Source organism: Aliidiomarina celeris (assembly GCF_003316875.1).
Classification (GTDB): Bacteria; Pseudomonadota; Gammaproteobacteria; order Enterobacterales; family Alteromonadaceae; genus Aliidiomarina; species Aliidiomarina celeris.
In genome coordinates this window covers 1-115,343 of sequence record NZ_QMIL01000002.1, presented here as the reverse complement: position 1 = coordinate 115,343, position 115,343 = coordinate 1, and the positions used below count along the sequence as shown (strand labels likewise).

The following is a 115,343-nucleotide window of genomic DNA, read 5'->3' as shown; positions in this document are numbered from 1 at the left end:
AGTCAACAGCGGGCAGAGGAGCTGAGCGCCGAATTGAACAATGCCCTTGTACTGCAAGGCGACGCCGCCGACCAGCGCATGCTTAGCGACGAGCGAATTGAAGAGATAGACGTATTTATTGCGGTAACCAACGACGACGAAGCCAATATAATGTCGGCGATGCTGGCAAAGCGTATGGGTGCAAAGAAAACACTGGTGTTGATTCAACGCACCGCTTACGTTGACCTTGTGCAAGGCGGCGAGATTGATATTGCCATTTCGCCACAGCAAGCTACGGTTTCAGCGTTATTACGCCATATTCGCCGCGACTTCTTTGTTAACGACTATTCGTTACGCAAGGGCGCAGCGGAAGCGGTTGAGTTAATTGCCAAAGGCGACGAAAACACCTCTAAAGTTGTGGGTAGAGAGCTCCGCGACCTCGATTTACCGCCAGGAACCACTGTAGGCGCAATTGTTCGCGGTGCCGAAGTACTGATTGCTCACGACAGCACGGTTATTGAAAACGATGACCACGTTATTCTGTTTTTGGTCGACAAAAAATACGTAGAAGACATAGAAAAACTCTTTACGCCTGGAGCGCTGTATTTCTAGCAGCGCTTTCACTCGCCTTACTTAATGCTTCCAAAAAGCAGGAGTAAACAAGACTAACAGCGTAAACACCTCTAAGCGACCAAACAGCATAGCCACAATGGCAACCCATTTACCGGCGTCGCTGACCTCTTGGAAGTTACTTGCTACCGAGCCCAAGCCCGGCCCCAAGTTATTGAGGGTTGCAACCGTCGCACCAAAGGCTGAATAGTCGTCTAAGCCGGTGGCAATGAAAAGCAGCATCAGCACTACGAAAATGAGTGCATAGGAGGCGAAAAAGCCCCATACAGCTTGTACCACACGGTCAGGTAAAGCTCTTTTACCCCACTTCACGGCAAAAGCCCCTTTCGGGTGAATAAGCCGGTTAATTTCACGCATACCTTGGCGATACAGCAGCACTACCCGCATAACCTTTAATCCACCGCCTGTAGAACCGGCGCTACCCCCGATAAAACTGGCAAAAATAAGCAAAATAGGCAGAAATAGAGGCCACACGGTAAAGTCGGCGCTGGTAAAACCGGCCGTTGTAGAAATAGACACCGACTGAAACACGCCTTGAATCCAAGCGTCACTAAACGGCAAATCAGACTTCCACACTAAAGTGACGACTGTGAGAAGTGCTAATGTAGCTTGAATAGCAATAAGCGCGCGAAACTCTGGATCCTGCCAATACGAGCGGACCGACTTGCCTCGATAAGCAGCAAAATGCAGCGAAAAATTAACTGCTGCGATAAGCAGAAATACAACGCAAATAAATTGAATTAAGCTGCTTTGGAAATGCCCCATACTGGCGTCGTGCGTTGAGAAGCCACCAATTGAAACGGTTGAAAATGCATGGCCGACGGCGTCGAACAAGCTCATGCCAGCCGCCCAGTAGGCGAGTGTGCAAGCAATTGTAATACCCAGATATATGTACCAAAGCTGTTTGGCGGTGTCGGCAATACGTGGCGTAAGCTTAGTGTCTTTATTTGGGCCCGGCATTTCCGCGCGGTAAAGCTGCATTCCCCCAATGCCTAACAACGGCAGAATGGCCACGGCGAGCACGATAATCCCCATACCGCCCATCCATTGGAGTTGTTGGCGATAGAACCGGTATGAATGAGGAAGCTCTTCAATACCGGTCAATACCGTTGCCCCCGTTGTCGTTAATGCAGAAAACGACTCGAACATGGCGTCGGTAAAGCTTAGCGTGTAATTGTCGGGCATCCAGAAGGGTACGGCACCCACTGTGGCAATCACCACCCAAAACATCACTACAATAACGAAGCCTTCTCGGGTTTTTAATTCGCGCCGATAAAAACGATTGGGAAACCAAAGTAAAAAACCAGCGAAGAGGCTTAGCCCAAAGGCCGCCATAAAGGCCCAACCACCGCCGTCTTGGTAGAAATAAGCTAACACAGCCGGAGGCAGCAAGGTGACGCTAAAAACAGCAATTAACAAGCCGAGCATTCGAAGAATTGTGCGTGTTTGCATTTAAACAAGCCCTAGTTCGCGCGTAATATTTTCGTTTCTGTCTCTATGCATAATCACGTTGTCTTCTATTCGAATGCCGCCGTAGGGGCGAAATTGGTCTATCCGATTCCAGTTTATGGTGTGCGCTAGCGCGCTGTCTTGTAATCGGCTTAAGAGCGGTTCAATAAAATAGAGTCCGGGCTCAATGGTAAATACCATATTTGGTTCAAATGCCCGCGTTGTTTTCAGTTGCGGAAAAAAACTTGGCGGTGGAATTTGAGTCCCTCTCGGGTCGGCAAGTGTGCCGCCAACATCATGAACTTGCAAGCCAAGATAATGCCCTATGCCATGCGGCATAAACACATGGCTAATTTGCTTTTTCACCATATCTTCCGGATCAAGCTTGCAAAAACCAAAGGCAAAGAGCAGCTGCGCTATTTGAATGTGCGCGCGATACTGCAAGGTTTCGAACTTCATACCCGGTTTTACTTCAAGTGCCAGCGCTTGACACACTTGATCTATAGCAACAATAAGTTCTGCGAATTCGTCGTTTGCAGCAGCGCCCGCGTAGCTGCGGCTAATATCAGCGGCATATCCAGCAAAGTCTGCACCTGCGTCTATCATCAAAGAGCGCTGTAGGCCCGGTAATAGCGCGTGCTTCGATTTACCACGGTAATGAAGAATAGCTGCGTGCTCGTTTTGACCAATAATATGCGGATATGGAACGTCATTTTCACCCTGTCGAGTGGCTTGCATGTACGCGAGTAAACAATCAAATTCACTGGCACCCTGCTGCCAAGCCTCGGCCACCGCACGATGGCCTTGAATAGCGGTTGCGTTGGCGCGGCGAATGCAATGTAACTCGTAATCGGTTTTCACCGCACGGTAATAATTAAGAAAACTCAGCAGCGGTTCGGGGTTCATCTCAGAAAACCCCAACGCCTGCGCGACCTCAATATGTTCGCCTAAATATGCGGCACGCGCTTTATCGTAGGGGAGTAACTTGTCAATTTCATCGGGGCGGGAAATAAGTTCCACATGGAACAATGACAACCAGCGTTCTTTGTCGAGCTCTGGCTGCTCCACCCAGAACTCATCCGTATTCAGAACCACCAATACGGGTTTAGAGCGCTGTAGAGAAACCAATACCCAACAATGTGGCGCGTTGTGCATGGGGCACCACGCTTTAAAAAGCGGGCTGGCTTTAAACGGGTATTCCATATCGTCTAAAAACTGGCGCTTAATTTGCCCCGCATGAATTGCAATGAGCGTTAAACCTTCGCGCTCACAAAGCTGGTCGGCGCGCTGTTTCATTTCGCTAATATGGCGCTTAAATAAGTTATTGGCGCTCATGGGATCACCTCTATCCACTCGAACCCTCTGCATACATTTGCAGGCTAATTAACGGGCTGAGCACTTGTGTTTCATTCCCCAACAAAATGGAATAAATTTGTTTGTAAGCCAGCACATTCTTTAAATAGTCACGCGTTTCTTGGTAAGGCACATTCTCCACCCAAATGTCGAAGTCGAGGGGCTGTTGTGGCAACCATTCCACTACCCTATTCATGCCGGCGTTATAACCAGCAGTAGCAATAATCCAGTTTTGATTGGTACGACGCATTAAATCTGCCATGTATCGCGTGCCAATACGAACATTGTCCTCAGGCTGCAGCAAACGATGATTCGTTACCCGACCTAAATTCGGCCCCGGCGTTCGTCGCGTTACATACTGAGCGGTGCCGGGCATCACTTGCAATAAGCCACGCGCACCCGCCGGCGACACAGCGTCTGCCCGAAATGCACTTTCCCGCCGAGCAATTGCGTAAACCCAAGCGACGTCAAGCCCGTTCGCCTCGGCTTGTGCTTGGAGCAAATCACGGTAGGCTAAAGGGAAGCGGCGTTCCACGTCATGGAAGTGCCCTGTTCGCGCCAAACCAAATATGGCTTGGTCGTACCAACCTTCTTCATGGGCAAGTACCGAAGTTGCTACCTGTTGTTCATAAGTGCCACGCATACCTATAACATTCCATTCACGGCGGGCTTCGAGCAATCGATTCAACTTAAAGAATTCCAACGCCCTCTGCACCGAAGGCTCATTTCGTAACGCGGCTATTTGCTCCGGCTCTACCCGCACCGGTTCATACTGGAGTTGAGGCGCTTGTTGCAGCCGCGCGGCAGCAAGAAAACCGTAATAGCTTCGGCTGCCGGCGACGTGTTCAAATTCCTGTACCGACTCGTCGTCAAAACGCAGTTGCTCGAGTGCTCGCGCGCGCCAATACCGCCATTGGCCTTGCTCTTTTTCCTCGCTGGACAAACTGTTGTAGAGCATTACAACCTGGTCCCAACGGCCAGCTTTTAAGACGCTCGCAAGCGCCCACTGCTTCCCGGTCTCCGATAATGTTGCTAACGGTAAATCTAGCAGCCACTCGCGGGCATTCGGTTCGCCGCGCACAGCAAGCGTAATGCCTATGCGTTCATGCATATCGTTTGCTGTGACTTGATCATACTGAAAGTGTTGTTGATAGTGCTGCCAAGCCCGCTTTGCTTGGTCTATATCTCGCCACACGAGGCGGTGAAGCGCTCGTAGTACAATTTCTTGCTCGCGTTCGTCTTGGCCTGGGAACAGCTCAAATTGCATCACCGTTGCAGGGTTCGCTTGAATTCTTCGTGCTAGCTCGCCGAGGTAGCGCTTGTCGCTCGGTAACAGACGCGTTAAATAGCGCGCCAAACTGTACTGCCGTGCTTCGGTAGCCAGCAGTAAACGCTGCCAAACAACAAACTCAGTGCGGTACCCCGCTTCTGTCCACGCGTTAAATACGGAATCGCATGTGCTTGGCAAACTTTCCCCGCTGAGCCATTGATTAGTTACCTGTGGCCATAATGCTGCAAGGTTGTCCGTAGTCTTCCACAGGTAATCTAAATAACGGCATTGCAGGCCTGCATTCCCACTTCCTTGGTAATAAAGCAGAAAGCGTTCGGCGTCGTTCTGGTCAATTAAGAAATTCAGCCACTGTCGGCGAAGAGAATTGTCGAGCGGCGTACCGGCATACTCGTTGAGAAACTCAGCAATAACCTCTTCATTAGCGTAGCTGAGATTTTGCGCTAAAAATTCAGCCTCTAAATAAGGGTACAGAGGATAACCGAGCAAGGACTGCATTTGGCTGCGCGCGTCGTTAAATCGGCGCTGCGAGATTTGCTGCTCCACACTCAAAAACAATTCTCGCTGCGCCTCTATACTCAAGGGTTGTACAGGAAGGTTGCTATTTTCGGTAGCCTGCACAGGCGGAAAAACCGGCACCATAAGGGAACCAAGCACGAAGCCGGCTGCCAAACCTAAACTCAAGCGAAATGAGCGAGCTATTTGATGAAACCCAGGCGCGCAATAATGAAACATAAACCCCGTAAAACCTGTTGTTGTTTTTTCATTCTTAGAATTTAAACACCTGTTTAATTTCGTTTCGCATTGTGGGATGATAAATGCCAGATGTTTGCCATACTGTTGTTTCCATATTCTTGTATCATAGTATGGCAGCAACTCAAGTCTATTAGGTACTTGTCGGCAGAAAAATCTGTCAACATTTTAGGAGACCCAAGATGATCTACCAAGGTGACAACCTCAGCGTTGATATCATTGAGCAGGGCATTGCCGAACTAAAGTTCGACGCCCAGGGCTCAGTCAACAAGTTCGACGAGAAAACCCTAAACGAATTCAGCGACGCCCTCGACGCTCTGCACAGCAGTAACGACGTACAGGGTTTATTAGTGTCGAGTGCTAAATCTACATTTATTGTAGGGGCCGATATTACTGAGTTCTTAACTTTATTTGCGAACGTAGACACCACCAAAACCTGGGTGCATAAAGCGTCTCGGGTATTCGACAAGCTTGAAGATTTACCCTTCCCTACCATTGCCGCTATTAACGGCTTTGCCTTAGGCGGTGGTTGCGAAACGATTCTCGCTTGTGACTTCCGCATTGCCGACGAAACCGCAGTAATTGGCTTGCCAGAAGTTAAGCTTGGCCTTATTCCTGGTTTCGGTGGCACGGTAAGAATGCCGCGCTTAGTGGGGCCAGACAATGCGCTAGAAGCCATTACAACCGGTATGAACTACAAGCCTGAAAAAGCACTCGGTATTGGCTTGGTAGACGCAGTTGTGAGCAGCGCTGCATTGCGCGAAGGCGCACTTACCATGCTTAAAGACGCAATAGCCGGTGAACTTGACTGGCGCGGCGCACGTCAACCGAAGCTCGAAGCCCTGAAAGCTAACGACACCGAACGCTTAATGAGCTTCAGCACCGCCAAAGGCATGGTGTGGGCCAAAGCAGGTAAACACTACCCGTCGCCACATGCAGCGGTCGAAGTTGTGGAACGCGGTGCCGGTGAAGCCCGCGAAGGCGCGCTACTGATTGAAAACGAACTGTTCGTGAAGCTAACCCAAACCGACGCTTGCCGTGCGCAAGTCGGTATTTTCTTAGCCGATCAAGTGGTTAAAGGTAAGAGTAAAAAAGTGGCCAAAGGCGCTACCGTAGCGATTAAACGCGCGGGTGTACTTGGCGCTGGCATTATGGGTGGCGGTATTGCTTATCAGTCGGCCGTTAAAGGCGTGCCGGTGGTTATGAAAGACATCAAGCAAGACGCCCTTGATCTTGGCTTGAAAGAAGCGAGCAAAATTCTCGGCAAAGGCTTGGAGCGCGGCAAACTAGACGCACGCAAAGTAGCCCAAACCCTCACCAGCATTACTCCAACCCTGCACAATAATGAGCTCGAGAATGTCGACATTATTGTGGAAGCGGTAGTAGAAAGCCCTAAAGTGAAGTCGTCGGTGCTTGCTGAAGTGGAGAAAGTAGTGAGCGAAGACGCCATTATTACCTCTAATACTTCGACCATTTCTATCGATCGACTTGCAGAAAGTTTGGAAAACCCAAGCCGATTCTGCGGCATGCACTTCTTTAATCCTGTACACAAAATGCCATTGGTGGAAATTATTCGCGGCAAACATACCAGCGATGAAACCATCGCTGCGGTCACTGCTTACGCCATGCAAATGGGCAAAACCCCTATTGTTGTGAACGACTGCCCAGGCTTCTTAGTAAACCGAGTATTGTTCCCTTACTTTGCGGGCTTTAGCAAATTACTCGACGACGGCGTAGATTTCCCGGGTATCGACAAAGTCATGGAAAAAGAATTTGGCTGGCCCATGGGCCCAGCGTACTTGTGTGACGTTGTTGGGATGGACACCGCAGACCACGCAAGCGGCGTAATGGCGGAAGGCTTCCCAGAGCGCATGCCACGCGACGAAAACGGCGCTATTGCGCGTTTAGCTGTAGCAAAGCGGTTGGGGCAAAAGAACGGCAAAGGGTTTTATGAATACGGCGTAGACAAACGCGGTAAACCCACCAAAGCAGTAAACCCAGAAGTTTACGAAGTGATCGGCGAGAAGGCAGAAAGTGCAGATAAAGAAGAAATTATCGCGCGCTGTATGATTCCCATGGTGAACGAAATAGTGCGCTGCCTTGAAGAAGGTATTGTCGACTCAGCCGAAGAAGCAGATATCGCTCTTATTTACGGTTTAGGTTTCCCTCCATTCCGTGGTGGTGCATTCCGTTATTTGGAAACCGTAGGGCTTAAACAATTTGTAGAGTTAGCAGACAAGTACGCACACCTTGGTGAGCTGTACCACGTTACCGACGGCTTACGCGCAAAAGCGGACGCTGGCGAATCTTACTTTAAAAGCTAACTGCGAACGGAGAGAATTATGAAAGACGTCGTAATAGTAGATGCAATTCGCACCCCCATGGGTCGTTCGAAAGGCGGAGCATTTCGCAACGTTCGCGCTGAAGATCTTTCAGCGGCATTAATGAAAGGGCTGCTGGCTCGCAACCCTCAGGTTAACCCAGAAGAACTTGAAGACATTTACTGGGGCTGTGTGCAGCAAACCTTAGAACAAGGCTTTAACGTTGCGCGTAACAGCGCGCTGATCGCTGGCATTCCACATAAAGTGGGCGCTGTAACCGTAAACCGCTTGTGTGGCTCGTCTATGCAGGCCATTCATGACGCTACCCGCGCCATTCTAAATGGCGACGGCGATATTTTTATCGCCGGTGGTGTAGAGCACATGGGCCACGTACCCATGATGCACGGTGTCGATTTCCACCCAGGCATGAACCGTTCAGTAGCAAAAGCCGCGGGTTCAATGGGCTTAACTGCGGAATTACTGGGTAAGAAGTTTGGCATTACCCGGGAAGAGCAAGACGCTTTTGGTGCACGCTCGCATCGGTTAGCGCACGAAGCCACCCTTAGTGGTGAATTTGCGGCAGAAATTTTGCCTATTAACGGCCATGACCAAAATGGCGTGTTGAAGAAATTCAGCAACGACGAAGTTATTCGCCCGGAAACCACAGTAGAAGCACTTGCGGGTTTGCGTCCGGTGTTTGATCCAGCAAATGGTACCGTTACCGCGGGTACGTCTTCGGCCATTTCAGACGGCGCAGCAGCAACTCTGATTATGTCGGCGGAAAAAGCGAAACAGCTTGGTTTAACGCCACGTGTTCGTATTCGCGGCATGGCGATTGCCGGTTGCGATCCTTCAATTATGGGTTATGGTCCTGTGCCTGCTACGCAAAAGGCGTTACAGCGCGCTGGCGTGAGTTTAGCCGACATCGACCTGTTCGAGCTTAACGAAGCATTCGCTGCGCAGGCCTTAGCAGTAATGCGCGGGCTTAAAATTGAAGACCAAATCGACACTAAAGTGAACCTTCACGGCGGTGCAATTGCACTGGGCCACCCACTCGGGTGTTCAGGTGCGCGGATCAGCACTACCTTGATTAACCTGATGGAGCAAAAGGACGCGACTTTAGGTTTAGCCACTATGTGTATTGGTTTGGGCCAAGGTATCGCGACCGTTTTCGAACGCGTGTAACATCGGCAAGCGCGGCTCTCTTGATTAAAGGGCCGCGCCTGCACCTCAAGCGGAGAAAAGTAGTACGCGATGACATCGGTAAGCGCGGCTCTCTTGATTAAAGGGCCGCGCGTAGCGTACTCGGTAAATTGAGATAAGTAGCCATGACACCTTTTTCAAATGCAGATCAAGAACTCGACACTTTAGGGCTTCGCTGCCCCGAGCCGGTCATGCTTATTCGTGGCAAAATGCGCAAAATGGCGGCCGGAGAAACCTTGCTGGTTATTGCCGACGACCCCGCCACACTGCGCGATATTCCGGCGTTTTGTACCTTTATGGAACATGAATTGCTAGCGGCAGTAACGGAACAAACGCCGTTTCATTTCTTAATTCAAAAAGGTGAGCGCTAACTTACCTCCCAGTGCACGTTAAAGCTTATATTCCCAAAATTCTGCCTGCCCCATTTTAGGGTCCAATTGATAGGGCTTAAAACCATATTTGCGGTACGCCAAACACGCCGGTTCATTGCCAGTCAATACCTCGAGAGTCAGTTTACAACAGCCTCGGCGTATAGCCTCTTGCTTTACCGCATCCATTAGTTTTTGCGCAATCCCCTGCCCTCGGTACCCCTCGCGCACCGCAATATCATGAATATTGCACAAGGGCTTTGCCGCAAAGGTAGAAAAACCTTCAACACAATTCACCAAACCAATGGCTTGATTATTCTCGCTCCAAGCGAGGAAGCTAAATACCGTGGCCCGTTTTGCCATTTCCTCAATGAGCTTCTTCTGTGTTGCTTCCGGAAGCGCTTCGCCCCCACCCATGGGGTCACTCGCATAATGATTTAGCATATCTAAAAGTGCATCTGCATGTTCTTTATTATGGTAATCAACGGCTTCAATTCTTAGGCTCATCTCATCCTCTCGTTTGTCCGCATAGGTTCACTGCGGTTGTAGTGGTAGTAAATCATTTTCGCTTAACCAGTTACCCATTACATCGCGCACCTGCTGATTGGCAAGGCCCAACGTAATGTGGCCCATGTCGCTGAGTTCTACTAACTGCGCCGGCCAATCCTCTAACAACGTTGCCAATTCATCTGGAGGCGCTATTTTGTCGTTTTCCGCACTGATCACGAGGGTGCGGCGGGGTAACAGCGGTAGTCGCTCAACCAGCTGCAAATTCCGTTCATTCATTTGCGTGCGAATAAAAATCTCGTCTAGCGCACTGTCAAAACTCTCATTACCAATCCAACGATAACGCCAATCCTGCGCCCGCTGAGCACTAAACAAGGTAACTGCATTAGCCCGGAAATCGACCATTGGCGCACTTACAATAGCGGCCTCTAAACCTCGGTTAAGGGCATTTAGTTGCCGCTCAAACTCTGTGAGCGCGAGCACCCCCATAGACACGCTGTAGGCATAAAGCACCTGTTCAGTGAACTGCGCTGTAGCAAGCTCCAGTGCGTGCTCCACACCGCCAAGGCCAAACTGAAATGGCCGCTGCTCCGTTGGGCCTGGCATAGCCACCACATGAAAGCCTAAACTGCGAAAATACAACCCGGCGGGCACCATCGCGGCCGTCGCCGTCATGCCGTAACCGGGGAAAAGAAAAATAACAGGTGCCGTAGGCCCTAGTGTCGGGAAGTTGAATTCCACATCGTCGAAAGCTGCTTCATTTAACGTGAGGCTCCATTGAAAGCTGTCAAAGGGTTGTTGCTCCCCGCCAACCTGGTATTCAGCATTACCAAAGCTCAAATAATCTAAACACGGGCTGTCAGCTTTATAACAATGCTCTTTACCAAGCATATCGTCGAAAAAAGACGGCTGCATATTACGCATTGGGCTATAGGTTTCAATACGGTTAGCAAGTTGGCTGGTGCACCCTGTTAGCAAAAATGTAATGCCGAATACCCATATTTTGAGTTGTCGCCTCATATTCCTCCATATTTCCTTATATTCTTCTTTTTATGCCAGAATGACTCATTAAGAATAAGTCGTGCAATGCGTATATCGCGCCTATTTTAGGCACATTACGTTTCACGACCAAAGAGGCCATTATGACACTCGGAGAATTTTTAAAACAGCAACGTGCACAGCATGGCTTGAGCCAAGCCGATCTTGCAGAACAAATGGGTATTGAGCAGTCGTACTTGTCAAAGCTTGAAAGTGACCGCTCCATGCCGTCTGCCGATATATTTACACGTTGGCTGAATAGCTTAAACATTAGCTTATCAGAAGTGCTACAGCCCTTCGACCACTCCTACGTTCAGGGCAAACTGCGGCAAATACCACAAGTGGCAGCGTTACTGAACCAACGCAGTGCGCAACAGGGTTGGTTTCGAGGCGCTTGGGTTATCGCGTGCTGCTTCTTTATCGCGCTTTCCGTACCGCTTTTTTATCTTGGATTCACTAAAACCATGTTTACTGAAACAGCATACGAATATGAGTCACCCGGGGTGGTATTTGTTGGCGAGAACCCAGACATCTACCGAAATTGGCGTTCGCTTTATCCGAGTACAGTCTGGTCCGGATCAGAAGAGAAGGGGCAGATAGAAGAAGCGCAAAAACGTATGACCGAGCGCCAAAATCCAGACATTGTGATTAGCCGCAGCCACCGCGGATCTCAGTTTAACCAACCATTGGCAGAGCCAGAAGGTTATAGCCGTACTTACTATTTAGGAGGGGAGCTTAGTCAGCCCCGGTTAGTGAACAGCGTTCTGCAGGCTATTGGCTTATTTTTGTTTGTGCTTGGGGTGGTTGGATTATTGGCTGAACGTAAATTTTTTGTGCGCGCTTAGGCGCCCTCGCAATGCTGAGCTGGCGGCAAGGTGCGGGTGTAGCGCACCTTTGCCTAGCACGAAACCTCTGTATGCCGGAAACACGATGCTAAATGATCGTTTACCATCCCTGCCGCCTGCATAAAGGCGTAACAAATTGTTGGCCCAACAAAATTGAACCCTCGCTTTTTTAAGGCTTTAGACATAGCTCGGGAGGCTTCTGATTCGCTCGGCACTTCAGCCATTGTCGACCAGTCGTTCTGTAGTGGCTTGCCGCCAACAAAGCTCCACAGAAATGCGCTAAAGCTCACTTGCTCCTGTTGTTCAATGGCAATATAGCCTTCCGCGTTGCGAAAAATAGACTCGATTTTAAGCCGATTTCGAATAATCCCACTGTTTTGCATTTGTGCTTCAATAAATTCAGCACGCTCTTGTGGTAACAACGCCGCTAACTTTCTCGGGTCGAAGTCGAAGAAGGCGCTTTCATAATTTGTTTGTTTGCGTAAAACCGTAATCCAACTTAAACCTGCTTGTTGTCCGTCTAAACACAGTTTTGCGAAGAGCTGCTGGCTGTTGTACTCGGGCACACCCCAAACCTTGTCATGGTACAACCGATAGTCGTCGGCGCTCTCGCACCAAGGGCAGCGAATTAGGGGTTTGTTCTCTTTATTTTCTAGGGGCATTTAGGCTTTCCTCTGCTGGCTTCTGGTTCTCTAGTTTTAGTCCTTTTCTGGGCTGCGCTCTTTGCTCAAACGCTGCTTTGTAGGTTTTGCGTTCGGTGTTCTGATTTCTATGTGTTGCGTTGCGCGTTAGCTACTCGGCTTTTTGTCGGTAATTGACTGCCCATGAGCCTGTAAAACATACAGCGTGTCAGGGTATAATCACAGATTCGCAGTTAAATACACAGAACTTCCGGCCGATTTGAGACCTATCCCATGGAAAAATTCGACGTAAAGACATTTCAGGGTTTAATCCTCGCCCTACAAGATTTTTGGGCCCGACAAGGCTGTGCCATTGTTCAACCGCTTGATATGGAAGTGGGTGCGGGTACCTTTCACCCGATGACCTTCCTTCGTTCGGTCGGCCCTGAGCCTGCTAGCTTTGCTTATGTGCAGCCCTGCCGGCGCCCTACTGATGGTCGCTATGGGGAAAATCCAAACCGCCTTCAGCATTACTATCAGTTTCAAGTCATTATGAAGCCTTCTCCTGAGAATATTCAGGAGCTTTATTTAGAGTCTTTGAAAATGCTCGGCTTTGATCCATTAGTGCATGACATCCGCTTTGTCGAAGACAACTGGGAATCGCCTACGCTTGGCGCTTGGGGTCTGGGTTGGGAAGTTTGGCTCAATGGCATGGAAGTAACTCAGTTTACCTATTTCCAGCAAGTGGGCGGCATTGAGTGCTCACCTATTGCCGGTGAAATTACCTACGGCTTAGAACGCCTTGCCATGTATATTCAAGGCGTAGATAGCATTTACGATCTCGTTTGGACCAACGGACCTCGCGGCGTAATGACCTACGGCGACGTGTTCCATCAGAACGAAGTGGAACAGTCTACCTACAACTTCGAACACGCTGAGGTGCCGGTGTTATTCGAGCGCTTTGATGCAGCTGAGAAAGAATGTGAGCACTTACTATCGCACAATCTTCCATTGCCAGCTTATGAACAAGTAATGCGTGCCTCGCATGCATTTAACTTACTCGACGCCCGCCATGCCATATCTGTTACCGAACGTCAGCGTTATATTCTCCGCGTTCGCACTATGGCAAAAGGTTGTGCAGAAGCGTACTACGCGGCGCGAGAAGCGCTTGGGTTCCCGCTGGTTGCAAAAGCTAAAAAGGAGAACTCTGGAAAATGAGTACTGTAGCCGATCTATTAATTGAACTGGGCACCGAAGAGCTCCCGCCGAAGTCACTTCGCAATTTAAGTACTAGCTTTACCGCAAGTGTGCAAGAGCAGCTACACGGCCTAGGCATATCATTCGGCGAAGTCGAGAGCTTCGCCACACCTCGTCGCCTTGCTGTGCGTATTCAAGAAGTACAAACACAGCAGGCAGACGAAATTGTTGAAAAACGCGGCCCTGCGATCAGCGCAGCATTCGACGCCGAGGGTAATGCCACGAAAGCTGCTTTAGGGTGGGCACGCGGCGCTGGAATCGACGTAACAGAAGCGGAACGACTGGTTACCGATAAAGGCGAATGGTTGTTACATAAGGCGACCGTAAAGGGCAAACCTCTCGCTGAGCTATTACCCGAAATAGTAGCCCATGCTGCAAAAGCACTACCGGTACCAAAAACAATGCGTTGGGGAACCGGTGAATACTCCTTTATTCGCCCGTTAAAGCGCCTTACCGTTATGCTTAACGCTCAAGTAGTGCCTATGCATCTGTTTGGTATTGAAAGCAACAACAAGGTTCTTGGGCACCGTTTTCACTGCCAAGATGACATTACCATTAACCATCCGCGCGATTACGAAAGCGCACTAAAACAAGGCTATGTTATTGCCAATTTGAGCGAACGCCGGGAAACCATTAAATCTCGGGCGCTCGCACAAGCGGCCGAAGTGAACGCGACGCCCGTGTGGGACGACAGTTTACTCGATGAAGTTGCGTCGTTGGTAGAATGGCCGGTTGCCATGAAGGCCACTTTTGACGCTGCTTTTCTCGACGTGCCTAAAGAAGCGTTAATCTATACCATGAAAGACGACCAGCGTTATTTTCCGTTAGTCGATCAACAGGGGCAGTTGCTCCCTGAATTTCTATTTGTAAGCAACATAGAAAGTAAAGCGCCCGAACACGTGATTGAAGGTAACGAAAAGGTGATTCGGCCTCGGCTTGCCGACGCGCAATTCTTTTTCGAAACCGACAAAAAACAGAGCCTTGCTTCACTAATGCCTAAACTCGACGCTATTGTATTTCAAAAGCAACTTGGCACCATTGGCGACAAAAGCCGCAGAATGGAGCGATTAGCGGGAGATATCGCTGCAACCTTCGGTGCTAATGTGAATGTTGCAAAACGCGCTGCATTATTGGCAAAGGCGGACCTTGTTTCGAACATGGTTACCGAGTTTCCAGAAGTTCAAGGCATTATGGGGATGCATTACGCTCGCCACGACGGCGAAGACGAAGGCGTTGCAGTCGCGATCGAAGCACATTACCACCCGCGCTTCGCCGGCGACACATTACCTGAAACCCTAGAAGGTTTTTCGGTGGCGTTAGCCGATAAACTTGACACCTTGGTCGGTATCTTCGGTATTGGACAAACACCTAAGGGCGACAAAGACCCTTTCGCCTTGCGTAGAGCCGCTATTGGCTTACTTCGCATTTTAGTGGAAGGTGAGCTCGACCTTGACCTTAACACCCTGGTAGCGAGCGCTGCGGCAGCCTATAAAGGCCATATCGATATAGGTGCCGATACACAAACCGAGGTTGTTGATTTTCTTCTTGGTCGTTTCCGCGCTTGGTATCAAGAACAAGGTATAGCTGTGGATAGCATACAAGCTGTTCTGGCACGGCGCCCTACTCGTCCGCTGGACTTTGATCGGCGTGTGCAAGCCGTGCATGCATTCCGCGGTAAAGAAGCTGCTCCTGCATTGGCAGCGGCCAACAAACGGGTAGCGAATATTTTGGCGAAGGTTGAATCGGTACCGGAACAGGTCAACGAGAAGCTTCTTTCAGAGCCTGCAGAGGTTGCACTCGTGGCAGCATTAAAGGACATTGCAGGTGTTTTAGAAGTCGCGCAAAGCGCCGGCAACTATAGCTCAACGCTAAATCTGTTAGCCGGTCTTCGTAAACATATCGATCAGTTTTTTGAAGACGTTATGGTGAACGCAGAAGACCTAGATGTACGAAATAATCGCCTTGCGTTGCTTGGCATCATCCGGAACCACTTCCTTTCAGTAGCAGATATTTCGCTTCTACAAAGCTAACCTAAACAGAAGGCGGGGCTTGCCTCGCCTTCTTTCGGGTTGTGCCCCTTTGGACGTATAACCCTAGCCTCTTTCTGGGGACGCCGTAAACCCATCCAGGGGGGCTTCGCTTTGGCATTCATACCTCAGACACCCCAGTATAGGCGTAGGCTCACCCGTACCGCCGGAGGAAAGCCCTAGGATGGGTAGGGCTGCAATGCAGCGCGTTGTGCGTGCCGAAAACAAAAAAAGGGTGTTCCACGTGGAACACCCTTCTTTCTATGCTCGGAATTGAAATAAAACTAAACGTCGAGGTTTGCAACCTTTAACGCGTTACTTTCAATAAACGCGCGGCGCGGCTCTACTTGATCACCCATTAGCGTTGTAAATAATTGGTCTGCTCCAATGGCGTCCTCAATGGTTACTTGCATCATGCGTCGATTTTCAGGGTCCATTGTCGTTTCCCACAACTGGTCCGGGTTCATTTCACCCAATCCTTTGTAACGTTGCACATAAAGTCCACGCTTAGACTCGGCGATAAGCCACTCGATAGCTTCTACAAAGTCACCAATTGGGTGCTGCTTCTCGCCACGCTGGACAAAGCCGCCTTCTTCCACAAGGCCGTTAATTTCACTCCCAACGCTGGCTAACCGATCATAGTCGCGCGACACCAAGAACTCATAATTCAGCGGGAAGTCACGGTTTACACCGTGGCGTCTGAGGCGTACCACGGGTAAATACACGCCCCGCTCTTCTTCATGTTGCACAAGAATCTCATAAGTAGCTGAGTTCTTTTCCGTACCCATAAGGTCTTCAGTGAAGTCCTTAGCCCAGTTCGTAACATACGCTTCGTCTTTCAATAGTTCAGGGGTAAGACGAGGCGCATAGACAAGCCGCGAAAGCATGTGCTCTGGCAACCGCCGCCCTAAACGCTTAATGGTATCAATAGCAAACTGGTAGTCACGTACCATCTTTTCTAAAGCGGTACCGGTAATACCGGGAGCGTCTGCGTTAACATGCAAAGATGCGCGATCGAGCGCTAAGCTCGTTAGATACTGGATCAAGCCTGGGTCGTCTTTAATGTAGCTCTCTTGTTTACCTTTCTTCACTTTATAAAGCGGTGGTTGCGCGATGTAAATGTAACCACGCTCAATAATTTCGGGCATTTGACGATAGAAGAAAGTCAGCAATAACGTACGAATGTGAGAGCCGTCCACGTCCGCATCCGTCATGATAATAATGCGATGGTAGCGAGTTTTGTCTGGGTTATGTTCGTCACGTCCGATTCCGCAGCCTAAAGCCGTAATCAGAGTTGCAACCTCCTGTGAGGAAAGCATCTTGTCGAACCGCGCCTTTTCCACGTTTAGAATTTTACCCTTCAGTGGCAATATCGCTTGGTTTTTACGGTTCCGACCCTGTTTGGCTGAGCCACCTGCCGAGTCACCTTCCACGATGTAAAGTTCAGAGAGTGCCGGGTCTTTTTCTTGGCAGTCGGCGAGTTTACCCGGTAAGCCTGCTAAGTCGAGAGCACCTTTACGACGTGTCATTTCCCGCGCCTTACGCGCAGCTTCACGAGCGCGAGCGGCGTCAATAATCTTCTGTACAATCACCTTGGCGTCGGTTGGATTTTCCAACAAGAAATCCCACAACTTTTCGTTCATGGCTTGTTCGACCGCACTCTTTACTTCAGACGAAACCAACTTATCTTTCGTTTGCGAAGAAAATTTTGGGTCTGGAACTTTCACTGAAATTACAGCCGTTAAGCCTTCGCGCGCATCGTCGCCCGACGCACTGGTTTTCGCCTTTTTACTATACCCTTCCTGGTCCATGTAGTTATTCAATGTACGAGTCAGCGCAGAACGGAAACCCGCCATATGGGTGCCCCCGTCACGCTGCGGAATAGTGTTGGTAAAGCAGTAGATATGCTCTTGGAACGAGTCATTCCATTGCAAGCCAACCTCCACCGTTATGCCGTCTTCGCGGTCATGGGAGAACTGAAAAACAGATGGGTGAATTGGCGTTTTCTTGTCGTTCAAATAGCTAACAAAGGCCGCTATCCCGCCGTCATAATGAAAATGGTCTTTACGATCAGAGCCTTCGTCGATGAGTCGTATTGAAACACCTGAGTTTAGGAAGGATAGCTCGCGCAAACGTTTCGCAAGAATATCGTAGTGAAACTCTACGTTGGTAAAGGTCTCGGCACTTGGCCAAAAGCGTATCTCGGTACCGCTCTTCGTGGTTTCGCCTATCGGCTTAATATCTTCCTGTGGAACCCCATGAATGTAGGTCTGCTTCCACTTTTTACCGTTCCGTTGTATGGTAAGGTCAAGTTGCTTAGATAATGCGTTTACAACCGAAACACCTACACCATGAAGGCCGCCCGAAACCTTATAAGAGTTGTCGTCGAACTTACCACCAGCGTGCAATACGGTCATAATCACTTGCGCTGCCGAAACCCCTTCTTCTGGGTGGATCTCAACCGGTATGCCGCGTCCATCATCTCGGACAGACACAGAGCCATCAGAATGCATGGTTACATATATTTCATTACAGTGGCCGGCCAACGCCTCGTCGATAGAGTTATCGACAACCTCAAACACCATATGGTGCAAACCCGTGCCATCGTCGGTATCACCGATGTACATACCTGGGCGTTTTCGAACTGCATCAAGGCCTTTTAATACCTTAATACTCGATTCATTATAGCTATTATCATGATCTGACATAGATTCATCCTGTCGTTGTATCTGAGACTGTTCCATGTTCCACGTGGAACAGTCGGGTCTCTACGTCACCAAGGTGAGAGAGAAGACTTCTTTTATCAATTGCAGTGACAAAAACTTGGCTTTTAGTCTCCGCAATAGCATTGCAAAACTTTTCTTGATTAACCGTATCGAGCTCCGCTGGCAAATCATCAATGAGGTAGATACAGGGTGTGCCTCGAACGGCCGCATAGTGCTCACCCTGTACAAACCGTAATGCCGCCACCAGCAGCTTCAACTGCCCCCGTGACAACCGTTCTCGTGCATCTGCGCCATCTGCTCGAATTTGCCATTCGGCTTTACTCGGCCCAACGCTGGTGTATCCTTGCTTGCGGTCCAGGTCTAACCTTTCTGCTAAGGCCGACAACAAGCTTCCATGTTTCTCATTCCAACCTGTTAGCAATTTGAACTCAAAGTGCATGTTAGGTAGAAATCGCCGGCAATAGCTGTTCAACCTTTCATTCAAGCTATCTAAATAATTAGCGCGTGCTGCCGTTAACTTTTCACCCGCAACCGCCAATTGTTGATCCCAATACTGACCGCCGTCACTGTCAAACCGTCCAGACCGTAACAGCGCATTGCGTTGTTTCAACAACTTCGCATATTGTTGCCAATATAGAAACTGAGATTGTTCCACGTGGAACAATCCCCAATCCATAAACTGCCTGCGTGCCTTTGGACCGTCTGTCACCAACTCAACGCCCTCTGGCGTCATCAGTTGAACAGGTACATGCAACGCTAACTCCGACAATCGATAACCACCGGAACCGTTAATTCTTATCTCGCTTTCACCTTGCCGATCTCGTTGAAAGCCCAATTTAAAACTGTCGCCGTTTTCACCCTTCACATTGGCGAAAACAGTAAAGTGGTTCGCGTCACTCTGAATCATCTGCCGGTGTTGGTGGGTACGAAACGAACGCCCATACCCCAAACAAAACACGGCTTCCAGCAGGCTGGTTTTACCACTACCATTTTGCCCGTGAATAATATTTACACGCGCTACATCATTGAGTTCAACTTGAGCAATATTTCTGAGTTGTTGAATCGCAAGCCGTTCAATATGCATTCACTACAGCCGCATCGGCATTATTACGTATAACGCGCTGTCGTCTGCGTGATCTTGCACCAACGCACTACTGTTCTCGTCGGTCAATGTAAAACGCACCGACTCGCCATCCACGGCATTCAACACGTCGAGCACATAACTAATATTAAAGCCTATTTCCATCTCGGCGCCTTGATAATCAACCTCAACGCGCTCTTCCGCTTGTTCCTGCTCTGGGTTGTTCGCCGTTAGCATCACTTCATTCGCGCTAAGCGTTACTCGAACTCCTCGGAACTTTTCATTCGACAAAATAGAAACGCGCACGCAAGACTGACGCAACAGCTCTCGGTCTGCTACCACGATGCGGTCACCGCCATTGGGCAACACTCTACGATAGTCGGGGAAACGACCGTCCAGTAACTTACTCGTGAACGTCATACCGCCTGTACTAATACGGATATGGTTCTGGCCTACCGACAACTCTAACGGCGAGTCGTCGCTGTCAAGCAACCGCATAAGCTCGCTCACGCCCTTACGTGGCACAATAACTTGCTTGTGTGGAAGTGCCGACTGCCCTAGCTCCACGGTACTCATGGCTAAGCGATGTCCATCTGTGGCAACTGTACGAAGTACGTTGTCGTTTACTTCAAACAGCATACCGTTTAAATAATAACGAACATCTTGGTTGGCCATAGAAAAATGAGTACGTTCAATTAAGTGCTTTAATTCACCTTGCGTCATTTGCAATTGAATTTCGCTTTGCCACGCTTCGATATTCGGGTAATCGCTCGCAGCCAGGGTGCTCAAGGTAAATCGGCTTTTTCCGCTCCGTACAATCACCTTGTCTTCGGTGCCTTCAAGCCGCACATCGGCGCCTTCACTCAGGGTTCGCACAATATCGAGCAACTTCTTTGCAGGTACGGTAATATCGCCCGACACCGCGCCGTCGAGTGCTACAGAGCTTACCAACTCAACTTCGAGATCAGTGCCTGTTATGCGAAGTGAGTCTTCACTAACCTGAAGCAATACGTTCGCTAAAATAGGCAACGTTGAGCGGCGTTCAACGGCACCACTTACAATTTGCAGTGGTTTCAACAGCGCGTCGCGGTTAATAGAAAATTTCATGTGCCAGCTCCCCTTATGCAGACAGTGTGCGATTTAAATTCCGGTAATCCTGCTGAATTTCGTGGTCTTCTTCAATGAGCGATTTCACTTTACGGCACGCATGCAACACAGTGGTGTGATCTCGCCCCCCAAAAGCATCACCAATTTCGGGCAAACTATGGTTAGTAAGCTCTTTCGACAAGGCCATCGCCACCTGGCGCGGGCGCGCTATAGAACGGCTTCTACGCTTCGACGTAAGATCCGTAATTTTAATATTGTAATACTCAGCCACCGTACGCTGAATATTGTCGATGGTTACCATCTTATCTTGCGCCATCAGTAAATCACGCAAGGCGTCTTTTACAAAATCAATCGTGACTTCTTTACCTGTTAAATTTACATTCGCCACGACTCGGTTTAAAGCACCTTCGAGCTCTCGAACATGAGAGCGTAGCCGCTTGGCAATAAAGAAAGCAACTTCTGGCGGTAACTTCATACCGCGCTCGTCGGCCTTCCGTTCTAGAATGGCAACACGGGTGGGTAGGTCTGGGGGTTCTATCGCAACGGTTAGGCCCCAACCAAATCGGCTTTTTAAACGGTCGTCTACACCCTCAATTTCCTTCGGGTACACGTCGCTGGTGAGAATGACCTGTTGGTTACCTTCTAACAACCAGTTAAAGGTATGGAAAAATTCGTCTTGAAAATGTTCTTTTTTGGCAAAAAATTGCACGTCGTCGATCAGTAACGCCTCAACCGACCGATAACTTTCCTTAAAACTGTCTATTTTATTGTGCTTCATGGCATACACCATGTCTTGCACAAAGCGTTCCGCACGCAAATAATAAACTTTCGCTTGCGGGTTACGCTCTAAAATAGCGTTACCCACAGAATGCAATAAGTGAGTTTTACCCAGGCCCGTACCACCGTAAATAAACAAGGGGTTATAGGCACCACCTGGGTTTTCTGCTACCTGAATCGCGGCAGCTCGGGCAAGTTGGTTCGACTTACCTTCAACAAAGTTTTCAAACCGATGGTTCGGTACCAAGTTCGAATGTTGCAACGATACAGGCCGATCTGCTGCGTCTGGTACCTTACGGGCCGCATAGGTTTGCTGCGTACCAACAGGAGCACTGGTTGGCTCACTACTTGTTACAGCTGGCTTACGCGAGCCCACGCGCAGTTCAATGTTAGGAGCCTTGTCGCCGGCTATATCGCGCAAATAAGCAATGAGTTGATTAAGGTATTTGTCTTTTACCCAGTCCATTACATAGGAATTAGGCGCGTAGAGGAAAAGCGTATTGTTATCGAGTTCAGCTTGCAGTGGTCGTATCCAAGTATTGTAGTTTTGCAACGTAAGCTCGCCTTGCAGGCGTAACGCACATTGTTGCCATATTGAATCCACCACCACACACTCCTAATCGCTCTTTTTTTAATCGGTTTGGGCGCTAAAATTTATCTGTTCATCATACGAAATTCGGCCGCTTAAAGCCACCTTTTTACCCTTGTTGCACCTAGTTATCCACAGGGCTTTGATCTCAGAAATATTTGACAGCGATCCTTTTTACCGATAGAATCCGCGCTCATTTTGAAACACCATTCATATACCTTAACCGGCGTATTTGAATTCACGTAAATTAAAGCGGAAATTAGAGCGATGAAAAGAACATTTCAACCCAGCGTATTAAAGCGCAAGCGCGACCATGGCTTCCGTGCACGCATGGCTACCAAAAACGGTCGTAAAGTTTTGGCCCGCCGTCGTGCCAAAGGGCGCAAAGTACTAACCGCTTAATAGTGGTCTGCTCAATAGTGAACGGCGCTTACTCGTATGAGCCCTCTCTTTTGAGCCCAAAACTTTGATGAGCCAATATGCATACCCTCGGGAGTTACGTTTGTTAACTCCCGCGCATTTTCAATTCGTATTTAACCAACCTCCTGTTAAAGCGGTTAGCCAACATTTAACGCTACTGGCCAAGCCCAATCAATGTTCGCACCCTCGTTTAGGCGTTACCGTAAGCAAGCGAAATGCCCGTCTAGCGGTTCAACGAAATCAAATTAAGCGAATAATTCGCGAAACCTATCGGTTACAGCAGCACAAACTCGCAGGCTTTGATATTATCGTCATCGCAAAACTTGGAGTGACCGAGTTAGACAACGAAGCGCTCAGAGAATTATGCAATTATTTATGGCGAAAATTAAGCAAGCGCTGCAAGCAGTATTCATCGGCTTAATAAGGCTTTATCAGCTTATTATCAGCCCTCTGCTCGGCCCGCGTTGCCGGTTTGTGCCAACCTGTTCCGAATATAGCATTCGAGCCATACGCAAGTTCGGTGTTATAAAGGGCAGCTGGCTTTCCATTCGCCGCATTAGCAAGTGCCACCCGGGGAATCCGGGAGGATTTGATCCGATACCGGGCGACGAGCATTTATACGACTTGTCGAACGACAGTGAACATTCGCAGCACAAAAACGAAGAGACGAAGTAATTATGGATTCGCGACGCACAATACTTGTCATTCTCCTGTTGGTTCTATCATTCTTTATGTACCAACAGTGGCTATTAAAAGATCCGGCCAATACACCGGGTATAAACAGCGCCAGTGCGCCTCAAAGCGAAATGCCCTCCAATGGCGCAGCTTCGCAGCAACCAGAGCAAAGCGGCATTCCACAAGCGTCTTCTAGCGCAGTGCCCGCAGCACAACCTGGCGCAAGCCAAGGTGTGAATACAGGCGACACGGTTCGGGTCACTACAGATGTGCTCGACCTGCGCATTTCGCTGCGTGGTGGCGATATTGTTCGCGCAGAGCTACTGGAACATGCCGAAAAGCTTGGTGAAGAAGCACGCTACACTATTCTATTCCAACGCCCAGGCGAACTGCACATTGCGCAAAGTGGTTTGATTGGCCCCGACGGAACCGACACCGCAGCGGGTCGCCCAATATTTAGTGCTCAACAAACTCACTTCGAATTACAAGGCGACGAGCTTCGTGTTCCATTAACCTATGAACGCGACAACGGTGTAACGGTAACCAAAGAATTTGTATTTCGCCGTGGCGACTACGCGGTAAACCTCAACCAGCGCGTTGAGAACAACAGCGGCGACACCATTGAAATGGCCGCCTACGGGCAATTAAAACAAACCACACTCAACGGCGGTAAAGGCAGCATGTTTATGCCCACCTACCGCGGTGGTGCTTATTCGAGCCAAGAAACACGTTACAAAAAATACAGTTTTGGCGACATTGAAAAGCGCGCTTTGAATGAAAATACAGAAGCAGGCTGGGTTGCCATGTTGGAACACTACTTTGTTACGGCGTGGGTTCCCGCACAAAACACTACCAACCGCCTTTACTCAACCAACCTCAGCGCCTCAGGCGAAGCCCTCATGGGCTTTGTAGGCCCAACTGTTGCCATTGCTAACGGCACTAGCCAAACCTTTGAAAGCGTAATTTACACAGGTCCGAAAAATCAAGATCGGCTTGCTGAGCTGGCAAGTAACCTCGACCTCACCGTCGACTACGGCTTCTTGTGGTGGCTTGCACAACCCATTCACTGGCTACTGAGCTTCTTGTTTGGCTTTGTGAAAAACTACGGCTTAGCCATTATTTTGGTAACCATTATAGTGAAAGGCTTGCTCTACCCGCTTACCAAAGCTCAATACACCTCTATGGCTAAAATGCGCAAAATTGCACCGCGCATGAAAGAACTGAAAGACCGCTATGGCGACGACCGTCAGAAAATGTCGGCCGCTATGATGAAAATGTACAAAGAAGAAAAGGTAAACCCACTCGGTGGTTGTTTACCCATGATTCTGCAGTTGCCAATTTTCTTAGCCTTGTATTGGGTATTGCTAGAAAGCCCGGAAATTCGCCATGCCGACTTTATGCTCTGGATCAACGACCTCTCAAGCCGTGACCCATACTTCATATTGCCGTTACTCATGGGCGCCAGCATGTTCCTTATGCAAAAGTTGCAACCCACGCCGATTACCGACCCTATGCAGCAGAAAATAATGCAGTGGATGCCGGTTATGTTTACCGTGTTCTTCCTCTTCTTCCCTGCTGGCCTAGTACTGTACTGGTTGGTGAGTAACCTTATTTCCATTAGCCAGATGCTTTGGATATATCGCCAACTCGACAGAAAAGGCCTCGGCGCAAAAGCAAGTTAACACCCTGCACGCCAACAATGTAAACGCGAGCCCGGCCTAACCGCCGGGCTTTTTATAGCCACAACAAAATGCTACGCGTTATACTTCATTCGTATTCACTTTTTGGGGCTAAAAATATGACCGAGCGTCCTTACCACACCGACACTATTGTGGCCCAAGCCACACCACCAGGCAAAGGTGGCGTAGGCATTGTGCGGGTCAGTGGTCCCCATGCCAAAATCATCGCCAAAGCCATAGTAGGTCAAACACCAAAGCCGCGCTACGCGCTCTACACGCCTTTCCATACCCCAACCGGCGAATTGCTCGACCAAGGTTTAGCACTCTACTTCGAAGGCCCGAACTCTTTTACCGGCGAAGACGTTATTGAGTTTCAAGGCCATGGTGGCCCGGTGGTAATCGACATGTTGATTCGCGCTATTTTAGCCACTGGCCACGCTCGCATGGCGCGCCCCGGTGAGTTTAGCGAGCGCGCGTTCTTAAACGATAAGCTCGACCTCGCCCAAGCAGAGGCCATTGCAGACTTAATCGATACAACCTCCGAACAAGCCGCAAAAATGGCGCTGCAAAGCTTACAAGGTGAATTTTCCCATCGTATCGATCAACTCGTCGACGCTGTCATCCACCTACGCATGTATGTGGAAGCCGCAATCGACTTTCCCGAAGAGGAAGTGGATTTTTTAAGCGACGGAAAAGTCGCTAACGACCTAGAGTCAATTATTAACCGGCTGTCTGAGGTGGAAAAACAGGCAAAACAAGGCACATTAATGCGTGAAGGTATGAGGGTTGTTATAGCAGGCCGCCCCAACGCCGGGAAGTCGAGCCTTTTGAACGCATTAGCTGGCCGTGAGTCAGCTATTGTTACAGAAATTGCAGGCACTACTCGCGACGTTTTGCGCGAACATATTCAAATAGACGGCATGCCGCTTCATATTATTGACACCGCAGGCCTCCGCGAAAGCCCTGATCGGGTAGAACAAATTGGCATTGAAAGGGCTTGGGCGGAAATAGAGCAAGCAGACCGCGTTTTATTTATGGTCGACAGTACCGAAACCGACGCCATACACCCGCGCGACATTTGGCCCGAGTTTTTTGCCCGCTTGCCCAAAGGCCTACCCTTTAGTGTAATCCGCAATAAGGTCGACCTCACCGGCGAAGCCGTTGGCTACAACCTTTATGAAGACATTCCGGTGGTGTCTATAGCAGCAGCTAAAAGTGAAGGAATTCAAGAATTACGTGAGCATTTAAAAGCCGCAATGGGTTTTAACACCAATATCGAAGGGGGTTTTATGGCTCGCCGTCGCCACCTCGAAGCGATAGAACGGGCAAAACATCATCTGCTGATTGGCCAGGAGCAGCTCGAAACCTTTGCCGCTGGCGAAATACTGGCCGAAGAACTACGCCTTGCACAAACACACCTCAACGAAATTACCGGCGCATTCACCAGCGACGATCTACTCGGGAAAATATTTGGTTCGTTTTGTATCGGGAAGTAAGCCCGCGCTAACTTGGGCATTAAGCGTATAGCGTATGCCCCGCTAGAATCCAAACGCCTACGGCTATAAGGGTTACGCCGCCAAATATTTCAGCGCGATGCCCGAGTACCGAGCCCACCGCCCGACCTATCATTACCCCAAGCGTTACCATTAAGGTTGTGGCTAAGCCAATTAACCCAGCGGCCAGCCAAATGTTTACATTCACAAAGGCTAGGCTCACGCCAACCGCCATTGCGTCTATGCTTGTACCCAACGCGGTGAGGCAAATGCGAAAAAAGGGCTGTTTTGTAGAAGTGGCGGCCTGTTTTGGTTCCTCTGGCTTTAGGCCTTCATGAATCATATGTAAGCCAAGGCCAAGCAGCAGCATAAAAGCCAACCAATGGTCCCAAGCCTCGACATAGCCAGCCGCAAACTTACCCAAAAGCCAACCTAAAAGCGGAGTAATGGCCTCAATAGTGCCGAAAATAAGGCCAATTTTAAGCGCCTGAATAAACCGAGGATTTCTGAGGCTTGCACCTTTGCCAATAGCCGCCGCAAACGCGTCGGTCGACATAGCAAAAGCCAATAAAAGAAGCGCTAAGGGATTCATGAATAAACTCCGGTTAGGCGAAACAGAAACCACGAACAGCCCACACGCCTAACCTTTAGCGTGGACAATTCGATGGTCTCGCCAACCGAGTGGTGTTCGCACCATGGCATGTGGCCAATTATGTTGACACGAACGCTTTCAAAAGCAGAAAGCCGGCTACTCCCCAACGGGGCGCAAATTTAGCAAATTAAAGCGGGAAGTTCAAATACCCAAGCAACCCCTAGTTCTGGCTTACTACTTGTACGCCGCGGTTGCCGGCGATTGAGCGGGCGATATCTCTGGGTATGAGCACTTGACCGGTGGCTTCCACTACCTTGGAGTCGAAGTTTACCAACCTTACGTTTACCATCACGCCTTCTCTGCGTTGCACGAGTGTGCCGGTAAGAATGTAGTCGGTATATTGAAGTTCGGGGAGGTCGAGGTAATTACGGCTCATGGCGAAGTCGCCTTGTTCGGTCACCCGAATGCCGTCGGTGAGTCTGAATTCAAGTACGTCGAATGCTAAGAGTTGAAATTCTGTGCTGAGTTCTTCTTGTAGCTGCAATGCCACCAATGAAGATTCGTCGAAGTTACTGTCAAGCCAAGACAGGCTGGTAACGGCTATGCGCTGACCGGGGCGTAACCCATGGCTGCTGGCCATCATTTGGTCGGCTAAGTCGCGCGCATAATAGCGTGTGGGGAGATCGGCCTGGAGGAAATAGGCACTGGGTCGACGCTCAGGCACTGCAGTAGAGGAGCTACATGCACTGAGAAAAAGCCCTGCTATAACGAAAGCCACGGTTGTTTTAAAAATTGTGGTTTTCATGCCCTTACCTCTCGTTAATATTCGAGTAATGAATGATCTATTGCTTTTCTATCGGCCGCATTATTAAAAAATTGAATCTTTTACACCTAAAGGCTCTTTCGCCTATGCTTACCCTATGTAATAGCCTTTTCGGAGCACTATATGTCGAACGAACAACACACACTAGTGGTAGAGGGCGGCGCTATGCGAGGTATTTTTGCAGCGGGAGTGCTCGACGCCTTTATTGACCGAAAATTCTATCCGTTCGACGCAGCCATTGGTGTTTCAGCAGGTTCCACCAATTTAATTGGTTATTTGGCAGGCAGTTTTAAACGCAGCTACCAAATTATTACCGACCATGCGCGGCGAGACGAGTTTATGAACATTCGCCGGTATTTAAAGGGCGGGCATTTTTGCGACGTCAGTTGGCTTTGGCATTGCTCTCTCGACGAGCTTCCGCTCGATATTGAAAAGTTCTTGCAACGAGGCATTCCGCTTACCGTAGTAACGACCAGTGTGCTTACAGGTAAACCCTGTTATTTCGAGGTCAACCGCGACAATATGAACGACTTGTTCCCCGCTTCTTGTGCTATGCCTTTGGTCTTCCGCGACTTCCCACCCATCGATAACGAGCCCATGACCGACGGCGGCTTAGCCGACTCCATTCCCGTTATTCATGCTTACGAGCAAGGTGCCAAACGTATTACCGTTGTATTGTCGCAGCCTCTTGGGTTTAAAAAGGAAGAATCTCGCTTTCCGAATTTACTCAAACCTTTTTTTAAGGATCATCCTGAACTTTTCTTGGCAGTGAGCCGACGTTCTAAGCAATATAACGACGCTCTCGACTTTATCGCAAGCCCTCCAAAAGACTGCAAAATACAAATTATTGCGCCACCCGCGAATTTCCCGGTGTCGCGCTTCACCATGGACCTCGATTCCCTCAATATGGGTTACAACCAAGGTTTTAACGCAGGAGATAGGTTTATTGCCGAATCCCTGATCAGGTCGGATGCTGTAACTACAAAAGCCGTGTTATAGTGCCGCCACGTTTGAGGTTTGAACCACCCCATTCCACACTCCATTACATAAAAACGAGAAAATTATGGCGCTTATTTTAAAACTGATTGCCGGTATTGTACTCGGTACACTTATGGGGCTATTTGCTCCCGAATTTGTTACCCGCTTACTGATTACCTTTAAGGCTCTTTTTGGTGAGTTACTGTTCTTTATTATTCCGCTGCTTATACTGTTTTTTATCACCAGTGGTATTGCTAGTTTGCCTCGAAATTCAGGCAAACTACTCGGAAGAACACTTGCTATTGCCTACAGTTCGACGATTTTGGCAGGTATTGGGGCATTTTTCGTAGCCAGTTGGGTGGTTCCCTTCCTTACCACGGAGAACCGCGAAGTGGCACAAGCCAGCGCCAATGCCCTCACTCCTTTTATTAGCATGGACATTCCACCGCTTTTTAACGTAATGACCGGCCTTGTATTAGCCTTTATTTTGGGCCTTGGCATTTCCGCTACGCAAGCGCCAACCCTGCAAAAGTTCAGCGACGAAGGGCGCGACATTATTACTAAGTTGCTGGTGAAAATAATTATTCCCTTACTCCCTTTCTACATTGCAGGAGTATTCGCGGAAATGGCAACGGCAGGAACGGTGTTTACTACCCTTAAAACCTTCGGCGTTATTCTGTTGGTTGCAGTAGCGCTGCACTGGGTTTATATCGTAACGATGTTTGTTTTGGCGGGCATGAAAACCGGTCGGTCGCCGATTGTGCTGATCAAAAATATGCTACCGGCTTACTTTACCGCACTCGGCACTATGTCGAGCGCTGCCACCATTCCGGTAACCTTGCAAAGTGCAAAAGCAAACAAGGTAAACGACGACATCGCAAACTTTACCATTCCACTTTGCGCCACTGTGCATTTAGCGGGCTCGACCATTACCATTGTAAGCTGCACGGTTGCGGTTATGGTGCTGCATAATGCTTTGGTTATTCCGTCGTTCTTTACCATGTTGCCGTTTATTCTTACGCTCGGCTTCGTCATGCTCGCCGCTCCTGGTGTTCCGGGCGGTGCGGTGATGTCGGCTATTGGCTTGCTTGGCTCAATGTTGGGCTTTGGCGAAACCGCATTAGCGCTCATGATCGCGCTGTACATGGCACAAGACAGCTTCGGAACCGCGTGTAATATAACCGGCGACGGCGCTATTGCATTGTTTGTCGACTCGGCAGCAAACACGAGCGAAAGCAAACCCACTTAATACAACTAAGGGCACCTCAACTCATGTTCAGGTGCCCTTACAATTACTCTGGGCGTTTTAATGGTACGCGGTCGTATCGGCGCCTAATCCAATTCAAGCTCTTCAGCACTCCCGGCTTTTTAACGAACCAGCGTTCAATGCGGTATTTACCGGGTAAATCCGACACCAATAATGCAATAAGCAGCGTTAGCAGCCCCTGCCCAGGTAAAAACAACATGGCTAAACCCGCAACAAAAAGAATCAGCGCAAAAACATTCCGAAACAGATAGAGCACCCGACGGCTTAGCGTCCATTTGCGCTGCCGACGTTTTGCTACAAAATAAGCGGCCGGCATTCTAACCACTAAAAAAGGAACGAGAACCAGCGAGGTTACCGCCATTAATAAGCTAATACTGACAAACCACGGCAAGTAAGGCTCTATGGTGGTAATGAGCGCTTCTATATTCACGACTAAAACAACTATTCCTTACGGTAAAAGCTGCGCACTCGCTTTCCAGCTCAACGCAGCAACAACAACGGCACTTTTGAACTCGTGATCAGTGCATTGGTATGGCTGCCCACAAAGAATTCACGAATACGGGAATGGCCATAAGCGCCCATCACCAGAGCGCCAATGCCCTGCGCTACCACATAGTCGTTAAGCGCCTCTTCAACAGCTCCGTTAACAACTGCTGTTTGCACTACAAATGCTTGATCCGTAAGCTTCTGTTCTGCCCATTCAAGCTGCTCGCGATGTTCCTCAGTGTCAGCACCCACCATAACCACATGTACAGGAATACCTCTAAATAGTGGGCTACCGGCAACCATTTCAACCGCTTTCTTAGCCGTTGTGCTGTTGTCGAAGGCAATTAAAATACTTTCTGGCGCTTTAAACTCGCCGTGCACAACCCAAACCGGTTTATGGAGGGCCCGAATTACGCGCTCCACTTGGTGGCCAATTCGCTGCCCTACTCCGTTGCCACGCTTACCTTGGCGACCAATAACCAACAACCGAATTTCATTTTCAATGTCCACCAAGGTGTCCACTAAGTCGCCATGGCGTTGGCGGAGCAACGGCTGTGCATGCACAGCCGCAACATGGTGTTTTGCGTCTTCTAGAAACAAATGACCTTGCTGGCGAGCTAATTTTGCGCGCTTTTCTTCCAGCTCAGTAATTTCGTTTAATAATCGCAAGCGCTCATCAACACCAATATTGCCGCTAAAATCTGTGCTGTCGTTCGAGCGATTGTCATTCAGTACGTTTAACAAGACCAATTCGGTACCCATACGGGCTGCCGACCACGCCGCGTAATCCGCCACCGTGTTACTCAACGCCGAACCATCTATGCATGCTACTGTGTGTGTTGTCATTTCTGAGTCCTCGCTCGCTTAGTGGTCCATTAGGCGGTCAATGGCGTCGGGTTTGTCGGCCACACCGAATTTATCAACTACGGTTTCGGTCGCTTGGTTCATTCCTTTTACCTCTACCTCAGCGCCTTCGCGACGAAACTTGAGCACGACTTTGTCGAGTGCTGCCACCGACGTAATGTCCCAAAAATGGGCACGTTCTAGGTCAATCGTTACCTTATCAAGGGCTTCTCTAAAGTCAAAACTGTCGACAAATTTCTCAGACGAGCTAAAAAATACCTGCCCTACTACCGTGTAGTCGCGTTGGCTACCATTTTCGTGCAATTTCGACGACACATGCATATAGTTGCCGACTTTCGCGGCAAAGAAAATAGCCGCCAACAACACACCCACAAATACGCCCAAGGCTAAGTTGTGGGTAAATACCACCACCACAACCGTGGCAATCATTACAATATTGGTACTTAAGGGGTGTTTTTTCAGGTCTTTTACCGACTGCCAGCTGAAGGTACCAATAGACACCATAATCATTACGGCGACTAGCGCAGCCATTGGAATTCGCGAAACCCATTCAGATAAAAACACCACCAAAATAATTAGACCAACTCCAGCAACAAGCATGGACAAACGGCCTCGGCCCCCCGACTTTACGTTTATCACCGACTGGCCAATCATGGCACAACCCGCCATACCGCCCATAAAGCCGGCGCCAATATTGGCTATACCTTGGCCACGACATTCTTTATTACGATCAGTCTTGGTGTCGGTTAAATCATCCACAATAGTTTGTGTCATCATCGACTCCAATAAACCAACAATGGCTAACGGAAAGGCGTAAGGCAAAATAATCATCAATGTTTCAAAATTCAGTGGAATGTTTGGCATTAAAAATACCGGTAAGGTGTCCGGCAACTCACCCATATCGCCCACTGTACGCACGTCGATACCCATGTACATTACAAAGGCAGTAATGGTCACAATAGCAATAAGCGGTGAAGGCACAGCTTTGGTTACATACGGCAAGCCATAAATGATGCCTAAACCTGCCGCTGTAAGCGCATAAACATGCCAGGTTACGTTGGTGAGCTCCGGCAACTGCGCCATAAAAATAAGAATGGCCAAGGCATTTACAAAGCCTGTTACTACAGAGCGCGACACAAAACGCATTAAACTGCCAAGCTTCAATAAGCCGAAACTAAGCTGAATAACACCCGTAAGCACAGTGGCAGCCAATAAATATTCGAGGCCATGGTCGCGCACTAAGGTAACCATCAGCAATGCCATCGCACCGGTAGCAGCTGAAATTTGACCAGGCCGCCCGCCGACAAAGGCCATGACCACGCAAATACAAAAGGAAGCGTATAAACCTACTTTAGGGTCTACTCCGGCGATAATAGAGAAGGCGATAGCTTCTGGTATAAGGGCCAACGCCACAACTAAACCCGCCAATATGTCTGGGCGTATATTACCAAACCATTCTTTTTTCCAATCTGTCTTCATCGTATTTTTCCTGTCCAGCAGGCGGCCCGAGTTGGCAAACCTAGTAAATTCACGAATTGAGCACTTTGTAACCACAGGATAAATTTAGCGCAAACACGCGAAAAATCAGGTTTTCTGCAAAAATTACCGAGCTTCTGTCGGTAGTTTTTAGCGAATCAACCTGATTACTCTCTAAATTTATGAATGAACGCCAGAATTCTGAGTGAATTGCTCACTGCGCGGCGTTTATTTCAAGAATAAGTTACATTGCACAGCGATCATACCTTTGGTTCATGGCGTCTTCAAGCGCATCAATTGAAAAATAGACGCTTGCTATTGCTTTTCATTTCAAATCCACCAAACTGATAACTTTAGTTTAACGAATTGAGGCCTCATTATGGCTAAAACGATCGAAATCTTAGTCGGTACAACCGCTGGAAACACCGAATTCTTAGCTTCCGAACTTGAAAACGAACTCAAACAAACAGGGTTTCAAACTCGCTTTCACGACTTACCGTCGTTGGCAGAAGTAGCACACGACCAACCATGGTTAATTTGCATTGCAACTCATGGTGCGGGTGAATATGCCGAAAGTATCGCCGCATTTATGGAACACTTAGCAACGCAGCAACCAAATTTACACGCTATCCAGTATGCAATTGTGGCCGTGGGCGACTCCAGTTACGACACCTTTTGTAAAGCCGGCACCGACGCTGACACGCTGCTTAAATTTTTAGGCGCCAAACCTGTTACCGAACTACTCACAATCGACATGATGCTCGACCCTGAACCAGAGCGTACTGCAAAAGAATGGCTAAAAAAGTTCACTCAGGTTTTCCACAGCTAAGTTAAGATCATATGCACAGAACGAAGATCCTGTGCATAACCATGGATCTAATCTGTGATCGCACCATAGGACAGATCCGGGGATAACTTTCATTGTGGATAAGCCCTAACTTATACCACTGGTTATGATCACTGATGATCGCCTTTAACTCACAGTTATTGATCGTTTATAAGCTTTTGGTTTTTATTGATTATTTAGACTTTCACACAGAAAAGGGCGGCGCTAATAATAGAACTAATAAGATTTTTTTAAAAAAATATATAAAGAACTATTAGCTTCGTGCCTCGCTAACCGATCACCATTTCTGATCGTAATGATCGTTTATTCTTCACCTCGATCCGAGGTATACTAGCGACCTTATTCACCTTGGTAATTTTGAGTTTCGAACACTATGTCAACCACAATGGCTTCAGACGCTAAATTTGATGTAATTATTATCGGTGGCGGTCACGCTGGCACCGAGGCTGCACTTGCTGCTGCGCGAATGGGCAAACAAACACTTTTGCTCACGCATAACATCGACACTTTAGGTCAAATGTCTTGTAACCCAGCCATTGGCGGCATTGGTAAAGGCCATTTAGTCAAAGAAATTGACGCCCTTGGTGGCATTATGGCGCGTGGCGCTGATCGTGCGGGTATTCAATTTCGTACGTTAAACGGCTCAAAAGGCCCAGCAGTTCGGGCCACCCGAGCACAAGCTGATCGCTCACTTTATCGCAGCTTTATTCGACAAAGTTTGGAACAACAACCGAATTTAAAAATTTTTCAGCAAGCGTGTGACGACCTCATTGTGCACGACGCTGGCACAGGTCCTAAGGTGCAAGGTGTTGTAACCCAAATGGGTTTAAAATTTTTTGCTGAGCGAGTGGTACTTACCGTAGGTACCTTTTTAGGTGGGCAAATTCATATTGGCTTGTCGCAATATCGTGGCGGCCGTGCTGGCGATCCACCCTCTATCGCTTTAGCTGATAGGCTTCGTGCCTTGCCATTACGTGTTGATCGGTTAAAAACCGGTACACCACCACGGATAGACGCGAACACGGTCGATTTTTCAGTGATGCAAGAGCAACCTGGCGACAACCCGCGCCCTATATTTTCTTATGTGGGCAGCCATGCCGATCAGCCGCAGCAAATTAGTTGTTTTATTACCCATACCAATAACCAAACCCACGACATTATTCGCGGTGGGCTTGATCGCTCACCCATGTATTCTGGTGTTATTGAGGGTGTTGGGCCACGTTATTGCCCCTCTATTGAAGACAAAGTAATGCGTTTTGCAGACAAAAGTTCACACCAAATTTTTGTTGAGCCAGAAGGGCTGAACACCTGCGAATTGTATCCAAATGGCATTTCCACCAGCTTACCGTTCGACGTTCAAGTGGAGTTGGTGCGCTCTATACGGGGTTTTGAAAACGCTCATATTACCCGCCCTGGCTATGCCATTGAGTACGACTTTTTCGACCCGCGCGATTTAAAACAATCGTTAGAGTCTAAATTTATTGAAGGCCTCTACTTTGCCGGGCAAATAAATGGCACCACCGGTTATGAAGAAGCCGGCGCTCAAGGGTTAATTGCCGGCATGAACGCCGCCTTAGCGGTCGACAGTATCGACCCTTGGACACCGCGCCGCGATGAAGCATACATGGGCGTGCTAATAGATGATCTAGCAACCTTAGGTACCAAAGAGCCCTACCGCATGTTTACCTCTCGTGCGGAATACCGTTTGTTACTGCGTGAAGACAACGCCGACATTCGGTTAACACAAAAAGGCCGAGAGCTTGGGTTAGTGGACGACCATCGATTTGCGTTGTTCGAAACCAAAATGGAACAAATTGAGCAGGAAAAACAGCGTTTACGCTCAACCTGGGTGCATAAGGATCATGCAGCTGTTGAAACTCTGAATCCATTATTGAAAAGTCCAATAACACGCGAAGCGAATTTAGAAGAATTACTACGCCGGCCAGAAATGACTTACCGCACGCTTACCGATATTGAGGCGTTTGGACCCGGAATTACCGACCAACGCACTGCCGAGCAGGTTGAAGTTCAAATTAAATACGCGGGTTATATTGCTCGCCAACAAGACGAGATAGCGAAAACAATTCGCCACGAAAATACCTTGCTACCGGCTGATTTCGACTACAGCACTATCTCTGGCTTGTCGAATGAAGTTGTCGCCAAGCTAAAGGCACATCGGCCAGAAACCGTCGGCCAGGCTGCACGCATATCTGGAATAACGCCGGCAGCAATTTCAATGTTGTTGGTGCACTTGAAAAAACTTGGTTTATTGCGAAAAACAGAGAGAAAACTAGCCTAATGAAAACGGAATTTCCCGCGCGTGCTCTAGCGGAGCGGCTAAACGCGGCATTGAAGGAGCCGGCGTTAGCTGAGCTGGCAGTTTCCGCAGAGCAACAAAAGCAACTTATTGATTTACTTGGGTTGCTTTATAAATGGAATGGTGCTTATAACCTAACCTCTGTGCGTGACCCGTACGACATGTTTGTACGCCATATTCTCGACAGCATTGCAGTAAGCCCGTACCTACATGGGCAGAATATTATCGACGTGGGGACTGGCCCGGGCTTGCCAGGTTTGCCCTTAGCCATTATTCACCCGGACAAGAATTTTGTTTTACTTGACAGTTTAGGTAAACGAATTAGTTTTATTCGCCAAGCCGCACACCAGCTGGGATTAAAGAACGTAACGGCAGTGCAGTCGCGGGTAGAAGCGTACAAACCTGAACAAGGATTCGACACGGTTTTAAGTCGAGCGTTTGCCTCACTTGCAGACATGCTCAGCTGGTGTCATCATTTGCCTTCTGCGAATGGTCGTTTTGTAGCACTTAAAGGCCAACTAACCGAACAAGAATTGGCCCAAATTCAACCTCCATTCCAACGCATTGGAACTCACGCTCTGGCGATCCCTGGTCTCGAAGCCGCTCGCCATGTTGTTGAAATAATAAAAGAATAATAATTTTAAGCTTTAGCTTTAAAGGTGCGTAACCGTGGGAAAAGTAATTGCCATTGCAAACCAAAAAGGTGGCGTGGGTAAAACCACAACAGCGGTCAATTTAGCCGCTTCGATGGCGGCTACACGTAGAAAAGTGCTGTTAATCGACCTCGATCCGCAAGGAAATGCCACGATGGGCAGTGGTGTCGACAAATATGAAGTTGAAACCAGTATTTACGATCTTTTAATCGACCAAAAGCCAGTTGAAGACGTGATTGTTACGGAAACCTCGGGGAAATATCATCTTATTGCGGCAAATGCCGACGTAACGGCAGCTGAAATCAAGCTTATGGAAGTTTTTGCGCGCGAAACGCGATTACGCCGTGCGCTCGAGCCCATTCGCCATGACTACGACTACATATTTATCGATTGCCCACCGTCGTTAAACTTGCTCACCGTGAATGCAATGGCTGCGGCAGACTCGGTGTTGGTGCCAATGCAATGTGAATATTATGCACTTGAAGGGCTTACGGCACTGATGGACACCATCGAACAGCTTGCGAGTGTGGTGAATCCTGATTTAGCCATCGAAGGCTTGTTGCGAACCATGTATGATCCACGTAACCGATTGGCCAACGACGTGTCTGAACAATTAAAAAATCATTTTGGCGATAAAGTGTACCGTACCGTAATTCCACGTAACGTGCGGTTAGCAGAAGCCCCCAGTTTTGGCGCTCCAGCCATGTATTATGACAAAGGCTCTAGCGGCAGTCGGGCCTATTTGGCGTTAGCCGGCGAAGTGATTCGGCGCGACGAAACAACCCGTAAAGCATCGTAAAAGGTATTTTCATGACGGCTAAAAAAAGAGGTTTAGGGCGCGGCTTAGACGCTTTGTTGGCAACAAGTGCGAATGCAGCAGCGCGTTCTGAAGCACAGAACGCCGATAGCCTCAGCTCACAAGAGAAAAACACTGGCGAGCAGCAACCCCAGGAAAAGAGTGAATTACGCAAGTTACCGGTGGAATTTCTAAAGCCGGGCAAATATCAACCGCGTAAAGACATGTCACCGACCGCCCTTGAGGAGCTCGCCAATTCCATAAAGTCACAGGGCATTATTCAACCTATTGTGGTGCGTCAGGTTGCTACCGACCAATATGAAATTATTGCTGGTGAACGGCGTTGGCGGGCAGCGCAGTTGGCGCAAATTGATCGGGTGCCCTGTTTGGTAAAAGACATACCCGACGAAGCTGCCATTGCCATGGCGTTAATTGAAAATATTCAACGTGAAGATTTAAGTGCTTTAGAAGAAGCAGTGGCCTTGCAGCGGCTGATTGATGAATTTGAAATGACGCACCAAGCGGTCGCCGAAGCCGTGGGTAAGTCGCGTACAACCATTACAAATTTATTGCGTATTTTACAGCTCAATAACGACGTGAAAACGCACCTTGAGCGTGGCGATATTGAATTGGGCCACGGTAAAGTATTGCTCGCTGTGCAAGGTGATCTACAAAGCGAATTAGCGCGCACTATAGTGGCCAAAGGCTTAACTGTGCGGGAGTCGGAAAAACTGGTCAATCGGGCCTTGAATCCTGTTGAGCAAGAACCGAAAACACCAGACCCAGACGTACAACAGCTTGAACAGCGTTTAACCGACACGCTCGGCGCAAAAGTGAGTATTAGTCATAATCGTAAAGGGCGCGGTAAGTTGGTAATCAATTACACGAGCCTGGACGAACTCGACGGTATTTTGAATCACATAAAATAACGCTATAGCATAAGCTATAGTGAAGCGGCTTTGGTTGCATTTTAATGGCAAAACTTTATAATCGGCGCAGTTTTGATAAGGCATAGCCGAACCATGACATCACATGCAAATAATGCCCTAACCGCTGGCGGTAAACGTTTAGCGTTCCGGATGTTACGTTTTCAGGCCCTAATTGCCTCTTTATTGGTAGTCGTATTTACCGTGTTATACGGTAGCCAAGGAACCCTTACCGCGCTTGCGGGAGCAATGACCAGCTTGGTTCCCAGCACAGTTTTCGCTTTGTATGCCTTTCGTTTTGGAGGCGCACGAGCAGCATCACAAGTGGTGCAGAGTTTTTACGCCGGTGAAGCACTCAAAATGGTGCTCACGGTAGTATTGTTCGCTACATCTTTTTTATTGTTAAACGGCCCGTGGTTACCTCTCTTTGCTGTTTATATTGTAGTGATTTTACTGCCTTGGCTGGCTCCAGTTTTAAATCTGAAAATTAACTAACTTGGGTACTAAAAATGGCTGCAGAAGGAAAGATGACGCCAACTGAGTACATTAACCACCACTTAACGAATGCAAGTGTCGGCGAAGGTTTCTGGACCTGGCACGTAGATACGTTAGGTATTGGTATTGTCTTAGGGGCTTTTTTCATTTGGCTTTTCGCGCGTGTGGGCCGCAAGGCTACCGTTGGCGTTCCAGGAAAGCTGCAATGTTTTATAGAAATGGTGGTTGGTTTCGTTGCCAATACGGTTAACGAATCATTTCATGCCAAGAGCAAGCTTATTGCTCCACTCGCCCTCACCATCTTCGTTTGGGTGTTCTTAATGAACCTCATGAAGCTCATTCCGGTTGACTGGGTACCTACTTTCTTCGGTTCTTTAGGTGTGTTGTTTGCCGGCGACCTTGCAAAAGGTTACGTAAGCGCAGACGCCGGCTTCCTTGAGCGCGTTATGGATCATCCATGGAGCTACATGAAAGCTGCACCAACTACAGACTTAAACACCACGTTAGCACTAGCGCTCGGTGTGTTTGTGTTGATTATTTACTATTCGATCAAACATAAAGGTGTGGGTGGTTTCGTAAAAGAAATGACCATGAACCCTTTTAATCACTGGTCTATGATTCCGTTTAACTTGGTATTAGAAACCGTCACCTTACTTGCGAAGCCGTTAAGCTTGTCACTTCGTTTGTTCGGTAACCTTTATGCCGGTGAACTTATCTTTATCTTGATCGCCATGGTTGGTCTTTGGCAGTTACCCATGCACTTTGCATGGGCAGTGTTCCATATTCTGGTAATTGTGTTGCAAGCGTTTATCTTCATGATGCTTACAATTGTGTACCTGAGTATGGCGAGTGAAAAACACTAAAGCATTCGGAGCAGGCAAGCCTGCTCCAAAAACTGAGTTTTAATTTGTATTAACTTTAACTTTAACTATCTGAAAAACTGGAGATAACAATGGAACTAGTCGTTTCTTACACAATCCTAGCTGTAGCAATCATTATTGGTTTAGCAGCAGTTGGTACTGCGATCGGCTTCGGTCTTATGGGCGGTAAATTCTTAGAAGCTACTGCACGTCAGCCTGAACTTGCTTCTCAGCTACAAACCAAAATGTTCATCATGGCAGGTCTTACTGACGCTATCGCGATGATCGGTGTTGGTATTTCTTTGTTCTTCGTATTTGCAAACCCATTCGTAGGTTTACTGGGCTAAGCATCGACGGTCACCAACTTAGAGGAGAACCGTTGTGAATATCACAGTGACTCTGATTGGTCAGTCCATCGCGTTTGTGGTCTTCGTACTTTTCTGTATGAAGTTCGTTTGGCCACCCCTGATTAACGCCATAGAACAACGTCAGAAAATTATTGCTGACGGCTTGGCAGCTTCAGAACGCGCTGAGAAAGACTTAGAAAACGCTCGTGCTACCGCCGATGAGGAACTTAAAGCTGCAAAAGTTCAAGCAGCTGAACTAATTGACCAAGCGAAAAAACGCGCTGCGGTATTAGTTGAAGAGGAAACTCAACGCGGCCACGCCGAGCGAGAAAAAATTATCGCTTCCGGTTATGCAGAAGTGGAAGCTGAGCGCAATCGCGTTCGTGAGGAACTCCGTAAGCAAGTGGCTGTATTGGCTATTGCAGGCGCCGAGAAAATCATTGAGCGCGAAATTGATGCACAGAAGCAAAGCGACATTGTTGAAAAACTTGTCGCTGAATTGTAATCACGGGGGTTGAGCAAATGTCCGAATATACAACGGTTGCTCGCCCCTATGCTAAAGCAGCTTTTGACTTTGCTGTTGAGCAGGGCGCAATTGAGAATTGGCACGAAATGCTGGAGTTCGCTGCACAAGTGGAACAGCAGAGCGACATTCGCTCGTTTTTAAAAGGCGCACTGAATCGCGAGCATTCACTCGAAGTATTTTTGGGTGTGTGCGGCGAACAGCTCAACGAGAACGGCCAAAATTTAATTAAAATTTTGGCTTCTAACGACCGCATTCATGCACTGCCAGAGGTTGCTCGGTTATTTGCCGAGCTTCGCGCAGACTATGAAAAGGAAATTACTGTAGAGGTTACCTCTGCAGTTGAATTGTCTGACGCTCAACAACAGAGCCTCAGCGCAGCGTTAGAAAAACGTCTCGCACGTAAAGTTAAGCTCAATTGCAGTGTAGATGCCGCCACTGTTGGCGGGTTGCTGATCAAGGCCGGTGATTTGGTCATTGACGGTACACTTCGGAGCAAGCTCGCAAGGCTTGCCAATACACTGCAGTCATAATCGGGGACGAGAGCATGCAACTGAATTCAAATGAAATTGCTGAACTGATCAAAAAACGAATTGAGAAGTTCGAAGTGGTCAGTGAAGCTCGTAATGAAGGTACTATCATTGCTGTGACCGACGGTATTATTCGCATTAGCGGATTAGCCGACTGTATGCAGGGTGAGATGATCGAGCTACCTGGCAACCGCTACGCTATTGCGTTGAACCTAGAGCGCGACTCAGTAGGTGCGGTAGTTATGGGTCCATACGCCGACCTACAAGAAGGCGTAAAAGTTAAATCTACTGGGCGTATTCTTGAAGTACCAGTTGGCCGCGCACTTCTAGGCCGCGTGGTGAATACTTTGGGTATGCCAATTGACGGTAAGGGCGCAATCGACGCAGAAGGTTTTGAGCCGGTTGAGAAAATTGCACCGGGCGTAATCGAGCGTCAATCGGTCGACCAACCTGTACAAACAGGTTACAAATCCATCGACTCGATGATTCCAATCGGCCGTGGGCAGCGTGAGTTGATCATCGGCGACCGTCAAACAGGTAAAACGGCAATGGCGGTCGACGCCATTATTAACCAGAAAGGCACCGGCATTAAGTGTGTGTACGTAGCAATTGGTCAGAAAGCTTCTACCATTGCAAACGTAGTACGTAAGCTTGAAGAGCACGGCGCGCTTGAGCACACCATTATTGTAGCGGCATCGGCGTCTGAGTCTGCTGCGCTTCAATATTTGGCGGCCTATTCGGGTTGTACCATGGGTGAGTTCTTCCGCGACCGCGGTGAAGACGCGTTGATTGTATACGATGACTTGTCGAAGCAAGCAGTTGCTTATCGTCAAATTTCATTGTTGCTCCGTCGTCCGCCGGGCCGTGAAGCCTTCCCAGGTGACGTATTCTATTTACATTCTCGCTTGCTAGAACGGGCAGCGCGCGTAAACGCAGACTACGTAGAAAAGTTCACTAACGGTGAAGTGAAAGGTAAAACTGGTTCTTTAACCGCGCTGCCAATCATTGAAACCCAAGCCGGTGACGTTTCTGCGTTCGTACCGACTAACGTAATCTCGATTACCGACGGCCAGATCTTCCTAGAAACTGACTTATTCAACGCGGGTATTCGCCCAGCGGTGAACGCAGGTATTTCGGTATCGCGTGTTGGTGGTGCTGCGCAAACTAAAATCATCAAAAAGCTTGGCGGTGGTATTCGTTTGGCATTGGCTCAGTATCGTGAATTGGCGGCATTCGCTCAGTTCGCTTCTGACCTCGACGAAGCAACCCGTTCACAGCTCGAGCACGGCCAACGTGTTACTGAACTGATGAAGCAGAACCAATATGCGCCAATGAGTGTTGCAGACATGGCAGTGTCTATTTATGCAGCAGAAAAAGGCTTCCTGAAAGGCGTTGAAATTAACAAAATTCAGGACTTTGAAGCAGCATTGCTTTCGTACTTCAAGAGCGAGCACGCTGACCTCATGGCGAAAATTAATGAAACAGGTGATTACAACGACAGTATCGACGCCGAAATTAAAGCCGGTGTAGAGAAGTTCAAGTCAACTCAAAGTTGGTAATTGAACGGGCCGCGGGCAACTGCGGCCTTTTATCGTTGTAACCTAGGAGATTAGTTATGGCCGTTGGAAAAGAGATAAAAACTCAGATCGGGAGTATTAACAATACTCAGAAGATCACCAGCGCAATGGAAATGGTCGCGGCGTCTAAAATGAAAAAGGCGCAGGAGCAGATGGCACGCAGCCGTCCGTACGCAGACTCCATTCGGGAAGTGATCGGCCATATTGCTCAAGGTAACCTCGAGTACCGCCATTCGTGGTTGGAAGAACGCGAGGTGAAACGCGTCGGTTACATCATCGTCTCCACCGACCGCGGCTTATGCGGCGGTTTGAACTCAAACGAATTCCGCAAGGTTGTTCGCGACGTTCAAGAGTGGAAAGAGAAAGGCGTTGATGTCAGCTTCGCTGCCGTGGGCAGTAAAGCGTCAGGCTTTTTTAAGCGGTTAACCGGTAATATCCTGTCACAAGCGTCGGGTTTAGGCGACAAGCCTCAGCTCAACGACTTGATTGGTACAGTTTCGGTCATGCTGAAAGCCTTTGAAGAAGGCAAAGTAGATCGGATTTACTTGGTGTATAACAAGTTTGTGAACACCATGACCCAGGAACCGGTAATTAACCAGCTGTTGCCTTTGCCTAAATCAGAAGCCACGAAGCGCGAGCATCAGTGGGATTATCTGTATGAGCCAGATGCAAAGTCTATTCTAGACATGTTGTTGCGTCGGTTTATCGAAAGCCAAGTGTATCAAGGTGTAGTTGAGAACTTGGCCAGTGAACAGGCCGCCCGAATGGTTGCTATGAAAGCAGCAACCGATAACGCCGGTGAGCTTATTGACGAGTTGCAGTTGGTATACAACAAAGCGCGTCAGGCTGCGATCACCCAAGAAATTTCGGAGATCGTTTCGGGTGCAGGTGCGGTTTAATCGCACTTTGGCAAGGGTCGAAAGATTTTGCAATTTAGAGGATAAGTCATGAGTCAAGGTAAGGTCGTGCAAATCATTGGCGCGGTTGTGGATATCGAATTTCCACAAGACAGCGTTCCAAAGATCTACGACGCACTGCGCGTAACTGAAGGTGATTTAAGCGGATTAACGCTTGAAGTTCAGCAACAGTTAGGTGGCGGCGTGGTTCGTACCATCGCTTTGGGTACCACAGACGGTTTACGTCGTGGCCTGAATGTAGAAAACACTGGCGAACCTATTATGGTTCCCGTTGGTAAAGCAACCCTAGGGCGTATTATGAACGTGCTGGGCGAGCCTATCGACGAAGCAGGCGACATTGGTGAAGAAGAGCGTATGTCTATTCACCGTGAAGCGCCTTCGTATGAAGACCAGTCGAGCTCTATTGAGCTGCTGGAAACCGGCATTAAAGTAATCGACCTCATTTGCCCATTCGCTAAGGGTGGTAAAGTAGGTTTGTTCGGTGGTGCGGGTGTAGGTAAAACCGTAAACATGATGGAGCTTATTCGTAATATCGCGATTGAGCACAGTGGTTACTCTGTATTCGCGGGTGTTGGTGAGCGTACTCGTGAGGGTAACGACTTCTACCATGAAATGAACGACTCGAACGTACTTGATAAAGTAGCGCTCGTGTACGGCCAAATGAACGAGCCACCGGGTAACCGTTTGCGCGTAGCATTAACCGGTTTGACCATCGCGGAAAAATTCCGTGACGAAGGTCGCGACGTTCTGTTCTTCGTAGATAACATCTACCGTTACACCCTAGCCGGTACCGAAGTGTCTGCACTTCTTGGCCGTATGCCTTCAGCGGTAGGTTATCAGCCTACATTGGCAGAAGAAATGGGTGTACTGCAAGAGCGTATTACGTCAACCAAAACAGGTTCAATCACGTCAATCCAAGCGGTATACGTACCTGCGGATGACTTGACTGACCCGTCACCAGCAACCACCTTTGCGCACTTAGACGCAACGGTTGTATTGTCGCGTGACATCGCGTCTTTGGGTATTTACCCTGCGGTTGACCCGCTTGACTCAACGTCGCGTCAGCTCGACCCACAAGTCATTGGTCAAGAGCATTACGACGTAGCGCGTGGCGTGCAAACAGTATTGCAACGCTACAAAGAGTTGAAAGACATTATCGCGATCTTGGGTATGGATGAGCTGTCTGAAGAAGACAAGCAAGTTGTAGCCCGTGCACGTAAGATTCAGCGTTTCTTATCTCAGCCGTTCTTCGTAGCTGAAGTATTTACCGGTTCTCCAGGCAAGTATGTGTCGTTGAAAGACACCATAGCTGGCTTTAAGGGAATTTTAGACGGTGAATACGACAGCATGCCAGAGCAGGCGTTTTACATGGTTGGCACCATCGACGAAGCGATCGAAAAAGCCAACAAAATGTAATCGAACGGGAGGTTTGTAATGGCGGTATCAACAGTACGTCTGGATGTAGTGAGCGCAGAAGACCAACTCTTCTCGGGCTCAGTGCAGTCAATCCAGGTGACCGGTAGCGAAGGTGAACTGGGTATTTTACCGGGCCACACTCCGTTACTCACCGCCTTGAAACCTGGCATGGTTCGCGTGGTTACTGAAGCGGGCGAAGAAGAGCTTTTTTACATCGCAGGTGGTGTAATGGAAGTTCAGCCTGAAGTGGTAACCGTGTTGTCAGACACCGCCGTTCGCGGTGGTGATCTCGACGAGCAAGCTGCACAGCAAGCAATTAAACAAGCTCAAGAAGCATTGGCACATTCGTCGCCGGATATGTCGTATGCGGAAGCAGCCGCTGAACTAGCTCGCGCAATGGCGCAGTTGCGGGTACTCCAGCAACTGAAGAAACGCAAAGGCAAATAACAGGTTCGCAAAGGCGTTTTTATAAAAAAACCCGGCTTTCGCCGGGTTTTTTGTGCGCCATCCTTAGCGCCTGCACATTCAATTTACAACTAAAATTTAGAAGCGGTAGCTAATGCTTAAACCTGCCGTTGCAGCACCGTCGGCTTCGGTACCTTGAAATTTGTAACCACTTCCAGGGCGAGCGGTCACAAATAAGTCAAGCGCAATACGGTCGAAGTTGTAGCCAATGCCGCCAGTAAGTTGCGCGCCAGAGAAGGTTTCATTTAATAAATTGCCCGCTTCCCATTTCTCGCTGAAGAATCCGCCGCCAACGTAAAATTTGAAGCCTTCGGTAGCAAGGTTTTTACCCCAAATAAGGCTCGCATCAAAGTTTGTTACGTCAATAGCGTTTACTTGATCATGTTCCATGGCTGCGTAGTTTGCCATGAGGCCCAAATGGCCAACACCGAGAGTGTTGAATACTGCCGTGGCAGTGAGGCCAATGCCTGAAGCATCGTCTGTACCTTGTGGGAAGTCTACGCTAGTAGCGTATGAGCTTACACCAACACTAAATTTACGCTCCTGAACGTCTGCAAGCGCCGCGCCGCTAATACTAGTAGCAGCTATAATTGCCAAAACAACCAAAGATTTACGCATAATTTCTCCTTATGGTTAAATGCCGTAGAATAGTAGTATTAATTCTTTGAAAAGCCCACAAATAGCGCTATTTAAAGCGTTTCAAGATGTAACAAACACTGCTAAAATGTCTTTTTTTTAACACAAACTAAACGCCCCAAGGATTTGGCTATGAACTCCCCCGCACAGGGTCCTGCTCTCAATGTTGTCATACTCGCCGCCGGTAAAGGCACGCGAATGCGCTCTAATTTACCCAAAGTACTCCATCCGGTTGCCCATAAGCCAATGGTGGCCCATGTAATTGAAACCGCGCAGCAACTTGGCGCCAGCGCAACGCAACTTATTTTTGGCCATGGCGCAGAGCAGCTCAAGCAACGTCTAGCGAGCTACCCAGTAAACTGGATCGAACAAGCGGAGCAGCTTGGCACTGGCCATGCGGTGCAACAAGCCATTCCTGCCATTGCAGATAACGACACCGTACTTATTCTGTATGGCGATGTGCCCTTAACACGCAAAGAAACACTAGAGCGCCTGCTTGCAGCGAAAGGCGACAGCGCCTTAGCCTTGCTGACCGTTACCCTACCCGACCCCAGTGGTTATGGCCGCATTGTTCGCAGCACCGAAGGTAAAGTACTCGGCATAGTGGAACACAAAGACGCAACGCCCGAGCAACACACCATTCAGGAAGTAAACACTGGAATCATGGCGGCCGACGGCAAGGCACTGAAGCGATGGCTTTCTGCATTAAATAACAATAATGCGCAGGGTGAATACTACCTTACCGACATTGTGGCTATGGCAGAACAAGAAGGTGTGGAAATTGCTACTGCACAACCAAGCAGCATTGCCGAGGTAGAAGGTGCGAACAATCGCGTGCAGTTGGCCGCACTAGAGCGCGCCTACCAGCAGCGCCAAGCCGAAGCGTTAATGCTGAACGGCGCCACCCTTATGGACCCTACGCGCATTGATGTTCGTGGTAGCGTTGAAATTGGCAACGACGTAGTGGTAGACGTAAACGTAATTTTTGAAGGCAAGGTCGTGCTGGGTGAAGGCGTTGTAATTGAAGCCAATTGTATTCTTCGTGACTGCACACTTGGCAACGGCGTGCGTATTAAGGCGAACTCAATTATTGAAGGTGCTGTGCTGGCAGAGGGTGCTCAAGCAGGGCCGTTTGCACGGTTGCGGCCCGGTGCTGAATTGGCAAAGAACGCTGCCGTAGGTAACTTTGTTGAAATGAAGAAAAGCTACCTTGGCGAAGGCGCAAAAGCCGGCCATTTAACCTATTTAGGCGACACCACCGTGGGTGCAGGCGCGAACATTGGCGCGGGCACCATTACCTGCAATTACGACGGCGTTAATAAACACCAAACCATTATTGGCGACCACGCTTTTATTGGTTCAAATAGTTCATTGGTTGCCCCCGTTACTATTGGTAACTATGCAACCACAGGCGCTGGCTCAGTAATTACCAGCGCAGTAGAAGATAAAACCCTCGCCGTTGGGCGGGCAAAGCAACGCAATATTCATGGCTGGAAACGGCCCGAAAAAAACAGTTAAGGGAGTACCGAAAGCGTATGTGTGGAATTGTAGGAGCAACTGCTGAGCGCCGCGTTGCGGACATTTTATTGGAAGGATTGCGCCGGTTGGAATACCGCGGTTATGACTCGGCGGGCATTGCGGTGTTAAACGACAAGGGTCTCGAGCAGTTACGCCGTGTGGGTAAAGTTCAAGAGCTTACACAAGCGCAAGCCGAAACCGGCATTAATGGTTTTGCCGGCATAGCGCACACGCGCTGGGCAACCCACGGTGGCGTGACCGAAGCCAACGCCCACCCGCATTTAAGCTCGAACCGCATTGCGGTAGTGCACAACGGTATTATTGAAAACCATGAAAGCTTGCGTAAAGAACTGCAAGGGCTCGGTTACACCTTTAATTCCGACACCGACACCGAAGTAATTTGCCATTTGGTTCATGAAGAACTGAAAACTCAAGGCAACTTGTTGAACGCGGTAAAGGCCGCAGTGAAAAAGCTGGAAGGTGCTTACGGTACGGTGATCATGGACCAACAAGATCCGGGTCATTTAGTGGTAGCTCGTTCAGGCAGCCCCTTAGTAATTGGCTTAGGTATTGGTGAAAACTTTATTGCGTCTGACCAACTTGCCCTGCTACCTGTAACACGCAACTTTATTTATCTTGAAGAAGGCGATGTGGCGTCGGTAACGCGAGAAGCTGTGACCATTTTCGACCACACTGGCGCGCAAGTAGAGCGCGAAGCTATTGTGTCTGAATTACAGTACGACGCTGGCGGAAAAGGTGAGTATCGCCACTTCATGCTCAAAGAAATTCACGAGCAGCCAATCGCTGTGCGTAATACTCTTGAAGGCCGCGTAAATGGCGACAAAATTGCCCTCGACGCCTTTGGTGAAGACGCCGAAGCCATTTTCCGTGATATTCGCCATGTGCAAATTGTGGCCTGCGGTACCAGTTACCACGCCGGTATGGTGGCGCGTTATTGGCTGGAGGAATATGCGGGTGTGTCTTGTAATGTGGAAATAGCCTCTGAGTTCCGTTACCGCAAGTCACATGTGTTTCCCGGCAGCCTACTCGTCACCATTTCTCAGTCGGGCGAAACCGCTGACACCTTGGCGGCGTTACGTCTTGCGAAAACACTCGGCTACCGCTCTACGCTAACGGTATGTAACGTGGCCAGCTCCTCCATGGTGCGCGAATCAGACTTAGCATTCCTCACGAAAGCCGGCGCAGAAATTGGTGTAGCGTCTACCAAAGCGTTCACCACCCAGCTTGCCGGCTTGCTTATGCTCGTAGCCGCGTTAGGCAAGGCAAACGGCGTAGACGCCGCAGTAGAAGCCCGCATTGCCCGTGCACTCGCGTCTTTGCCCAGCAAGCTCGAAGAAGCATTGGCCATTACCCAGGAAATTGAAGAGCTCGCGGAAGAGTTTGCCGATAAAGATCACAGCTTGTTCTTGGGTCGTGGCGATCAATACCCTATCGCTATGGAAGGAGCGCTCAAGCTCAAGGAAATCAGCTACATTCATGCTGAAGCCTACGCTGCGGGTGAACTCAAGCATGGACCATTAGCGCTTATCGACGCCTACATGCCCGTAATTGTGGTAGCGCCGAATAACGAATTACTTGAAAAGCTGAAATCTAACGTAGAAGAAGTGCGCGCCCGTGGCGGTATTATGTATGTGTTCGCCGACCGCGACGCACACTTCGAAAGCGACGACACCATGCACGTGATCAACATTGCGCACGTAGACGAAATCATCGCCCCCATACTCTACACCCTGCCTTTGCAGCTATTGAGCTACTACGTTGCTATCATCAAAGGCACCGACGTAGACCAACCGCGCAATTTAGCTAAGAGTGTAACCGTAGAGTAGGCGCCCACCGGTAAGCGCGGCACTGCCGCGCACTGTATCAGCTAAAAAATCCCCTGCGCGAATCCTGAGGTTTGGTAGGGGATTTGTCGTTGTGCTGCAAATTCATGGACAAGTACAACTCCTTAATGTCTAAAGGTAGAGAAGACAGAGGGAGCAAAGTACGAATCTATACATTCTCGGTAACGGCTTCGATCTTTACCACGGACTGCCCACGCGGTTCGAAGATTTCCGGGTCTATGTTTTAATGCGAAAACCGCAGCTTGTTGAGGTCGCAGAAAAGTACCTGTGCAATTTACAAGGGAACTGGTCCAATTTAGAAGAAGCATTCGCGAACTTTGACGAAGATACTGTTGTTGACGAAGCTAGCTATTTTTTAAAGTCTTACGGTGCCGATGATTGGAGCGACTCCTTTCATCATGATTACCAGTTAGAAATTAGTAGGATAGTTGAGCCGTTATCTTCAGAGCTTAAAGAGCACTTTTATGCTTGGCTGTGTGACATTGATATGAGCGCAATGGATGAAAGTTTAAAGCTCCGCATTGTCAACCCGAGCTTGTTCTTGAACTTTAATTACACGCCCGTACTGCAAGACTTTTACGCTATCCCAGATGACCAAATTCTGCATATTCATGGCTCTATTAACAATGGTGGCGAAGAAGAGATTATTCTAGGGCATGGCTGGAACCCACAGAGCCGTATTGAATCGCAAGAGAATCACGCGAGTGATGATCATGATGTCCGCACAATAGAAGGTCAGGACATCATAAAAAACTATTTTCAAGCCACCTTCAAACCAACAGATAGCCTACTTATTAAACATAACGATTTTATGGAGCGTTTGGCTGAAATCACAAATATTTACGTTTGGGGCCACTCACTATCAAGCGTAGATATCCCCTATTTCGAAGCTGTAATTGATGCGACACGTGTTGGCAAACCACACTGGCATATTAGCTATTTCTCACAAGGTGAAAAGCTACATCATCAGAGTGTTATGGATAACCTTGGCGTTTCCAAGCATGAAGTGACGTTCCTACAGCTCACAAGAAGCGAAGCTCAGTAGAGATATTACTGCAAAATAAAATTTGACAACTCTTCATTTGCAGTCTACTTTTAGTGCTGTATTGTTGTTACTGTAACAATTGTATTGTAGAGGTGCTATGACAGGCGGCCACCTGTCATAGCCTTCATTTCCCACTAACCCTTTAAAATTAGAGAGGTAAATGAATGAAAAAATTATATCAGATTACGTACGAACTAACCGATGAAAGTTTTCGGGAAGCATTAGAATTTAAAATTAAAGAGCTAGGTAGAGCAGTTCAGGTGCTTGATTCTTCTTGGACTCTGCAATCAGATCTCACTCAAACCCAATTATGTGGAGCGGTAGCAAATACGGTTAAAGAAGGACTTTCAATAATTGTGACCGAACTGACTGGTAAAGCTGATTGGATAATTTCAGATATTGGTTTAGATCTGGATGAAGCGCTTTCAAAGGTTTTACGCAAAGTCGTATAAATAATAACGCCAAGGAAGGCGCACTCAAGGAGGACCAATGACAAACCAATTAATTTCAAATACCGTGCCGCTCGGAAACATCGCAGATGTTCGTATGGGCTTTACCTTTCGTGAACGTGTCGATGAAGTGAAAAATGGCAATGCGCATATCGTTCAACTTAAAGATACCCGTAGAATTTGGGATGAAACTCAGTCTGTGGCTATTACACCTAGTGATCTACCGCAAATAAACTGGCAAGGTAAGCCTAAAGCTTTTGTTGAAGCGGATAGCATTGTATTGCCATCGAAAGGTAGCTTTCTTAAGGCCTTTAAAATAGAGCCCAACGACAAGAGTTTACCTGTGGTAGTGAGTAGTCAATTTTTGGTGATCACCGTGAAAGAAAGACATAAGAATAAGGTGTCAGCCGATTTCCTTTGTTGGTTATTAAATGAAGCGAATACACAACGCTTACTTGTAGGCGAAAGCCAAGGCACCAATATCATGCTATTGAAAACATCGGCGGTGAAGCAGGTACAAATTCCGTTACCAACGCTCAAAAAACAAAACCAAATTTTAAAGTTGAACAGCATGTGGAAAAGGGAACAGCAGCTTACGCATGCCCTACTCGCAAACCGCGAAGCAATGATAACCGGTGTGCTGCAGCAATTACTCAAGGAGACGAATTAATATGAACGACAAAATCAATCAAGATTCAATCAACAAAGCCCTTTGGAGTGCCTGCGATACTTTCCGTGGAACAATAAACGCGGGTACCTATCAAGACTTTCTCCTTACCATGCTGTTTTTAAAGTACATCTCAGACGTATGGCAAGACCACTACGAACAGTATCAAGCGGAACATGGCGATGTGCCTGAATTAATAGAAGAGCTAATGAAAAATGAACGCTTCGTATTACCGCGCGAAGCTAGCTTTTATGCCTTGTACGAGCACCGTTATGAGCCGGGCAATGGTGAGCGCATTGATCAAGCGTTGCATGCTATTGAAGAAGCCAATGGCACCAAACTGAAAGACGCCGGTAAAAGCGTGTTCCAAGACATCAGCTTTAACACCGACAAATTGGGCGAAGAAAAGCAAAAGAACGACATACTGCGCCACTTACTTGAAGATTTCGCTAAACCTGAGCTGAACCTTAAACCTAGCCGCGTTGGTACGCTGGATGTGATAGGGAACGCTTACGAATACCTGATTAAAAACTTTGCCGCCAGCGGCGGACAAAAAGCCGGTGAGTTTTATACTCCGCCGGAGGTGTCGGATTTAATCGCTGAATTACTCGACCCGCAACCGGGCGACAGCATTTGTGATCCTGCTTGTGGTTCTGGTTCACTCTTGATGAAGTGTGGTCGTAAAGTAGTGGCGAATCACGGCAGCAAGCAATACGCGCTGTATGGGCAAGAAGCTATTGGCTCAACCTGGTCATTGGCTAAAATGAACATGTTTTTGCATGGCGAAGACAACCACAAAATTGAATGGGGCGATACCATTCGTAACCCCAAGCTACTCGATAAAAACGGCGATCTCATGTTGTTTGATATCGTTACCGCAAACCCACCCTTTAGCTTAGACAAATGGGGCCATGGTGATGCCGAAAACGATAAGTTTGGGCGTTTTCGCCGTGGCATTCCGCCCAAAACTAAAGGTGATTACGCTTTTATTCTGCACATGATTGAAACCTTAAAACCAGGCTCGTCATCGAAACACGGCGGGCGTATGGGTGTAGTGGTGCCCCACGGCGTACTTTTCCGCGGTTCTTCAGAAGGTAAAATTCGCAAGCAACTCATTGATGAGAACCTACTCGATGCAGTGATTGGTTTACCGGAAAAACTGTTTTACGGTACGGGTATTCCTGCTGCTATTTTGCTCTTCAAGAAAAACAAAGATAACGAAAAAGTGTTATTTATCGATGCCTCGCGCGAGTTCAAATCGGGTAAAAACCAGAACCAACTCAGCGACGAGAACATTCAGAAAATCGTTGATACCTACCGTGCTCGCGCAAGTGTGGACAAATACGCCTACCTAGCCAGCCTCGAAGAAATTCAAGAGAACGATTACAACCTCAACATTCCGCGCTATGTGGACACCTTTGAGGAAGAGGAAGAAATTGATCTTATGGCGGTGCGGGAAGAGCGCTTGAAGCTGAAAGCAGAATTGGCGGAGCTCGAAAAAGAGATGGAAATCTATTTAAGCGAATTAGGTTACCAATCTAAGTAATAAAGGAGGGTATGCAATGGAACAGCAACAAATACAATCGCTAACAGCCACATTTGAGGGCCACTCGCAACGCACAGATGATGGCGTGGAATACTGGTTGGCCCGAGATATTCAGTACCTATTGGGCTACGGAAAATGGGACAATTTCGTCAGTGTTATTTCTAAAGCTAAAACAGCTTGCGAAGTCAGTGGCCATGAGGTTTCAGACCATTTTGCCGACGTCGGGAAAATGGTTGAACTAGGCTCGGGTAGTCAACGTGAAATCGATGATGTAATGCTTACCCGTTATGCCTGTTATTTAATTGCCCAAAACGGTGATGCTAGAAAGCAACCCGTTGCCTTTGCGCAAACTTACTTTGCCATGCAAACTCGGAAAGCCGAGCTAATAGAGCAACGATTACTGGCGGCAGAGCGAGTACAGGCACGGCAAAAGCTGTCGGCCACCGAAACGGAACTATCTAGTGTCATTTATGAGCAAACCGGCGGCAACGAAAACTTTGCTTTAATCCGTAGCAAAGGTGATACAGCCTTGTTTGGGCGTAACACCCAAGCGATGAAGGCGCGCTGGCAAGTGCCGGATAACCGCCCATTAGCGGATTTTGCCGCTGAAATCACCATACACAATGCCCGCAGCCAAAATATGACGCGTGAGCAGCAGATATCAAGTGAGCACGTTACTAACAATAAAGCAGTGCGCCAAACATTGCTTAATCGAGGTATTCGGCCAGAGGAATTACCGCCGGAAGAAGATGTGAAAAAGCTTGAGTGGCGACTGGTGTCTGCTGATAAAAAATCGCTAAATAACCCAGAAAAGTTAGGGGCTAAGGGTGAGGCTGATGAATAAGTCTACTGAAACCAGTGCACTGTATCTAAGCATTCGCGAGGTAGTGCAGCAAGCTCGTGCGCAAGTAAAGCGCCAGGTGAACACCGCCATGGTGCACACTTATTGGCAGGTGGGGCGGCTTATTCTTGAACACGAACAGCAAGGTGAGCAGCGCGCGGCCTATGGCAAGCAACAGCTTCAACTTTTATCAGCGCAACTTACTGCAGAATTTGGGAAAGGGTTTGATCCTCGTAACCTAAGAAATATGCGTGCATTTTATCAAGCAAATCCAATTTGGAACGCAGTGCGTTCCGAATTGGGTTGGACGCACCATCGTATTTTGCTGCGCGTTACAAATCTGCAAGCGCGAGACTGGTACGCAAAAGAAGCAGCACAACAAAACTGGAGCGTGCGCGCTCTTGAAAGACAAATAGGTAACCTATACTACGAACGTTTGCTTTCTAGCCGAAACAAAGCACCAGTCGCAGCCGAGGCCGAAGCGAAAACCACTGCGCTTGCAAGCGACCCAAAAGAGTTTCTGCGCGACCCCTACATTCTCGATTTCCTCAATTTAGAATCAGGCCGATATCAAGAGGCGGATTTAGAGCAAGGCATTATTAGTAACTTGCAGCATTTTTTAATGGAAATGGGCAAAGGTTTTGCCTTTGTTGAACGCCAGCAACGCATTCGCACCGATGACGGTGATTACTACATTGATCTGGTGTTCTACAACTACGTACTTAAGTGCTTCGTGTTAGTCGATTTAAAACTTAATAAGTTGAGCCACCAAGACGTCGGGCAAATGGACATGTACGTGCGCATGTATGAAGAGCAAAAACGCGGCCCCGACGACAACCCCACTATTGGTTTAATTCTGTGCAGTGAACATAACCACACCGTTGCGCAATACTCGGTACTGAAAGACAGCCAACACCTTTTCGCCTCAAAATATCTAACTGTGTTACCTAGCGAAGAAGAGTTGCAATGCGAGCTTGAACGAGAACGCCGCAAAGTAGAGGAGCAAATTCGCGAACGCCAGGGGGTATACCATGTGCGAGCGAGTTGATGTGGTGTTTTTGGAATGCGGCGTGTTGGTTGCAGCACAAACAAATACAAGGAAGCTTTCGCAGGAGGTGAGTTATGGTGCCTGAGGGATGGAAAGAAGGGTGTGTCGGAGATCTTCTTGAGGGCTTGGAATCTGGGGTAAGCGTAAATGGTGAAGATCGCGAGGTAAGAGAGCACGAAAAGGCGGTCCTGAAAGTAAGTTCGGTATCGTATGGAACATTTGACGCCAAGGCAGCAAAAGTAATAAACCCAACAGAAATTGAACGGGCAAGAATTAATCCTAAAAAGGATCGTGTAATTATAAGTCGAAGTAATACGGAAGCATTCGTGGGCGCTAGCGCTTATGTTGATGAGGATTACCCGAATCTATTTTTGCCGGATAAATTATGGCAAACAATCCCTAAGCCTAAAATGAACATGAAGTGGCTGGCTTATTTGCTATCGTCCAGCTACGTACGCTACAGCTTAAAAAAACTAGCGACAGGCACTAGCGGTTCGATGAAAAATATTACCAAAAGCGAGCTGTTAACGTTAAAAGTACTTATTCCTTCCTTGGTTGAACAAAAGAAAATTGCCGAAATCCTTTCCACTTGGGATAAGGCCATCACCACCACCGAGCAACTGCTTGCCAACAGCCAGCAGCAGAAAAAAGCCCTCATGCAGCAACTGCTCACCGGCAAAACACGCTTGCTTGATGAGAATGGCGAGCGGTTTAGTGGGGAGTGGAAGAAGGTAAAACTAGGTGCTGTGGCCGATATGAATAGCGGTGGTACGCCAAAATCCAATATCGAAGAATACTACGGAGGAAATATTCCTTGGGTATCTATTGCTGACATGACGAAGCAAGGCAAGTGGATTGCTTCAACTGAAAAAAACCTTACTGAACTTGGCTTGGAAAACTCATCAGCCCGTATTTACCCGAAGAATAGTGTTCTTTATGCGATGTACGCCTCCATTGGAGAATGCAGCGTAGCGCAAGTTCCACTGAGTTCTTCGCAAGCAATTTTAGGTATTAGACCTAAATCTGGGCTTGATTTTGAATTTCTGTATTTCTTCTTGACTTCTTTGAAGGAGAAAATAAAGCTTCAAGGCCAGCAAGGAACTCAGTCAAATCTAAATGCAGGAATGGTCAAAAACTTTCTTCTTTACTTACCTGATATGGAAGAACAAAAAGAAATCGCCACAGTTCTGTCCTCCGCCGATCAGGAAATCACCACGTTACAGAAAAAGATCGATACACTGAAGCAGGAGAAAAAAGCCCTAATGCAGCAGCTCTTAACAGGCAAGCGTCGCGTTAAAGTGACTTAGGAAATGGAAATGGCAGCAGAAACCAATCGACATGGGCTTAAAAGGACGATTCCGGCGACTGTGAAACGCGAAGTTCGTCAACGGTCGAAGTTTGGCTGTGTTATTTGCCGAAGTGCGATTTATCAGTACGAGCATATTCTGCCTGAGTTTAAAGATGCTCGAGAGCACTCCCCTGACTGCATTGCCCTGCTATGCCCTACTTGTCATTCCAGCGTCACGAAAAAACGCCTTCCAAAAGAAGTTGTTCAGAAACAATACGAAAAGATTCAGCGTGAGGCTTCGACAGCACCGCCCCGAGATAACGAATATTTCGTCAATCACTACCAGAATCTCCGTGTGGATATCGGCAAAAGTCGATTTAATGAGCACCGCGCTATTATAAACATTGATGGAACCGATGTGCTTTCATATAAAAAAGACGAGGACTCTGGCGGATATGTCGTTACTGGTAAGTTTTTTGACTCCAACGGAAATAAGCTCTTTGAGATAATCGATAACGAATGGATAGGTCCCACCGACATTTGGGATGTTGAGCAAGAGGGTACCCGATTAGTCATTAGAGGCGGCTCTCGCGAAATCCTGTTCGATGCATTAAAAAATGAAGATAATGCAACCCTGAAAATCAACCGATTAAATATGTATGTCTCACCGTTTCATATTGTGGTTGATAAAGACCGAATGATTGTTAGACAGCACGCCGATGATTACTCGTGTGCTATTGATGTAGAAGTAGAAGGTGACTTTAATTACGGCGATTGTGCCATTTATCTCGACTCATCAGAAACTAAAAAGCCAGAGCTTGGTGATGTTAAGATTGTCGGTGGAAAAGGAGTATGGATTGAGGGAACTGGTATTTGGTTCGGCTTTGGCAATCAAGGTTCGCGCCTCCGTAAGGTGGGCGTTTGGAATGAAGGCTGTGAAAAACGACCGTCTAAGAAAATACATAAAAGTATTTATCCATCGGCAGATCAAAATTACTTTGTAATTGGCGCACTTGAAACGCGATTGAAAAAGCACCCTCAATGGACTGAAGAGCTATTTTACCTTAATGGTCAGCAGCTCGACTCAAGACCATGTTCCTGGGGCGTGATTGGTATTGAAGATAAAAATAAGATTGAGCTTTTCCACATTTCAAGGCAAGAGCCAGAAGATTTTGCCGTCAATAATGGTTTTGTCGGTTTCTATGCTGATGATGTGCTAGAGCAAGAATGGTCAGATAAAGTATTTGAAGCTGAAGTGCTTTGCGAGGATGAGGAAAGTCATTCATATTCTGCCCGAGTTAAGATCGCAGATATTGGTGTCAGAGAAGTTATAGCTCGGATAAACACTCAAACTGGAAAGCCTTTTCATCCTCAAGAGTTCCAAGGAGTTACGCCTTGGAAGCAGGAGTCAGAATGACGGGAAAGCAGTATTTGCCTGAAAATCAGAACGACTTTCTAATCTTTTCAGCAGAAGACGGTCGCGTTCAAATTCAATGCCGATTTGAAGGTGAAATTGTCTGGCTTCCTCAAGCAGCATTAGCCGAACTATACCAACTAATACCGCAAGCAATCAGACAGCATGTACGTTCAGTTTACGAAGACGTTGAACTGGATGAACGTTCAACTTGTAAGGATTACTTACAAGTTCGAAATGAAAGTAATCGTGAGGTTAAACACTGAAGTCTTTCAGTAATATGTGCGTGGTGATTTTTGGTTGAACTAAGGATTACGAGCCTCACTTCGCGCAACAATCGGGTGTTTCTGTGAGACTGGGTCACTAAATTAGACGAATTCTTAACTTTTAACGAGCGCGATGTATTGGCGCGAAGAGAACCCAGCAAAGGAAATAAAAGTGAGTAATATGAACGAACAACCGAAAGGGTATCTGTCGGACGAAGAATTTGAGTTTATTGAGGCGATGCTCGACAAATATGGCCTCGATGACGCCGTGCTTGATGCTTCCGAGCTGGATGGCTTTTTAACGGCGGTGGTATCGGGCCCGGATATGATTCCGCCGAGTGTATGGATGCCGGCTATTTGGGGCGGTGAGACGCATAGCCCGAACTGGGAAAGCGAAGACGAGTTTAAGCGCTTTATTTCATTGGTTATCCGCCACATGAACTGCATTGTTGACATGTTGATGACGAAAAATACGGGTGAATTCTCAGCACTATTTAAAGCGAGCACACAATCAAAGCAGCAGGTATTGATTGTTGAGGAGTGGTGTTTTGGATATATGCGCGGCGTCGATTTAGGCAACTGGCCAGAAATGTCGAAAGAGCCTGAGCAAGCCCTTGCGCTTATTGCCCTACATGGAAAAGAAGAGCATTTCGACAAGATTGAAGCGCTAAGCTTAAAAGAGCACCAATCCCATGTTCCCTTGATTGAACTTGGCGCCGAAATGATACATGCCTACTGGCTAAATCAACGCCAGCACCTTCACCCTAGTGCTATGGCGAAATCGACGGTGCAGAGCCCAGTTGTCAGTTTGCCTAAAATAGGCAGAAATGAGCCATGTCCTTGTGGTAGCGGCAAAAAATATAAGCAATGCTGTCTGCATTGATGGAAATTTGAACATTGACACCGGAAGGGGTTCTTTCTATACTTATTGCACGACTCACCCCTTATAGCTGTCATTCAGTTGGCTTCGATTTGGGGCGAAAAAACCGCCTCTCGGCGGTTTTTTCATTTCTGGCATAAGGAATTTGCATGAAAACCATAGTTTACGTTGATGGTTACAACCTCTTTTACGGTTGCTTAAAGCACACGCCCTTTAAGTGGCTTGATTTGTACAAATTATTTGTTGAGCAAATTATTCGAGTTCAAGATCCGGCGCTAGAGGTAATTCAAGTAAAGTTCTTTACTGCTGACATCAAGGCAAAAGTTGCGAGTAATGGCCAGCTTGCTAGTCAAGCTCAGCAAAGTTACCACCGTGCTTTAGAGGCACGTTATCCAGAGAAAATAGAGATTATCAAAGGGTATTATTCGTTAGAAAAAGCAAAACTACCTATCTACATAAATCCACCAGACAAAAGCCAAGGCGTTGATGTTTGGAAGCTCGAAGAGAAGGAAACAGACGTTAATATCGCTTTAACAGCCTATCGAGATGTAGTAAAAGGAAATGCTGAGCACATCGTTTTTGTGTCCAATGACACTGATATATTTCCAGCGCTGCAAGCCATTCGAGAAGACTATGATGGGAACGTTCATATCGGCGTTATTATCCCGGTTCGACAACACGAAAATGCTCGGCCAGCAAATGCTAAGCTTAGTAACTATGCAGATTGGACGAGAAAGTATATAACGACTAAAGAGTTGGAAAGTAGCCAGCTACCTAACACCATCCCGACAAAGAAAAAACCAATAAAAAAACCGGAGTACTGGTAATGGAACGCTACACCCCGAAGTTTCAGGAAGAATATGCTGCCAAAATTCCAGCCATGGCGCTGTTGGCGAATTTGGGGTGGGCGTTTTTAGCGCCAAGTGAGGCGCTGGCCCTGCGCGGCGGCAAGCAAGACCAAGTGGTGTTGCGTGACGTGCTGCGTGAAACTCTCGCCAAACGCACCTTTGTGCATGCGGGTGTTGCGCACTCGCTGTCGAATAACTCTATCGACAACATTATTTCCCATATCTGCTCACCAGCGCTAAACGAAGGGCTGCGCCATGCCAATGAGCAGATTTATAACCACTTGATGTATGGCATGTCGGTTACCGAATTTGTCGATGGTAAAAAGATAAGCCCTACCATTCAGCTGATTGATTGGCACAAACTAGCGAACAATCAATTTCATTTTACTGAAGAGTATTCCGTAACTCGCGCGAATGGGCTTGATTCGCGGCGGCCTGATATTGTGTGTTTCGTAAATGGCCTTCCGCTGGTAGTGATTGAAGCTAAGCGGCCGGATGGTAATGCGCAAAAAGGCCCGACGGTGTTAGAAGGTATTTCACAAAGTTTGCGCAACCAGCGGCCCGATGAAATTCCTCATTTGTTTGCTTATACCCAACTGTTGTTTTCCATTAATGGTAGCGATGGTCGTTATGGCACGGTGGAAACCCCGGAGAAGTTTTGGGCGGCGTGGCGCGAAGAGGATATTGCAGACACGGAAATGCTGGCGCTGAAGAATAAAACCCAAAGCGAGGCAGATACCCATCGTCTGTTCGCTCATCGACACCCTGGTGATTTAGCCTGGTATCAAAACTTGGTGGCGGGTGGCGAATTGATGCTTTCGGGGCAAGATCGCCTGTTAATTAGCTTGCTCTCGCGCCAGCGCCTGTTCGACATGATTCGCTATTTCACCATTTTCGATAAAAAGGTCGGCAAAATTGTTGGCCGCTATCAGCAAGTGTTTGGTATTAAGCGTTTAATTGAGCGCATTCAAATGCGTAAACGCAATGGTGGCCGTGAAGGCGGTGTAATTTGGCATACCACTGGCTCGGGTAAATCCTTCACCATGGTATTTTTATCGAAAACTTTGATTTTGCATGAGGCGCTAAAACAGTGCCGTGTGGTGGTGGTGACGGATCGGGTAGATTTAGAAAGCCAACTCTCAAAAACTTTTGCTTCTGGCGGTGAGCTTGCCAGCAAAAAAGACCGTGAGGCAGCCATGGCTACCTCGGGTAAACGCTTAGCGGAGCAAATTGGGAAGGGCCAAGAGCGAATTGTGTTTACCCTTATTCAAAAGTTTAACTCTGCGACCAAGCTGAAAGAATGCTTCAACCCCAGTGCCGATATTATTGTGTTGATTGATGAAGGGCATCGTAGCCAAGGCGGCGAAAACAGTATTCGTATGGAACAAGCTTTGCCCAAAGCTGCATTTGTAGCATTTACCGGAACGCCGCTGCTGAAAGATGATAAAACCACCAATAAGTTTGGCCCCATAGTGCATGCCTACACCATGCAACGAGCGGTAGAAGATAAAACCGTGACGCCCCTTTTATATGAAGAGCGTGTGCCAGATTTAGACGTGAATGAGCGCGCGATTGACGCATGGTTTGACCGCATTACTGAAGGCTTGAGCGACGAGCAGAAAACTGACCTGAAAAAGAAATTTGCGAAACGTGGGCAAGTGTATGGTGCCGATGATCGCATTCGTTTAATTGCTTACGACATTGCACATCATTTCGATAAGAACATTGGCGATACCTTAAAAGGCCAACTGTGTTGCGATTCGAGAGCTGCAGCGATTAAGTACAAACGCTTCTTGGACGAGCTGGGTTTGTTTGAATCGGCCGTGGTGATGAGCTCGCCGGATACGCGTGAAGGGAATACTGCGGTAGATGAAGAAAGCGCCCCTGAAATTACCAAGTGGTGGAAAGAAACCGTTGGCGGCAGCGATGAGCAAACCTATACCAAACACTTAATAGAGCGCTTTGCCAATGACCCGCAGTTAAAACTTCTGATAGTGGTGGATAAGCTATTAACCGGCTTTGATGAGCCTCGAAATGCGGTGCTCTATATCGACAAGCCGTTGAAAGGCCACAACCTGATTCAGGCCATAGCGCGAGTGAACCGCTTACACCCAGATAAGAAATTCGGTTTGTTAATTGATTATCGCGGCATTCTTGCTGAGCTCGACACCACCATTCAAGACTATCAAGACCTCGCCTCGCGCACTCAAGGTGGTTACGACATCAATGATATTGATGGTTTGTACCAGCAGATGAGTACGGAGTACAAACGTTTGCCGCAGCTTTATAAGCGCTTGGGGAGCATTTTTGATGGTGTAAAGAACAAGTCCGACATTGAAGCGCTAAAGCATGTGCTCTTACCTCGCATGGAAGAGAGAGATAGTGAATTTGTCGATGTAAACTTGAAAACCCGCGAAGATTTTTACGAGGCACTCAGCGATTTTGCCAGTTGCTTGAAAGTAGCGTTGCAATCGAAAACCTTCTTTGACGACAAAAGCTTTACCGACAAAGACCGTGCGTTATACAAAGAAACCGTGAAGCAGCTTTCTAGCCTGCGCCAAGTGGTTCAGCAAGACGCTGGTGAATGCGTGAGTTATGACCATTATGCGGCGGATGTGAAAAAGCTACTGGACAAGCACGTGGTGGGTGTTGGCGTGCGAGATTCCGATGGTGTGTATGAAGTGGGTAAGATGGGGCAACAGCAAAAGCCGGATGAGTGGAGCGAAGAGAAAACCCGCAACGAAACCGACATTATTAAAACCCGCGTCACGAAAATGATTGAGCAAGAGCTGCGCGACGATCCTTATGCGCAAGAAGCATTTTCTAAGCTGCTGCGCCAAGCCATTGAGGAAGCCGAGAAGCTGTTTGATCACCCCTTAAAGCAGTACATGTTGTTCCATGAGTTTGAGGAGCAGGTTAAGGCGCGTAAGCTTGACGATATGCCCGAGGTGTTCGCAACCAACAAGCATGCACAAGGCTATTACGGTGTGTTCAAGCAAAACCTCCCGGATGCCTTTGCGATAATGGATGAAACTACCCAAGAAAAATGGACAAAACTCGCTTTTCAGGTAGATGAGGTGGTGGATCAAGCTGTTTCTGAGAACTCCATTAACCCACAAAATATCGAAGCCGATGTGCGCAAGAAGTTACTGCCTATTATCTTTTCGGAGTGCAAGGGCTTGGGTGGCGGCATTGACCAAGCCAAACGCATTGTCGAGTCTATTGTGCAGATAGTGCGTGTTGGCCGGTTGGACAGCTAATGAATGTCGCCATACAGGGTTTTCATTACGGCGATGAATGGATTCCCTTTAGCCGGCGAGACAGTAAGAGCGCAGCGCAGAAGGTTGTGATTAAAGTAAAGCCGGACTGCACCGTTGACGTATTGGCTCCTGCAGAATCAAGCGATCAAGAGGTACTAAAAGCGGTTCGTAAGCGCGGACGCTGGGTTTATGAGCAGCTGCGGGACTTTCGGCAGCAACTTGAGCATATTACCCCTCGTAGCTATGTAAGCGGTGAGAGCCACTATTATTTAGGCAAGCAGTATGTGCTTAAAGTTGAAGTGAACCCTCACCTGCCCCGCTCCGCCAAATTGTTACGCGGTCAAATACAAGTAAGTGTTCGCGAAAACGAACCCGAACGCGTGAAGTTGGCGCTAGAGGAATTCTACAAAGCACGCGCTAAAGAGCTCTTTCAAAAGCGGCTCGACGCGGTTTTAGAGCAAGCCCTTTGGGTAGACCAACGTCCGCCGATTCGTGTACTGACCATGCAAACTCAGTGGGGAAGCTGTTCGCCAAAAGGACGCATCACCTTAAACCCACTGCTCGTAAAAGCACCGAGAGAATGTATAGATTATGTGATTTTGCACGAGCTCTGCCATATCGCCGAGCACAACCATAGCGAACGATTTTACCGGCTCATGGGGCAAGTAATGCCAAACTGGGAAGCGGTGAAGCAGCGGCTGGATTATATGGCTGGGAGAATTTTTAATGGGTAAATTTCGAGACAATAAAAGCACAATTGACCGAAATATCTACTCTGAAAAACTTCGGCGATTCGATACTTTCATATATTTTTATTTCGTTGGAAAATGGGTGGAGCTGGGCCCGAGCGCTATGGCGCTTCGAGGATTACTTAAGCAACACTGTGGGCGTCTTTGTTGATCAAGCGGCTACATTGTCTACGGGAGTATTGATTCGATGCTTACTAGACGAACAACTGTCTTTTTCAAATGATATCGACTTTGAAAAGGGGTGGCAGCAACAGGCGATGACAATCGAGCAAATTGTTGATGTTGTTAATAAATGGCGGTACCAAGCCTGACGGAAAGTTTTGGAGAAAGTCTAAAAAGCATTAGTTTAGACATTTCTAGATATTCTTAGACATTTTTTCTTGAACTGAGGATGGACAGACCGTTAACCCCTGTGGCGTAGTAATAAAGTTTCATACCAAAATCCCCTGCCTGTATGGGTTGGGGATTTTTTGTTGGGTTAGTGCAAAGTCTTTCATTGAGTTGCACGAAACCGTTCCCCTAACTATTGCGTACAAATAAGCAACAGTTAATTGGGAGTGCTTGGTGTGAAAACGGTAGGATTTGGGCGGTGTTTTCTTTTTGTCGCTGTGTTTTCGATGGCAATTTTTCCCGCTGTAGTGAAGGCAACAGAAGAGCCGGAATATGAGGTTTTGGCGCGTTATGGTTATGTAGAGCTGCGGCGTTATGAGCCTATGTTAGTGGCGGAAACCTGGGTTGAGGGTTCAATGAATAATGCTTCAGGGCAAGGTTTTCAGCGGTTGGCAGACTTTATTTTTGGCAACAATAGGTCGGTTGTAAGTACAAATTACGGGCAACGAGAAGCCATTGGCATGACCAGCCCGGTAACGTTGCAGCCGGAGCCTAAAGCTAAACCCCAGAGCGAGAGCCAGAGTATTGCCATGACTGCGCCGGTAACGCTGCAACCCGACGGAGAACGGTGGAGGGTACACTTTGTAATGCCGAGCCAGTATACCGTTGACACCTTACCTAAGCCGAACAATGCCAATATTCAAATACGTGAAGTTCCAGCAACTCACTATGCTGTGGTTGCCTTCTCGGGCTGGGCAAACGCCGATAGCAGTGCGCAAATTGCCAATGCGCTGCAAACATGGATGCTTGAAAATGGTTTAACGCCCATCGCCAGCCCAGAAGTAGCCCGATATGATCCACCATGGCGAAAGCCATTTGCGCGCCGTAACGAAGTAATGATAGCGTACCGAATGGACTAAGCACGATTCGATAGTGCCTAAAACCCGTTGTAATGAGGATAATATGAAACGAGGAACCGAAACTCGCTGGCAACGGCTGCGGAATCAATTTGTAGTGTGGCTAGGGTTAGTGGTGGTGGTTGGTTTGCCAAGCTACTGGTTCGCAGTAAAGCTATTGGCAATGCTAGGCTGGGAACTAAGCGGTGTGGTGTATGTAGCGCTGGTTGGGGTTATTACTCTGGTAGTTTCCATTGCCTTAGCGAGTGCATTGGTAAGTGCCTTACTGGGTTTTATGGGCGCGTTAAAGCGCTAGCTGATTGCGAAGAAAATAAAAAAATAAAGGGAAAATTACAATGAAACATGGATTTCGCTCAGTATTAACGGTGTTTTCAGTTACGTTTCTATTAGCTTGCCAAACGGTACCGGAGTTCCAAGCAGCGAATTTGGCGTATGAGCAACCTGCCGAGCAGTGGGCAGGTAATGCGCAAAAGCCCGTTGCAGCGTTGCGATACCTGCTTGGTGAGAATGCGTATTCGGCACAGGTGTATGCCCACGGAAATGAGCGGGTAACGGTTTTATTTGAAAACGACCAGTTAGTTGCCGTAACGCGCCACGGTTCGCGGGGGCTCCAATTTAGCGCTTGTACGCAGTTTCCTTTAGCTGAAAATTTTAATGTGGAATCGTGCTTGCAGGAATACACAAGCAAAGTAGTAAGTGAGCGCTTACAATTGCCTGACACCGAGGGTGATTTGCAGCTCGCCGACAATTCAACTTCGCCAGCCGACTACGGTGGCTACTTTATGTTTGGTACCATGGTGGCGCTTTATCCGCCGGTTCTCTATATCATTCCTGCCATGGTCGTTACCCAAGGGCCGGATGCCTTAATGACTCGGCAGTTGCGGCGGTCTTTCACTGGTATTCGCCTTGGTATGACCAAGTCTGAGATCGAGCAACACGGTATAAAGCTCGCCAAAGGAGCTTGGTCTACAAATAATCGAGGTGATGAAACACTTTTATTAGCGGCAGGTTACCTGCGCGAACCCGCTGTGGCGATGGGCTTTCAGAATGATCAACTAGCTTGGCTGAATACGAACCCTAACTGGGTGTGCAATGGAGTGTTTAATCTCCAACAATGCCGTGTCGGCGCTCATCCCATGCCCACACAGGAGAATGTGAAGCCCTCTGCGGAATTTTCAGCGATTGCCCACTAGTGCTCCCTTCGTTCTTGATAAACAATAGGTGAAACCGAACAAAGCTCAAGTTTACTCTTGGTAAACTTGCCGCGAGTCTGCTATAGTTTACCAGTAGTAAACGGGGTGTTCATGCATGTGATATCAAAATGGCCTTTTTTAGAGGCAATGAAGAAATATCCTGCCCACGCTCGGGCAATTATTGCAACGTATAACGTATTGAATAAAGGTGAGTTTAGAAGTCCTGAAGCACTTAGAGCGGTATTCAAAACATTGGATAACTTTAAATACAAAGACAAGTGGTGGGTGATTGACATCAGTGGAAATCATTTACGATTAATGGCCTTTATTGAATTCAGGTTTAATCGAGTCTTTGTGAAACACATTGTTACTCACGCAGAGTACGATGACCTTTGCAGGAAGTATAGAAACTAGGAGCGAGCCCATGCTAGTCATTGCAGAAGTCACAGCAGAGATTAAGGCTTTAATTACCGAACTTAATCTTCGAGCTCCTTTGTTGCGCGAAATTCATAACAAAGCGGAGCATGAGCAGGCACTTTTGCTTATGGAAGCCTTGTTAGAAGATGATGAAACAAACTTAGTTGCCATTGAGGCGCTGGGGAACGCTATTGCGCGTTACGAATCACAAGCCGAATTATTCTCGGAATTTAACGAACAGCTTAATGTAAGTGATCCTGCGGTAGCGACGCTAATGGTATTGATGGAGCAGCACGGGTTAAATACCACCGATTTTGAGGCGGAAATTGGTAAGAAAAGCATGGTATCGCAGGTTTTAAAGGGGAATAAACGCTTAACCCGAGACCATATTGAACGGCTGGCTAAGCGTTTTCAAATCAGTCCCGCGCTGTTCTTTGGTTGAAACCTCACTTTCCGTTGATCCGAACGCTAGGCTCCGCCTCCGCATTTAACTTACGCAAAGCCAAATACCAGCGGAAATACCGCCACCACAATGAGCGCCCATGCGGCGTATACGGGCACATATCCGGTTTGCCAGCGTTCAATGCTGTGGAAACCGATACGTCGCCGCAAAAATTGACCGTAAAGCCACGCATAACCGGTCAAGCTCACCAGCAATACGATGTTTTCACCTAAGGCTGCAACTCGATTGGGGGTAAAGCCCATATGGGAAATGCGACCAATCATGGCACCGAGCGCCAATATATTCACGGCCAGCGCACTCACAATCAGGAGCAGCAGTAGCTTGTCAAAATAGTTTACCGGTGCCGCCGGCTCCCTAGACGACACGGCGTAAAGCACGAGCCCGAGCACCAACACCAGCATCAGGTCGAGACCAATCAGCAATTCGCGTTGAATGTCGAAGTTGCGCCCGGTGACCAGCATGGTGATTAAAAAGACCAAGAGTAAGGCGGCAAACATGGGGGTAAATAAGCGTGTAAGCACCGGTGCCATGTTTTCGATGGCCGACTGCTTTGCTTCCACCAACCAGCCTGCAACCACCACCGCACCCATAGCTCCACAGGGAATGAGCCAGAGCTGCACAAACCATTCCACATGAATGCCGATGAACGAAAACATACCGAGGGTGAACAAGGCGACAACAGCGCCGCCAAGGGCAATGAGCACATAATAAATAACGAACTCGCCGGAAAACCGAATGAAGTTCATTTGCTTTGCGGTACTTTGCCAGTAGTCGCCGGTGTACAACACGCCCACCAAGAACCAGAGCACAATGGGCACATGTAAAGCGGCAAGCAGTAAGGTGGAGTGGCTATTTTCTATGGCTTGAAAGGGGTAGAGGTTCAATACCAAGGCGAGCGCAACAACGCTGGCCGCCCACACTACAAAACCTGCCCTACCAAGCTCGCGTTTATACACGAAGTAGAACCCCAACATAGGAATGCAGAATAAACTGATGTTACGAATATAAAAGAATTCAGTGTCGGACTCGACCGGCGCAAAACCGAGTAAGTCGGGGAGCTTGAAGAGGGCGGCGGCAGCCACAGCTAATACCAGCACTACAATAAGATCGAGCGGATTTCGATGTGTTTCGGAAGCTTGAAATAAGTTGTGCCACAAACGCCCAGAATGCACTTCTGCGTATTGCTCACTGAGGTTGTTCACTTCCCCTACCCGCTTGCAGGCAATTAAGAAGGCTTCGTCGGCCTTTAACCCCGCAGCTGTGAGGGCTTCAATGTGGCTTTGTAAGTGGTCTTCTAGTTCGTCGAGATCTTCGCTTTTTAACGCCGGATTGCGCGCTAACTGGCTGCGCCATTGGTGCAAGCTTTCGGTGAGGTGAAATGGATTAGGCGGGTTGGAATTCATTGCCATTACCTCCTGAAGAGCGAGCTCCTAAAGAGCCAGTTTTTGCCGCATTGTTGAGGTTGTCCCACACTCGAGCGAGCGCGTTATTAATCATTTGCCATTGTTGTTGCTGCTGCGCCAAGCTTTTTAACCCAAGCTCGGTAAGGCCGTAATATTTTCGTTTACGCCCCGTTTCGGCAATCCGCCAACGTGCTTCCAATAGCCCTTGCTGCTCCAACCTGTGCAGCAGCGGATACATCATGCCTTCGGTCCAAGACAACTGCCCACCCGACAACATCTCTACTCGCTTCACTATTTCATAGCCGTAAGTTTCACCCTCGGCCACAATGCCCAGTACCAAAGGCGTGGACGAAGCCGCTACCAAGTCTTTTGAAAGATTCATTGCACCCACCTTTTTATGCCTAGTTGTTCTAGGTGTGCATTCTATGCCTAGAGAATCTAGGTATGCAAGGGATTTTAAATGAAGAGCTATAGGAGGCTGTGCTACAACTTCGCTCTGAAGCTGACGTTGAAGCTCAATTTGCCGCTCGACGTGCGGCTACTCAGCGTGCACTGAATACGACGAAATGAGCTTTATTCAGTGGTCAATTGAAGCAATTAGGGACCGGGAATTCATATACGATTATGTTGAATGAAAGTTATGTTCTAATTTATGACATTATGGACTCCCATGTGCGAATTTTGAGAATCTTACACGCAGCTATGCAGTGGCCTTAACTGCCTGCTCTGCCCAAATACGGGCGGCTTCTTTGGAGGGGTGATAACCGTCTTTGGCCATATACTTGGCTTCGAATGGAATATCGAAATTCAGAAAGTGGGTATTGGGCTGCCCTTGGCAATGGGTTTTCAGCGCCCGATTGAGTTGCTTGGCTTGTTGGCCTATAAACCAGCGCAAGGGCTGCGGGAGCGCTGGAAATGCGTGCATAGGCGGCAAGCTGGTATAAATAATCTGCTCGCTCCCCAGTTCAGTGGTTAAGTAGTTCGTAAGCTCCAGCAAATCTCGTTTCCACTGTGCTAACGGCGTTCGCCGCGTAACGTCATTCACGCCGACGGAAATCAAAACCTTGTTGAGCGGTTGGGTGGGAATGGTTAACGCGCTCGCCTTGAGTAAGGCGAGAATGCCGCTACAGGTTAAGCTTGACTGTGCGATCAACTGCCAATGTACGTCTCGCTGTTGTTGTAACTCTCGCACCCATTGACCACAAACCGCCTCTGTTTGCGTTTCGCAGCCGACACCGGCCGCAGCTGAGTCACCCAATACTAATACCGACCATGGTGCTGATTCCGCATTATTTGGGGCTGAAGTAAACCCAGAGCGCGGCCCCGCCGCTTCGGGTAAACGCAGGGTTTGGGCGCGAACGCGCTTGCCTTGGTGTATCAGGAGCGGCGCAAGTACGAACATACTAAGTTTACTGAACATGACACGGATGCCCTATTTCACAGTGACTTTACCACCGATAATTTTAAATGCTGGCGCACCTCGAATCATGGTTTCGCGGGCGAATGTTTGTTCACATTGAGGACATACTCCAGCCTTGGTTGTCTGGTCTTCGGTAATGCGTTCAACGAAACATTTTACCAGGGCACCCTTACCGCCCTTCCTATATTTGTAAAGAAGGGTTTTGCACGCAGCGCAGGAAATGTTGACGGAGCGTGTGGGTAGTTTTTTACGAGGTTTAGCCATAGCGCTATTGTACGCATGCACTAAGAACAAACAAGCCAGATATGAAAACACCGCCGGTGGCTCATCCACGGGCGGTGTTCCTTCCGGCGGTCAGGTGTTTCGCTAACGCTTAGAAGCGGTATCGCACACCGGCTTCTACGCTACGCTCTGGCCCTACATAAATACCTTGGCGTAAGCCGGCAATATAGCGCTTGTCGGTTAAGTTTTTCACTGAACCGTATAGGGTAAGGTTAGGCATGGCTTCATACTGAGTCATAAAGTCGTACACGGTATACGACGGCATGAGGCCTCCCCAAATACCACCCGCCGCTCCAGTGGGTATGGCTTCCAAATTACTTGGGTCGCCATACTGTTCGCCACGGTAGTGCGCCACCACGGCAGCATTAAGTTTATTGTTGCTGTAGTTTAAGGCTGCGTTTGCTACCCACTCCGGAGCGTAGGGCAAGCGGTTACCGTTAAAGTCGCCGGTGGTGAACTTCGACTCTGGAATCCAAGTTGCGTTGGTGTCGACACTAAAGCCTGCACCTAAGTTTACGGCGACTTGAAATTCCATACCGTAGTGTTCTGTTTCACCTGCATTCGACTGTGACAAGTTCGGGTCGCTGTTACCGGTGACCACTTGGTTGGCAAAATTCATAAAGAATGCTGCAACTTCGTAGTTCACGCGTTCTGCGCTCCCGCGAATACCAATTTCATAGTTGGTAGAGCGTTCGCCGTCGAGGTTTTGGTCGGTAAGGCCGTCGAGCGCTACGCCATTTGAGGCCGGCGAGAATGCACGGTAAACACCGCCGTAGAGCTGCATAGACGGAGTAAGTTCATAGGTTGCGCCCACGCCCGGAAGTACTTCGGTGTTGGTGGTTTTTGCCGACGCGTTATTTTGCGTTAATACCACCTGTTGCTGCTCGTAGCTTTCTACGCGAACGCCCGGTGTTACCGCGAAACGGTCAGAAAACTCGAAACGCGTTTGCCAATAACCGGCGTAACTTTCTGCCGAGTCGATACGGTGGCGGTTATTCACGCCGGTGCGGTCTTGATCACGCGTGGCGACAATGCGAGTGTCGTCAGACTCTTCTTGCATATAGCGAAGGCCGAACTCTGTACGTGCTTCTGCACCCATAAGGGTATGGAAAATACCTAAGCGTGTTTCTACACCGAAGCGCTCAAAAGCGCGGTTATTACCGGTGAGGCTGTCGGTGTATACCCAACGGCCGGCGTCATTCGAGGCTGCGGTGTCTACTCCATAACGCCAGTAATCACGCGACACATTGCTCCAATACGCGAGGGTTTTTAAGGTGATGTTACCGCTTAAGTCCCATTCATGGTTTACGTCGAAGGCAACCCTGTCTTGAATATAGTAGTCGTCTGGCGCGGGGTTATAGGTTTCACCCGCAAGATAGTCGTCGAGCAATAAGCCACGGTACGAAATGTTGGCGGTGTTGTCGTGGTAGGAAAACTTCATGCCCACGCGTTGGTTATTCGCTAGGGCCATGCCCGCCTTCACCATAATGTCGGTCATGTCGTAGTCTTTATCCATAAAGCCGTCGCTGCTGGCGCGGCTTGCCACTACACCCATGTAGGCGTCGCCGGAACTATTCGTGTTGCCTGCTTCTACGGTAAGCTCGCGCATGTTAAACGAACCGGTACGTGCGGAAACGGTAACCCCGTCGTCTGGGGTTTTAGTAATGTAATTCACCACGCCACCAATGGTGGAGGGGCCATAGCGTAAAGACGCCGATCCTTTCAAAATTTCGACGCCGCCCATGCGTTGAATACGCGGGTTGTAATAGCGGTCATTGCCAATGAATAAGCCGGGTGCTACCGGTACGCCGTCTTCAAGCACAAGCGACTTCGACTCGCTGGCCGACAGGCCACGAATACCAAAGTTGGCAACAATCGAGGTTTCTTCTTCGCCTTTCACGTTAATACCGGCAATGCGGCGCAACACGTCTTCGGTCGACAAGGGCTGCACGCGTTCAATATCGTCTTGGTTTAATACAATAACCGAGCCGGTTTCGTCGTAACGGTGAGCGGCACGTTCGCCTACTACACGAATAACCTCCATGCGGGGGGAAACGGTTTCTTTGTCTTCGGCCTGCTCGTTCTCAGCCTCGCTATTTTGAGCAAAGGCATTCAAAGAAAAGGGCAATGTTGCAAGCAAAACGGCTTGAGCAACTAGAGAGCGACGATAGTTTACAGCGCGCATAATGGTCCTCAATGATGTGTAGGATTGGAAAACGAGCGCATATTAAACGTTAATGAGAATGATTGTCAATAAGATTTCTTTTTGATCTTTGCTTGCGCTTGGGTAGTGCGCTGAATGTGCGTGAGTGGTATTATTTTTTTTAAGCTAATTCAATAACCTTGGGATTTTATGCGTTACGTTGATCGAATGAATAAAATTAGCCGCCGCACACGTTTTTTAATTTTGCTGGGTGGCTTTGGCGCGTCGGTGCTGGTTTGGGGCACCGAAGTGCTGCGTTATACCGGCAGTTGGGTATTAATGATGTGGTTGTTGTTTCCAGACATGTGGAGCAGTAAATTGCCTGCCGACAAAACTAAAGATATGCTTGGCCTGTTGTCTCGCGAGGGCGACTTATTGCGGGTCGGTATGGAAGCCGTAAGCCTCGATATCGTGAGAAAAGTAGCGCTCAGCGAATACGACGAGCGCTATGGTTATATTCAGTTTCCTTACACTTCGAAATTTAGTTCCGACTATCTATTCCCCATTGAACAAATGCCACAAGTGCGTGAATGGTTTGCCACTCACGCACCTGAACTCGAGATTATTCGCTAGCGCGTTTGTCTTCTGTTTGGGTGAGAAAGTCGTTAGCATTGTGGCGTTCGCGTAACTGCTCGCTGGGTTCGCCCCAGCTTTTGTTAACAATGCGGCCACGTTTTACCGCCGGGCGCTCGGCTATCTGGTTACACCAACGCAGCACATTTTTATAGCTGTGCGCCTCGATAAATTCGGCTGCTTCATACACCTCGTTTTTCACCAGAGCGCCGTACCAAGGCCAAATGGCCATGTCGGCAATGCTGTAGTGCTCGCCGGCAATAAATGGGTTTGTTGCCAGTTGTTTGTCGAGCACGTCGAGCTGGCGCTTTATTTCCATGGTATAGCGATTAATTGGGTATTCGTACTTTTCGGGTGCATAAGCGTAAAAATGGCCAAAGCCGCCACCGAGAATAGGAGCGCTGGCCATTTGCCAAAACAGCCAGTTTAAGCATTCGGTTCGCTCTGCCGGCGTGGTGGGCAAAAACGCGTTAAATTTTTCAGCCAAGTACAGCAAGATAGAACCAGACTCAAATACACGTGTTGGTTTTTCGGTGCTGTAGTCGACTAAAGCGGGTATTTTGGAGTTCGGATTTGCCGCCACAAAACCACTGCTAAACTGTTCGCCTTCTAAAATGTTAATAATCCACGCGTCGTATTCTGCTTGTTTAATGCCCTTTTCCAGCAGCTCTTCAAGCATTAGGGTTACTTTTACTCCGTTTGGCGTTGCTAAGGAATAAAGCTGCAATGGGTGTTTACCAACCGGCAGCTCTTTTTCGTGGGTGGCTCCTGCAATAGGCCGATTAATAGCAGCAAACTTGCCGCCGCTTTCTCGGTCCCACTGCCAAACTTTAGGTGGTGTATAGCTGTTGTTAGACATAATGCTCCTCAATGAATATGTTCTTGGCGCGCGGCGGTATGTTTTACCGGTAGTATTAAAGAAAACCGCGCGCCGCCGAATGGGCTTGTATCTATTCGTAATTGGCCGTGATGCCATTCTACAATGCGGGCAACAATGGTTAGCCCTAAACCCACGCCGCCCGACGCTTTAGAGCGGCTCTCTTCCAGGCGAACGAAGGGCTGTAAAATTCGCTGTCGATCCGGCTCGGCAATACCCTCTCCGTCGTCGTCTACATGCACATAAACATGCTCTTTGCGTGCTTCTGTGATTACCTGTACTTTGGTTTTCGCGTGTCGGCGCGCATTTAAAATTAAATTTTGCAGCGCTCGCTCTAAGTAATGGCCGTCTCCGGCAAGCCATAATTCGTGCGGGCTCTTAACTTGTACAGCAGGGCCGGGCATTTGGTTTAGTTTTTCGGCTAAGTTTATAGCTAACTCAGTAATATTTACTGTACTGACATGAAGCAAGTTTTCTTGGCCCTCAAGCTTGGCGTAGTCGAGCAAGGTGTCGACTAACTGTTCCATTTCAACTACGTCTTCCTTTAACATTTCTACGTTGTCGCCTTTCTCAGCGCGCATAGCCAGTGAAAATTTCATTCGCGCTAGCGGTGTTCTTAAGTCGTGGGAAACGGCACGGGTGAGTTCCCTTTGCAGGCTCAGTAAATGTTTAATCTGGCTTCGCATGCTATTAAAGCTTTTCGCTAACGGTTGAATAAGTGAGCGTTTCGACAACATAAAGGGTTGGTCTTGCTGCTGGGGTAATTGGCCAAGGTGCTTTTCGAGTAAGCGTAAATCGCGAGTTAGCGGCCAAATCCAAAAGCTCGCCAGTAGCGCCAGCAAAATAAAATAAAGGACATGGTACCAATAGGTTGGTGCAGCCACAGGTTCGCCAATGGGCCCAACCCGCCATAATTCAGAAGAGCCGGTAGCGCTTTGCCGTTGTTGGTACAAATAGATTTGCTGCATGCTGTTAAAAAGCACAATGGTTTCACCGGCAGCAAGCCGTTGCTGCTCTTGTTCCGGCCAAGCAACCGAATTTAAAGGCAGAATAATCACCTCGAGGCCGAGCAGCTCACTTACTTGCTCCGCATTGCCAAGGCGGTTGGCGCTAAATGCAATGGCTTCTGAAAAAGGCGCAACCCACTCGGGTGTTTGTGGCTGTTTGTCGCGCCATACTTGCTCCAAGCTCCAGCCTAAGCCGACAACCGCAAAGAGTAGGAATATATAGAACTGAACTAGCAGCCTACGCACGCGTTACTCGCTCCAAGCTTCAGGAACCAGTAAATAGCCTTTGCCCCAAATGGTTTTCAGCATTTCTGGTTTTTGGTGGTCGTCACCAAGTTTCTTGCGAATATGCGAAACGCGCATGTCTACGGTGCGGTCGAGGCCGTCGTATTCGCGGCCTATAATGTCGCGGTGAATTTGTTCTCGGGTAACCACAGTGCCTGCGCGCTCAGCAAGGTACAACAAGAGTTCAAATTCATGGCTAGTGAGATCGAGCGCTTGGTTGTGAAGTGTTGCTACGCGGCTTTTGGGTTTTAACACTAAGGCACCAAAACTTAACTCGGCTGCTGCATTTTGCACTTTGTGGCTTACGTCGTGCGTGCGCCTTAACAAAGCGTTAATTCGCGCCACCAAAACGCGCGGTTCCACCGGCTTTACTACATAATCATCAGCACCTAACTCTAAACCGAGCACTTGATCAATGTCACTTTGGCGCGCGGTAAACATAAGTATCGGGCCCTGAAAGGTTTGCCGTAAGTCGCGGCACAATTCAAAACCGTCGCGGCCCGGTAGCATAAGGTCGAGAATAATAAGGTCTGGCTGCATGCGTTGAACCACGTGCAGTACACGGTCACCACGCGGCTCCCAACTCACACTGAAGCCATTCTGCTCTAGGTAGTCGAGGATCAGGCGGGCTAGTTTTTGGTCGTCTTCTGCAAGAACAATCTTCTTGTTCATTAAAAAACACTCCAAGGGCTGCCGAGTCGGCGCCGGGGTTGTAAGCTTTGAACACTAATAAACGCTTCCGCTACAATAGCACCACTTTCGTCGGTAATGCTTATGGTTCCTTCACTCGGCCAGTCAATTTCGCCTTGCCACTGCGCGCGACTTTGCGGTTGCCAACACTGTAACAAACGGTTGTTTACATACGCACAGGCTTGAATTTGTCGTTCCGCTTGCCACCACAGTGTGAGTTCCTGCTCGCATTTGTCTTTTGGCGTTTGTGTTACACACACGGTAGGTACAATGCGCAAACAAAACGGGTTGTCGCACAGCGGCTCATCTTCGTTGGCAAGAACGGTGCTGGCGAACAAACCGAGCAGCAGTACCCCGCCGGCTATTTTAAGGCGCTCAAAAACGATAACCCACCCCCAAAAATACCGAGTGAACACTGGTGTCGCGCACCAGTGGGCTGTCGCTCATGCCGCTACCTAACCATTGTTTACGCGCAAAACCGAGCATGCGCCAGTGACCATTCAGCGGGTAGTTCCAATACAACCCCACGGAGGGTTGTAACACCGATTTACCGGCGTAGGAGTAAGCGTTTTCAAGCGCGCTCACGCCGTAGTAGTAGTCAATCAAGGCGCTACTTTTCCAGTCGAGGTCGGCACGTAAGGTCCACTGACCGAAGTTGCTATTGACCATGCGCGAAAGTTGCACTTGTGCGTTGTGACCACCGTGTCGGTTGGTAACGTCGGTCCAGAGGTTGGCACGCACTAACCAGCGACGATGCGGCTCCCAGTCGAGTTGGATGCCGCCGTCGAGTGACCAGTCTCGTGACTGCAGGGTTTCAACGGTTACCGAACTTTGCTCACCGCCGGCCACTACGCCCTCGTCGAGGGGAACACTGAGCGTTTGGCCTTGCCCAGAGCGTGGCGCAAATGGGTCGCTCAGCCAATTGCCCAAATAGCGGCGGCTAAAATAGGCGCGTTCCGGATTAAGGCGAACCGCGAGGCTCCATTCATAAGTGGGCTTTTCGTAGAAATAGAGCCCCAAGCGACCATTGTCGAAGTAGAGCTTTTCGCCGTAATAAAACACCTCGGGCAGCACCACTAAGGGAATATCCTCGCCACCATAAAGTGGGTTCGAACGTTCGCCAACACCAACGGCAAGCCCAATGCCCCAAATAGAGCTTTGGCTGGGCGTTTGCTCCGGGCTAGGCTCAGCTGCCTGTGCTGCAAAACAGGCCAAAAGCAACAACATACAGGCCCGTTGGATTACATTCATGCGTTTGCCTCGTGGTATTCGTTCGGTATGGAGCGACTTTAGCAAAGGGCGCAGAGCTTAGCAGCTACGGCTGACATTCTTTTACAAAGTGTGGGTATATTTTAACAGTTTTTCAGCCCCGCTGTTTCTATGCTGTTACTACTGATGAAGCATTCTGACAGAAAAATGCTACCCAAAGTACGATAAAAAACGGAGGCAAATTATGCATTTATTTAACTTAAAACGAAGCCGAATATTACTCAATATGACCGCACTGAGCGTGGCGTTGAGTGTGGGGCTAGCCGGTTGTAATGGCAGTTCCGAAAACGAACAAGCAGCGTCTCAGCCTGAATTTGAGGCCGTGATGTCGAGCGTTCCTCGCCATACTGCCAGCGTGGGTGCGCCGGAATTTAATACCTTTATTCAGAACAATACTGAGTTTGCTCTTTCGTTTTACCAGAGCCTTGCGAATACGCCAGAAACGAAGGGCAAAAATGTGGTGTACAGCCCCTACTCTATTTCCACCGTAATGGCTATGGCCTATGCCGGTGCCGCAGAACAAACGGCTGAACAAATGGCCAGCGCACTTCACTTTCAACAAGCCACAAACGCAGTTCATGAAGGCTTTAACGCGTTAAGCCAAGCATTAGCGCAGCGGAATAGGCAACTGCAAGCAAACTACGGCGTAGCATTGAATAACGCTAATGTTCTGTGGCTGGACCAAAATACAGAGCCGCAGTTGGCTTTACTCGACACCCTTGCAGGTTATTATGGTGCGGGGGTGCATTTGTCTGATTTCTACGGCGCCCCTGAGTTGGCACGCAAAAGCATTAACCAATGGGTAGCCGAGCAAACCAACGACATGATTAAACCGCTAATTCCAGAAGGGCAAATAAGTAGCGACACTGCGTTTGTACTGGTGAATGCTATTTATATGAACGCCCAGTGGCGAGCGCCCTTCACCACCAGCCCTGAATATTCCGAGCCTTTTTATACCGGCAATGGCGAGAGTGTGAATGTGCAAATGATGCGGCAAGTAGAGAGCATGGGTTATGCGCAGTTACCCGGCCTTGAGGTTGTGCGCTTGCCTTATGCCGGCCATGAGCTTTCCATGGTAGTGATGGTACCGAACGCCGGAGAATTTGAGCAGTTCGAACAAAACCTTACACGTGCTCAGCTCGAACAGGTGCGTAATGCCTTACAAAGTAAAGTTGTCGACTTCGGCTTGCCCGCCTTTTCTTTCACCACCCAAGCTCGCTTAAATGAACTACTCAGCGAGCGGGGTATGGAGCATGCCTTTAACCCCGCGCTAGCCGACTTTTCTGGCATAAACGGCGCTTACAACCTCTATTTAACCGCTGTTCAGCACATGGCTGCGATTCATGTAAATGAAAAAGGCACCACCGCGTCTGCAGCGTCGGCCGCTATAGGTGGAGTAACCAGTATTCCGGTTGCAGAAGCGCAGCTTACCGTTGATCGGCCATTTTTATTTGCAATACAAGACGACGTAACGGGGGCCCTCTTGTTTTTAGGCCGCGTGCTCAATCCTGCTGAAGAGTAAGGCTTTGTCACTCCGCCCTTGCGGTAGTTTGGCTTGGGCGGAGTTTTTTTGCTTGCTAGTACCCATTACTGGGCTTTGAACATTTTTCCAATGAAGTAAAAAATGCCAGCAAAAAGAATGGCCAAGAACAACAAAATAACGCCTACAGCTCCTGCGGCGTTGGCAATTCCCAGTGCTGCTTGTATGTACACATGCGTAATGAATGCCGACAAAGTAAGCAGTACGGCGGCAACAAACCATAATAGGCAATTACTAATACCGTAAATCCGCGGTGCATTTTGTTCGGTCAAATGAACGGGGTAATTATGTTTGTGAGGCCATTTGGTGAGCCAATTCGCACCAAAGAATACTACCACCCCAATAGCCGGTAAGAGCCAGATCCAGATTTTACTTCCCATGCCGCGAAATTCTCCTGCGGCATTAAAGTTCTGCGGAATTTGCTCGGGCAAATTACCGTAATGAAACGCCGGCATAAGCACGAGGGCTAACAAAGCAAGGCGCGCAACTTGTTGAAAGAAGCGCTGCACATTGCTTTGTTCGGCTTGTACCCGTGGCGGATACGGACCGCTTGTCATCATTACCAGCTTCCGGTGTTTTCCATGGACACCCATGGCTCTTGTGGCGGCAATGGCTCGCCTGCTTGCAGTAACTCAATGGAAATGCCGTCGGGTGAGCGCACAAATGCCATATGCCCGTCACGTGGTGGACGGTTAATGGTTACTCCCATGTTTTGTAAGTGCTCACATAATTCGTAAATGTTTTCCACCCGATACGCCACATGACCAAAATTACGGCCACCCGTATATTCTTCGGGGTCCCAGTTGTAGGTGAGTTCTAGTTCGGCTTCGGGGTCGCCCGGTGCCGCTAAATAGGCAAGGGTAAAACGCCCTTTTTCGTAGTCTTTCTGGCGCACGAGCTCGAGGCCTAAACCGTCGCGAAAGAACGTTAACGAAGCGTTTAAATTGCTTACGCGAACCATGGTGTGTAAATACTTCATTGAATACTCCTATTTTCAGAATTACTGCAGCACTAGCGTAAGCACTACACCACTTGCAAAACCAATTCCAACGGCAGCTAAAATAGCAACAACAAAACCGGTACTGTATGGGCTACTGCGGCGTTCGGCTGTATTCACCAGCAGCTCGTCGCGGGTAATCTCGAGTACAGCGCATAATGCATTACAGGTTTCTACTGAGGCTTGGCCTTGGCTTTCTACCCGTTGAATAGTACGCAGGCTTAACCCCGTAACTTCGGCTAATTGCTGTTGCGTCCAGCCGCGCTGTGTTCGTGCTTCTTTTACTACAGACGTGTGAATAATCATAGCCTGCTCCCTTATGAAAAGAAGCCGACAACAAAGCCAACTCCAGCGCCAAAAAGGAAGAAAGGTAGCAAAGAGAGCAAGAATTTACGCCAAGAAAACTTCTCTTTTCCTTTTTTGTCTTCCATCGCGCCCAAGGTTAACATGTAGTTAATTTCGTCTTGATCAATTAACAGGCCATTGGCGCGCAGTTCAATGTAATAAATACCTTGGAACAAGCATTTCCAGTTACGCACGCCCACTTCAACTTCGTAGTTGGTACCCTCGTATGTGAAGCGATGGGTGTTTTTGAACCGCCAGCTGCGACTATGGGAAACTAACTCACCGTTAATATATATTTCTTCTTTGCCACTAAAGCTTGAAAACCAAAGTTTAATGGTTCGCCCTTGGTGTTCAAAATACACTTCACACGCGGAAAGCTTAATGTTCTTCTCGTTGTTTTGTGCGGTGGTGTCGCTGTTGTGATTATCGTTATTCATTTGTTGTTTCCTGCATACGGTTAAAAGACGTATGCATTACATCTGTGTTGGTTCTTAAAATCGCCGTCAGCCTGCCGACAGGCAGCAAACTGGCGTATGACAGTTTGCCGCCAGTTATTGTAAATCAATGGGTTATGTTTTTGTGTCGTCAAGTTCGGTGGCAATAAAACCGCCCGACTGGCGTTTCCAAAGTTGTGCGTAGAGCCCATTTTGCGCCAGCAATTCCTCATGGCTGCCGTTTTCAATGATTTTTCCTTGCTCCATTACAATTAAGCGGTCCATTTGCGCAATGGTGGAAAGCCGATGTGCAATAGCAATAACCGTTTTTCCGTGCATAAGTTGATACAAGTGATCTTGAATAGCGGCTTCTACTTCGGAATCGAGCGCAGATGTCGCTTCGTCGAGTATTAAAATAGGCGCGTCTTTTAACATAACGCGTGCAATTGCTACCCGCTGGCGTTGGCCTCCTGAAAGCTTCACGCCACGCTCGCCCACATGAGAGTCGTAGCCGGTTCTGCCGCTCGGGTCGGACAGCTGTTCAATGAAGTCATGGGCATGCGCCCGTTTCGCTGCGCTTATCATGTCGCTTTCGCTAGCGTCGGGGCGACCATACAAAATATTGTCGCGTACCGAACGGTGCAATAAGGAGGTGTCTTGGGTCACCATACCAATGTGCTGGCGCAGGGTGTCTTGCTGAACCGTAGCTATGTTTTGCCCGTCGATAAGAATCTCGCCACTTTGTACGTCGTAGAAGCGTAAAAGAAGATTCACTAAGGTTGATTTGCCCGCGCCAGAGCGACCGACAATGCCAACTTTTTCGCCAGGCTTAATGTTGAGGTTTAAGGCTTCGAGTACCCCGCTTTCTTTGCCATAGTGAAAGCCCACATTGCGAAATTCTATTTGCCCTTGCTGAACTTCGAGTGCTGGCGCATTGGGAATGTCTTCCACAGTGCGAGAAACGGCGATTGAATTAATACCGTCTTGAACCGTGCCTATTGCTTCAAAGAGCTGGGTAAGCTGCCACATAATCATTTGCGACATGCCAAATAAGCGCAGCACAAGGCCGATAATAATAGCGACCGCGCCCAGTGAAACGGCTTCATGCAACCACAAACCAATAGCTAGCGCCGCTGAACCGAACAACAGTAAACAGTTGATGACATAGAGCCAACCATAAAGCTTGGTAACCAAGCGCATTTGCTTGTGCACGGTCACGAGAAAGTCGTCCATACCTTCACGGGCAAAACGAGTTTCCCTGTTACCGTGGGAAAACAGCTTGACCGTTTGAATATTGGTATAGCTGTCGACAATGCGGCCGGTCATAATGGAGCGCGCGTCGGCTTGTTCTGCTGATACCTTGCCAAGCCGCGGCACAAAGTAGTAAAGCAGCAGACCGTAAACAATGACCCAAGCGAGTAAAGGCAACACTAAACGTAAATCGGCGCTACCAATAATGAAAAACATGGCAATAAAGTACACGCCAATGTAGTTCACTACTTCAATGAGGCTGACCACCACTTGCCGCACGGCCAAGGCGGTTTGCATCAGCTTGGTGGCAACGCGGCCTGGAAACTCGTCTTGGTAGTAGCTCATAGACTGCTTAATAAGGTAGCGGTGCACGAGCCAGCGAATGCGCATGGGGTAATTACCAAGCAGCGTTTGGTGCATAATGAGCGACTGGAACCACACTAATAGCGGTAAACCGAGCACCACAATGAGGCTCATACCCAAGAGTTTCAAACCCTCATTCGCAAGAAACTGGTCGCGCTCTTGCACCGACAACCAGTCGACAATGTTGCCGAGGAAGGCGAACAACCACACTTCGGTAATGGCCACTAACGCCATGAGTACCGCAACTGCAATAAGAAACCGTTCAGAACCGCGGGTGAAATGCCAGCAAAAAGCGAAAAATCCCTTCGGCGGCTGTGAAGGCTCTAAGGGCGGAAATGGGTCGAGTTTAGATTCAAACCAACGAAACATAATTAAGGTTTTTCCTGTTTCAAGGCCATGGCGAAGTCTTCGGCGGCAATGCCGTCGGGTAAAGATTTTAGATGCAAATCGCGCTGTGGGAACGGAATAGTAATACCATGCTCTTTAAACGCCTTCCAAATGGCGACCCGAACAGCCGAGCGAATGTTCTCTTGGCCGTTTTCAGGATCGGCAATCCAGCAGCGCAGCTCTAATGTCATGCCGCTGTCGCCAAAGTTAACAAAGTTGGTGCGCGGCGGTGGGTCATTTAAAATCCGATCCGAGGCCTTTGCACATGCGGTTACCAGTTCCATGGCTTTCTCCGGATCGTCGTTGTAGTCAATATCAACGCGTATTTTAATGCGAACGTTGGTGTCGGAGTAACTCCAATTAATCACCTCGTTAATAATTAAGTTTTCGTTTGGAATGAGGGTGTCTACACCGTCGCGGTTGCGCAATACAATGTAACGCGACTTCAGCTCTTGCACCCAGCCGAACTGTTCACCAATGGTAACTACGTCGCCCGGCTTAATTGAGCGGTCGAAGATCACAATAAAGCCACTAATAAAGTTCGCAGCAATACGTTGTAAACCAAAGCCTAAGCCCACACCGAGCGCGCCGCCAAACACGGCAAAGGTCGACATGTCGATACCCGCTGAACTGAGTGCCACCAGCACCGCAACAGTGACCAGTGCAAACTTGAGAAACTTCAATAACCCCACGCGGGCGGAAGCATTAATAACCGTGGTTTCCGCCAACCGATGTTCAATGGCCTTCGACACAAGGCCGGCAATACTGAGCGCAATAATAATAAGAGCGAACAACTTTAAGCCTGAGAGGATCGATAACCGCACATTACCCACAGAAATTGCTGCACTGTCGAGGGCTGCAAGTACGCCGGGTAGTAAGCCTGCGAGGTGAAGCCCTAGAACCAGCCAAATCATTAACCCGATAAAGTTTTCGGAAGCTTTTAACAAGGGGCCGCCAGAAATGGTTTTGCGTAACAGATACACGGCCAAGCGAACACCGGCAAAGGCAGCAACCAAAGGCAGTAAAAAGGTAATAGCAATACTTTCAATGCCTAGGCTAATAAACCCGAGCTCACCTACTTTTAACACCAACAGCAAAACTAACGGCCAAACCACCCGGTCGGCGCTCCGTAAAAGTACCCGCGCTATACCTTTGCTTTGCGTAAGACGGCTATTAAAAATACTTCGCCAACGCCGCGCAGTCATAATACTGAACAATAATGCGGTGAGAATAAGTGCAGCTTGCAGCAAGCGGTCGGTTTGAAAAAGCTGCGCCCCTAGCGTGTGTAGATGTTCCATAAGCAAAGCAACTGTCTTGAACTGTGGATAGCAGAATGATGAGGGAAAAGCCGCCAAAACGCTAGTGCCGGCGTGGTTTTCCTTTCCTTGAGAATGCTTTACTATGTGAACTTACCTAAAATAGTGAGTTGTTTATGCCTTTTCTTGCTCGAGCGCTGCTGGCGCTCTGCCTTACTTTATGTTTCTTCCCGAGTAGTGTGGCAGCAGAGCACCATGCCTTTGAGCGTTTCGCCGACGAACTCGGGCGGGCGCCAGTCGTCGGTATACGACATTTACAGAGACGCACAGGGCTTTCTTTGGTTTGCTGGCGATACCGACGGCTTATTGCGTTATGACGGCTACCAGCTCATTCGCTGGGAGGGCGACAACGAGGAACTTGATCGTGTGAGTTACTCGGCGGTATTGGTCAGTGCGAACGACCAGCTGTGGGCGGCTGCTTGGGGTTCGGGGTTATTTCTTTGGCAGCATGAGCAGAACCGGTTCCAAGTGTTCAATAGTGAAAATAGCGCATTACCCGACGACCGCGTTCAAACCCTGTTTGAAGACAGCTTAGGGCGAATTTGGGCGGGCACACTCAATGGCTTGGCGGTGGCGGAGAACGGTAACGTAAAGCGCGTGGAACCGAGTAGCCCTATATATGCAGAGCGCATTTGGCGCATGGCAGAATTTGATAATGCATTGTGGGTAGGAACCACCTCTGGCTTGTATCGTATGTCGATGAGCGGCGACAACTGGCAGCATTACATTCCCTTCCCCGAGCGTTTGGGCAACAACCGCATTAATGAAATTCGAACCATTCGGGTAGTGAATGATAGGCTCTGGTTGGGAATCGACGGCGGCTTGTTCGAATTCGATGTAGACCGCGGCGCGTTTATAGCGGTTGATTTTCCAGACGGCGCGAATTTAACGCCACCGCAAGTGAACACCCTTTATCCTGCAGGTAACAACCAGCTTTGGGTGGGCGCAGAGAGTGGCCTTTACCGCGTGAATATGAGCACCCACCGTTATATTAGCGACAACGAAGGGCACTTTATTCATGCCGCCGACTTGGATATTCGGCGTATCGCAACCGACACCAACGGCTCTTTGTGGCTGGGCGCGCGCGACCAAGGCATTTTGCAAAGTAGCATGCGGGGCAATAATTTCCGCAATACTGCAGCCTCCGTGCCGGCGGCTATTCAACCGCTGCTGCAACGTAATATGAGTGCCGTACATGTGGCTTGGAATGACGATATTTGGTTTGGTGTACCGAATGGCGTAGTTCGTTACCGCGCGGTTGATCAAAGTTGGTTCCATTGGCCCTATCCGGAAGGCAGTGCAGCACGTCGTGCGGAGAGCATCTTTACCGACCAAAGTGGCCGTACATGGATAGCTACGAATACCTCGCTCTATTTTATCGACGCGAAACCAGAGCCTCAGGCTACTGACTTTGTAGAGGCTACGGATATTTTGCGGGCGCTAAATATTGAGGCCACTGCAGTAACAGACATTTATCAAGATTCGCAAAAGCAACTCTGGTTCGGATTTTGGGGCCGCGGGTTAGCGAAAGTCAGCCAAGTACGGGGCACTACAGAACAGATAACCTGGGACTTTACCGCACTAGACGACTTACGCGGTGACTTAATTTACGACTTCATTGAAATGGACGGTGGAGGTTTGTGGATGCTTACTCGCTTTTCCGGCTTGTATCATAAACCACGGGGGGGCTCGCAGTGGATCTCTTTTACCGAGCTTTCGCACCGGCAAGGCTGGCAGGGTACGCTACCCAGCGACGGGCTATTGTGTTTGTTCTCGAATAGCGCTGGCGAACTTTGGCTTTGTAGTGAGTCGGGCCTCTTTCGTTTTAACATTGAAGGCCGCACTATAGAGCGGTTTACGCAAGCGAACGGGCTTCCTTCTGATCGTGTTCTCGGTATTACCAGTGCACCGGGCCTTTCCGCTGAAAATAAAGAACAATTATGGGTCACCACCAGCCAAGGGCTGTCGTTGTTTGAGCAAGAAAGCCAACAATTTCTGAATTTCGGTGTGAATGACGGTTTACCCGCAATGGAGTTTGTGCGCGCAGCGGTTGACGTGAACAGTCGCGGCCGTGTCATTGCAGGAACCGTTCGCGGCGCTGTAGATTTTCTACCGAGTGCGCTCGAGATTGACCGAACAGCCCCTCACGTGGCGTTAAGCCGGCTCTGGTTAAACGACCAAGACATTACCGGCAAGGTTCATTTTCGCTACCCCGAACTAAAGCTAAACAGCGACCACCGCAGCTTAGTGGTGCGCTTTAGTGTGCTCGACTTTAAAAGTGCGACCTATAATACGGGGCGTTATCGCGTGTTAGGGCTTAATAACGACTGGAGTACATGGTCGAATTTACGAGAGCTTACGTTTACGCAACTACCCCCTGGTGAGTTCACCATAGAAATTGAAGGCCGTAATAGTTTAGGAACGCGAGCACCGGAACCCTTACGCATTCAGGTAACGGTAAAAGGACCGTGGTGGGAGGCGCCATGGGTTTGGTTTTTAGGTGTATTGCTGGTAATCGTGTTGTCGGTAGGTATTACGCGGCTGCGCTTTTTGGCCTTGGCGCGTATGAACCGAAGGCTTGATCAGCAGGTAAAAGAGCGCACACAAGAACTAGAAACCTTGGCGAAGCAGCTGAAAGAACAGTCACAAACCGACTACTTAACGGGGTTACCGAACAGAAGAGCCTTTAGTGAAAAGTTTGATTGGGTGGTGGCACATTCGGCTCGCCACCAAGAGCCGCTGTCTTTGGTGTTGTTCGACGTCGACTATTTCAAACGGTTTAATGACACTTATGGGCACGAAGCGGGCGATCTCGTATTAACCTCACTGAGCAAGCTTTTACGTCGCCAATTACGGGAGCAAGATATTCTCAGCCGTTGGGGGGGTGAAGAATTCGCAATTCTATTGCCAAGCACTTCGCTAAAGGGGGCGCAGCAGGTATGCGAAGCGCTCCGTGCTGAGCTTGAACATATGAAGGTTGAATACCGCGGCGAAAACTTAAGCGTAACCGCAACCTTTGGTGTGTACGAAGGCAATACGCAAGACAAGTCGCTCGAGTTATGGATGCAGCGGGCCGATTTAGCGCTTTACCAAGGCAAAGAGAAGGGGCGTAATCAGGTTATGGCTTACAATCCGTCTTTTATTAAGAATTAAGGAGCCGACGGTGGTTCAATAGCTGCCGGTGGTGGGCTGCTCTCTTTGCGCTGCCACTGTTGAATCAACAACCCACAAACAATGAGCGCTAGCCCCGCTACAGTTGCCAGCCCAACGGGCTCGTTTAAAAAAACTTTAAGTAGCAACAACGAAATAAAAGGCGACAAGAAAATTAAGGTGCTAATGGTGGATGTGTTTTGCGTGAGGCGCATGGCATAGAGCCAAAGCACGAAGGTTACCCCCATTTCAAACACTCCCACATAACTAACGGCTAGCCAGCCTTGCCACGGAATCCCAGCCCAACCTTGCAAGGCTGATGCCGCCATAACGAGCGGTGGTGAAGCCAGCGCAAAACACAAAAATAACGTTATAACCGGGTCGCTCTGGTGTTTGGCGTTGAGTATCCAATAGCCCGCCCATAGGAAGGTAGACACCAATGCCAGCCCTACACCGGCCCATGCTATGTGTGCAAAGCTGTCGAACTTTCCTTGTGTAGCAATGATAGCAACCCCGGCGTACCCCAAAATACAGGCTACCCAGTCGCGCTTGCGAATACGTTGTTTGAGCACTACGGCCGCCAGCAAAGTAAGCGCAATTGCCCACGTATAATTGAGTGGCTGGGCCTGTGAGGCAGGGAGTAACCGATAAGCTTCAAACAAAATGAGGTAATAAATAGCTGGGTTGATGGCACCTAAAATAAAAAAATAAACCGGGTGCTTTTTCAGTGTCGGCCAAATGTGCCGTGCTTGCCCTTGTAATAGAACCCAACTGCCGATAACGAAGGCGGACACGCTCGACGCCGCTGCTACCATTTGCAACGGGGTTAAATATTGCAAGGTGATTTTAAAAGCGGTCGCCACCGTAGACCATAAAAGCACGGCACTAAGGGCGTACACTAACGCTTTGCGATCGGTATTCATGGTCGTTTGCGCTTAGCTCTTAGGGGGCGCAGTTGCCGAAAATACCGGTTGTGTATGTGCAAACTCGAGAACAGCGAGCAAGTTTGAATATTCCGACAGATCCAAGCGCTCTCGAAATAGAGCCCAGTCGAGAAAACAAGCTAAACGAATAGTTACGTCGTTCCAGCGAGGTGTTGTGCCCCAGTTGATAGCGTTGAGTTCGCTCAAAATGGCGTGTATACGGCTTTGCTGGCGCTCTAAGTAAGGAATTTGCTCGACAGTAAAGCCGTCGCGTTCGAGCAAAAACACATTAATACAGGTGTCGAGCGCGGTGTTGATCAGGCAATACCGGTCGAAGTCTACAAGATCGGTCATAAATTCGCTGCCACTGTGCTCGCGAATGTATTTTAAAATGCTCGAAGAGTCGTGCAGCTTGAGCTCACCAATGGTAAGAAAAGGAACGCGTTTGGCGGGGCTTCCTGCGGCACTTTGGCTATAGTCGGTTTCTACAAATTGATATTGTTCACCACATTCGTCTAATGCCACGCGGCAATGGCGAACAAAAGGTGATGTGTAGCTACCGTAAAGCTTCATGTGCTGTTCCTCGTTGTATTTGTGCGGACTCGAATCATGCCACTTCTGTTGAAAAAGCGCCAAGACATTTGAACAGATAAAGTGCAGCAATTGTTCATAAAACACTTGTTCATAAAATAATCACTCCGCCGTAACAAAACCTTCATGAAAAGTGGATAAGCTTGCCCGTAATTTAAGTAGAGGGCGACAGTATGCGTTGGTTAGTGAGCTTGCACCAAGCAGACGAAGCATTGTTTTACTGGCTATTTCGACACTTGAAAAAGCCTGGCGAAGGAAAACGCACAACCCTTGCGCGCTGGGTTTCGCGCAGTGGTGACGGTTATGGCTACGCGCTCGCCGTACTTATTGCGGTAATGCTGAATGATCCCGACGCACTCACTCTCCTTACGCTCTTATTGGTCGGCTTTGCCCTTGAGTTGCCCATTTATTGGTTCCTCAAAAATACCCTAAAGCGCCAACGACCTTATCAAAAGAACAGCAGGTTTAAGGCCATTATTGTGGCGCACGACACCTTTAGTTTTCCCTCGGGGCACACCACGGCTGCATTTATGTTTGCCGGTATGTGTAGTGTGCTGATGCCAACTTGGGCGCCGATTGTTTATGCCTGGGCTGCCGCTATCGGCCTTTCTCGGGTGGCGCTTGGTGTGCATTATCCGGGCGACATTTTGGCCGGCGCATGCTTAGGTTCGGGGCTTGCGTGGTTCACCATCGCACACGCAGGAAGCTGGTTATAACCCTAATGAAACAAAGAACATAGGACCTCGCTATGAAAATACTGGTAGGTATTCAAGGTACTGGAAATGGCCATTTAAGCCGTTGCCATGCATTAGCTGAAGTATTGAATAAAGACTCGCGAGTTGAGGTTGATTATTTGGTTTCAGGGCGCGCGCAGGAAAAGCTATTCGACATGGAGTCGTTTGGTAATTATGCATGGCGAGCCGGCTTAAGTTTTCAAGTGCGTGACGGGCGAGTGAGTTTATTTGACACTTTGAGCCAAAATCCGTGGTTACAGTTTTGGGACGATGTACGCAGTTTAGATTTGTCGCCCTACGATCTGGTGGTGACAGATTTCGAACCGGTGACGGCTTGGGCCGCGCGCCGGCAAGGCGTGCGCTGTATTGGCATGGGTCGTCAGTATGCCTTCTTTAAGTCTCTCAGCGACGTGCATATCAACCCGTTAAACCGCGCCATGTTGAAACAATTTGCGCCCTGTGACACGGTTCTGGGTATGCACTGGCAAAACAGTGGCGACCACGTGATCCCCCCCCTGATTCATGGTGCTCAGCATGTGCAGCCAGGAAGTGGGCAAGAGGTTCTGGTGTATTTGCCGTTTGAGCCTATCGAACAGGTGACACAACTGTTTAAACACTTCCCAGAATATCAATTCAAGGTGTACCACCCGGATGCCGTTCCCGGTGTAATTGGCAACGTAGAGTGTTTTAAGCCCTCGCGTACGACCTTCCCGATACATTTCGCACAGGCTTCAGGCGTGATTTCAAACGCGGGTTTTGAAACCAGCAGTGAAGCCTTAGCGCGTGGTAAAAAGTTGTTGGTGAAGCCCTTACATGGTCAGTTTGAACAAATGGCAAACGCGCGTTGCTTGGTTGAGCGGCAACTGGGAAGCCGTATGGTTGAATTGTCGCCGGGCGCTATTGAAGACTGGTTGGAAGACAGCAAAGCGGTACGAATTGAGTGGCCCGACGTAGCACCGATAATAACCGATTGGTTGGCGAACGGTGCGTTGGAGTCGGTTCGGTCGCTTAATCACAGGCTTTGGCGGGTGTCTGAAATAAGAAGAGCGGTGGCATAACCACCGCTCTTTTATAGTGCTGAACAGCGAATTGCTTAGCGGCGAGCAGCTTCACTTTCTAGGCGTAAGGCTTCAAATTCATTGCCTTCTGCCCAGCGCGGCCAGTCACGGCTATTAGCGAGCTCTTCACCTACTTGATAGAAAATGAACATATCTTGGTGAATGCCGCGTAAATCCCATTCCGGGTTAAACTTGTCGCCTACTTTATGGTAGCGCTCAGCAATAAAAGTGGAGGCTTCGCGCTGGCCGTATTCGGTTCCCAGCAAGAAGTGATCAACCCCGCCTTTTGCATACAGTACCGGTACACCTTGCTTGGCTAAGCTGAAGTGATCTGAGCGGTAAAAAATACCGGCTTCGGGGTTGGTTTCGGGCGCTAAATAACGGTTCTGCGCTTCAACATAAGGCTTGGCAAAATCTTGAATGTTGGAATTATTCCAGCCCACCACCACGAAGTCGCGGGTTGGACCATGTGCATACAACATATCAATGTTTATGCCCGCTACGGTTTTCTCGAGGGGCAATAATGGATTTTCGCCATACCAAGCAGAGCCGAGCAAGCCGCGCTCTTCTGCGCCAACGAAGGCAAACACTACAGTACGTTCGGGTTGTTCGCCGGCAGCAAACTTCTCAGCAATCGACAAAATCGCAGCGGTTCCCGTTGCGTTGTCTTGCGCGCCGTTGAAAATATCACCGCTGATTGGGTCAACGCCAAGGTGGTCCCAGTGCGCCATGTAAACCACGTGTTCTTCTGGGTACTTGGAGCCTTCAATATAGCCAACAATATTATGCGTGTTGAGGTCTTGGAACTCGTTCTCAATTTGCATCGACAAGCTCGTATTCAAGGCAATGGGAGCGAAGTCCGGTGCTAAAGCGCGCTCATGCGCCTGCTCTAGGGTCATGCCCACATTGGCGAAAAGTTTGTTAGCACTGTCGGCGTTAATCCAGCCTTCCAACTCGGTGCGGTGCATATTGCGGTTTTCGGTTTTCATTACAAAGCGCACTGGCGAGCCGCCTGCAACTACACCCCAACCATAACCCGCAGGGCCGGTTTCATGAATTACAATAGCGCCGGTTGCGCCTTGGCGGGCAGCTTCCTCAAACTTGTAGGTCCAGCGCCCATAATAGGTCATGGCATTACCGTTAAACAGCCCTGGGTCTTGTGTAGCGTAGCCTGGGTCGTTTACAAACATCACCACGGTTTTACCTTCTACATCTAGCCCTTCGTAGTCGTTCCAGCCGAACTCCGGGGCCACAATACCGTAGCCGACAAACACCATTTCACTGTTTTCAACACTCACGCTATCGACCACACGGTTGGTCCAGCCGGTCATTTCTGAACGGTATTCAAAGGTGCTGGTTTCGCCGTTGTGCGTGAGCGTCATATCGGTCACTCGGGTGGGCGCAATGCGTACCAAAGGCACTGGCTGGGTATAGTTCTCATTGGTGAATGACTGAATACCCAAATTACGAAAAATATCGGTAATGTAGCTGATGGTGAGCTCCTCCCCCCGCGTTGCAGGCGCCCGCCCTTCAAATTCATCAGACGAAAGGGTTTCAAGGTGAGCTCGATAGGTGTCGCTAAAGTGGTAATCAACAATGCCGTCGGAGTCTACGAGCCGCTCGGCCGCTGACTCTTGCGCCGGGCTACAGGCTACGGCGAGCGCCATTGCTGACGCACCAAGAAGTAGGTGTCGCATGAATTTGCCTCGTTATTATTTTAATGCGCAGTAACGCAATGCACAGCGCTGAAAAAAGGTTCTTGGTGATAATAACGAATTGTCGGCTAGGGGAAAAGCAAAGAGCGCGGTGAAAACACCACTTTCTGATTCCTACGAATAGGCTGTTGCTTTCATGCGCGCGCCAGAGCCACAGTCGCTTACACCAAAACCGTTTGTGGTTGCGGCTCCTTTTCGTATGCCCGCAGAGGTACCGGAGCCCGGCCAGCCTGAGTTTATGTCGCTGGGTGGTATATTGAATTGAGTTACCAAGGTAATAGCCAAACACAAACGGTCAGTCAGTTTTGGGCAGGCGCTTTCCAGCACTTTGATGCCTACGGCAATGCAACCGAGAGCTTGGCCGGCAATGGCCTAACGCATTGGCGCAGTTATGATGCGCGCACAAGGTTGGTTGAAAGCATAACCACCAGCGGTGGCGTGCAAGCCTTAGATTATAGCTTTGATGGGTTAGGCAATTTACGTAGCCGCAGCGATAACTTGCATCGGTTACCGGCGTTATCCGGCAGTGGCATAGCCACGTTCGATGAAACCTTCTTTTATGATGATTTAAATCGGTTAACGCAAGTGCGCCAGCAAGGATAAACTTTGACCTGCTCTTTTTCCAGTTCAGGCGAAATTACGGAAAGAATGATGCACTAACGGGCCATTCACGCCGAAAGTAGCCGTTCGCAAGCACCATTTTTAGCAGTGAATTGTGCGGGTATACCGTCGGAGCTGATGGAAAGTGAATTTTTCGGACATGCTTCGGGCGCTTTTACTGGCGCACAAAAGGCGAGATTGGGACTATTGCGAGAGCGTGGCGACGACAGAGAGCTGCTCGCGCAACATTTTCTCGCTCAGCATCAGGACCTGCTGGGCCGTAATTTAAGCTTTTCACCAGCAGCAATGGACACAATTTACCGTTATCCATTTCCAGGCAATGTAAGGGAACTGCAAAATGCGGTAGAGCGGGCGGTAACCTTTTGCGAGGGCAACGTGATTGACGTGGACCATTTACCCGAGCGTATGCGCAGTGTAAATGAACACGAGGAGGTTCAGGGAGCGCCAGCAGTATCGGCACCGTTACGCTCGCTCAGTGACGTGCAGCGCGAGCATGTTCGTTATGTGCTCCGCGAAGTGGGCGGCAATAAACGGCGTGCAGCGGATATTTTAGGCGTTACCCGCCGCACCTTATATCGTTGGCTTGCTAATGAGGAAGCTGAGTAAAGTTAGCGATAACGAAGCGTAACGCCAAGTAACCAAATGCGCCCAGGTGCAGGTTCAAATGCGCGACCATTGCCTTGGTTCACCACCACCGATCCTACGTAACGTTTGTCGGAGATATTGTCGATGCGAAACCAAGGTTGCACTTGCCACCGCGGCATGTCGGCCGATCGATAATCCCACTCGCTTGAAAAAGACCAAACAGTGGCACTTGGCGCAAAATCACTGTTGTTGTCGTTAATAGCAATGCGTGAGCGATAGTTTTGCTGCAACTTCAGCCGCCACGATTCGGTTCCATATGGGCGATATTCAAGTTGATTAAATATCTGCTCGCGCGCTAAACCAGGGAGCATGTTGCCTTGTTCGGCTGTGCTGCCTGCGAATACCGCGCGCATTAGGGTTGCACTTGAGCGTAACGACCACTGGTCACTAAATACATAGTTAAAACTGGCTTCGAGTCCATAACGCTCTGTTTTTGCAGCGTTGCGGTAGGTGGTGCGGCCGTCGATACTCTGATCAACAATAAGGTCGTTGGAGCTTTCTATGTAAAATAACGACGTGAGCCAACGAGCGCGTTCGGTAAGGCCTTTTAAGCCCATGTCGAATTGGCGAACGGCACTGGTTTGTAAGCTGGTGTTGAGCCCTGAGCCTTCATTCTGATAGGCCATTTCCGTTAATGTAGGCGTTTCAAAACCCTCGCCAACGCTGGCGAATAGGCTCGCTGTTGGACGAATGGTGTAGTTCAGACCAAGGCTCCACGACTGCTCCGAAAACTCGACTTGGCCACTGTCGTCGGGGTTGCCTGCATTGTCGCTGTTTGGCGGTACAATAAAGCGGTCAGCTACGTCAAAGTCGATATTGCTCGCGCGCACTCCGGCCACGACCGCCCATTTGTCATTAGCTTGCCAGTCACTAATCAACGAAAAGTCGAGGCTATCAACGTGGCCTGTTTCGTCGCGGCGCAAGTCACCTGCAACGCCGCGCTCATTTACAAAACCACGGCGCTTGTCTTCCTGTTTTTCAACATCAATAGCCGCCGTGAGTTGCCAAGGAATAGCCGTGAAAGGTTCTAAGCTATACAGCGCAGAAAAACCGGAAAATGAGCGCTCTAAGTCAACGACACCGCCAGACGCAGTAATATCAGATCCGGGAAAAGCAAGATATTGCTCAATGCTTCTTGTGCCCTGCCAAGCCGACATTAAAGTGCGGCTTTTTGCGTTCAGTTGACCGCGCAAGGTAAGTGACACTTGATCATGTTTTGTTGTTTTTCGGGTGTTAAAGGTTTCCACCTGCGGAACAACCTGATTAGGGTTTTCCCGCCATGCGGCTGGGCTCAAGGCCGACGGGTCTTGTACATTGGGAGCGCGGTTGTTGTCGATCCGAAGTATGCTCTGCCAGTTTGGGTTTATATTCCAGTACCAGCGCAGCGCATGCTGCGTGCGTTCGGCACTGCTATGCGGGCGATCGCCGTTGGTGGAAAAGTCGACGTAGTCGAGAGACACGGTGTGCGTATCGTTCACATACACGCCACGTAAGTGCTCGCTAGCGCGGTTGGCGCTGCCGGTACTCACGCCGGCTTCGAAATTAGAAACCAAGGGGCGCTCGCTTTGAAAGTCAATAACACCGCCTGAGGCATTGCCATAAATAGCCGCAAAAGGGCCGCGTAACACTTCTACGCGATAAGGCTCATTGAGCAAAATACTGGAGGTTTGCCCTTGCCCATCGGGCATCGACAGCGGAATACCGTCGAGGCGCATGCGTACTCCGCGCACACCAAAAGCAGCGCGAGCACCAAAGCCACGTAGAGTAATACGGGTGTCTTGGGCAAAGTTGTATCGGGTATCGACCTGCACGCCGGAAATGCCAGCGAGTAGCTCGGCGGCATCGGTGCGTTGGCCGGGCAGTTGGTCGTACACCTCAATACTTTCAACACTGGCGGGTGTTTGCAGCCAAGGTCGTGCAGTTCGAGTGGCGGTAATGACAATCCGCTCCATCGAGCTGTTGTTGCCCTGCTCTTCTATTTGCGCATAAGCACTTGGCGTAATGGCTCCGTACAAGGCTATTTGCACGGCAATAAAAAGGCTCGCACTGGGGGCGAGCCTCGCTATATGTTTAGTCGACTTCATTGGCTTTTGGTCGTTGCACGGAGGCGTAAAATTTTCGCGTTCTCACGCTCGTCTGTAAGTACATAAATATGACCGTCCGGGCCTTGTGTGACTTCCCGAACACGATATTCCATTGGAATGGCTTCGTAGTGAATCACTCTGCCCTCATGAACTTCAAGCCGAGCTATTTCTTGCCCGCGCAATGCGCCGGCGAGAATATTGCCTTGCCACTGGGGAATATGCTCCCCGGTATAAAAAGTCATGCCAGACACCGCAATAGACGGCGTCCAGTGCCAAATCGGCTGCTCGAGACCTTCTTGCTTAATACCTTGCGACGTGCGTAGTTCTCCGCCGCCGTATTCTTCACCGTAGGTAATTACGGGCCAACCATAATTCTTCTCCGGCTGAGGCTGATTAAGTTCGTCACCGCCTTGGGGGCCATGCTCTACGGCCCAAACTTTCCCTGTGCTTGGCTCAATATCGAGACCTTGAATGTTGCGGTGGCCATAAGACCATATTTCCGGTTGCGCGTTCGGATTATTCACAAATGGGTTGTCGCTAGGAATAGAGCCATTTGGCAGTATGCGAATCAGCGTGCCGGTGTGGCTATCGAGCTCTTGCGACTGCATCATTTGATGTCCTCTGTCACCTAGCCCCACAAACAGATAGCGGTTGTCGGCACTAAAGGTCATGCGCCCGCCGTAATGCCGGCCGCCCTCTACTTTTGGCTCGCCACTAAATACCCGGGTAAAATCGGTAAGTGCTGTGTCACTTAACGTGGCATAGGCTACGGCGGTGCTGGTAATAGTGCTGCCCGCCGACTGCGGTTCCGAGTAGCTTAGATAAATGCGTTGGTTTTGTTCAAAATCGGGTGCGAGTAGCACATCGAGCAAGCCGCCTTGGTTGCGTACGGTAATGTCGGGTAAGCCCGTAAGTGGTTCGCCTACGCTGCCATCTGCACCCACAATACGAATACGACCGGGTAGTTCAGTTACAAGCATACGGCCGTCGGGTAAAAACTCAATGCCCCATGGGCGAACCAAGCCATCGGCTACGGTTTCAACGGTAATGTTGGCCCAGCGCGTGGAAATGTCAGTGTTTGCTTGCGCGGTAACAAAGGCTGAACTGCCAGCCAACAACGCTGCGATTGCGAGCGGTGTTCTTAAGGTCGCTAATTTCATAATTCCTCTCTTCGTTTTGGCATTTCCGTTTGACTGCACAGAACCTTGCTCTTTGTGCTACAAAAACTACGGCTTTTTCCTGCATTTCGATTGTAAAGGTGCGGTAAATCTCACTTTGAGTGCGACCAATGGTTAGGCTAAGGTTCGCACGGGCAGTAAGTCCGCCACCACTTCGGCTACTTTTCTGAAGGTTTGCCGACGGCTGGTGGTGGGGCGAAACACAACGCCAATTTCACGGTAGGCCTCGCCGTCTGTTGGGTCCATACTCAGTAAGTTACGGTTGTCTAGAATGCCTTGCTCAATTGCCATTTGCGGCATGAACGTTGCACCTTCCAGTGCTTCAGCCATTTGCACCAAACTGTGAATGCTCGACGCCGTGAACGGATTGATTTTTTTGGTATTGCCAAGGCGGCAAGCCGTTACGGCGTGGTTCGACATGCAGTGCTCACGCTCGAGCAAGAAAATACTTCGGTCGGGCAACATGTCGTAACGCGGAAAGGGGTGCTCTGGGTCAATTAAACTTGGGTGCACCACAAATTTAAACGGATCTTTCCCTACCACCCACTGGTGATTGCCTTGGAGGTCAACAGGTAGGGCTAAAATGAGCATGTCGAGTTCACCGTCGCGTAGTAAACCTAAAAGCTGTTGGGTGGTGTCTTCGCGAATATTGAGTTCTAATTTAGGGTATAAACTACGCAGCTTACAGCTTAATGGGCCGAGTAAAAAAGGGCCAATGGTAGGAATACAGCCAATACGTAACGGGCCTTCCATAATATTGCCCTGGCTTTGTGCGTAATTAACCAGCTCTTCCGTTTGCGCCAATATTTCTCGCGAACGTTCCACTATTTCTTCACCCATTGCGGTAAAAAGAAATGACTTATGGTCGCGCTCGATCAGCTGACAACCTAGCTGCTCTTCGAGGTTTTGAATACCACTACTCAAAGTGGATTGGCTAACAAAACTGGCCTGCGCAGCTCGGTTAAAATTTTGATGCTGATGCAGTGCAATTAAATAGGTTAGGTTTTTCAGGCTCGGTAACTTGCTCATCGATTCCTTCAATATGCTAATTCGAATATTCGATTAGTGTAATCCGGTTTATTCGTTTTTGTCTAATTCGCCGTTGCTCTATCATGCCCTTCGTCAATGACGACGCCTTATGATTTTTTTATTTTGGAGACGAAGTACCTATGTTAACAATCGGTGATAAGTTACCTGAATTTTCTGTAGTAGCCGCAAAGCCAGGCTTTAACCAACCTGAAGAAAACGGCGTAAGCGCGTTTGAAACCATTACCCAAGACAGCTTTGAAGGGAAATGGAAGGTAATTTTCTTTTACCCGAAAGACTTCACTTTCGTGTGCCCTACTGAAATTGTTGAGTTTGCCAAGCTAAACGAAGAGTTTGCAGACCGCGACGCAGTTGTTCTTGGTGGTAGCACCGACAACGAATTTGTGAAATTAGCATGGCGTCGTGAACACCCAGACTTAAACGGTTTGAACCAATACTCATTTGCCGATACCTCGGGTGCATTAGTAGACGGTTTGGGCGTTCGTGACAAAGCAGAAAACGTAGCATTGCGCGCTACCTTCATTGTTGACCCGCACAACGTTATTCAGCACGTTTCTGTGAATGCGCTGAATGTAGGCCGGAACCCAGCGGAAGTGCTGCGCATTCTTGACGGCTTGCAAACCGACGAGTTGTGCCCTTGTAACCGCCCTGTAGGCGGCGACACTTTGTAATTTAACGATGGCTAGAAATGCGTTCGGGGTGGCAGCGCTGCCCTGAACGAAAATGCCCGCTTTTTAGTTTTGGAGACACCATGACAATCGCAGATTACAAACAACTTTTGGGTGACCACGGCAAAGACACCAAGCTTAACTTGTCGAACCTATTTGGGAACGTGGATTCCTCGGGTTTAACAGCCGACCAATTTTACGGCACCGCGCTTTCGCTGGTTTATGCCATGAACGACAGCGAGCTCACAGCTGCAGTAGAAGCCGAAGCGCAAGGAAAGGTAGAGAGCAATGTGTTTAGCGCAGCAAAGCTCGCAGCGACCCTCATGGCAATGAATAATATTTACTATCGCTTTTTGCATTTAAGTAGCGACAAGCAATTTGCAAAAATGCCTGCCGGTTTGCGCATGAATGGCATGGCCAACCCTGGTGTGGATAAAGCTGACTTTGAGCTCTATTCCTTGGCGGTATCGGCCTTGAATGGCTGTGGCATGTGTATCGACTCCCACGTAAACGTGTTGGTGAAACACGGAGTGTCGGCGCAAGGCATTCAAACATCGATTAAGTTGGCTGCTGTATTGAACGCAGCAAAAACAGCGCGCGCGCTGTCATAATAGGTTCATCTCAGGGGGATACACTTCCCCCCAAGTTCCCCCCTGGGAGCGGTTGTTCCTCAAACACCGTAACGTTTGGCCCATCATTCCCCCAATGATGGGCTTTTTTTTAAGCCTAGCCATACTTAACTGCTGGGCTTGAAAGGCTGCTTTCTGTTACACTTTGCGCCCTATTTTTTGTTCTTTTTTTCAACAGCTTTAGGGCGTGCTTATGGACTATATCACCGCTATTGTATTGGCGCTCGTGCAAGGGATAACGGAGTTTTTGCCGGTGTCGAGTCAGGCCCACTTGGTGTTAGCGGGGGCTTGGTTGGGCGACATTTACCAAGGCCTCGACTTCGACGTGATTTTACACGCCGGCTCCTTGGTTGCCGTGGTGTTTTATTTTCGCCAAGAAATTTTTGCCATGTTACGCGACTGGACCGGATCGTTAGCTGGCAAAGGGCATACGAAAGACTCAAAGTTGGGATGGTGGATTATTATTGGCACCATTCCTGCCGGCGCGTTGGGTATTCTGTTTAAAGATCTAGCCGAAAATGAATGGCGGAGTGTGGCGGTAATGGCCGCGGCATTAATTGTATTTGGTATTTTACTGGGTATAGCCGACTGGAAAGGGCGCGGCACGCGCGACGAATATTCACTGACCTTAAAAGATGTGTTGATTATTGGCTTTGCCCAAGCATTAGCGCTAATTCCCGGCACGTCGCGTTCGGGAATTACCATGACGGCTGCGCTGTTTTTGGGCATGTCGCGAGAAGCGGCGGCACGTTTCTCATTTTTGTTGTCGATTCCGGTTATTGCTGCCGCTGGCTTACTCTATACCCTAGAGTTAGTGCAAAAAGGCACCACCACCAGCTGGGGAACGCTGTTGGTTGGCTTTGTAGTGGCGGTAGTGAGTACCTACGCGTGCATTCACTACTTTTTAGCCTTTATTCGCCGAATTGGCATGCAGCCTTTTGTTATTTACAGAATTATTCTCGGTCTTTTGCTCTTGGCGGTGGTTTGGTAACACTCTTTAGGAAGGTGCAGCGCGCATGAAACAATGGTTTTTTGTGGTTATTTGTTCGTTATTGTTGGTGGCCTGCCAGCGCGCAGACGCGCCGCCTGAAACACTACGTGGGCAAATTTTCGGCACCTTCTACGAGGTAAGTATTGCCGCGTCAGAGCATTATGACGCGGAGCAGCTCAGCGAAGGCATTACTGCAGAGCTAAATAAAGTGGATCAGCAAATGAGCACCTACCGCCAAGACTCAGTTTTAATGGCGGTGAATAACGGTGTTGTTGGTGAGCCGGTGGTGGTGCCAGAGGAGCTTTTTTATGTGTTGCAGGTTGCACAGCAGGTTTCTGAATACTCGGGTGGCGCGTTCGACACCACCGTGGGTGGTTTGGTGAATTTATGGGGTTTTGGCCCGGAAGGGCGGATTACCAAAGCGCCGCCCGCAGAACTTATTGAAGAACGGCTTGCGCAAGTGGGCTACCGCTATATAGTGCTCGATGAAGCGAACCGTACCGTAACTCGCCATGCCGACATTTTTATAGACCTTTCTGGTATTGCGAAAGGCTTTGCGGTAGACCAAGTAAGTGGGTACTTACAATCACAAGGAATTGAAAACTTTCTGGTGAATATTGGTGGCGACTTGCGTGCTGCTGGTATGCGTAATCCTGGGCCAGTAGACAAAGCACGGCATTGGCGAATTGGTATTGAAGTACCCACTGATCGGCAACAAATAGCGCAGCAAATTTTGCCGGTGCATAATGTGGCCATGTTGGGGTCGGGTGACTACCGCAACTACTTTGAAGAAAACGGCGTGCGCTACTCTCACACCATTTCACCGCGAACAGGCAAGCCGATTACGCACAAGCTTGCTGCGGTCCACGTGATTATGGACAACGCAACTGAAGCCGACGCGTGGGCCACTGCTTTGTTAGTATTGGGTGAGGAGTTTGGCTACCAATTAGCAAACGAGCGCGACATTGCGGCCGTTTTTGTTTACCGTAATAATGGTGCATTTAGCTCGTTACTGAGCCAGGCATTTGAGCGAGAATATGCTGCGCAGCTCGTGGTTCCAACTTACCCCTAACTGAGCTGTGTTGGCCTTTTTAGCACCGTCGCGCGAAAGTAGCATGACCAAGGAGACATCGTCATGGCGATAGTAGAATCATACGAACATCTCATTGACCTTATTGAACAAGGCGATGACGACGCCCTTCGTGCGACGCTGAATGATATGCCGTCGGCTGATATTGCCGAGTATATTGACGACCATTTTGAGGTGTATAGCGCACTTACGCTAATGGAAAAAATGTCGGCGGAGCAACAAGCCGACGTGTTTGGCTATTTACGCCCCAATAACCAGCAAGAGCTCGCTACCCACATGGAAGTTGGCGTGCTGGCAAAACTAATTCGCGACATGTCGTCGGACGAACGCGCCGACGTTTATGCCATGCTCGACGTAAAGCTTCAAGACGCGCTCATGCGCCGGTTAGCCAAGAAAGAGCGCGACGACCTGTTGCGCTTGGCAAGCTTTGAAGAAGGTTCTGTGGGGTCGGTGATGACCTCCGACTACGCTGTAATTCCCGTGGGTGGAACCGTAGAAACCGCGTTGCGGCGCCTGCGCCAAAGTGCGCCGGAGAAAGAAACGATTTACCAAACCTACGTGGTGGACAGCCAGCATAAATTGCATGGTGTAGTATCGTTGCGCGACTTAATAACGGCTGCGCCCGACGACCTCATTGAAGACATTATGGTGAAAGATGTAGTAACACTCACACCCGACATGCCGCAGTCAGAAGCCGCTCGAATTATTAGCCGCTACGACTTAATTGCAATTCCGGTGATTGGCGAAGACAACCTCTTGGTGGGCATGGTGACCTTCGATGACGCGATGGACGTTGTGGAAGAAGAAGACACCGACACCATGCACAAATCGGCAACTGTAGGGAAGCTTGAAGTAAGTTTACGCGACGCGTCGCCGCGCGTGCTTTACCAAAAGCGTATCAACTGGCTCATTTTACTGGTGTTTGTGAATATTTTTTCGGGTGCCGCCATCGCCTATTACGAAGACACCATTATGGCTTACGGTGCGTTGCTCTTCTTTTTGCCGCTGCTTATTGCCAGTGGAGGCAACTCCGGGTCGCAAAGTGCCACGTTGATTATTCGTGCTATCGCAACCGGCGACATTGGTCCTGGCGACGGTATTAAGCTGTTTGGTAAGGAGCTGCTGGTGTCGCTTGCGCTCGGTATTACCATGGGCTTGGCCGTTATTGTGGTATCCGCGTTTCGGGCACCAGACGTAGCTTTTGTGGTGAGTTTAAGCATGCTGTGTATTGTTATGATTGGTAGTATGGTGGGCCTGTTGTTGCCATTTTTACTGAAAAAACTAGGTTGGGATCCGGCAACGGCGAGTACTCCTTTGGTTACGACGATAGCCGACGCCACGGGCGTTATGGTGTATTTTTCAATTGCCACAGCGGTGCTTGATCTCGGCGCCCCCGTGTAGCATTTAACTTGCAGTGCTCGCGTTGTGAACTAGGCTAAAGGAATAGCTTTTGTTTGCAATAGTGGAGTATGCATGTCAGAAACGAACCCCCTTCAAATAAATTTACCGCGCTTGAAAGCCAGTTTACTCGAACTCTCTAACATTGGTTTTAACCCGAACGACAAAGGTATTTATCGCTCCGGATTTACCCATGCCGATATGGAGGCGCGCCGTTGGTTAATGGCGCAAGCCGAGCAAGAAGGCTTTTTCTCGGAAATGGACGGCGCGGGCAATGTTTGGCTGGGTTTAGGTGAACTTGATCAGCCCGCTGTGGTGGTCGGCTCCCATTTAGACTCGGTCCCTGCCGGTGGTATTTTCGACGGTAGTTTGGGGGTTATGGCGGGGTTTGAAATTTTACGCACGGTAAAAGAGCATAACCTTGAACTCAAGCACCCCTTGCGTGTACTCGGCACCGCGGAAGAAGAAGGTCGTTTTGGTGGAATGTTTGGTGTGCAGGCAGTTGTCGGCGGTTTAACGCCAGAATGGATTTTGTCGGCCCACGACGCAGACGGTATTTATTTAGCCGATGCCATGCGCGAGCAAGGGCTCGACCCTATGGCTGCACTCGATGCCGCATGGCCAAAAGAAAAAATGAAAGCCTATTTAGAGCTACATATTGAACAAGGGCCAGTACTCGACACGGAAGGTATTCCTTTGGGCGTGGTAGAAGGTATTTCAGGCGTGTTCAAATGGATTGTTCATTTGAAAGGTAAGGCCGACCATGCTGGGACAGCGCCCATGAATATGCGCAGCGATGCCTTTATGGGGCTCGCCGACTTTGCCCATGAAATTCAGCGTATTATCGACGAAGACGGGACCGATAAAAGCCGCATTACGGTAGGTAAAGTAGAGCTGAAACCCGGCTACCCGCACACGGTTCCCGGCGAAGCAATTTTTACCATTGTAGGGCGCGATATGAGCGAGCAGGTAATGGAGGAACTCGCCGAAGCTTGTGAGCGCACCCTGCGTGCTATTGCGCGGCGGCATCGGTTGCACTTTGAATACGACCAAGTGAGTTGGCTCGGTCCAAGTTACTGTACTCCGAGTATCATTGACTTAATGGAGAAAAAAGCAAAAGCGCGTGGGTGGAGTTATCAACGAATGCCGAGTGGCGCGGGCCACGACGTTCAGTTTTTTGCTGATATTACCGATGCAGGGCTGATTTTCATTCCGTCCGTGAACGGTGTTAGCCATGCACCCGACGAATGGAGCCATTGGCACCATGTGGAGATGGGCGCAAACCTATTACTCGACTGTGTATTAGAAAAAGCGTGTTGATTTGATCCTGATCCTATGAATTCGCGGCTTCGGGCGTATAATGGGCAGCATCTGTGAGGTCTGTCAGTGGTAGCAGCATGGAACAAAATATTGAGGTACAACCCGCACGTCCGAAGCCTTCGACAACGCCGGTAAATATTCAACGGCCAGAGCCGAGTAAAGGCGACAACAACTATTCGCCCCGTAGCCATATTTATGTGCGCGAGGTGAAGGGGCGAGTGGAAACTTTCAGGCGCAGCTTAGGCTTCCTATTAATGGCTGTGTTTGCCTTGTTGCCATGGCTGACCTGGAATGGTGAGCAAGCCATTCTGTTCAATATTTTGGATCAACGCTTTCGCATTTTTGGTATGACCTTGTGGCCACAAGATCTAACCATTTTGGCGTGGATTTTCATGATCGCCGCGTTTGCTTTGTTTTTGGTAACCACGCTGTACGGCCGTGTTTGGTGTGGCTTTACGTGCCCGCAAACGGCTTGGACCTTTATTTTCATGTGGGTGGAGCGCAAAGTTGAAGGGAGTCGGCACCAACGCATGAAGCTGGATCAGCGTAAAATGGACGCCGACAAGTTTATGCGCAAGGCTTCCAAGCATATTATTTGGATAGTTATTGCGTTACTCACAGCCATGACGTTTGTTGGCTATTTCACCGATATCCGCACGCTTTTCGCCGAATTTTTTGTCTTGCAAAGCAGTGCTTGGGCAACCGGTAGTGTGTTGTTCTTTACTTTTGCAACCTACGGTAATGCCGGTTGGATGCGTGAAATTATGTGCACCCATATGTGCCCTTATGCACGCTTTCAGTCGGCGATGTTCGACAAAGACACCTTTATCGTTGCCTACGACGCAAAACGCGGGGAACCTCGCGGGCCGCGTAAACGTAAGGCTAACTTAGAAGAAGAGAATTTAGGCCATTGTATCGACTGCCAACTCTGTGTGCAGGTGTGCCCAACGGGGATCGATATTCGCAACGGTTTACAGTATGAATGTATTAACTGTGGCGCCTGTGTTGACGCCTGCGATGATGTAATGGCGAAAATGAATTACCCGAAAAAGCTGATCAGTTTCACAACTGAGCACCAGCTGGAAGGCAAACGCACCAAAGTATTCCGCTTCAAAAGTGTGGGTTACGGTGCGGCGCTTATTGCACTCACGGTGTTGTTAGTGATTAACATTATGGTGCGCGTGCCTCTTGAGTTCGACGTAACACGTGACCGCAATACGCTGTACCGTGAGAATCAGGAAGGCTTTATTGAAAATGTGTACACCTTGCGGGTCATTAATAAAGCGCAAGTTGAGCATCATTACACCTTTAGTGTTGGTGCAGAAGGCATTGACACTATTCGTTGGATTGGCCCGCAAGAGCTCAGGTTACAAGGCGGAGAGTCGGCGCTCATTCCAGTGAGTATTGCTGTAGACCCTTATTACTTAAGCAGCCCTTTGTTAGAGATTCATTTCGACATACAGGCGACAGACGATACCCGCATTAAACAGCGAGTAAACACTAACTTTATCTATCAGTAAGGCACAAAGGGAGCGCGATTGGCAGATTTTGGTTTTCAAACATTAACCCCCGACACCATTCTAGACGCAATAGAACAAGTCGGGGTGTTTCCTGCCTCTGGTTTGCTGGCGCTCAATAGCTACGAAAATCGGGTGTATCAGTTTCTCGACGACGACCGAAAACGCTATGTCGTAAAGTTTTATCGGCCTGAGCGCTGGTCAACCGCACAAATTCAAGAAGAGCATGACTTTCTCGACGAGTTAGCTGAGCACGATATTCCTGTAGTGGCTCCGTTGCGCTTTGATGGTCGCTCCATTTTGGAATACGGTGGCTATCGGTTCACCTTATTTCCAAGTGTTGGAGGTCGCGCGTTAGAAGCTGATAACCTGGATCAGCTCGAAGAGTTTGGGCGTCAGCTCGGGCGCATACACCAAGTTGGCCGTGCAAAACCCTTTGTTCACCGCCCAGCGTTAGTGTCGACGGCAGTTATCGACGACGCTCGCCAAGAATTATTGCAGTGCCCATTACTCCCTACCGGTTTAAAAACCGCGTTCCAAGCTATTATTGAGCCTGTGAGCGATCGTTTAAAGCGGGTGCCATGGGAAAAAATGAACACTATTCGCCTGCATGGTGATTGCCACGTTGGTAACTTACTGATTCGTGACGACGGACTTACTCTTGTCGATCTTGACGACTGCCGGCAAGGACCGGCGGTGCAAGATATGTGGATGATGCTTAGCGGCGATCGCCTGCAACAACAACAGCAGCTCACCACTTTATTAGAAGCTTACGAAGAATTTACAGAGTTTGACACTTTTGAGCTGCGGTTAATTGAACCTTTGCGTACTTTCCGTATCATTCAATATATGGCTTGGCTAGCGCGGCGGTGGGTAGACCCTGCGTTTTCAAGAAGCTTTAGTTGGTTTGCAGAAGAACGCTACTGGGAACAGCAAATTTTGGCGTTGAAAGAGCAGCTCTCTGCGCTCGATGAACCGCCCTTGAAGTTGCAGCCGTACTAACATCGTGGGCATAATGCCAATGAACATGTTACTCAACACTATGGACTCTTAATTATGAAGAAGTATGTACTTGCCTTAGTGGCAGCGGTTAGCTTTTTTTCTGTGCAATCGCAAGCAATGGATTTTCGTGAAGGTGTGCACTATGAAGTAATTTCAGAAACGGCTACAGAAAGCCCTGAAATTATCGACTTCTTTTCGTTCTATTGTAATGCGTGCTACCAGTTCCGCCCGTTTAGCCAAATGCTAGAAAACGAATTTGGTGACACGTATAAAGCCTATCAAGTAGACTTTATTGCACCGCGCGACATGAGCGAAGTGATTGTACGCGCGTGGGCTGTAGCGCAAATCTTGGGTGTTGAAAAAGAAGTAAAAGATCGTATTTTCCACCAGCACTTTGTGCGCCGCCAAAACAGCAACTCGTTAAACGACTTGAAAGCTATTTTTGAGCAAGCTGGCATTGAAGCTGCACGTTTTGATCAGGCTTATGGCAGCTTCCCAGCACGTAGCTTGAGTAATCGTATGCGTAGTGCCGCAAGCCAGTTTAATGTGCGTGGCACGCCCACTTACATTGTGAACGGCAAATACCGTATGTTACAGCAAGGTTTTCGCGACAGCGGTAATCAGTTCTTTGAGCATTACTTTGAGCTTGCCAAGTACCTCTTGAACAAAGACGCATAAGAGCACACGCAATGGACGCATTAGTAACGGTTTGGGAAAACAGCTTAGCGTGGCTTGATCAGTATCCGCAACTTGCCCTAGGAACAGGTTTGCTTGTGCTGCTATTGGTCGCTGGGCTAAGTAACTTTGTACTCAAACAGTTGCTATTGCGTGCCCTCTTTAGCCTAATTCGCACCTTATCGCACGACCAAGACCAACAAATATTGAAGTCCACCATTGTGGCTCGCTTTGCCAATATTCTGCCGGCTTTGGTGTTCTATTTTGGTGCCAGTTTAGTTCCCCATATTCCCGACATTCTGGTCACTATTATTCAGAATGTTACGAACGCATTTATTATCCTTACTGTCGCGCTCTCGTTAAATGGCGTACTTACACTGATTAACGTACGTTATGAGCGCCGCCCAGACGCGTCGCGAAAGCCAATAAAAGGCTACGTGCAAGTTGTCAAAATCTTTGTGTATGTTGTTGCTACCATTCTTATTATTGCAACGCTAATTGACCGTTCACCGCTTATTCTGCTGTCGGGCTTAGGCGCAATGGCGGCGGTACTTATGCTCGTGTTCCAAGACACATTGTTGTCGTTGGTGGCTAGCATGCAAATTTCTTCGAACGACATTGTGCGGGTGGGCGACTGGGTGGAAATGCCCGACGCCAATGCTGACGGTGACGTAATTGATATTGCGCTGCATACGGTGAAAGTTCAAAACTGGGATCGCACCATTACCATGATCCCCACGCGGCGGTTTATCACCAACGGTTTTAAGAACTGGCGTGGCATGCAAGAGTCTGGAGGGCGCAGAATTATGCGCAACCTCATGCTCGACCAACAGAGCATTCGCTTTTTAAGTGCCGAAGAAATTGAAAAATTTAAGCGTTTTCGCTTGCTGCGCGATTACTTGAAAGAAAAACAGCACGAAATAGACGACTGGAATGAACAACTTAAAGACGAAGGCAAAGAGCCGGTAAATACCCGCCGTATCACCAATGTGGGTACGTTCCGTGCATATGTGCAGCGTTATTTAGAGAGTCACCCGGGTATTCACCGCGACATGATGAAGATGGTACGCCAACTCAGCCCCACCCCAGACGGATTGCCACTGCAGGTTTATGCCTTCACAAACACCACTGCTTGGGCCGAATATGAAGGTATACAGTCCGACATATTCGATCATCTTTTTGCCATTGTGCAGGAATTTGGATTACGCGTTTACCAACACCCAAGCGGAACAGACTTAAAAGAGTTGCGCTTGCCCACGAACCAAAGTAGTTAGTCGTTAAGGCGAGCGGCAATACGCTCGTCTTTTAACTGCCAGCGGCTGTTGAGCCATTCTTGAAAGTGCTCGCGGAATGCGTCGTCGTTGAAATAGTCGCCGCGTAAGTCGTTGGTTACTGGTATCCGGTCAATGTAAACATAAATACGTTTTAGTTTTCCTGCCAATAGCTCAAGAACAATAGACTTACCCGGTGTTGCGTCGGGGTAAATTAAAGTGATGTCGAGCACTTCCTGAAACTGATTCCCCATGGCCTGCAGCGTAAACGAGGTGCCACCGGCTTTCGGTGGTAACAGGTGCTTGAACGGACTCTTCTTCTGTTGATGCTTTTGCGGTGTAAATCGTGTTCCCTCACAAAAATTGATGACGGTAGTGGGAATGTCGCGGAATTTTTCACACTTTTCTCGGGTGGTTTCAATATCCTTCCCTTGTAATGCAGGGTTCTTTGCAATTTGCTCTTTGCTGTAACGCTTCATAAATGGCATATCGAGCACCCAACACCCCAAGCCCACAATAGGAACCCAAAACAGCTGTTGCTTCAAAAAGAAACGCGGCATGGGTAATTGTTTGCGAGAAAGGTGCATAAGCACTGGAATATCAATCCAACTCATGTGGTTGCATAAAATCATGTACCAACCATTGCGGTCGTCTGGAAAGTCGCCGGCAATTTCCCATTTTGTGGTGTGGGTGAGGCTAAATAAAAACGACATGGAATAAGCCCACATGCGAAATAACCCGTTCGCAAGTTTTGAAATAAAACGGCGAACAGGGGGAAACGGCAATATGAGCTTAAATAGGCCAACAAGAATAACCAATAAACCAATAACAGCAGTAGAAAGTGCAGCCCAACAAAAGTTAATCACTATTTTAAACGGCGCAGGTAAGTAGCGGAGCATTAAATTCATAACCTTAAGCGTTGTTTTAATACAGCTATGATACCTATTCTTCAGCAAATCGCCTAATGCTCTTGATCTTCAATACGAAGCGCCTAAAATACACTGTACAAATTTACAGTTGTTGGCGTTTTTTGTCTTCCCTACCTGAACGAATGCAAAGTTGAAAAACGCCTAGAGGTGTAGTTATGGCCAGTGTTCGCGCGCGTTTAGAACAACAGCAAGATCGCCAAAGCGCTCAGCAAAAATTAGAGCGGTTTATGGCGCAAGGAAAGGTATGGCAAGGCGTTCATCCTGTTGAACAGGATTTGCAACAGGCAACAGTTTCAACAGGTGTTGCGGCGCTCGACGAATGTTTGCATGGTGGTTGGCAATGGCAGCGGTTACATGAAATTCAATTGGCTCAACCCTTTTCCGGTGAACTTGCTCTGCTGCGCTCCGCCTTAGCCTTTTGTGCACACGAAAAGCGCCCAGTATTTTGGGTGTCGCCGCCGGCTTTGCCATTTATGCCTGGGTTAGCTTTTCCACAACAACCCCATAGCCAACACATATTGCTGCAACCGCAAAGTGAGGCAGACGCGCTATGGGCGGTAGAGCAGGTTTTGATGTCAGGCTCGGCAGGCATGGTATTACTTTGGCAAGGCCATTTAACAGCAGCAGCATGTCGGCGGCTTCATTTGGCGGTACAGCAAAGTGGCGCTTTCGCGGTGGTGATCAGCCCTGAGCAGAGTGCAGAGGCGCGCGCGTACACCACACGCCTTCGGTTGAACGCCAAACAACAGGAAGTGCAGGTTCTCAAGCGTTCAGGGGGGTGGCCCACTACCATTCACTTACCGCGCATGCCGTTCTGGAAATCGCATTAGGCTGTTTATGCAGTGGCTTTATTTGTATTTACCGCAGTTGCAACTTGATCGCTTACAAGCGCTGGCTCCAGAGCTAGCAAACCGCCCCTTTGTGCTTTATCAAGAGCAAAATAGGCTGCAACCGCTTGTACAGCTCAACGCCTTGGCGAAGCGTGCGGGGCTAAGCGAGGGCATGCCGTTGGCTAGAGCTTGGCTACTGGAAGAACAGTTGCAGCCAAAAATATGGAATGCATTAGAGCAAAAACGCCTGCTGCAACAGCTCTGTACCTATCTATACCAGCATTTCTCGGACATTTACCTCGACCGACCCGACGGCTTATGGCTGAACCTGCAGCCAATGCGTCGAGTTTATCTAAATGAGCACGACTGGCAGCAAGTATTAGCAAGCAGTATGAAGGTTTGGCAAAGTGAATATCGTATCGCGCAACATAGTGCTCCTGCCGCTGCTCGGCTTTTAGCGCGTAATGCGGTAGACAAATTGTCGCTAGTTAAAGTTGAGCAGCTTGGTTTCGAGCCCGTACTCTTGGAAAAAGTAAAGCGCCTAGGCTTGAGTACGTTAGCCGACTTGCAGCGCTATTCACGCGCCGAGTTAGGGCAAAAGCTCGGGCGGTCATTAGTTGAACTACTGGCACAGCTTGAGGGGCATCAACAGCTTCGGTTGGAGCCGTATCAACCCCCTTCTTTGTTTTATCAGAAGCTTGTTTTACCGGCCGAAGTGAAGCAATGGCAAGGCCTTCAATTTGCCCTAAAGCGAGCGCTAAAAGAACTTGAGCTTTTTCTACGCCACCGTAAATGCGTGGCTACTCAACTTACACTGCGTTTGTATTATCGAGAAGCCGAAACCACCACCATTTATGTGGGAATGCCGCATGGTGCGAGCAAAGCCAATGAAATATTTGCGCTTTGCCAATTAAAAGCGAGCGCAGTGAAGCTTGCTGATCCGGTGCTTGAACTCAGTGTTCAAGCGAAAGGTTTGCAACCTGCGGAAGAGCACGCTCAGCAGTTATGGGGTGGAACACAAAAGTCGGCGGTTCCTCTGCTACAAGTTTTAAATCAGCTAAAGTTGAGGCTCGGTGAAAGCCGAGTAAAGGGTTTGGCCAGCGCAGAGCATTGGCTACCGGAATTGGCGTGGCAGGAGGTAGCTTGCGGGCAGCCAAGTGGCGCACCAAGTTTGACTTATCGCCCGCCTTGGCTATGCCAAGACCCTCAACGTGCTGTGCTTTCCGAATGGCAATTAATACAAGGCCCAGAACGTATTCGAGTGCCCTGGTGGTTTGGTGGGCGGGCGTCTTACGAACGCGACTACTATCACGCTATTCACTTAAGTGGCCGGCATGGTTGGATTTTCTATTGCTATGCACAACAACAATGGTGGTTACATGGGTGGTTTAGCTAATGGCTTACACCGCGCTCCATTGTTTCACTCATTATACTTTTTTGCAGTCAACGAATGTGCCTGCCGAACTTATAAACAAAGCGGCTGATCTTGGGTACCGCGCTATAGCAATAACCGACGAGTGTTCAGTTGCAGGCATGGTAAAAGCTTGGCAAGCAGCAAAGTCTAGAGGTATCCATTTACTTGTTGGTGCGGAATTTCGTTCAGCTGATCAGGGTCGGTTTTTGTTGTATGCAAAAAACCGCACTGGGTACGGTCAATTATGCGCCTTGATTAGTTGTTGTCGGCGGGCGGCAAACAAGGGAAGTTACCAGTTTACAGTTAACGACTTAATTCAGTTCAATACATCTGAGTGCCTGTGTGTTTGGCTACCTCCTGTTGCTCCTCTGTCGGAAAACGCTGAGTCTCTTTTTATGCAGCTGCAGCAGGTTTATAGTGGTCGAGCTTGGATTGGTTACGCCAGAGCGTTACAAGACAACGACTTTCTCCGCCTTAAGTATTTAATGACTCTAAGTCATAAATTTAATTGGCCGCTTGTCAGTTGTTCAATGTGTACGCAATGCGAGCCTGAAAGCGCGGATTTACTCGAAGTTATGCATGCCATTCAAGCAGGTTGCCGTGTTGAGGAGCTAGGTTATCGAGCTGAGCGTAGTCATACAGGCTGTTTATTAAGCACTACCGAATTGGAAGAGTTTTATGAATTGGAATTACTTCAGCAAAGTAACGCCATAGCCAATTTATGTACTTTTGATCCGCAGAGCCTTCGTTATGAATACCCAGCTGAAGTTGTTCCGCCGGGCAAAACACCAGACCAATGGCTTGGTATGCTTACGCGCGAGGGCGCGCAGCGTCGTTACCCCAACGGAGTACCAAAAGCGGTAGCTGAGCAATTGGAGCGGGAGCTTACACTCGTGCGCGAGTTGGGGTACGCACATTTTTTTCTCACTATTCACGACATTGTCAGCTTTGCACGAGAGCAAGGGATATTGCATCAAGGTAGAGGTTCGGCCGCGAATTCCGCAGTTTGTTATTGTTTGGGCATTACGGCAGTGAATCCGGCCCAATCCCAGCTATTGTTTGAGCGCTTTATTTCTAAAGAGCGTAACGAGCCGCCCGACATTGACGTTGATTTTGAGCATGAGCGCCGCGAAGAAGTTATTCAGTATATTTATCAAAAATACGGTCGGGAGCGCGCAGCGCTGGCCGCTACCGTTATTACTTACCGGTTGCGAAGTGCGCTTCGTGACGTAGGAAAAGCGCTCGGATTCTCACAAGGCCTATTGGCAGAATTGCTAGCAAGGCTAGATAGGCGAGATCGCGAAGAAGGTTGGCAACAGCAACTCGAAAGTCTTGGCGTGTTAAAGCACCCGCGCGGCCATGCACTCATTAAACTCACGCAGGCACTACTTGGAACACCTCGGCATTTATCGCAACATGTGGGGGGCTTTGTTATTTCAGCAGGGCCGCTTTCTGAACTGGTTCCGGTCGAGAATGCGGCAATGAAAGAACGAACCGTTATTCAGTGGGACAAAGACGACTTAGAAGCCCTTTGTTTACTTAAAGTGGATGTGCTGGCGCTTGGGATGCTCACCGCATTACGAAAAAGCTTAGCGCTATTGCCTGAGTTTTATCAGCAGAATTATCGCCTAGAGAATATTCCACAGGAAGATCCGCTTGTTTATCAGATGCTGCAACAAGCCGACTCTGTAGGGCTTTTCCAAATTGAGTCACGAGCGCAAATGAATATGTTGCCTCGGCTCAAACCCAAAACTTTCTACGACCTTGTCGTGCAAATTGCTATTGTGCGCCCAGGCCCTATTCAAGGCGACATGGTGCATCCCTATTTGCGCCGTCGAGACGGGCTAGAGCCGGTAGACTATCCAAGCGACGCCGTAGCTGACGTATTAAAGCGAACGCTTGGGGTGCCCATATTTCAGGAGCAAGTGATTAAGCTGGCTATGGTTGCTGCTGGCTTTAGCGGTGGAGAAGCGGACCAATTGCGGCGGGCAATGGCCGCGTGGAAAAGTCACGGACAATTAGAGCCTTTTCGCTACAAACTTATACAAGGCATGTTAGCCAGAGGATATTCAGAGTCATTTGCAGAACGGCTCTATGCGCAAATAAAAGGGTTCGGAGAATATGGTTTTCCAGAGTCACATGCCGCAAGCTTTGCCATTTTAGCCTATGCGTCTGCTTGGCTAAAATACCATTTCCCGGCCGCGTTTTACGTAGGTTTACTTAACAGTTTACCAATGGGCTTCTATTCACCATCTCAGTTAATTCAAGATGCCCGCCGGCATAATTTAAGGGTTCACGCGGTGTGTGTGAACGCGAGTGAATGGGACCACAGGTTGGTGACTGGTAGCAATGGGCCTGAAATTCAACTCGGCTTTCGGCTCGTGAAAGGTTTAGAGCCAAAGGTTGTCGCACGCTTACTTCAGCATAGGCCAGCGGAGGGGTTTGCGAGTATGAGCGCAATTAAAGCCCTTCAGTTACCGAGCTCCACAATGGCAAACCTTGCCAGTGCTAATGCATTTGCGGCAATTGCGGGGCACCGCTATCAGGCCCGTTGGGAAATGGAGAGTTTAGGTGAACAGTTACCTCTATTAGCAGTTACCGAGTCGTCACAACTCGCATTTAGCGCCCCGCATCCCCTCGACAATATGCGAGAAGATTATCAGGCAATGGGGTTAACCTTAGGCGATCACCCTGTAGCATTATTAAGAAACTATCTACATAAGCATAAGCAATTGCCTCAACATAAACGTGCCGAAAGCTTAGCAGGATTACGTCATGGCCAAATTGTTACCGTACTTGGGCTGGTTACAGGGCGGCAGCGGCCAGGCACAAGCAAAGGCGTTACCTTCCTTACTTTAGAAGACGACACCGGTAACGTGAATGTTGTGCTCTGGCAAGACGTTGGTCGTAAGCAGCGCAAGGAGTGGCTGCATGCGCGTTTGCTTATGGTACGGGGAACCTTAGAAAAACACGGCGATATAGTGCACGTTGTAGCAGGCCGCCTTAAAGACTATACGGACCGTCTACCGCTCGACCGTATAGCCTCGCGCAACTTTCATTAACTGGGCTCGTTTAAATACTCGTTTTTCAAACGTACGTAGTTTTCTGCCGACTTAGGGAGAAATGCAGTTTCTTCTTCTGTTAGCGTCCGCGCCTTTTTAACCGGGCTTCCTACATAGAGAAAGCCGCTTTCGAGTCGTTTCCCCGGAGGCACTAAAGACCCGGCGCCAATAATCACGTCGTCTTCTACCACGGCACCGTCCATAACAACGGCAGACATCCCCACCAAAATACGGTTTCCTAATGTACAGCCATGTAGCATAACCTGATGCCCTAGTGTCACATCATCGCCTATTATAAGTGGATAACCTTCAGGGTCATCAAAGCTAGTACGGGTGACATGCAGAATACAGCCGTCTTGAATGTTCGTCCGTTTGCCAATACGAATATGATTTACGTCCCCTCTTGCGGCAACGAGTGGCCAAATACTACTGTCGTCGCCAATATGGATGTCGCCAACAATCACCGCCGACGGATCTACGAAAACTTGGTCACCAAGCGTTGGGAAAACACCTCGGAAGGAACGACCTGTATTCATTGCAGCACCTCTTTCTCTCTTTGTTTAAAACTCAACTGAAAGGCCATTGTCGCAATTCGCGCAGCAAAAGCACAGTTTATCACCAGCTTTTGCCTATAAAATCGACCAATTGAACGCTTTTTCCGCTGTTAAGCAAAAAACTGCAAAAAACTTTAAAAAATCACTTGCCGTTATCCTCCGCATCGCTATAATGCGCCCCACTTCGACGCAACAACCTCTAACGGGAAGTTGCAGAAGGGCTGAAAAAGTAAGAGCTTAAGAGATTTATTCTTTATAAATAAGCATTACTGGCCCCAGAGCAAGTTAAAGTCTTAAAATAAGATGTTAACTTTTCGTAAATGGGCTCAGCGGTCGCCGCAAACTTAGGAAAATGAAAAAACTTTTCGAAAGCGGTTGACAACAAAAATGAGGTGTGTAGAATGCGCACCTCGCTTCGAGCTCCACTGAGCCAAGCAACGTTCTTTAACAATATATCAAGCCAAGTAATCTGTGTGGGCACTTGCACGAGAAGGCATCAAAAAAGACCAACTTCGGTTGGCAACTTTAGCGAAGCTTTTGAGTGAAGGTGCTTACGTAAAAGTAAGAACCAAAATTCATGAGTTGAGCAGCTTTCGCCTTAACGGGTATGAAAGCAACTTTGCAT

At 48.8% G+C, this 115,343-nt stretch carries 109 protein-coding genes and 1 riboswitch (1 of these 110 running past the window's edge); of the genes, 69 read left to right on the top strand and 40 right to left on the bottom strand.

Features of this window, described 5'->3' with window-relative positions; translation table 11 throughout:
- A protein-coding gene (trkA, locus tag DQW12_RS04765) for a Trk system potassium transporter TrkA (RefSeq protein ID WP_113906719.1) crosses the window boundary here: on the top strand, positions 1-591 show its 3' portion. The gene continues 786 nt to the left of window position 1, outside the view; 591 of the gene's 1,377 nt are visible here — the last part of the coding sequence; the start codon falls outside the window, past its left edge; it ends in the stop codon at positions 589-591.
- A gap of 21 nt (positions 592-612) precedes the next feature.
- Here trkA and DQW12_RS04760 read toward each other — a convergent pair whose 3' ends face one another.
- Genes DQW12_RS04760 through DQW12_RS04750 form a run of 3 tightly spaced genes read right to left on the bottom strand, consistent with a single transcriptional unit; the run spans position 613 to position 5,434 of the window.
- Positions 613-2,061: a TrkH family potassium uptake protein gene (locus DQW12_RS04760; RefSeq protein ID WP_113906718.1), complete on the bottom strand. Its 1,449-nt coding sequence runs from the start codon at positions 2,059-2,061 to the stop codon at positions 613-615.
- Positions 2,062-3,393: a Xaa-Pro dipeptidase gene (gene pepQ, locus DQW12_RS04755; RefSeq protein WP_113906717.1), complete on the bottom strand. Its 1,332-nt coding sequence runs from the start codon at positions 3,391-3,393 to the stop codon at positions 2,062-2,064. It abuts the gene before it with no gap.
- A 10-nt stretch (positions 3,394-3,403) separates the two neighbouring features.
- Positions 3,404-5,434: a transglycosylase SLT domain-containing protein gene (locus DQW12_RS04750; RefSeq protein WP_113906716.1), complete on the bottom strand. Its 2,031-nt coding sequence runs from the start codon at positions 5,432-5,434 to the stop codon at positions 3,404-3,406.
- A 200-nt stretch (positions 5,435-5,634) separates the two neighbouring features.
- Here DQW12_RS04750 and fadB point away from each other — a divergent pair, with 200 nt between their 5' ends.
- The 3 genes from fadB (at position 5,635) to tusA (ending at position 9,347) form a co-directional block, all read left to right on the top strand.
- On the top strand, positions 5,635-7,776 hold the full coding sequence (fadB, locus tag DQW12_RS04745; RefSeq protein ID WP_113906715.1) for a fatty acid oxidation complex subunit alpha FadB: 2,142 nt from the start codon (positions 5,635-5,637) through the stop codon (positions 7,774-7,776).
- A gap of 18 nt (positions 7,777-7,794) precedes the next feature.
- Positions 7,795-8,958, top strand: coding sequence for an acetyl-CoA C-acyltransferase FadA (gene fadA, locus DQW12_RS04740; RefSeq protein ID WP_113906714.1), 1,164 nt, complete (start codon positions 7,795-7,797; stop codon positions 8,956-8,958).
- Between the two features lie 143 nt (positions 8,959-9,101).
- Complete coding sequence (tusA, locus tag DQW12_RS04735) at positions 9,102-9,347, top strand: sulfurtransferase TusA (RefSeq protein ID WP_113906713.1); 246 nt, start codon at positions 9,102-9,104, stop codon at positions 9,345-9,347.
- Positions 9,348-9,365: 18 nt separating this feature from the next.
- On the opposite strand, the gene DQW12_RS04730 is transcribed toward tusA, so the two are convergent.
- Together DQW12_RS04730 and DQW12_RS04725 are read right to left on the bottom strand one after the other, a co-directional pair.
- Positions 9,366-9,851, bottom strand: a complete 486-nt coding sequence (locus DQW12_RS04730) for a GNAT family N-acetyltransferase (protein ID WP_113906712.1) — start codon at positions 9,849-9,851, stop codon at positions 9,366-9,368.
- 27 nt (positions 9,852-9,878) lie between these two features.
- Complete coding sequence (locus tag DQW12_RS04725; protein ID WP_113906711.1) at positions 9,879-10,871, bottom strand: alpha/beta hydrolase; 993 nt, start codon at positions 10,869-10,871, stop codon at positions 9,879-9,881.
- A gap of 122 nt (positions 10,872-10,993) precedes the next feature.
- On the opposite strand from DQW12_RS04725, the gene DQW12_RS04720 reads away from it, so the two are divergent.
- A complete protein-coding gene (locus DQW12_RS04720) occupies positions 10,994-11,734 on the top strand; it encodes a helix-turn-helix domain-containing protein (protein ID WP_113906710.1) in 741 nt (246 codons plus the stop codon).
- 53 nt (positions 11,735-11,787) lie between these two features.
- On the opposite strand, the gene DQW12_RS04715 is transcribed toward DQW12_RS04720, so the two are convergent.
- A complete protein-coding gene (locus tag DQW12_RS04715) occupies positions 11,788-12,396 on the bottom strand; it encodes a DNA-3-methyladenine glycosylase I (protein WP_113906709.1) in 609 nt (202 codons plus the stop codon).
- Positions 12,397-12,648: 252 nt separating this feature from the next.
- On the opposite strand from DQW12_RS04715, the gene glyQ reads away from it, so the two are divergent.
- The gene (gene glyQ / locus DQW12_RS04710; protein ID WP_113906708.1) at positions 12,649-13,572 is read left to right on the top strand and encodes a glycine--tRNA ligase subunit alpha; all 924 of its coding nucleotides are present in this window, start codon (positions 12,649-12,651) and stop codon (positions 13,570-13,572) included.
- A complete protein-coding gene (gene glyS, locus DQW12_RS04705; protein WP_113906707.1) occupies positions 13,569-15,641 on the top strand; it encodes a glycine--tRNA ligase subunit beta in 2,073 nt (690 codons plus the stop codon). Before glyQ ends, glyS begins: the two co-directional genes overlap by 4 nt.
- Before the next feature lie 281 nt (positions 15,642-15,922).
- Here glyS and gyrB read toward each other — a convergent pair whose 3' ends face one another.
- The 4 genes from gyrB to dnaA are packed head-to-tail and all read right to left on the bottom strand — an operon-like array spanning position 15,923 to position 21,936.
- Positions 15,923-18,346, bottom strand: coding sequence for a DNA topoisomerase (ATP-hydrolyzing) subunit B (gene gyrB, locus DQW12_RS04700; RefSeq protein ID WP_113906706.1), 2,424 nt, complete (start codon positions 18,344-18,346; stop codon positions 15,923-15,925).
- Between the two features lie 4 nt (positions 18,347-18,350).
- The gene (recF, locus tag DQW12_RS04695; protein ID WP_113906705.1) at positions 18,351-19,448 is read right to left on the bottom strand and encodes a DNA replication/repair protein RecF; all 1,098 of its coding nucleotides are present in this window, start codon (positions 19,446-19,448) and stop codon (positions 18,351-18,353) included.
- A 3-nt stretch (positions 19,449-19,451) separates the two neighbouring features.
- A complete protein-coding gene (gene dnaN / locus DQW12_RS04690) occupies positions 19,452-20,552 on the bottom strand; it encodes a DNA polymerase III subunit beta (RefSeq protein WP_113906704.1) in 1,101 nt (366 codons plus the stop codon).
- Between the two features lie 13 nt (positions 20,553-20,565).
- Positions 20,566-21,936, bottom strand: coding sequence for a chromosomal replication initiator protein DnaA (gene dnaA / locus DQW12_RS04685; protein WP_113906703.1), 1,371 nt, complete (start codon positions 21,934-21,936; stop codon positions 20,566-20,568).
- A gap of 249 nt (positions 21,937-22,185) precedes the next feature.
- Between dnaA and rpmH the strand changes: the two genes are divergently transcribed.
- From rpmH to mnmE, 5 genes are all read left to right on the top strand, one after another.
- Entirely contained in the window at positions 22,186-22,320 is a 135-nt protein-coding gene (gene rpmH, locus DQW12_RS04680; RefSeq protein ID WP_072154405.1) for a 50S ribosomal protein L34, read from the top strand.
- A gap of 67 nt (positions 22,321-22,387) precedes the next feature.
- Positions 22,388-22,759: a ribonuclease P protein component gene (gene rnpA, locus DQW12_RS04675; RefSeq protein WP_198683904.1), complete on the top strand. Its 372-nt coding sequence runs from the start codon at positions 22,388-22,390 to the stop codon at positions 22,757-22,759.
- Positions 22,714-23,013 (top strand): membrane protein insertion efficiency factor YidD, encoded by a 300-nt coding sequence (gene yidD / locus DQW12_RS04670; RefSeq protein WP_232819885.1) that lies wholly within the window; start codon positions 22,714-22,716, stop codon positions 23,011-23,013. The genes rnpA and yidD overlap by 46 nt, the downstream gene beginning before the upstream one ends.
- A gap of 2 nt (positions 23,014-23,015) precedes the next feature.
- Entirely contained in the window at positions 23,016-24,695 is a 1,680-nt protein-coding gene (yidC, locus tag DQW12_RS04665; protein WP_113906700.1) for a membrane protein insertase YidC, read from the top strand.
- Positions 24,696-24,811: 116 nt separating this feature from the next.
- Positions 24,812-26,188, top strand: a complete 1,377-nt coding sequence (gene mnmE / locus DQW12_RS04660) for a tRNA uridine-5-carboxymethylaminomethyl(34) synthesis GTPase MnmE (RefSeq protein ID WP_113906699.1) — start codon at positions 24,812-24,814, stop codon at positions 26,186-26,188.
- Positions 26,189-26,207: 19 nt separating this feature from the next.
- On the opposite strand, the gene DQW12_RS04655 is transcribed toward mnmE, so the two are convergent.
- Both DQW12_RS04655 and DQW12_RS04650 read right to left on the bottom strand, forming a co-directional pair.
- A complete protein-coding gene (locus DQW12_RS04655) occupies positions 26,208-26,777 on the bottom strand; it encodes a manganese efflux pump MntP (protein WP_113906698.1) in 570 nt (189 codons plus the stop codon).
- Between the two features lie 5 nt (positions 26,778-26,782).
- Positions 26,783-26,949, bottom strand: a riboswitch (yybP-ykoY riboswitch).
- Between the two features lie 48 nt (positions 26,950-26,997).
- Positions 26,998-27,582, bottom strand: coding sequence for a FlgO family outer membrane protein (locus DQW12_RS04650; protein WP_113906697.1), 585 nt, complete (start codon positions 27,580-27,582; stop codon positions 26,998-27,000).
- A gap of 141 nt (positions 27,583-27,723) precedes the next feature.
- On the opposite strand from DQW12_RS04650, the gene DQW12_RS04645 reads away from it, so the two are divergent.
- On the top strand, positions 27,724-28,599 hold the full coding sequence (locus DQW12_RS04645) for a patatin-like phospholipase family protein (protein WP_113906696.1): 876 nt from the start codon (positions 27,724-27,726) through the stop codon (positions 28,597-28,599).
- A gap of 64 nt (positions 28,600-28,663) precedes the next feature.
- Positions 28,664-29,827: a dicarboxylate/amino acid:cation symporter gene (locus DQW12_RS04640; RefSeq protein ID WP_113906695.1), complete on the top strand. Its 1,164-nt coding sequence runs from the start codon at positions 28,664-28,666 to the stop codon at positions 29,825-29,827.
- A 43-nt stretch (positions 29,828-29,870) separates the two neighbouring features.
- Here the strand turns inward: DQW12_RS04640 and DQW12_RS04635 are convergent, their stop codons facing one another.
- Genes DQW12_RS04635 through DQW12_RS04625 form a run of 3 tightly spaced genes read right to left on the bottom strand, consistent with a single transcriptional unit; the run spans position 29,871 to position 32,674 of the window.
- Positions 29,871-30,275 carry a hypothetical protein gene (locus DQW12_RS04635; RefSeq protein WP_232819884.1) on the bottom strand — a complete coding sequence of 135 codons (405 nt, stop codon included), beginning with the start codon at positions 30,273-30,275 and terminating at the stop codon, positions 29,871-29,873.
- A gap of 50 nt (positions 30,276-30,325) precedes the next feature.
- Positions 30,326-31,177 (bottom strand): universal stress protein, encoded by an 852-nt coding sequence (locus tag DQW12_RS04630; RefSeq protein ID WP_113906693.1) that lies wholly within the window; start codon positions 31,175-31,177, stop codon positions 30,326-30,328.
- A gap of 18 nt (positions 31,178-31,195) precedes the next feature.
- Positions 31,196-32,674, bottom strand: coding sequence for a SulP family inorganic anion transporter (locus DQW12_RS04625; protein ID WP_113906692.1), 1,479 nt, complete (start codon positions 32,672-32,674; stop codon positions 31,196-31,198).
- A gap of 376 nt (positions 32,675-33,050) precedes the next feature.
- Between DQW12_RS04625 and DQW12_RS04620 the strand changes: the two genes are divergently transcribed.
- The 14 genes from DQW12_RS04620 to DQW12_RS04555 all read left to right on the top strand — a co-directional run bounded on the left by DQW12_RS04620 (position 33,051) and on the right by DQW12_RS04555 (position 45,322).
- Positions 33,051-33,500, top strand: coding sequence for a flavodoxin domain-containing protein (locus DQW12_RS04620; RefSeq protein WP_113906691.1), 450 nt, complete (start codon positions 33,051-33,053; stop codon positions 33,498-33,500).
- Positions 33,501-33,903: 403 nt separating this feature from the next.
- The gene (gene mnmG, locus DQW12_RS04615; protein WP_113907210.1) at positions 33,904-35,817 is read left to right on the top strand and encodes a tRNA uridine-5-carboxymethylaminomethyl(34) synthesis enzyme MnmG; all 1,914 of its coding nucleotides are present in this window, start codon (positions 33,904-33,906) and stop codon (positions 35,815-35,817) included.
- On the top strand, positions 35,817-36,470 hold the full coding sequence (rsmG, locus tag DQW12_RS04610) for a 16S rRNA (guanine(527)-N(7))-methyltransferase RsmG (protein WP_113906690.1): 654 nt from the start codon (positions 35,817-35,819) through the stop codon (positions 36,468-36,470). The genes mnmG and rsmG overlap by 1 nt, the downstream gene beginning before the upstream one ends.
- A gap of 34 nt (positions 36,471-36,504) precedes the next feature.
- A complete protein-coding gene (locus tag DQW12_RS04605) occupies positions 36,505-37,287 on the top strand; it encodes a ParA family protein (RefSeq protein ID WP_113906689.1) in 783 nt (260 codons plus the stop codon).
- 11 nt (positions 37,288-37,298) lie between these two features.
- Positions 37,299-38,213, top strand: a complete 915-nt coding sequence (locus DQW12_RS04600; RefSeq protein WP_113906688.1) for a ParB/RepB/Spo0J family partition protein — start codon at positions 37,299-37,301, stop codon at positions 38,211-38,213.
- A gap of 93 nt (positions 38,214-38,306) precedes the next feature.
- A complete protein-coding gene (locus DQW12_RS04595; RefSeq protein ID WP_113906687.1) occupies positions 38,307-38,705 on the top strand; it encodes an ATP synthase subunit I in 399 nt (132 codons plus the stop codon).
- 14 nt (positions 38,706-38,719) lie between these two features.
- The gene (atpB, locus tag DQW12_RS04590) at positions 38,720-39,568 is read left to right on the top strand and encodes a F0F1 ATP synthase subunit A (protein WP_113906686.1); all 849 of its coding nucleotides are present in this window, start codon (positions 38,720-38,722) and stop codon (positions 39,566-39,568) included.
- Positions 39,569-39,657: 89 nt separating this feature from the next.
- Positions 39,658-39,912 (top strand): F0F1 ATP synthase subunit C, encoded by a 255-nt coding sequence (atpE, locus tag DQW12_RS04585; RefSeq protein WP_113906685.1) that lies wholly within the window; start codon positions 39,658-39,660, stop codon positions 39,910-39,912.
- A 34-nt stretch (positions 39,913-39,946) separates the two neighbouring features.
- The gene (gene atpF / locus DQW12_RS04580) at positions 39,947-40,417 is read left to right on the top strand and encodes a F0F1 ATP synthase subunit B (protein WP_113906684.1); all 471 of its coding nucleotides are present in this window, start codon (positions 39,947-39,949) and stop codon (positions 40,415-40,417) included.
- Positions 40,418-40,434: 17 nt separating this feature from the next.
- The gene (atpH, locus tag DQW12_RS04575) at positions 40,435-40,968 is read left to right on the top strand and encodes a F0F1 ATP synthase subunit delta (protein WP_113906683.1); all 534 of its coding nucleotides are present in this window, start codon (positions 40,435-40,437) and stop codon (positions 40,966-40,968) included.
- 14 nt (positions 40,969-40,982) lie between these two features.
- Entirely contained in the window at positions 40,983-42,524 is a 1,542-nt protein-coding gene (gene atpA, locus DQW12_RS04570; protein WP_113906682.1) for a F0F1 ATP synthase subunit alpha, read from the top strand.
- Between the two features lie 56 nt (positions 42,525-42,580).
- The gene (atpG, locus tag DQW12_RS04565) at positions 42,581-43,441 is read left to right on the top strand and encodes a F0F1 ATP synthase subunit gamma (protein ID WP_113906681.1); all 861 of its coding nucleotides are present in this window, start codon (positions 42,581-42,583) and stop codon (positions 43,439-43,441) included.
- A 48-nt stretch (positions 43,442-43,489) separates the two neighbouring features.
- Entirely contained in the window at positions 43,490-44,875 is a 1,386-nt protein-coding gene (gene atpD, locus DQW12_RS04560) for a F0F1 ATP synthase subunit beta (protein WP_113906680.1), read from the top strand.
- A gap of 18 nt (positions 44,876-44,893) precedes the next feature.
- Entirely contained in the window at positions 44,894-45,322 is a 429-nt protein-coding gene (locus DQW12_RS04555) for a F0F1 ATP synthase subunit epsilon (protein ID WP_113906679.1), read from the top strand.
- Between the two features lie 96 nt (positions 45,323-45,418).
- Here DQW12_RS04555 and DQW12_RS04550 read toward each other — a convergent pair whose 3' ends face one another.
- Positions 45,419-45,958, bottom strand: a complete 540-nt coding sequence (locus DQW12_RS04550) for a hypothetical protein (protein WP_113906678.1) — start codon at positions 45,956-45,958, stop codon at positions 45,419-45,421.
- Positions 45,959-46,108: 150 nt separating this feature from the next.
- Here DQW12_RS04550 and glmU point away from each other — a divergent pair, with 150 nt between their 5' ends.
- The 20 genes from glmU (at position 46,109) to DQW12_RS04445 (ending at position 66,959) form a co-directional block, all read left to right on the top strand.
- On the top strand, positions 46,109-47,494 hold the full coding sequence (gene glmU, locus DQW12_RS04545) for a bifunctional UDP-N-acetylglucosamine diphosphorylase/glucosamine-1-phosphate N-acetyltransferase GlmU (RefSeq protein WP_113906677.1): 1,386 nt from the start codon (positions 46,109-46,111) through the stop codon (positions 47,492-47,494).
- A 17-nt stretch (positions 47,495-47,511) separates the two neighbouring features.
- Entirely contained in the window at positions 47,512-49,341 is a 1,830-nt protein-coding gene (glmS, locus tag DQW12_RS04540) for a glutamine--fructose-6-phosphate transaminase (isomerizing) (protein ID WP_113906676.1), read from the top strand.
- Positions 49,342-49,513: 172 nt separating this feature from the next.
- On the top strand, positions 49,514-50,404 hold the full coding sequence (locus DQW12_RS04535; protein WP_113906675.1) for a bacteriophage abortive infection AbiH family protein: 891 nt from the start codon (positions 49,514-49,516) through the stop codon (positions 50,402-50,404).
- 164 nt (positions 50,405-50,568) lie between these two features.
- The gene (locus tag DQW12_RS04530) at positions 50,569-50,856 is read left to right on the top strand and encodes a hypothetical protein (protein ID WP_113906674.1); all 288 of its coding nucleotides are present in this window, start codon (positions 50,569-50,571) and stop codon (positions 50,854-50,856) included.
- A gap of 37 nt (positions 50,857-50,893) precedes the next feature.
- A complete protein-coding gene (locus DQW12_RS04525; RefSeq protein ID WP_113906673.1) occupies positions 50,894-51,523 on the top strand; it encodes a restriction endonuclease subunit S in 630 nt (209 codons plus the stop codon).
- A gap of 1 nt (position 51,524) precedes the next feature.
- A complete protein-coding gene (locus DQW12_RS04520) occupies positions 51,525-53,066 on the top strand; it encodes a type I restriction-modification system subunit M (protein ID WP_113906672.1) in 1,542 nt (513 codons plus the stop codon).
- 16 nt (positions 53,067-53,082) lie between these two features.
- Positions 53,083-53,910 carry a DNA damage-inducible protein D gene (dinD, locus tag DQW12_RS04515; RefSeq protein ID WP_113906671.1) on the top strand — a complete coding sequence of 276 codons (828 nt, stop codon included), beginning with the start codon at positions 53,083-53,085 and terminating at the stop codon, positions 53,908-53,910.
- On the top strand, positions 53,903-54,955 hold the full coding sequence (locus DQW12_RS04510; RefSeq protein ID WP_113906670.1) for a PDDEXK nuclease domain-containing protein: 1,053 nt from the start codon (positions 53,903-53,905) through the stop codon (positions 54,953-54,955). Before dinD ends, DQW12_RS04510 begins: the two co-directional genes overlap by 8 nt.
- Positions 54,956-55,029: 74 nt before the next feature.
- Positions 55,030-56,262 (top strand): restriction endonuclease subunit S, encoded by a 1,233-nt coding sequence (locus DQW12_RS04505; RefSeq protein WP_113906669.1) that lies wholly within the window; start codon positions 55,030-55,032, stop codon positions 56,260-56,262.
- Positions 56,263-56,271: 9 nt separating this feature from the next.
- Positions 56,272-57,660 carry an HNH endonuclease gene (locus DQW12_RS04500; protein ID WP_113906668.1) on the top strand — a complete coding sequence of 463 codons (1,389 nt, stop codon included), beginning with the start codon at positions 56,272-56,274 and terminating at the stop codon, positions 57,658-57,660.
- Positions 57,657-57,923: a virulence RhuM family protein gene (locus DQW12_RS04495; protein WP_113906667.1), complete on the top strand. Its 267-nt coding sequence runs from the start codon at positions 57,657-57,659 to the stop codon at positions 57,921-57,923. Before DQW12_RS04500 ends, DQW12_RS04495 begins: the two co-directional genes overlap by 4 nt.
- Positions 57,924-58,104: 181 nt before the next feature.
- A complete protein-coding gene (locus tag DQW12_RS04490; RefSeq protein ID WP_232819919.1) occupies positions 58,105-58,806 on the top strand; it encodes a UPF0149 family protein in 702 nt (233 codons plus the stop codon).
- Between the two features lie 146 nt (positions 58,807-58,952).
- Positions 58,953-59,630, top strand: coding sequence for an NYN domain-containing protein (locus tag DQW12_RS04485; protein ID WP_113906665.1), 678 nt, complete (start codon positions 58,953-58,955; stop codon positions 59,628-59,630).
- Positions 59,630-62,911 (top strand): type I restriction endonuclease subunit R, encoded by a 3,282-nt coding sequence (locus tag DQW12_RS04480; protein ID WP_113906664.1) that lies wholly within the window; start codon positions 59,630-59,632, stop codon positions 62,909-62,911. The genes DQW12_RS04485 and DQW12_RS04480 overlap by 1 nt, the downstream gene beginning before the upstream one ends.
- Positions 62,911-63,645 (top strand): M48 family metallopeptidase, encoded by a 735-nt coding sequence (locus DQW12_RS04475; protein WP_113906663.1) that lies wholly within the window; start codon positions 62,911-62,913, stop codon positions 63,643-63,645. Before DQW12_RS04480 ends, DQW12_RS04475 begins: the two co-directional genes overlap by 1 nt.
- A gap of 632 nt (positions 63,646-64,277) precedes the next feature.
- On the top strand, positions 64,278-64,910 hold the full coding sequence (locus DQW12_RS04465; protein WP_113907209.1) for an SOUL family heme-binding protein: 633 nt from the start codon (positions 64,278-64,280) through the stop codon (positions 64,908-64,910).
- A 43-nt stretch (positions 64,911-64,953) separates the two neighbouring features.
- Entirely contained in the window at positions 64,954-65,202 is a 249-nt protein-coding gene (locus DQW12_RS04460) for a hypothetical protein (RefSeq protein ID WP_113906661.1), read from the top strand.
- Between the two features lie 40 nt (positions 65,203-65,242).
- On the top strand, positions 65,243-66,100 hold the full coding sequence (locus tag DQW12_RS04455; protein ID WP_113906660.1) for a hypothetical protein: 858 nt from the start codon (positions 65,243-65,245) through the stop codon (positions 66,098-66,100).
- Positions 66,101-66,211: 111 nt separating this feature from the next.
- Positions 66,212-66,514, top strand: coding sequence for a type II toxin-antitoxin system HigB family toxin (locus DQW12_RS04450; RefSeq protein WP_113906659.1), 303 nt, complete (start codon positions 66,212-66,214; stop codon positions 66,512-66,514).
- Between the two features lie 10 nt (positions 66,515-66,524).
- Positions 66,525-66,959, top strand: a complete 435-nt coding sequence (locus tag DQW12_RS04445) for a helix-turn-helix domain-containing protein (RefSeq protein ID WP_113906658.1) — start codon at positions 66,525-66,527, stop codon at positions 66,957-66,959.
- 50 nt (positions 66,960-67,009) lie between these two features.
- Here DQW12_RS04445 and DQW12_RS04440 read toward each other — a convergent pair whose 3' ends face one another.
- The 5 genes from DQW12_RS04440 to DQW12_RS04420 form a co-directional block, all read right to left on the bottom strand.
- Complete coding sequence (locus DQW12_RS04440) at positions 67,010-68,383, bottom strand: permease prefix domain 1-containing protein (RefSeq protein ID WP_198683903.1); 1,374 nt, start codon at positions 68,381-68,383, stop codon at positions 67,010-67,012.
- The gene (locus tag DQW12_RS04435) at positions 68,364-68,765 is read right to left on the bottom strand and encodes a PadR family transcriptional regulator (RefSeq protein ID WP_113906656.1); all 402 of its coding nucleotides are present in this window, start codon (positions 68,763-68,765) and stop codon (positions 68,364-68,366) included. Before DQW12_RS04435 ends, DQW12_RS04440 begins: the two co-directional genes overlap by 20 nt.
- Positions 68,766-69,083: 318 nt before the next feature.
- Positions 69,084-69,803, bottom strand: coding sequence for an SGNH/GDSL hydrolase family protein (locus DQW12_RS04430; RefSeq protein ID WP_113906655.1), 720 nt, complete (start codon positions 69,801-69,803; stop codon positions 69,084-69,086).
- 12 nt (positions 69,804-69,815) lie between these two features.
- Positions 69,816-70,067: a hypothetical protein gene (locus DQW12_RS04425; RefSeq protein WP_113907208.1), complete on the bottom strand. Its 252-nt coding sequence runs from the start codon at positions 70,065-70,067 to the stop codon at positions 69,816-69,818.
- A gap of 109 nt (positions 70,068-70,176) precedes the next feature.
- Positions 70,177-72,270 (bottom strand): TonB-dependent receptor family protein, encoded by a 2,094-nt coding sequence (locus DQW12_RS04420; RefSeq protein WP_113906654.1) that lies wholly within the window; start codon positions 72,268-72,270, stop codon positions 70,177-70,179.
- Between the two features lie 186 nt (positions 72,271-72,456).
- Between DQW12_RS04420 and DQW12_RS04415 the strand changes: the two genes are divergently transcribed.
- Positions 72,457-72,861 carry a hypothetical protein gene (locus DQW12_RS04415; protein ID WP_113906653.1) on the top strand — a complete coding sequence of 135 codons (405 nt, stop codon included), beginning with the start codon at positions 72,457-72,459 and terminating at the stop codon, positions 72,859-72,861.
- Here DQW12_RS04415 and yghU read toward each other — a convergent pair.
- Genes yghU through DQW12_RS04390 form a run of 5 tightly spaced genes read right to left on the bottom strand, consistent with a single transcriptional unit; the run spans position 72,851 to position 76,971 of the window.
- On the bottom strand, positions 72,851-73,720 hold the full coding sequence (gene yghU / locus DQW12_RS04410; RefSeq protein WP_113906652.1) for a glutathione-dependent disulfide-bond oxidoreductase: 870 nt from the start codon (positions 73,718-73,720) through the stop codon (positions 72,851-72,853). The two genes, DQW12_RS04415 and yghU, sit on opposite strands and share 11 nt — an antisense overlap.
- 8 nt (positions 73,721-73,728) lie before the next feature.
- The gene (locus tag DQW12_RS04405; protein ID WP_113906651.1) at positions 73,729-74,991 is read right to left on the bottom strand and encodes an ATP-binding protein; all 1,263 of its coding nucleotides are present in this window, start codon (positions 74,989-74,991) and stop codon (positions 73,729-73,731) included.
- 3 nt (positions 74,992-74,994) lie between these two features.
- Positions 74,995-75,702 (bottom strand): response regulator, encoded by a 708-nt coding sequence (locus tag DQW12_RS04400; protein WP_113906650.1) that lies wholly within the window; start codon positions 75,700-75,702, stop codon positions 74,995-74,997.
- Positions 75,702-76,136 carry a DUF3019 domain-containing protein gene (locus tag DQW12_RS04395; RefSeq protein WP_113906649.1) on the bottom strand — a complete coding sequence of 145 codons (435 nt, stop codon included), beginning with the start codon at positions 76,134-76,136 and terminating at the stop codon, positions 75,702-75,704. Before DQW12_RS04395 ends, DQW12_RS04400 begins: the two co-directional genes overlap by 1 nt.
- Complete coding sequence (locus tag DQW12_RS04390) at positions 76,096-76,971, bottom strand: MipA/OmpV family protein (protein WP_113906648.1); 876 nt, start codon at positions 76,969-76,971, stop codon at positions 76,096-76,098. The genes DQW12_RS04395 and DQW12_RS04390 overlap by 41 nt, the downstream gene beginning before the upstream one ends.
- Before the next feature lie 202 nt (positions 76,972-77,173).
- On the opposite strand from DQW12_RS04390, the gene DQW12_RS04385 reads away from it, so the two are divergent.
- Complete coding sequence (locus tag DQW12_RS04385) at positions 77,174-78,511, top strand: serpin family protein (protein ID WP_113906647.1); 1,338 nt, start codon at positions 77,174-77,176, stop codon at positions 78,509-78,511.
- A 65-nt stretch (positions 78,512-78,576) separates the two neighbouring features.
- On the opposite strand, the gene DQW12_RS04380 is transcribed toward DQW12_RS04385, so the two are convergent.
- The 6 genes from DQW12_RS04380 to DQW12_RS04355 form a co-directional block, all read right to left on the bottom strand.
- A complete protein-coding gene (locus DQW12_RS04380; protein ID WP_157957847.1) occupies positions 78,577-79,089 on the bottom strand; it encodes a DUF1648 domain-containing protein in 513 nt (170 codons plus the stop codon).
- Positions 79,089-79,508, bottom strand: a complete 420-nt coding sequence (locus DQW12_RS04375; protein ID WP_113906645.1) for a VOC family protein — start codon at positions 79,506-79,508, stop codon at positions 79,089-79,091. Before DQW12_RS04375 ends, DQW12_RS04380 begins: the two co-directional genes overlap by 1 nt.
- Positions 79,509-79,529: 21 nt before the next feature.
- Positions 79,530-79,832, bottom strand: a complete 303-nt coding sequence (locus DQW12_RS04370) for a helix-turn-helix domain-containing protein (protein WP_113906644.1) — start codon at positions 79,830-79,832, stop codon at positions 79,530-79,532.
- Positions 79,833-79,843: 11 nt separating this feature from the next.
- Positions 79,844-80,308 (bottom strand): hypothetical protein, encoded by a 465-nt coding sequence (locus tag DQW12_RS04365; RefSeq protein ID WP_113906643.1) that lies wholly within the window; start codon positions 80,306-80,308, stop codon positions 79,844-79,846.
- Positions 80,309-80,440: 132 nt separating this feature from the next.
- Complete coding sequence (locus tag DQW12_RS04360) at positions 80,441-82,288, bottom strand: ABC transporter ATP-binding protein (RefSeq protein ID WP_113906642.1); 1,848 nt, start codon at positions 82,286-82,288, stop codon at positions 80,441-80,443.
- 2 nt (positions 82,289-82,290) lie between these two features.
- Positions 82,291-83,604: a mechanosensitive ion channel family protein gene (locus DQW12_RS04355; protein ID WP_113906641.1), complete on the bottom strand. Its 1,314-nt coding sequence runs from the start codon at positions 83,602-83,604 to the stop codon at positions 82,291-82,293.
- 213 nt (positions 83,605-83,817) lie between these two features.
- On the opposite strand from DQW12_RS04355, the gene DQW12_RS04350 reads away from it, so the two are divergent.
- Positions 83,818-86,775, top strand: a complete 2,958-nt coding sequence (locus DQW12_RS04350) for a ligand-binding sensor domain-containing diguanylate cyclase (protein ID WP_198683902.1) — start codon at positions 83,818-83,820, stop codon at positions 86,773-86,775.
- Here DQW12_RS04350 and DQW12_RS04345 read toward each other — a convergent pair.
- Both DQW12_RS04345 and DQW12_RS04340 read right to left on the bottom strand, forming a co-directional pair.
- The gene (locus DQW12_RS04345) at positions 86,772-87,695 is read right to left on the bottom strand and encodes a DMT family transporter (RefSeq protein WP_113906639.1); all 924 of its coding nucleotides are present in this window, start codon (positions 87,693-87,695) and stop codon (positions 86,772-86,774) included. The genes DQW12_RS04350 and DQW12_RS04345 overlap by 4 nt on opposite strands.
- Positions 87,696-87,707: 12 nt before the next feature.
- The gene (locus DQW12_RS04340; protein ID WP_113906638.1) at positions 87,708-88,268 is read right to left on the bottom strand and encodes a glutathione S-transferase family protein; all 561 of its coding nucleotides are present in this window, start codon (positions 88,266-88,268) and stop codon (positions 87,708-87,710) included.
- A gap of 191 nt (positions 88,269-88,459) precedes the next feature.
- Here DQW12_RS04340 and DQW12_RS04335 point away from each other — a divergent pair, with 191 nt between their 5' ends.
- Together DQW12_RS04335 and DQW12_RS04330 are read left to right on the top strand one after the other, a co-directional pair.
- The gene (locus DQW12_RS04335; protein WP_113906637.1) at positions 88,460-89,002 is read left to right on the top strand and encodes a phosphatase PAP2 family protein; all 543 of its coding nucleotides are present in this window, start codon (positions 88,460-88,462) and stop codon (positions 89,000-89,002) included.
- A gap of 32 nt (positions 89,003-89,034) precedes the next feature.
- Positions 89,035-90,078 carry a glycosyltransferase family protein gene (locus DQW12_RS04330; RefSeq protein ID WP_113906636.1) on the top strand — a complete coding sequence of 348 codons (1,044 nt, stop codon included), beginning with the start codon at positions 89,035-89,037 and terminating at the stop codon, positions 90,076-90,078.
- A gap of 35 nt (positions 90,079-90,113) precedes the next feature.
- Here the strand turns inward: DQW12_RS04330 and DQW12_RS04325 are convergent, their stop codons facing one another.
- Positions 90,114-91,775 carry a M28 family metallopeptidase gene (locus DQW12_RS04325; RefSeq protein ID WP_113906635.1) on the bottom strand — a complete coding sequence of 554 codons (1,662 nt, stop codon included), beginning with the start codon at positions 91,773-91,775 and terminating at the stop codon, positions 90,114-90,116.
- 154 nt (positions 91,776-91,929) lie between these two features.
- On the opposite strand from DQW12_RS04325, the gene DQW12_RS13675 reads away from it, so the two are divergent.
- The 3 genes from DQW12_RS13675 (at position 91,930) to DQW12_RS04315 (ending at position 93,020) form a co-directional block, all read left to right on the top strand.
- Positions 91,930-92,058: a hypothetical protein gene (locus DQW12_RS13675; RefSeq protein WP_269800922.1), complete on the top strand. Its 129-nt coding sequence runs from the start codon at positions 91,930-91,932 to the stop codon at positions 92,056-92,058.
- Positions 92,055-92,396 carry a hypothetical protein gene (locus tag DQW12_RS04320; RefSeq protein ID WP_113906634.1) on the top strand — a complete coding sequence of 114 codons (342 nt, stop codon included), beginning with the start codon at positions 92,055-92,057 and terminating at the stop codon, positions 92,394-92,396. The genes DQW12_RS13675 and DQW12_RS04320 overlap by 4 nt, the downstream gene beginning before the upstream one ends.
- 63 nt (positions 92,397-92,459) lie before the next feature.
- Positions 92,460-93,020: an AAA-type ATPase lid domain-containing protein gene (locus DQW12_RS04315; protein ID WP_198683923.1), complete on the top strand. Its 561-nt coding sequence runs from the start codon at positions 92,460-92,462 to the stop codon at positions 93,018-93,020.
- A gap of 2 nt (positions 93,021-93,022) precedes the next feature.
- On the opposite strand, the gene DQW12_RS04310 is transcribed toward DQW12_RS04315, so the two are convergent.
- From DQW12_RS04310 to DQW12_RS04300, 3 genes are all read right to left on the bottom strand, one after another.
- Positions 93,023-95,143: a TonB-dependent receptor family protein gene (locus DQW12_RS04310; protein WP_113906633.1), complete on the bottom strand. Its 2,121-nt coding sequence runs from the start codon at positions 95,141-95,143 to the stop codon at positions 93,023-93,025.
- Positions 95,140-96,303 (bottom strand): PQQ-dependent sugar dehydrogenase, encoded by a 1,164-nt coding sequence (locus DQW12_RS04305; protein WP_113906632.1) that lies wholly within the window; start codon positions 96,301-96,303, stop codon positions 95,140-95,142. The genes DQW12_RS04310 and DQW12_RS04305 overlap by 4 nt, the downstream gene beginning before the upstream one ends.
- 132 nt (positions 96,304-96,435) lie before the next feature.
- The gene (locus DQW12_RS04300) at positions 96,436-97,350 is read right to left on the bottom strand and encodes a hydrogen peroxide-inducible genes activator (RefSeq protein WP_113906631.1); all 915 of its coding nucleotides are present in this window, start codon (positions 97,348-97,350) and stop codon (positions 96,436-96,438) included.
- A 140-nt stretch (positions 97,351-97,490) separates the two neighbouring features.
- Here DQW12_RS04300 and DQW12_RS04295 point away from each other — a divergent pair, with 140 nt between their 5' ends.
- The 10 genes from DQW12_RS04295 to DQW12_RS04250 all read left to right on the top strand — a co-directional run bounded on the left by DQW12_RS04295 (position 97,491) and on the right by DQW12_RS04250 (position 107,932).
- Positions 97,491-98,039: a peroxiredoxin gene (locus DQW12_RS04295; RefSeq protein ID WP_113906630.1), complete on the top strand. Its 549-nt coding sequence runs from the start codon at positions 97,491-97,493 to the stop codon at positions 98,037-98,039.
- Positions 98,040-98,119: 80 nt separating this feature from the next.
- Positions 98,120-98,647 carry a carboxymuconolactone decarboxylase family protein gene (locus DQW12_RS04290; protein ID WP_113906629.1) on the top strand — a complete coding sequence of 176 codons (528 nt, stop codon included), beginning with the start codon at positions 98,120-98,122 and terminating at the stop codon, positions 98,645-98,647.
- A 211-nt stretch (positions 98,648-98,858) separates the two neighbouring features.
- Positions 98,859-99,656, top strand: coding sequence for an undecaprenyl-diphosphate phosphatase (locus DQW12_RS04285; RefSeq protein ID WP_113906628.1), 798 nt, complete (start codon positions 98,859-98,861; stop codon positions 99,654-99,656).
- 25 nt (positions 99,657-99,681) lie between these two features.
- A complete protein-coding gene (locus tag DQW12_RS04280) occupies positions 99,682-100,728 on the top strand; it encodes an FAD:protein FMN transferase (protein ID WP_113906627.1) in 1,047 nt (348 codons plus the stop codon).
- A gap of 63 nt (positions 100,729-100,791) precedes the next feature.
- Positions 100,792-102,147, top strand: coding sequence for a magnesium transporter (gene mgtE / locus DQW12_RS04275; protein WP_113906626.1), 1,356 nt, complete (start codon positions 100,792-100,794; stop codon positions 102,145-102,147).
- Between the two features lie 72 nt (positions 102,148-102,219).
- On the top strand, positions 102,220-103,464 hold the full coding sequence (locus tag DQW12_RS04270) for a Zn-dependent hydrolase (RefSeq protein ID WP_113906625.1): 1,245 nt from the start codon (positions 102,220-102,222) through the stop codon (positions 103,462-103,464).
- Positions 103,465-103,541: 77 nt separating this feature from the next.
- Positions 103,542-104,984 carry a cytochrome c oxidase accessory protein CcoG gene (ccoG, locus tag DQW12_RS04265; RefSeq protein ID WP_113906624.1) on the top strand — a complete coding sequence of 481 codons (1,443 nt, stop codon included), beginning with the start codon at positions 103,542-103,544 and terminating at the stop codon, positions 104,982-104,984.
- Positions 104,985-105,002: 18 nt separating this feature from the next.
- Positions 105,003-105,983, top strand: coding sequence for a serine/threonine protein kinase (locus tag DQW12_RS04260; RefSeq protein ID WP_113906623.1), 981 nt, complete (start codon positions 105,003-105,005; stop codon positions 105,981-105,983).
- A 54-nt stretch (positions 105,984-106,037) separates the two neighbouring features.
- Positions 106,038-106,661 carry a thiol:disulfide interchange protein DsbA/DsbL gene (locus DQW12_RS04255; protein WP_113906622.1) on the top strand — a complete coding sequence of 208 codons (624 nt, stop codon included), beginning with the start codon at positions 106,038-106,040 and terminating at the stop codon, positions 106,659-106,661.
- An 11-nt stretch (positions 106,662-106,672) separates the two neighbouring features.
- On the top strand, positions 106,673-107,932 hold the full coding sequence (locus tag DQW12_RS04250; RefSeq protein WP_113906621.1) for a mechanosensitive ion channel family protein: 1,260 nt from the start codon (positions 106,673-106,675) through the stop codon (positions 107,930-107,932).
- Here DQW12_RS04250 and yihG read toward each other — a convergent pair.
- Entirely contained in the window at positions 107,929-108,828 is a 900-nt protein-coding gene (gene yihG / locus DQW12_RS04245) for a 1-acylglycerol-3-phosphate O-acyltransferase, YihG family (protein WP_113907207.1), read from the bottom strand. The genes DQW12_RS04250 and yihG overlap by 4 nt on opposite strands.
- 185 nt (positions 108,829-109,013) lie before the next feature.
- On the opposite strand from yihG, the gene DQW12_RS04240 reads away from it, so the two are divergent.
- Genes DQW12_RS04240 through DQW12_RS04230 form a run of 3 tightly spaced genes read left to right on the top strand, consistent with a single transcriptional unit; the run spans position 109,014 to position 114,164 of the window.
- Positions 109,014-109,688, top strand: a complete 675-nt coding sequence (locus tag DQW12_RS04240) for an ImuA family protein (RefSeq protein ID WP_113906620.1) — start codon at positions 109,014-109,016, stop codon at positions 109,686-109,688.
- A gap of 7 nt (positions 109,689-109,695) precedes the next feature.
- Positions 109,696-111,084 carry a Y-family DNA polymerase gene (locus DQW12_RS04235; RefSeq protein WP_113906619.1) on the top strand — a complete coding sequence of 463 codons (1,389 nt, stop codon included), beginning with the start codon at positions 109,696-109,698 and terminating at the stop codon, positions 111,082-111,084.
- Positions 111,084-114,164, top strand: a complete 3,081-nt coding sequence (locus DQW12_RS04230) for an error-prone DNA polymerase (protein ID WP_113906618.1) — start codon at positions 111,084-111,086, stop codon at positions 114,162-114,164. Before DQW12_RS04235 ends, DQW12_RS04230 begins: the two co-directional genes overlap by 1 nt.
- Here the strand turns inward: DQW12_RS04230 and DQW12_RS04225 are convergent.
- Complete coding sequence (locus DQW12_RS04225; protein WP_113906617.1) at positions 114,161-114,700, bottom strand: gamma carbonic anhydrase family protein; 540 nt, start codon at positions 114,698-114,700, stop codon at positions 114,161-114,163. The genes DQW12_RS04230 and DQW12_RS04225 overlap by 4 nt on opposite strands.
- Positions 114,701-115,343: the final 643 nt, after the last annotated feature.

What these genes read in the sequence shown, in the direction of transcription:
- DQW12_RS04760 (WP_113906718.1), bottom strand. Translation starts at nt 2,061, where the DNA reads ATGCAAACACGCACAATTCTTCGAATGCTCGGCTTGTTAATTGCTGTT.
- pepQ (WP_113906717.1), bottom strand. Translation starts at nt 3,393, where the DNA reads ATGAGCGCCAATAACTTATTTAAGCGCCATATTAGCGAAATGAAACAG.
- DQW12_RS04750 (WP_113906716.1), bottom strand. Translation starts at nt 5,434, where the DNA reads ATGTTTCATTATTGCGCGCCTGGGTTTCATCAAATAGCTCGCTCATTT.
- fadB (WP_113906715.1), top strand. Translation starts at nt 5,635, where the DNA reads ATGATCTACCAAGGTGACAACCTCAGCGTTGATATCATTGAGCAGGGC.
- fadA (WP_113906714.1), top strand. Translation starts at nt 7,795, where the DNA reads ATGAAAGACGTCGTAATAGTAGATGCAATTCGCACCCCCATGGGTCGT.
- tusA (WP_113906713.1), top strand. Translation starts at nt 9,102, where the DNA reads ATGACACCTTTTTCAAATGCAGATCAAGAACTCGACACTTTAGGGCTT.
- DQW12_RS04730 (WP_113906712.1), bottom strand. Translation starts at nt 9,851, where the DNA reads ATGAGCCTAAGAATTGAAGCCGTTGATTACCATAATAAAGAACATGCA.
- DQW12_RS04725 (WP_113906711.1), bottom strand. Translation starts at nt 10,871, where the DNA reads ATGAGGCGACAACTCAAAATATGGGTATTCGGCATTACATTTTTGCTA.
- DQW12_RS04720 (WP_113906710.1), top strand. Translation starts at nt 10,994, where the DNA reads ATGACACTCGGAGAATTTTTAAAACAGCAACGTGCACAGCATGGCTTG.
- DQW12_RS04715 (WP_113906709.1), bottom strand. Translation starts at nt 12,396, where the DNA reads ATGCCCCTAGAAAATAAAGAGAACAAACCCCTAATTCGCTGCCCTTGG.
- glyQ (WP_113906708.1), top strand. Translation starts at nt 12,649, where the DNA reads ATGGAAAAATTCGACGTAAAGACATTTCAGGGTTTAATCCTCGCCCTA.
- glyS (WP_113906707.1), top strand. Translation starts at nt 13,569, where the DNA reads ATGAGTACTGTAGCCGATCTATTAATTGAACTGGGCACCGAAGAGCTC.
- gyrB (WP_113906706.1), bottom strand. Translation starts at nt 18,346, where the DNA reads ATGTCAGATCATGATAATAGCTATAATGAATCGAGTATTAAGGTATTA.
- recF (WP_113906705.1), bottom strand. Translation starts at nt 19,448, where the DNA reads ATGCATATTGAACGGCTTGCGATTCAACAACTCAGAAATATTGCTCAA.
- dnaN (WP_113906704.1), bottom strand. Translation starts at nt 20,552, where the DNA reads ATGAAATTTTCTATTAACCGCGACGCGCTGTTGAAACCACTGCAAATT.
- rpmH (WP_072154405.1), top strand. Translation starts at nt 22,186, where the DNA reads ATGAAAAGAACATTTCAACCCAGCGTATTAAAGCGCAAGCGCGACCAT.
- rnpA (WP_198683904.1), top strand. Translation starts at nt 22,388, where the DNA reads ATGAGCCAATATGCATACCCTCGGGAGTTACGTTTGTTAACTCCCGCG.
- yidD (WP_232819885.1), top strand. Translation starts at nt 22,714, where the DNA reads ATGGCGAAAATTAAGCAAGCGCTGCAAGCAGTATTCATCGGCTTAATA.
- yidC (WP_113906700.1), top strand. Translation starts at nt 23,016, where the DNA reads ATGGATTCGCGACGCACAATACTTGTCATTCTCCTGTTGGTTCTATCA.
- mnmE (WP_113906699.1), top strand. Translation starts at nt 24,812, where the DNA reads ATGACCGAGCGTCCTTACCACACCGACACTATTGTGGCCCAAGCCACA.
- DQW12_RS04655 (WP_113906698.1), bottom strand. Translation starts at nt 26,777, where the DNA reads ATGAATCCCTTAGCGCTTCTTTTATTGGCTTTTGCTATGTCGACCGAC.
- DQW12_RS04650 (WP_113906697.1), bottom strand. Translation starts at nt 27,582, where the DNA reads ATGAAAACCACAATTTTTAAAACAACCGTGGCTTTCGTTATAGCAGGG.
- DQW12_RS04645 (WP_113906696.1), top strand. Translation starts at nt 27,724, where the DNA reads ATGTCGAACGAACAACACACACTAGTGGTAGAGGGCGGCGCTATGCGA.
- DQW12_RS04640 (WP_113906695.1), top strand. Translation starts at nt 28,664, where the DNA reads ATGGCGCTTATTTTAAAACTGATTGCCGGTATTGTACTCGGTACACTT.
- DQW12_RS04630 (WP_113906693.1), bottom strand. Translation starts at nt 31,177, where the DNA reads ATGACAACACACACAGTAGCATGCATAGATGGTTCGGCGTTGAGTAAC.
- DQW12_RS04625 (WP_113906692.1), bottom strand. Translation starts at nt 32,674, where the DNA reads ATGAAGACAGATTGGAAAAAAGAATGGTTTGGTAATATACGCCCAGAC.
- DQW12_RS04620 (WP_113906691.1), top strand. Translation starts at nt 33,051, where the DNA reads ATGGCTAAAACGATCGAAATCTTAGTCGGTACAACCGCTGGAAACACC.
- mnmG (WP_113907210.1), top strand. Translation starts at nt 33,904, where the DNA reads ATGGCTTCAGACGCTAAATTTGATGTAATTATTATCGGTGGCGGTCAC.
- rsmG (WP_113906690.1), top strand. Translation starts at nt 35,817, where the DNA reads ATGAAAACGGAATTTCCCGCGCGTGCTCTAGCGGAGCGGCTAAACGCG.
- DQW12_RS04600 (WP_113906688.1), top strand. Translation starts at nt 37,299, where the DNA reads ATGACGGCTAAAAAAAGAGGTTTAGGGCGCGGCTTAGACGCTTTGTTG.
- DQW12_RS04595 (WP_113906687.1), top strand. Translation starts at nt 38,307, where the DNA reads ATGACATCACATGCAAATAATGCCCTAACCGCTGGCGGTAAACGTTTA.
- atpB (WP_113906686.1), top strand. Translation starts at nt 38,720, where the DNA reads ATGGCTGCAGAAGGAAAGATGACGCCAACTGAGTACATTAACCACCAC.
- atpE (WP_113906685.1), top strand. Translation starts at nt 39,658, where the DNA reads ATGGAACTAGTCGTTTCTTACACAATCCTAGCTGTAGCAATCATTATT.
- atpH (WP_113906683.1), top strand. Translation starts at nt 40,435, where the DNA reads ATGTCCGAATATACAACGGTTGCTCGCCCCTATGCTAAAGCAGCTTTT.
- atpA (WP_113906682.1), top strand. Translation starts at nt 40,983, where the DNA reads ATGCAACTGAATTCAAATGAAATTGCTGAACTGATCAAAAAACGAATT.
- atpG (WP_113906681.1), top strand. Translation starts at nt 42,581, where the DNA reads ATGGCCGTTGGAAAAGAGATAAAAACTCAGATCGGGAGTATTAACAAT.
- atpD (WP_113906680.1), top strand. Translation starts at nt 43,490, where the DNA reads ATGAGTCAAGGTAAGGTCGTGCAAATCATTGGCGCGGTTGTGGATATC.
- DQW12_RS04555 (WP_113906679.1), top strand. Translation starts at nt 44,894, where the DNA reads ATGGCGGTATCAACAGTACGTCTGGATGTAGTGAGCGCAGAAGACCAA.
- DQW12_RS04550 (WP_113906678.1), bottom strand. Translation starts at nt 45,958, where the DNA reads ATGCGTAAATCTTTGGTTGTTTTGGCAATTATAGCTGCTACTAGTATT.
- glmU (WP_113906677.1), top strand. Translation starts at nt 46,109, where the DNA reads ATGAACTCCCCCGCACAGGGTCCTGCTCTCAATGTTGTCATACTCGCC.
- glmS (WP_113906676.1), top strand. Translation starts at nt 47,512, where the DNA reads ATGTGTGGAATTGTAGGAGCAACTGCTGAGCGCCGCGTTGCGGACATT.
- DQW12_RS04530 (WP_113906674.1), top strand. Translation starts at nt 50,569, where the DNA reads ATGAAAAAATTATATCAGATTACGTACGAACTAACCGATGAAAGTTTT.
- DQW12_RS04525 (WP_113906673.1), top strand. Translation starts at nt 50,894, where the DNA reads ATGACAAACCAATTAATTTCAAATACCGTGCCGCTCGGAAACATCGCA.
- DQW12_RS04520 (WP_113906672.1), top strand. Translation starts at nt 51,525, where the DNA reads ATGAACGACAAAATCAATCAAGATTCAATCAACAAAGCCCTTTGGAGT.
- dinD (WP_113906671.1), top strand. Translation starts at nt 53,083, where the DNA reads ATGGAACAGCAACAAATACAATCGCTAACAGCCACATTTGAGGGCCAC.
- DQW12_RS04510 (WP_113906670.1), top strand. Translation starts at nt 53,903, where the DNA reads ATGAATAAGTCTACTGAAACCAGTGCACTGTATCTAAGCATTCGCGAG.
- DQW12_RS04505 (WP_113906669.1), top strand. Translation starts at nt 55,030, where the DNA reads ATGGTGCCTGAGGGATGGAAAGAAGGGTGTGTCGGAGATCTTCTTGAG.
- DQW12_RS04500 (WP_113906668.1), top strand. Translation starts at nt 56,272, where the DNA reads ATGGCAGCAGAAACCAATCGACATGGGCTTAAAAGGACGATTCCGGCG.
- DQW12_RS04495 (WP_113906667.1), top strand. Translation starts at nt 57,657, where the DNA reads ATGACGGGAAAGCAGTATTTGCCTGAAAATCAGAACGACTTTCTAATC.
- DQW12_RS04490 (WP_232819919.1), top strand. Translation starts at nt 58,105, where the DNA reads ATGAACGAACAACCGAAAGGGTATCTGTCGGACGAAGAATTTGAGTTT.
- DQW12_RS04485 (WP_113906665.1), top strand. Translation starts at nt 58,953, where the DNA reads ATGAAAACCATAGTTTACGTTGATGGTTACAACCTCTTTTACGGTTGC.
- DQW12_RS04480 (WP_113906664.1), top strand. Translation starts at nt 59,630, where the DNA reads ATGGAACGCTACACCCCGAAGTTTCAGGAAGAATATGCTGCCAAAATT.
- DQW12_RS04475 (WP_113906663.1), top strand. Translation starts at nt 62,911, where the DNA reads ATGAATGTCGCCATACAGGGTTTTCATTACGGCGATGAATGGATTCCC.
- DQW12_RS04465 (WP_113907209.1), top strand. Translation starts at nt 64,278, where the DNA reads ATGGCAATTTTTCCCGCTGTAGTGAAGGCAACAGAAGAGCCGGAATAT.
- DQW12_RS04460 (WP_113906661.1), top strand. Translation starts at nt 64,954, where the DNA reads ATGAAACGAGGAACCGAAACTCGCTGGCAACGGCTGCGGAATCAATTT.
- DQW12_RS04455 (WP_113906660.1), top strand. Translation starts at nt 65,243, where the DNA reads ATGAAACATGGATTTCGCTCAGTATTAACGGTGTTTTCAGTTACGTTT.
- DQW12_RS04450 (WP_113906659.1), top strand. Translation starts at nt 66,212, where the DNA reads ATGCATGTGATATCAAAATGGCCTTTTTTAGAGGCAATGAAGAAATAT.
- DQW12_RS04445 (WP_113906658.1), top strand. Translation starts at nt 66,525, where the DNA reads ATGCTAGTCATTGCAGAAGTCACAGCAGAGATTAAGGCTTTAATTACC.
- DQW12_RS04440 (WP_198683903.1), bottom strand. Translation starts at nt 68,383, where the DNA reads ATGAATTCCAACCCGCCTAATCCATTTCACCTCACCGAAAGCTTGCAC.
- DQW12_RS04435 (WP_113906656.1), bottom strand. Translation starts at nt 68,765, where the DNA reads ATGAATCTTTCAAAAGACTTGGTAGCGGCTTCGTCCACGCCTTTGGTA.
- DQW12_RS04430 (WP_113906655.1), bottom strand. Translation starts at nt 69,803, where the DNA reads ATGTTCAGTAAACTTAGTATGTTCGTACTTGCGCCGCTCCTGATACAC.
- DQW12_RS04425 (WP_113907208.1), bottom strand. Translation starts at nt 70,067, where the DNA reads ATGGCTAAACCTCGTAAAAAACTACCCACACGCTCCGTCAACATTTCC.
- DQW12_RS04420 (WP_113906654.1), bottom strand. Translation starts at nt 72,270, where the DNA reads ATGCGCGCTGTAAACTATCGTCGCTCTCTAGTTGCTCAAGCCGTTTTG.
- DQW12_RS04415 (WP_113906653.1), top strand. Translation starts at nt 72,457, where the DNA reads ATGAATAAAATTAGCCGCCGCACACGTTTTTTAATTTTGCTGGGTGGC.
- yghU (WP_113906652.1), bottom strand. Translation starts at nt 73,720, where the DNA reads ATGTCTAACAACAGCTATACACCACCTAAAGTTTGGCAGTGGGACCGA.
- DQW12_RS04400 (WP_113906650.1), bottom strand. Translation starts at nt 75,702, where the DNA reads ATGAACAAGAAGATTGTTCTTGCAGAAGACGACCAAAAACTAGCCCGC.
- DQW12_RS04390 (WP_113906648.1), bottom strand. Translation starts at nt 76,971, where the DNA reads ATGAATGTAATCCAACGGGCCTGTATGTTGTTGCTTTTGGCCTGTTTT.
- DQW12_RS04385 (WP_113906647.1), top strand. Translation starts at nt 77,174, where the DNA reads ATGCATTTATTTAACTTAAAACGAAGCCGAATATTACTCAATATGACC.
- DQW12_RS04380 (WP_157957847.1), bottom strand. Translation starts at nt 79,089, where the DNA reads ATGATGACAAGCGGTCCGTATCCGCCACGGGTACAAGCCGAACAAAGC.
- DQW12_RS04375 (WP_113906645.1), bottom strand. Translation starts at nt 79,508, where the DNA reads ATGAAGTATTTACACACCATGGTTCGCGTAAGCAATTTAAACGCTTCG.
- DQW12_RS04370 (WP_113906644.1), bottom strand. Translation starts at nt 79,832, where the DNA reads ATGATTATTCACACGTCTGTAGTAAAAGAAGCACGAACACAGCGCGGC.
- DQW12_RS04365 (WP_113906643.1), bottom strand. Translation starts at nt 80,308, where the DNA reads ATGAATAACGATAATCACAACAGCGACACCACCGCACAAAACAACGAG.
- DQW12_RS04360 (WP_113906642.1), bottom strand. Translation starts at nt 82,288, where the DNA reads ATGTTTCGTTGGTTTGAATCTAAACTCGACCCATTTCCGCCCTTAGAG.
- DQW12_RS04355 (WP_113906641.1), bottom strand. Translation starts at nt 83,604, where the DNA reads ATGGAACATCTACACACGCTAGGGGCGCAGCTTTTTCAAACCGACCGC.
- DQW12_RS04350 (WP_198683902.1), top strand. Translation starts at nt 83,818, where the DNA reads ATGCCTTTGAGCGTTTCGCCGACGAACTCGGGCGGGCGCCAGTCGTCG.
- DQW12_RS04345 (WP_113906639.1), bottom strand. Translation starts at nt 87,695, where the DNA reads ATGAATACCGATCGCAAAGCGTTAGTGTACGCCCTTAGTGCCGTGCTT.
- DQW12_RS04340 (WP_113906638.1), bottom strand. Translation starts at nt 88,268, where the DNA reads ATGAAGCTTTACGGTAGCTACACATCACCTTTTGTTCGCCATTGCCGC.
- DQW12_RS04335 (WP_113906637.1), top strand. Translation starts at nt 88,460, where the DNA reads ATGCGTTGGTTAGTGAGCTTGCACCAAGCAGACGAAGCATTGTTTTAC.
- DQW12_RS04330 (WP_113906636.1), top strand. Translation starts at nt 89,035, where the DNA reads ATGAAAATACTGGTAGGTATTCAAGGTACTGGAAATGGCCATTTAAGC.
- DQW12_RS04325 (WP_113906635.1), bottom strand. Translation starts at nt 91,775, where the DNA reads ATGCGACACCTACTTCTTGGTGCGTCAGCAATGGCGCTCGCCGTAGCC.
- DQW12_RS13675 (WP_269800922.1), top strand. Translation starts at nt 91,930, where the DNA reads ATGCGCGCGCCAGAGCCACAGTCGCTTACACCAAAACCGTTTGTGGTT.
- DQW12_RS04310 (WP_113906633.1), bottom strand. Translation starts at nt 95,143, where the DNA reads ATGAAGTCGACTAAACATATAGCGAGGCTCGCCCCCAGTGCGAGCCTT.
- DQW12_RS04305 (WP_113906632.1), bottom strand. Translation starts at nt 96,303, where the DNA reads ATGAAATTAGCGACCTTAAGAACACCGCTCGCAATCGCAGCGTTGTTG.
- DQW12_RS04300 (WP_113906631.1), bottom strand. Translation starts at nt 97,350, where the DNA reads ATGAGCAAGTTACCGAGCCTGAAAAACCTAACCTATTTAATTGCACTG.
- DQW12_RS04295 (WP_113906630.1), top strand. Translation starts at nt 97,491, where the DNA reads ATGTTAACAATCGGTGATAAGTTACCTGAATTTTCTGTAGTAGCCGCA.
- DQW12_RS04290 (WP_113906629.1), top strand. Translation starts at nt 98,120, where the DNA reads ATGACAATCGCAGATTACAAACAACTTTTGGGTGACCACGGCAAAGAC.
- DQW12_RS04285 (WP_113906628.1), top strand. Translation starts at nt 98,859, where the DNA reads ATGGACTATATCACCGCTATTGTATTGGCGCTCGTGCAAGGGATAACG.
- DQW12_RS04280 (WP_113906627.1), top strand. Translation starts at nt 99,682, where the DNA reads ATGAAACAATGGTTTTTTGTGGTTATTTGTTCGTTATTGTTGGTGGCC.
- mgtE (WP_113906626.1), top strand. Translation starts at nt 100,792, where the DNA reads ATGGCGATAGTAGAATCATACGAACATCTCATTGACCTTATTGAACAA.
- DQW12_RS04270 (WP_113906625.1), top strand. Translation starts at nt 102,220, where the DNA reads ATGTCAGAAACGAACCCCCTTCAAATAAATTTACCGCGCTTGAAAGCC.
- ccoG (WP_113906624.1), top strand. Translation starts at nt 103,542, where the DNA reads ATGGAACAAAATATTGAGGTACAACCCGCACGTCCGAAGCCTTCGACA.
- DQW12_RS04255 (WP_113906622.1), top strand. Translation starts at nt 106,038, where the DNA reads ATGAAGAAGTATGTACTTGCCTTAGTGGCAGCGGTTAGCTTTTTTTCT.
- DQW12_RS04250 (WP_113906621.1), top strand. Translation starts at nt 106,673, where the DNA reads ATGGACGCATTAGTAACGGTTTGGGAAAACAGCTTAGCGTGGCTTGAT.
- yihG (WP_113907207.1), bottom strand. Translation starts at nt 108,828, where the DNA reads ATGCTCCGCTACTTACCTGCGCCGTTTAAAATAGTGATTAACTTTTGT.
- DQW12_RS04240 (WP_113906620.1), top strand. Translation starts at nt 109,014, where the DNA reads ATGGCCAGTGTTCGCGCGCGTTTAGAACAACAGCAAGATCGCCAAAGC.
- DQW12_RS04235 (WP_113906619.1), top strand. Translation starts at nt 109,696, where the DNA reads ATGCAGTGGCTTTATTTGTATTTACCGCAGTTGCAACTTGATCGCTTA.
- DQW12_RS04230 (WP_113906618.1), top strand. Translation starts at nt 111,084, where the DNA reads ATGGCTTACACCGCGCTCCATTGTTTCACTCATTATACTTTTTTGCAG.
- DQW12_RS04225 (WP_113906617.1), bottom strand. Translation starts at nt 114,700, where the DNA reads ATGAATACAGGTCGTTCCTTCCGAGGTGTTTTCCCAACGCTTGGTGAC.